102 protein-coding genes and 2 other annotated features are annotated in these 115,343 nt (G+C 36.4%); of the genes, 78 read left to right on the forward strand and 24 right to left on the reverse strand.

The window, feature by feature from the left end; all coding sequences use genetic code 11:
* Positions 1–207: 207 nt before the first annotated feature.
* On the forward strand, positions 208–1,497 hold the full coding sequence (gene rsxC / locus AC4BB2_RS00455) for an electron transport complex subunit RsxC (RefSeq protein WP_490473509.1): 1,290 nt from the start codon (positions 208–210) through the stop codon (positions 1,495–1,497).
* Complete coding sequence (locus AC4BB2_RS00460) at positions 1,497–2,450, forward strand: RnfABCDGE type electron transport complex subunit D (RefSeq protein WP_490473510.1); 954 nt, start codon at positions 1,497–1,499, stop codon at positions 2,448–2,450. The genes rsxC and AC4BB2_RS00460 overlap by 1 nt, the downstream gene beginning before the upstream one ends.
* Positions 2,451–2,526: 76 nt before the next feature.
* Here AC4BB2_RS00460 and celB read toward each other — a convergent pair whose 3' ends face one another.
* Both celB and AC4BB2_RS00470 read right to left on the reverse strand, forming a co-directional pair.
* Complete coding sequence (gene celB / locus AC4BB2_RS00465; protein ID WP_490473511.1) at positions 2,527–3,873, reverse strand: PTS cellobiose transporter subunit IIC; 1,347 nt, start codon at positions 3,871–3,873, stop codon at positions 2,527–2,529.
* A 15-nt stretch (positions 3,874–3,888) separates the two neighbouring features.
* The gene (locus AC4BB2_RS00470) at positions 3,889–5,280 is read right to left on the reverse strand and encodes a glycoside hydrolase family 1 protein (protein WP_490473512.1); all 1,392 of its coding nucleotides are present in this window, start codon (positions 5,278–5,280) and stop codon (positions 3,889–3,891) included.
* A 465-nt stretch (positions 5,281–5,745) separates the two neighbouring features.
* Between AC4BB2_RS00470 and AC4BB2_RS00475 the strand changes: the two genes are divergently transcribed.
* Positions 5,746–8,100 carry a helix-turn-helix domain-containing protein gene (locus tag AC4BB2_RS00475; protein ID WP_490473513.1) on the forward strand — a complete coding sequence of 785 codons (2,355 nt, stop codon included), beginning with the start codon at positions 5,746–5,748 and terminating at the stop codon, positions 8,098–8,100.
* Between the two features lie 74 nt (positions 8,101–8,174).
* On the opposite strand, the gene bla is transcribed toward AC4BB2_RS00475, so the two are convergent.
* Positions 8,175–9,089 (reverse strand): class A beta-lactamase, encoded by a 915-nt coding sequence (gene bla, locus AC4BB2_RS00480; protein WP_490473514.1) that lies wholly within the window; start codon positions 9,087–9,089, stop codon positions 8,175–8,177.
* A 264-nt stretch (positions 9,090–9,353) separates the two neighbouring features.
* Between bla and AC4BB2_RS00485 the strand changes: the two genes are divergently transcribed.
* The 8 genes from AC4BB2_RS00485 to nagA all read left to right on the forward strand — a co-directional run bounded on the left by AC4BB2_RS00485 (position 9,354) and on the right by nagA (position 17,592).
* A complete protein-coding gene (locus AC4BB2_RS00485) occupies positions 9,354–9,617 on the forward strand; it encodes a hypothetical protein (RefSeq protein WP_490473515.1) in 264 nt (87 codons plus the stop codon).
* A gap of 182 nt (positions 9,618–9,799) precedes the next feature.
* Complete coding sequence (locus AC4BB2_RS00490; RefSeq protein WP_490473516.1) at positions 9,800–10,999, forward strand: MFS transporter; 1,200 nt, start codon at positions 9,800–9,802, stop codon at positions 10,997–10,999.
* Positions 10,999–11,661, forward strand: coding sequence for an L-serine ammonia-lyase, iron-sulfur-dependent subunit beta (gene sdaAB / locus AC4BB2_RS00495; protein ID WP_490473517.1), 663 nt, complete (start codon positions 10,999–11,001; stop codon positions 11,659–11,661). The genes AC4BB2_RS00490 and sdaAB overlap by 1 nt, the downstream gene beginning before the upstream one ends.
* A gap of 20 nt (positions 11,662–11,681) precedes the next feature.
* Positions 11,682–12,557 (forward strand): L-serine ammonia-lyase, iron-sulfur-dependent, subunit alpha, encoded by an 876-nt coding sequence (sdaAA, locus tag AC4BB2_RS00500; protein WP_490473518.1) that lies wholly within the window; start codon positions 11,682–11,684, stop codon positions 12,555–12,557.
* A gap of 65 nt (positions 12,558–12,622) precedes the next feature.
* Positions 12,623–14,053: an amidohydrolase gene (locus AC4BB2_RS00505; RefSeq protein ID WP_490473519.1), complete on the forward strand. Its 1,431-nt coding sequence runs from the start codon at positions 12,623–12,625 to the stop codon at positions 14,051–14,053.
* A 264-nt stretch (positions 14,054–14,317) separates the two neighbouring features.
* Positions 14,318–15,490: an AbiH family protein gene (locus AC4BB2_RS00510; RefSeq protein ID WP_490473520.1), complete on the forward strand. Its 1,173-nt coding sequence runs from the start codon at positions 14,318–14,320 to the stop codon at positions 15,488–15,490.
* A gap of 186 nt (positions 15,491–15,676) precedes the next feature.
* Positions 15,677–16,447 carry a DeoR/GlpR family DNA-binding transcription regulator gene (locus AC4BB2_RS00515; RefSeq protein WP_490473521.1) on the forward strand — a complete coding sequence of 257 codons (771 nt, stop codon included), beginning with the start codon at positions 15,677–15,679 and terminating at the stop codon, positions 16,445–16,447.
* Positions 16,444–17,592: an N-acetylglucosamine-6-phosphate deacetylase gene (gene nagA / locus AC4BB2_RS00520; protein WP_490473522.1), complete on the forward strand. Its 1,149-nt coding sequence runs from the start codon at positions 16,444–16,446 to the stop codon at positions 17,590–17,592. Before AC4BB2_RS00515 ends, nagA begins: the two co-directional genes overlap by 4 nt.
* A gap of 160 nt (positions 17,593–17,752) precedes the next feature.
* Here the strand turns inward: nagA and AC4BB2_RS00525 are convergent, their stop codons facing one another.
* From AC4BB2_RS00525 to AC4BB2_RS00540, 4 genes are all read right to left on the reverse strand, one after another.
* Positions 17,753–18,685 (reverse strand): class C sortase, encoded by a 933-nt coding sequence (locus AC4BB2_RS00525; RefSeq protein ID WP_490473523.1) that lies wholly within the window; start codon positions 18,683–18,685, stop codon positions 17,753–17,755.
* Between the two features lie 98 nt (positions 18,686–18,783).
* The gene (locus AC4BB2_RS00530; protein ID WP_490473524.1) at positions 18,784–20,547 is read right to left on the reverse strand and encodes a SpaH/EbpB family LPXTG-anchored major pilin; all 1,764 of its coding nucleotides are present in this window, start codon (positions 20,545–20,547) and stop codon (positions 18,784–18,786) included.
* Between the two features lie 354 nt (positions 20,548–20,901).
* A complete protein-coding gene (gene pgmB, locus AC4BB2_RS00535; protein WP_490473525.1) occupies positions 20,902–21,543 on the reverse strand; it encodes a beta-phosphoglucomutase in 642 nt (213 codons plus the stop codon).
* A 22-nt stretch (positions 21,544–21,565) separates the two neighbouring features.
* Complete coding sequence (locus AC4BB2_RS00540) at positions 21,566–24,274, reverse strand: glycoside hydrolase family 65 protein (protein WP_490473526.1); 2,709 nt, start codon at positions 24,272–24,274, stop codon at positions 21,566–21,568.
* Positions 24,275–24,481: 207 nt separating this feature from the next.
* On the opposite strand from AC4BB2_RS00540, the gene treR reads away from it, so the two are divergent.
* From treR to AC4BB2_RS00555, 3 genes are read left to right on the forward strand one after another with little or no spacing between them, the layout of a single operon-like run.
* Positions 24,482–25,195: a trehalose operon repressor gene (gene treR / locus AC4BB2_RS00545; RefSeq protein WP_490473527.1), complete on the forward strand. Its 714-nt coding sequence runs from the start codon at positions 24,482–24,484 to the stop codon at positions 25,193–25,195.
* A gap of 36 nt (positions 25,196–25,231) precedes the next feature.
* Positions 25,232–26,017 carry a sulfite exporter TauE/SafE family protein gene (locus tag AC4BB2_RS00550; protein WP_490473528.1) on the forward strand — a complete coding sequence of 262 codons (786 nt, stop codon included), beginning with the start codon at positions 25,232–25,234 and terminating at the stop codon, positions 26,015–26,017.
* A 13-nt stretch (positions 26,018–26,030) separates the two neighbouring features.
* Complete coding sequence (locus tag AC4BB2_RS00555; protein ID WP_490473529.1) at positions 26,031–26,459, forward strand: GNAT family N-acetyltransferase; 429 nt, start codon at positions 26,031–26,033, stop codon at positions 26,457–26,459.
* A gap of 41 nt (positions 26,460–26,500) precedes the next feature.
* On the opposite strand, the gene mscL is transcribed toward AC4BB2_RS00555, so the two are convergent.
* Positions 26,501–26,950 carry a large conductance mechanosensitive channel protein MscL gene (gene mscL / locus AC4BB2_RS00560; RefSeq protein WP_490473530.1) on the reverse strand — a complete coding sequence of 150 codons (450 nt, stop codon included), beginning with the start codon at positions 26,948–26,950 and terminating at the stop codon, positions 26,501–26,503.
* 205 nt (positions 26,951–27,155) lie between these two features.
* Here mscL and yfmF point away from each other — a divergent pair, with 205 nt between their 5' ends.
* The 5 genes from yfmF (at position 27,156) to AC4BB2_RS00585 (ending at position 32,935) form a co-directional block, all read left to right on the forward strand.
* A complete protein-coding gene (yfmF, locus tag AC4BB2_RS00565; RefSeq protein WP_490473531.1) occupies positions 27,156–28,424 on the forward strand; it encodes an EF-P 5-aminopentanol modification-associated protein YfmF in 1,269 nt (422 codons plus the stop codon).
* Positions 28,417–29,709: an EF-P 5-aminopentanol modification-associated protein YfmH gene (yfmH, locus tag AC4BB2_RS00570; RefSeq protein WP_490473532.1), complete on the forward strand. Its 1,293-nt coding sequence runs from the start codon at positions 28,417–28,419 to the stop codon at positions 29,707–29,709. The genes yfmF and yfmH overlap by 8 nt, the downstream gene beginning before the upstream one ends.
* A gap of 350 nt (positions 29,710–30,059) precedes the next feature.
* Positions 30,060–31,001, forward strand: coding sequence for a helix-turn-helix domain-containing protein (locus AC4BB2_RS00575; protein ID WP_490473533.1), 942 nt, complete (start codon positions 30,060–30,062; stop codon positions 30,999–31,001).
* Between the two features lie 206 nt (positions 31,002–31,207).
* Positions 31,208–31,786 carry a CDP-diacylglycerol--glycerol-3-phosphate 3-phosphatidyltransferase gene (gene pgsA / locus AC4BB2_RS00580; RefSeq protein WP_490474651.1) on the forward strand — a complete coding sequence of 193 codons (579 nt, stop codon included), beginning with the start codon at positions 31,208–31,210 and terminating at the stop codon, positions 31,784–31,786.
* Between the two features lie 285 nt (positions 31,787–32,071).
* Positions 32,072–32,935 carry a hypothetical protein gene (locus AC4BB2_RS00585; protein ID WP_490473534.1) on the forward strand — a complete coding sequence of 288 codons (864 nt, stop codon included), beginning with the start codon at positions 32,072–32,074 and terminating at the stop codon, positions 32,933–32,935.
* Between the two features lie 195 nt (positions 32,936–33,130).
* Here AC4BB2_RS00585 and AC4BB2_RS00590 read toward each other — a convergent pair whose 3' ends face one another.
* Complete coding sequence (locus AC4BB2_RS00590; RefSeq protein ID WP_490473535.1) at positions 33,131–34,564, reverse strand: DUF1958 domain-containing protein; 1,434 nt, start codon at positions 34,562–34,564, stop codon at positions 33,131–33,133.
* Positions 34,565–34,857: 293 nt separating this feature from the next.
* On the opposite strand from AC4BB2_RS00590, the gene AC4BB2_RS00595 reads away from it, so the two are divergent.
* The 4 genes from AC4BB2_RS00595 (at position 34,858) to AC4BB2_RS00610 (ending at position 38,028) form a co-directional block, all read left to right on the forward strand.
* Entirely contained in the window at positions 34,858–36,537 is a 1,680-nt protein-coding gene (locus tag AC4BB2_RS00595) for a patatin-like phospholipase family protein (protein WP_490473536.1), read from the forward strand.
* 13 nt (positions 36,538–36,550) lie between these two features.
* A complete protein-coding gene (locus AC4BB2_RS00600) occupies positions 36,551–36,769 on the forward strand; it encodes a YdbC family protein (protein ID WP_490473537.1) in 219 nt (72 codons plus the stop codon).
* Between the two features lie 16 nt (positions 36,770–36,785).
* Positions 36,786–37,670 carry a YicC/YloC family endoribonuclease gene (locus AC4BB2_RS00605; protein ID WP_490473538.1) on the forward strand — a complete coding sequence of 295 codons (885 nt, stop codon included), beginning with the start codon at positions 36,786–36,788 and terminating at the stop codon, positions 37,668–37,670.
* 70 nt (positions 37,671–37,740) lie between these two features.
* Positions 37,741–38,028 carry a hypothetical protein gene (locus AC4BB2_RS00610; RefSeq protein ID WP_490473539.1) on the forward strand — a complete coding sequence of 96 codons (288 nt, stop codon included), beginning with the start codon at positions 37,741–37,743 and terminating at the stop codon, positions 38,026–38,028.
* 58 nt (positions 38,029–38,086) lie between these two features.
* Here AC4BB2_RS00610 and AC4BB2_RS00615 read toward each other — a convergent pair whose 3' ends face one another.
* Entirely contained in the window at positions 38,087–39,535 is a 1,449-nt protein-coding gene (locus tag AC4BB2_RS00615; RefSeq protein WP_490473540.1) for a DUF1958 domain-containing protein, read from the reverse strand.
* A 506-nt stretch (positions 39,536–40,041) separates the two neighbouring features.
* Between AC4BB2_RS00615 and gmk the strand changes: the two genes are divergently transcribed.
* The 11 genes from gmk (at position 40,042) to AC4BB2_RS00670 (ending at position 51,735) form a co-directional block, all read left to right on the forward strand.
* Positions 40,042–40,656: a guanylate kinase gene (gene gmk, locus AC4BB2_RS00620; RefSeq protein ID WP_490473541.1), complete on the forward strand. Its 615-nt coding sequence runs from the start codon at positions 40,042–40,044 to the stop codon at positions 40,654–40,656.
* A 4-nt stretch (positions 40,657–40,660) separates the two neighbouring features.
* A complete protein-coding gene (gene rpoZ / locus AC4BB2_RS00625) occupies positions 40,661–40,966 on the forward strand; it encodes a DNA-directed RNA polymerase subunit omega (RefSeq protein WP_490473542.1) in 306 nt (101 codons plus the stop codon).
* 206 nt (positions 40,967–41,172) lie between these two features.
* Positions 41,173–43,605, forward strand: coding sequence for a primosomal protein N' (gene priA / locus AC4BB2_RS00630; RefSeq protein ID WP_490473543.1), 2,433 nt, complete (start codon positions 41,173–41,175; stop codon positions 43,603–43,605).
* 69 nt (positions 43,606–43,674) lie between these two features.
* Positions 43,675–44,169 (forward strand): peptide deformylase, encoded by a 495-nt coding sequence (gene def, locus AC4BB2_RS00635; protein WP_490473544.1) that lies wholly within the window; start codon positions 43,675–43,677, stop codon positions 44,167–44,169.
* On the forward strand, positions 44,162–45,103 hold the full coding sequence (gene fmt, locus AC4BB2_RS00640) for a methionyl-tRNA formyltransferase (protein WP_490473545.1): 942 nt from the start codon (positions 44,162–44,164) through the stop codon (positions 45,101–45,103). Before def (AC4BB2_RS00635) ends, fmt begins: the two co-directional genes overlap by 8 nt.
* Positions 45,104–45,108: 5 nt before the next feature.
* On the forward strand, positions 45,109–46,473 hold the full coding sequence (gene rsmB / locus AC4BB2_RS00645) for a 16S rRNA (cytosine(967)-C(5))-methyltransferase RsmB (RefSeq protein ID WP_490473546.1): 1,365 nt from the start codon (positions 45,109–45,111) through the stop codon (positions 46,471–46,473).
* A gap of 15 nt (positions 46,474–46,488) precedes the next feature.
* On the forward strand, positions 46,489–47,238 hold the full coding sequence (locus tag AC4BB2_RS00650) for a Stp1/IreP family PP2C-type Ser/Thr phosphatase (protein ID WP_490473547.1): 750 nt from the start codon (positions 46,489–46,491) through the stop codon (positions 47,236–47,238).
* Complete coding sequence (gene pknB / locus AC4BB2_RS00655) at positions 47,235–49,415, forward strand: Stk1 family PASTA domain-containing Ser/Thr kinase (RefSeq protein WP_490473548.1); 2,181 nt, start codon at positions 47,235–47,237, stop codon at positions 49,413–49,415. The genes AC4BB2_RS00650 and pknB overlap by 4 nt, the downstream gene beginning before the upstream one ends.
* 102 nt (positions 49,416–49,517) lie before the next feature.
* Positions 49,518–50,417 (forward strand): ribosome small subunit-dependent GTPase A, encoded by a 900-nt coding sequence (rsgA, locus tag AC4BB2_RS00660; RefSeq protein WP_490473549.1) that lies wholly within the window; start codon positions 49,518–49,520, stop codon positions 50,415–50,417.
* Positions 50,418–50,443: 26 nt separating this feature from the next.
* A complete protein-coding gene (gene rpe / locus AC4BB2_RS00665; RefSeq protein ID WP_490473550.1) occupies positions 50,444–51,094 on the forward strand; it encodes a ribulose-phosphate 3-epimerase in 651 nt (216 codons plus the stop codon).
* Entirely contained in the window at positions 51,094–51,735 is a 642-nt protein-coding gene (locus tag AC4BB2_RS00670) for a thiamine diphosphokinase (RefSeq protein ID WP_490473551.1), read from the forward strand. Before rpe ends, AC4BB2_RS00670 begins: the two co-directional genes overlap by 1 nt.
* A 44-nt stretch (positions 51,736–51,779) precedes the next feature.
* On the opposite strand, the gene rpmB is transcribed toward AC4BB2_RS00670, so the two are convergent.
* Positions 51,780–51,968, reverse strand: coding sequence for a 50S ribosomal protein L28 (rpmB, locus tag AC4BB2_RS00675; RefSeq protein WP_010761898.1), 189 nt, complete (start codon positions 51,966–51,968; stop codon positions 51,780–51,782).
* Positions 51,969–52,234: 266 nt separating this feature from the next.
* Here rpmB and AC4BB2_RS00680 point away from each other — a divergent pair, with 266 nt between their 5' ends.
* From AC4BB2_RS00680 to ftsY, 15 genes are all read left to right on the forward strand, one after another.
* The gene (locus AC4BB2_RS00680; RefSeq protein ID WP_010761897.1) at positions 52,235–52,597 is read left to right on the forward strand and encodes an Asp23/Gls24 family envelope stress response protein; all 363 of its coding nucleotides are present in this window, start codon (positions 52,235–52,237) and stop codon (positions 52,595–52,597) included.
* 65 nt (positions 52,598–52,662) lie between these two features.
* Entirely contained in the window at positions 52,663–54,336 is a 1,674-nt protein-coding gene (locus AC4BB2_RS00685) for a DAK2 domain-containing protein (RefSeq protein WP_490473552.1), read from the forward strand.
* An 87-nt stretch (positions 54,337–54,423) separates the two neighbouring features.
* On the forward strand, positions 54,424–56,478 hold the full coding sequence (gene recG / locus AC4BB2_RS00690) for an ATP-dependent DNA helicase RecG (RefSeq protein WP_490473553.1): 2,055 nt from the start codon (positions 54,424–54,426) through the stop codon (positions 56,476–56,478).
* 336 nt (positions 56,479–56,814) lie between these two features.
* The gene (plsX, locus tag AC4BB2_RS00695) at positions 56,815–57,813 is read left to right on the forward strand and encodes a phosphate acyltransferase PlsX (RefSeq protein ID WP_490473554.1); all 999 of its coding nucleotides are present in this window, start codon (positions 56,815–56,817) and stop codon (positions 57,811–57,813) included.
* A 142-nt stretch (positions 57,814–57,955) separates the two neighbouring features.
* Complete coding sequence (gene acpP / locus AC4BB2_RS00700) at positions 57,956–58,195, forward strand: acyl carrier protein (RefSeq protein ID WP_490473555.1); 240 nt, start codon at positions 57,956–57,958, stop codon at positions 58,193–58,195.
* Positions 58,196–58,404: 209 nt separating this feature from the next.
* Positions 58,405–59,430 (forward strand): ABC transporter ATP-binding protein, encoded by a 1,026-nt coding sequence (locus AC4BB2_RS00705; protein WP_490473556.1) that lies wholly within the window; start codon positions 58,405–58,407, stop codon positions 59,428–59,430.
* The gene (locus AC4BB2_RS00710; RefSeq protein ID WP_490473557.1) at positions 59,430–60,374 is read left to right on the forward strand and encodes an ATP-binding cassette domain-containing protein; all 945 of its coding nucleotides are present in this window, start codon (positions 59,430–59,432) and stop codon (positions 60,372–60,374) included. The genes AC4BB2_RS00705 and AC4BB2_RS00710 overlap by 1 nt, the downstream gene beginning before the upstream one ends.
* The gene (opp4B, locus tag AC4BB2_RS00715; RefSeq protein ID WP_490473558.1) at positions 60,374–61,336 is read left to right on the forward strand and encodes an oligopeptide ABC transporter permease; all 963 of its coding nucleotides are present in this window, start codon (positions 60,374–60,376) and stop codon (positions 61,334–61,336) included. The genes AC4BB2_RS00710 and opp4B overlap by 1 nt, the downstream gene beginning before the upstream one ends.
* A 31-nt stretch (positions 61,337–61,367) precedes the next feature.
* Entirely contained in the window at positions 61,368–62,270 is a 903-nt protein-coding gene (locus AC4BB2_RS00720) for an ABC transporter permease (protein ID WP_490473559.1), read from the forward strand.
* Positions 62,271–62,287: 17 nt separating this feature from the next.
* Positions 62,288–64,063: an oligopeptide ABC transporter substrate-binding protein gene (locus AC4BB2_RS00725; RefSeq protein ID WP_490473560.1), complete on the forward strand. Its 1,776-nt coding sequence runs from the start codon at positions 62,288–62,290 to the stop codon at positions 64,061–64,063.
* 210 nt (positions 64,064–64,273) lie between these two features.
* Entirely contained in the window at positions 64,274–64,675 is a 402-nt protein-coding gene (ndk, locus tag AC4BB2_RS00730; protein WP_490473561.1) for a nucleoside-diphosphate kinase, read from the forward strand.
* A gap of 283 nt (positions 64,676–64,958) precedes the next feature.
* Positions 64,959–65,651, forward strand: a complete 693-nt coding sequence (gene rnc / locus AC4BB2_RS00735) for a ribonuclease III (RefSeq protein WP_490473562.1) — start codon at positions 64,959–64,961, stop codon at positions 65,649–65,651.
* A gap of 23 nt (positions 65,652–65,674) precedes the next feature.
* Entirely contained in the window at positions 65,675–69,253 is a 3,579-nt protein-coding gene (smc, locus tag AC4BB2_RS00740) for a chromosome segregation protein SMC (protein ID WP_490473563.1), read from the forward strand.
* A 27-nt stretch (positions 69,254–69,280) separates the two neighbouring features.
* Positions 69,281–70,108: a Cof-type HAD-IIB family hydrolase gene (locus tag AC4BB2_RS00745; protein WP_490473564.1), complete on the forward strand. Its 828-nt coding sequence runs from the start codon at positions 69,281–69,283 to the stop codon at positions 70,106–70,108.
* Positions 70,109–71,350 (forward strand): signal recognition particle-docking protein FtsY, encoded by a 1,242-nt coding sequence (gene ftsY, locus AC4BB2_RS00750; protein WP_490473565.1) that lies wholly within the window; start codon positions 70,109–70,111, stop codon positions 71,348–71,350. It abuts the gene before it with no gap.
* 375 nt (positions 71,351–71,725) lie between these two features.
* Here the strand turns inward: ftsY and AC4BB2_RS00755 are convergent, their stop codons facing one another.
* The 8 genes from AC4BB2_RS00755 to AC4BB2_RS00790 all read right to left on the reverse strand — a co-directional run bounded on the left by AC4BB2_RS00755 (position 71,726) and on the right by AC4BB2_RS00790 (position 77,665).
* The gene (locus AC4BB2_RS00755; RefSeq protein WP_490473566.1) at positions 71,726–71,950 is read right to left on the reverse strand and encodes a hypothetical protein; all 225 of its coding nucleotides are present in this window, start codon (positions 71,948–71,950) and stop codon (positions 71,726–71,728) included.
* Positions 71,951–71,984: 34 nt separating this feature from the next.
* Positions 71,985–72,581, reverse strand: a complete 597-nt coding sequence (locus AC4BB2_RS00760) for a hypothetical protein (RefSeq protein ID WP_490473567.1) — start codon at positions 72,579–72,581, stop codon at positions 71,985–71,987.
* A gap of 350 nt (positions 72,582–72,931) precedes the next feature.
* Complete coding sequence (locus tag AC4BB2_RS00765; protein ID WP_490473568.1) at positions 72,932–73,429, reverse strand: hypothetical protein; 498 nt, start codon at positions 73,427–73,429, stop codon at positions 72,932–72,934.
* A 10-nt stretch (positions 73,430–73,439) separates the two neighbouring features.
* The gene (locus AC4BB2_RS00770) at positions 73,440–74,861 is read right to left on the reverse strand and encodes a T7SS effector LXG polymorphic toxin (protein ID WP_490473569.1); all 1,422 of its coding nucleotides are present in this window, start codon (positions 74,859–74,861) and stop codon (positions 73,440–73,442) included.
* On the reverse strand, positions 74,848–75,225 hold the full coding sequence (locus tag AC4BB2_RS00775; RefSeq protein WP_490473570.1) for a hypothetical protein: 378 nt from the start codon (positions 75,223–75,225) through the stop codon (positions 74,848–74,850). Before AC4BB2_RS00775 ends, AC4BB2_RS00770 begins: the two co-directional genes overlap by 14 nt.
* A complete protein-coding gene (locus AC4BB2_RS00780; protein WP_490473571.1) occupies positions 75,212–75,484 on the reverse strand; it encodes a DUF3130 family protein in 273 nt (90 codons plus the stop codon). The genes AC4BB2_RS00775 and AC4BB2_RS00780 overlap by 14 nt, the downstream gene beginning before the upstream one ends.
* Positions 75,485–76,106: 622 nt before the next feature.
* Positions 76,107–76,985 (reverse strand): YitT family protein, encoded by an 879-nt coding sequence (locus AC4BB2_RS00785; protein WP_490473572.1) that lies wholly within the window; start codon positions 76,983–76,985, stop codon positions 76,107–76,109.
* A 185-nt stretch (positions 76,986–77,170) separates the two neighbouring features.
* Positions 77,171–77,665 (reverse strand): cysteine hydrolase family protein, encoded by a 495-nt coding sequence (locus AC4BB2_RS00790; RefSeq protein ID WP_490473573.1) that lies wholly within the window; start codon positions 77,663–77,665, stop codon positions 77,171–77,173.
* Between the two features lie 214 nt (positions 77,666–77,879).
* On the opposite strand from AC4BB2_RS00790, the gene gshAB reads away from it, so the two are divergent.
* The gene (gene gshAB / locus AC4BB2_RS00795; protein ID WP_490473574.1) at positions 77,880–80,156 is read left to right on the forward strand and encodes a bifunctional glutamate--cysteine ligase/glutathione synthetase; all 2,277 of its coding nucleotides are present in this window, start codon (positions 77,880–77,882) and stop codon (positions 80,154–80,156) included.
* 58 nt (positions 80,157–80,214) lie between these two features.
* On the opposite strand, the gene AC4BB2_RS00800 is transcribed toward gshAB, so the two are convergent.
* Positions 80,215–80,661 carry a YueI family protein gene (locus AC4BB2_RS00800; protein ID WP_490473575.1) on the reverse strand — a complete coding sequence of 149 codons (447 nt, stop codon included), beginning with the start codon at positions 80,659–80,661 and terminating at the stop codon, positions 80,215–80,217.
* A 198-nt stretch (positions 80,662–80,859) separates the two neighbouring features.
* Between AC4BB2_RS00800 and fitA the strand changes: the two genes are divergently transcribed.
* Genes fitA through fitD form a run of 4 tightly spaced genes read left to right on the forward strand, consistent with a single transcriptional unit; the run spans position 80,860 to position 84,534 of the window.
* A complete protein-coding gene (gene fitA / locus AC4BB2_RS00805) occupies positions 80,860–81,807 on the forward strand; it encodes an iron chelate ABC transporter permease FitA (protein WP_490473576.1) in 948 nt (315 codons plus the stop codon).
* Positions 81,804–82,772: an iron chelate uptake ABC transporter family permease subunit FitB gene (gene fitB, locus AC4BB2_RS00810; RefSeq protein ID WP_490473577.1), complete on the forward strand. Its 969-nt coding sequence runs from the start codon at positions 81,804–81,806 to the stop codon at positions 82,770–82,772. Before fitA ends, fitB begins: the two co-directional genes overlap by 4 nt.
* Complete coding sequence (gene fitC, locus AC4BB2_RS00815; protein WP_490473578.1) at positions 82,769–83,527, forward strand: iron chelate ABC transporter ATP-binding protein FitD; 759 nt, start codon at positions 82,769–82,771, stop codon at positions 83,525–83,527. The genes fitB and fitC overlap by 4 nt, the downstream gene beginning before the upstream one ends.
* A gap of 53 nt (positions 83,528–83,580) precedes the next feature.
* Positions 83,581–84,534 carry an iron chelate ABC transporter substrate-binding protein FitD gene (gene fitD / locus AC4BB2_RS00820; protein WP_490473579.1) on the forward strand — a complete coding sequence of 318 codons (954 nt, stop codon included), beginning with the start codon at positions 83,581–83,583 and terminating at the stop codon, positions 84,532–84,534.
* Between the two features lie 103 nt (positions 84,535–84,637).
* Here fitD and AC4BB2_RS00825 read toward each other — a convergent pair whose 3' ends face one another.
* Positions 84,638–85,894 carry a MucBP domain-containing protein gene (locus tag AC4BB2_RS00825; RefSeq protein WP_490473580.1) on the reverse strand — a complete coding sequence of 419 codons (1,257 nt, stop codon included), beginning with the start codon at positions 85,892–85,894 and terminating at the stop codon, positions 84,638–84,640.
* Between the two features lie 303 nt (positions 85,895–86,197).
* Positions 86,198–86,432: a binding site (T-box leader), on the forward strand.
* Between the two features lie 534 nt (positions 86,433–86,966).
* Between AC4BB2_RS00825 and AC4BB2_RS00830 the strand changes: the two genes are divergently transcribed.
* The 14 genes from AC4BB2_RS00830 to AC4BB2_RS00895 all read left to right on the forward strand — a co-directional run bounded on the left by AC4BB2_RS00830 (position 86,967) and on the right by AC4BB2_RS00895 (position 100,994).
* Entirely contained in the window at positions 86,967–88,613 is a 1,647-nt protein-coding gene (locus AC4BB2_RS00830; RefSeq protein WP_490473581.1) for a peptide ABC transporter substrate-binding protein, read from the forward strand.
* Positions 88,614–88,636: 23 nt separating this feature from the next.
* A complete protein-coding gene (gene pepT, locus AC4BB2_RS00835) occupies positions 88,637–89,875 on the forward strand; it encodes a peptidase T (RefSeq protein ID WP_490473582.1) in 1,239 nt (412 codons plus the stop codon).
* A 67-nt stretch (positions 89,876–89,942) separates the two neighbouring features.
* Positions 89,943–90,170 (forward strand) — a binding site (T-box leader).
* Positions 90,171–90,503: 333 nt separating this feature from the next.
* Entirely contained in the window at positions 90,504–91,868 is a 1,365-nt protein-coding gene (gene trpE / locus AC4BB2_RS00840) for an anthranilate synthase component I (protein WP_490473583.1), read from the forward strand.
* Positions 91,865–92,458 carry an anthranilate synthase component II gene (locus AC4BB2_RS00845; protein WP_490473584.1) on the forward strand — a complete coding sequence of 198 codons (594 nt, stop codon included), beginning with the start codon at positions 91,865–91,867 and terminating at the stop codon, positions 92,456–92,458. Before trpE ends, AC4BB2_RS00845 begins: the two co-directional genes overlap by 4 nt.
* A complete protein-coding gene (gene trpD, locus AC4BB2_RS00850; RefSeq protein ID WP_490473585.1) occupies positions 92,442–93,455 on the forward strand; it encodes an anthranilate phosphoribosyltransferase in 1,014 nt (337 codons plus the stop codon). Before AC4BB2_RS00845 ends, trpD begins: the two co-directional genes overlap by 17 nt.
* Entirely contained in the window at positions 93,456–94,214 is a 759-nt protein-coding gene (trpC, locus tag AC4BB2_RS00855; RefSeq protein ID WP_490473586.1) for an indole-3-glycerol phosphate synthase TrpC, read from the forward strand.
* Complete coding sequence (locus AC4BB2_RS00860; RefSeq protein WP_490473587.1) at positions 94,211–94,804, forward strand: phosphoribosylanthranilate isomerase; 594 nt, start codon at positions 94,211–94,213, stop codon at positions 94,802–94,804. The genes trpC and AC4BB2_RS00860 overlap by 4 nt, the downstream gene beginning before the upstream one ends.
* Positions 94,797–95,990, forward strand: coding sequence for a tryptophan synthase subunit beta (trpB, locus tag AC4BB2_RS00865; RefSeq protein WP_490473588.1), 1,194 nt, complete (start codon positions 94,797–94,799; stop codon positions 95,988–95,990). The genes AC4BB2_RS00860 and trpB overlap by 8 nt, the downstream gene beginning before the upstream one ends.
* Entirely contained in the window at positions 95,987–96,754 is a 768-nt protein-coding gene (gene trpA / locus AC4BB2_RS00870) for a tryptophan synthase subunit alpha (RefSeq protein ID WP_490473589.1), read from the forward strand. Before trpB ends, trpA begins: the two co-directional genes overlap by 4 nt.
* An 82-nt stretch (positions 96,755–96,836) precedes the next feature.
* Positions 96,837–97,418, forward strand: a complete 582-nt coding sequence (locus tag AC4BB2_RS00875) for a GNAT family N-acetyltransferase (protein WP_490473590.1) — start codon at positions 96,837–96,839, stop codon at positions 97,416–97,418.
* Between the two features lie 20 nt (positions 97,419–97,438).
* Entirely contained in the window at positions 97,439–98,062 is a 624-nt protein-coding gene (locus AC4BB2_RS00880; protein WP_490473591.1) for a DUF1054 domain-containing protein, read from the forward strand.
* 397 nt (positions 98,063–98,459) lie between these two features.
* Entirely contained in the window at positions 98,460–98,918 is a 459-nt protein-coding gene (locus AC4BB2_RS00885) for a GNAT family N-acetyltransferase (protein WP_490473592.1), read from the forward strand.
* A gap of 303 nt (positions 98,919–99,221) precedes the next feature.
* On the forward strand, positions 99,222–100,307 hold the full coding sequence (locus AC4BB2_RS00890) for an ABC transporter permease (protein ID WP_490473593.1): 1,086 nt from the start codon (positions 99,222–99,224) through the stop codon (positions 100,305–100,307).
* 15 nt (positions 100,308–100,322) lie between these two features.
* Entirely contained in the window at positions 100,323–100,994 is a 672-nt protein-coding gene (locus AC4BB2_RS00895) for an ABC transporter ATP-binding protein (protein WP_490473594.1), read from the forward strand.
* 130 nt (positions 100,995–101,124) lie between these two features.
* On the opposite strand, the gene rpsD is transcribed toward AC4BB2_RS00895, so the two are convergent.
* Positions 101,125–101,736, reverse strand: a complete 612-nt coding sequence (gene rpsD, locus AC4BB2_RS00900; protein ID WP_490473595.1) for a 30S ribosomal protein S4 — start codon at positions 101,734–101,736, stop codon at positions 101,125–101,127.
* 383 nt (positions 101,737–102,119) lie between these two features.
* Here rpsD and AC4BB2_RS00905 point away from each other — a divergent pair, with 383 nt between their 5' ends.
* The 3 genes from AC4BB2_RS00905 to AC4BB2_RS00915 all read left to right on the forward strand — a co-directional run bounded on the left by AC4BB2_RS00905 (position 102,120) and on the right by AC4BB2_RS00915 (position 104,465).
* Entirely contained in the window at positions 102,120–102,917 is a 798-nt protein-coding gene (locus AC4BB2_RS00905; protein WP_490473596.1) for a formate/nitrite transporter family protein, read from the forward strand.
* 101 nt (positions 102,918–103,018) lie between these two features.
* Complete coding sequence (locus tag AC4BB2_RS00910) at positions 103,019–103,666, forward strand: DNA alkylation repair protein (protein ID WP_490473597.1); 648 nt, start codon at positions 103,019–103,021, stop codon at positions 103,664–103,666.
* Between the two features lie 22 nt (positions 103,667–103,688).
* A complete protein-coding gene (locus tag AC4BB2_RS00915) occupies positions 103,689–104,465 on the forward strand; it encodes a Cof-type HAD-IIB family hydrolase (protein ID WP_490473598.1) in 777 nt (258 codons plus the stop codon).
* A 66-nt stretch (positions 104,466–104,531) separates the two neighbouring features.
* Here the strand turns inward: AC4BB2_RS00915 and def (AC4BB2_RS00920) are convergent, their stop codons facing one another.
* Positions 104,532–105,095 carry a peptide deformylase gene (def, locus tag AC4BB2_RS00920; RefSeq protein ID WP_490473599.1) on the reverse strand — a complete coding sequence of 188 codons (564 nt, stop codon included), beginning with the start codon at positions 105,093–105,095 and terminating at the stop codon, positions 104,532–104,534.
* Between the two features lie 281 nt (positions 105,096–105,376).
* Here def (AC4BB2_RS00920) and rpsO point away from each other — a divergent pair, with 281 nt between their 5' ends.
* The 6 genes from rpsO to AC4BB2_RS00950 all read left to right on the forward strand — a co-directional run bounded on the left by rpsO (position 105,377) and on the right by AC4BB2_RS00950 (position 112,647).
* Positions 105,377–105,646 carry a 30S ribosomal protein S15 gene (gene rpsO, locus AC4BB2_RS00925; RefSeq protein WP_010770485.1) on the forward strand — a complete coding sequence of 90 codons (270 nt, stop codon included), beginning with the start codon at positions 105,377–105,379 and terminating at the stop codon, positions 105,644–105,646.
* Positions 105,647–105,861: 215 nt separating this feature from the next.
* Positions 105,862–107,976 carry a polyribonucleotide nucleotidyltransferase gene (pnp, locus tag AC4BB2_RS00930; protein WP_490473600.1) on the forward strand — a complete coding sequence of 705 codons (2,115 nt, stop codon included), beginning with the start codon at positions 105,862–105,864 and terminating at the stop codon, positions 107,974–107,976.
* Positions 107,977–108,151: 175 nt separating this feature from the next.
* Positions 108,152–109,012, forward strand: coding sequence for a rod shape-determining protein MreC (gene mreC, locus AC4BB2_RS00935; RefSeq protein ID WP_490473601.1), 861 nt, complete (start codon positions 108,152–108,154; stop codon positions 109,010–109,012).
* Positions 109,013–109,019: 7 nt separating this feature from the next.
* Positions 109,020–109,529, forward strand: coding sequence for a rod shape-determining protein MreD (mreD, locus tag AC4BB2_RS00940; RefSeq protein WP_490474652.1), 510 nt, complete (start codon positions 109,020–109,022; stop codon positions 109,527–109,529).
* 230 nt (positions 109,530–109,759) lie between these two features.
* On the forward strand, positions 109,760–111,088 hold the full coding sequence (locus AC4BB2_RS00945; protein ID WP_490473602.1) for a PcsB-like coiled-coil domain-containing protein: 1,329 nt from the start codon (positions 109,760–109,762) through the stop codon (positions 111,086–111,088).
* Between the two features lie 266 nt (positions 111,089–111,354).
* Positions 111,355–112,647 (forward strand): C40 family peptidase, encoded by a 1,293-nt coding sequence (locus AC4BB2_RS00950; RefSeq protein ID WP_490473603.1) that lies wholly within the window; start codon positions 111,355–111,357, stop codon positions 112,645–112,647.
* Positions 112,648–112,749: 102 nt separating this feature from the next.
* Here AC4BB2_RS00950 and AC4BB2_RS00955 read toward each other — a convergent pair whose 3' ends face one another.
* Positions 112,750–114,558 carry a M3 family oligoendopeptidase gene (locus AC4BB2_RS00955; RefSeq protein WP_490473604.1) on the reverse strand — a complete coding sequence of 603 codons (1,809 nt, stop codon included), beginning with the start codon at positions 114,556–114,558 and terminating at the stop codon, positions 112,750–112,752.
* Positions 114,559–114,672: 114 nt separating this feature from the next.
* Here AC4BB2_RS00955 and AC4BB2_RS00960 point away from each other — a divergent pair, with 114 nt between their 5' ends.
* The gene (locus AC4BB2_RS00960; RefSeq protein ID WP_490473605.1) at positions 114,673–115,176 is read left to right on the forward strand and encodes a VanZ family protein; all 504 of its coding nucleotides are present in this window, start codon (positions 114,673–114,675) and stop codon (positions 115,174–115,176) included.
* The last annotated feature ends 167 nt before the right edge of the window (positions 115,177–115,343 follow it).

Genomic DNA, 115,343 nt, shown 5'->3' on the forward strand with positions numbered 1-115,343 from the left:
ATTCAGTCTATTGTTAGATGCTATGCTAAAAGTAGTGAGTAATCTTTTATTGTACATAGTAAAAATATAAAAAAGGAGCAATCATGAAGAGAGAAAGATATGAAATCTGGGGATTAACGCTACAATTAGTTATTATAGCCGCTGCTTTAGTCTACTACTTTTTTATTTACAGATAACGAAAAATTTGATTAGGAGGAAGGAAAATTAATGCTTTTTAGAATAAAAAGAAAACTTGGCGGAGTAATGGTCACAAAAAATAAATGGTTAACAAAACTAGAAACAATCAAAGACCTAAGCGCGCCTAAATCTATCATTTTACCAATGAATATGCATATTGGTAAACCAGCAAAAGTCGTTGTTTCAGTGGGGCAAGAAGTGAGAATAGGTACACTGGTAGGGGAAAAAGATGGCTTGATTTCTGCCAACATACATAGTTCGGTTTCTGGAATTGTTGAGAAAATCGAACAACGAATCATCGGAAATGGTGAAGTGACAGTCGTTGTCATCAAAAATGACTTCAAAGATACATATGAAATCCCGCAAGTTGGGAATGAAAATTTAGTTGAAATGATCCGAAATAATGGAATTGTCGGAATGGGCGGAGCTGGTTTTCCAACAGATGTAAAATTTTTATTGAAAGAACATCAGCAGATTGAAACGTTGATTATAAACGCTGTAGAGTGTGAACCTTTTGTTACAGCAGATAGAAGAATCATCATCGAACAAATGAACGATTTTCTTGAAGGAATCAGTTTGCTTCAAGAGATGTTATCAATCAAGCAATGTGTCATCGCAATAGAAAGTTCATCAGAAGAAGCTGTGGGAAAACTAGAAGAAAAAATCGATAATGAGCGAATCAAGCTAAAGATATTGCCTAATTATTATCCTCAAGGCGCTGAAAAGATTGTAATTAAAGCGGTACTAGGAAAAGAACTTCCTGTAGGGAAACTACCGATTGATCTAAATGTTGGAATCATGAATGTTTCTACTGTATTGGCAACATTTCAAGCAATAAAAGAAAATCGTCCGTTAGTGGATCGTATAGTAACTATTTCTGGGACACCAATCAAACATCCGCAAAACCTTCGAGTTAGAATCGGAACACCAATTGAGCATGTAATTGAAGCATGCGGCGGTTTTACTGAAAGTCCAATGAAAATGATCAATGGCGGACCGATGATGGGGAAAGTGATCCAAACACTAGATGAGCCGGTAACCAAAACAACCTCTTTGATCCTTGCTTTAAATAAAGAGGAAGCCAATATTCCAGAAGAACAAAATTGTATTCGCTGTTCAGAATGTGTGAATGTTTGTCCAGTAAATTTACAACCGATTTCCATCAGTAATGCTTATCGAGCAGGAAATATTGAAGAAACTCAGCGATTAGGTGTGTTAAATTGTATCGATTGTGGGGCTTGTTCTTATATTTGTCCGTCAAAAATCGATATCTTAGGAGATATCCGAGCCGCGAAGCAAAAAGTATTGGAGAGTCGATGATGATAAATACAGAATATAAAAGCACAGGACCTTTTATGGGACCTCATATTAGAGAAAAATGGACATCACAGTGGATCATGCAGCAAGTGTTGATTGCCTTAATCTTTCCGACAATTGCAGCAACGTACTTTTTTGGTTGGCAATCTTTAGTGATGGTTTTGGTCAGCATCGTTGCTTGTGTGGGGCTAGAATTTTCTTTTCAAAAAATTTTTCATAAAAAAGTGACGATAAATGATTACAGCGCAGTTATCACCGGTTGGCTGTTAGCTTTGTCATTACCTGTGACAGCTCCTTTATGGACATTACTTGTAGGAGATGTGATTGCGATTATTGTCGTGAAACAATTTACTGGCGGTATAGGTAGAAATTGGTTAAATCCAGCTGTAGCAGCGCGTGTGTTGCTGAAACTATTTTTCTCACCATGGATCACAAATTGGGTTACACCGCAACCTGATGTTGTAGCAACAGCGACACCATTAGCTGATTTAGGAAACTTTGCCAGAGACGTGTCCCCTACAACGCCTGATTTATTGGAATTGTTTATGGGGATCGGATTAGGCGGACCTATTGGAGAAACCTGTAAATTTGCGTTGCTTTTATCGGCGATTTATTTAATTGCACGTAAAATCATCAATCCGTTGATTCCAGTTCTTACATTGGGCTCATTTTATATTGCGATTTTGCTGTATAGTTCATTTAATTTTGCCTTTGCTAATGCACATTTATTGAGTGGAGCGTTGATTTTTGCCGCAGTATTTATGGTGACGGATTATACGACTTCACCTTTGACGGACAAAGGGAAGTACATCTTTGCGATCGGGTGTGGAGTGTTAGCTGTAGTTTTGAGAATCAGCTTGGACTTGCCTGGTGGAATCGGTGTGGCGATTTTAGTTATGAACTTACTGACACCGTTTATTAATAAGTACACAGTATCAAAGATTTATGGGGAGTAATGTAAAATGGAGACCAGAACAAAACGAGTTTTTCGTTTTATTCTGGTCTCCTTAAGATTTAAACGGCAGTTTAGTGTTAACTTTTCTCTACAGTTGCGATTTGTTCTCCATACAATTTCCCATCATACATCTTGAAAAATGGATAATAACAAACAACCGAAACGGCCAAATTAATAAACGCAATCAACACCGCTCGGAAATCCCCACCAGTTCCAAGAAACGCACCAATCCCCACTGGAGAAATCCAAGGAATCCCCGTAGTTACCTTATTTACGAAACCAAGCGAAGAAGCAAAGTAAGCAATCGTTACATTAATCAAAGGCGTTACAATAAAGGGAATGATTAAATAAGGATTATAAACAATCGGCGCCCCGAAAATTACTGGTTCATTGATATTAAACAAACCAGGCAGCACCGCGGCTTTACCAAGTACCTTAAGCTGATCCGATTTTGCAACAAAAATCATCAGTAAAACCAAACCAAGTGTACTACCGGCACCACCAATAAAGATATACATATTAATAAAATCACCGGCAAAAATATTGGTTCCGCCATTCACATTTTCAGTCAATGCTACTAATAAAATCGGATTGATAAAACTATTTTTAATCACCGCTGTCCCGTGTACTCCGACTGCCCAAAGTAAATGAATCAACAACATAATCACAATGATTCCCAACCAAGAACCAGTTAACTCTTTTACAAACTCAAAAGGTTTTGACAATAATCCATGCAAGTCAGTATGGAAAATAGCTAAAATCGTATTAATAAATAGCATCACAAAAGTAATGAAAATAGCAGGAATCAATGAAGCAAAAGCTTTACTTACACCATCAGGAACCCCTTCAGGCATTCGAATCGTAATATTTTTTTTCACACAAAAACGATAAATTTGGGTAGCAATTACAGCAGTAATAATTCCAATAAAAATACCCACACCACTAAATCGAGTAATCCAACTACCCACAGCCACACCATTGTAAACAATTGACGTTTCGCTTTCAGATTGAATCAGTTTTGCTCCGCCATCGGTTATATCTGTTTGGACAATCGTCATTAAAAAGGCAAATAACCCCAAGATGGCACCTACAAAACTACTCAACCCATCATTTTCTTCTTTTCGATAAATATCGGTTAAATAATAGGCTGTAGCTAAACAGTAAAAAATGGCAATTGAGCCAATGGACATAGTGGTAGCTACGCTATAAATAGGCGCAAACTTCAAAATCGTATTCTCAAAAAAGGGTGCTAATGGCGGAATAATTTGAGGTAGATTATTGATGATCAGGAAAATCGAACCCACAATTGTGAAGGGCACCGTAATGATCCCGGCTTGCATGATGGCACGAATAAAACGCAGGTTCGCAACTTTATTCAACGGTGGCATCAGTTTTGTTTCTAAAAATGTAAATAACTTGTTCATTGTTGTCTCCTTTTCTTATGAGGGCAGTTGATTGGTTTCAATTAATTTTTGATACCAATAAAAGCTGTCTTTTCTATATCTGGCTAATTTTTTTTCGTCATGTTCTGTTCGGTCCACATAAATAAAACCATAACGTTTACTGATTCCTTCATGGACGCTGACCAGATCAATGGCTGACCAAGGACTGTAACCGATCAAGTCCACACCAGCTTCAATTGCTTGTAAACATTGGGTAATATGTTGTTCCAAATAGTTGATCCGATAAGTATCGTGGATTTTACCATCAGCTGTTAATTCATCTTTTGCTCCTAAGCCATTTTCGGTAATAATAATCGGTAAGTGATAACGATCATAAAGTGTTTGTAACGTCGTTTTTAACCCGTCAGGATCGATTGTCCAATTGAATTCATTTTTCTGCAAATAAGGATTAGTAAAACCTTTATAAAAGCCCCATTCCATAATATCTTCGCTTTGCTGATCACTAATACCGTTAGCCATACCGTCTTTTTCAGTTGGTTTTTCTACAGTCACAGTGGTATAAAAATTCATGGCAACAAAATCTGGAAAGTAGTTTTCCATCAATTCTTTATCTTCTTGCGCAAAATCAATGGTAATGTTATTGCGTGTTAAATAATCTTTAAAGACAGCATTATAACGGCCAAAACAAGAAAAATCTAGATATGCCCAGTTACGAACACTATTAAAATAGAGAGCTGCTTGATTATCTAAAGGCTTGCTAGTTGCTGGATAAACAAGAGAAATATTTGGTACAGGTCCAATTTGTCCACCTTCAATCAATTCATGGCAACGTTTAAATGCATACTTTTCAGCAATCATTAGGTGATGAAACTGTTGGTATTTTTCCTGTAGGGGAATTTCTTTTCCTAGGATTTTTTTATCCACTAAAAGCATGATGTTGGGTTCGTTTATTGTCAGCCAGTGCTTTGCTCGGTCTCCGTAGGCTTCAAAAACTGTTTCAGCATAATGTTTAAAGGCATCTACGGTACTGCGAACACTCCAGCCACCTTCGTCTTCTAAGGCTTGAGGTAAATCAAAGTGGTTCAATGTGATATAGGGCTGAATATCATATTTTAACAATTCATCGATTACAGAATTGTAGTGTTGCAGGCCTTTTTGGTTAATTTCTCCACGCCCGTTTGGAAAAATTCTTGTCCAAGCGATAGAAAAGCGGAAAACTTTAATGCCCATTTCAGCTAATAAACGAATATCTTCTTTGTAATGGTGATAATGATCGACTGCCACCGTAAAATCAGCAATCTCATGATTATCTCTTTGCCGTGTATCTTGTACACTTAAGCCTTTGCCGTCGCTTTGATAAGCACCTTCTGTTTGATGGGCGGAAATCGATGCGCCCCATAGGAAATTTTCTGGAAATGTATGTGTCATTGGTCTCTCCGATCTATCTTTTTTGTTAGTAATTTTAGAAGAATTCCTGAGGTTAGGACATGACTCTGCGCGTTGTATCCTAGCCTTAAGGAATCCGAATAAACGGTGGGAGCAGAAGCAACTACTATACTACACTTCGTTTCGATCTCATTAACTTCCACACAGGAAACATGCTAGAGTTAAAGGCCTTCGCTTCGATCACGTTAAATTCTAAGTGCTAAAACACTAAGATTTGAAGGGTTCGGAAATAAGTTGACATTTACAAAAATTTGAAAAGCAATTTTCGTTACTTCCCTCTTATTTCTCGGAGTTAAATGCTTCTGTCCCAACCTCTCTTTTAGTATACCTTTTTTATTCAATATTTGAGAGAGTTTTTTTTCGTGATAAAAAGACAACTTGTTTCAGCAAGGATTTGATGCTATATTTTGTTAAATAAGCTTGAAAGAAGTAGGGAGGGTCAAGTATATGGTAGAATCCAAACAAATTCCATTTCACCTGTCATTGATGAAAATTAGTTATGCACCGCCGCAAATTAGTGATTATTTCACGCTGTTTCTTATGCTTAGCGGCAGTATGACTGTCACCGTTGGGGAAAAAGAATACCAGTTGAATGCAGATGATTTATTAGTCATCAATCCCCGTCAACAGTATCAAGTGAAAAGTGAAGATAAGAATTTGCTACTGTCTTTACGTATCTCTAGAACACCGCCAATCGCACATTTTAAAGAAAATTGGCTGCCATATATTGATTGTTCAACAACAGACACACAGGCGAAAGATGAAGGGAAATTTCAGCAATTACGTGAAGCGCTTGTACATTTAATGGCCGCTTATTTTAAACAAAATGAGGAAACAGAATTAGAGATTTATCAGCACTTATTTACTGTACTTAACTATTTAGCCAAAGAATTTAAAAAAGATGTAGTGCCTAGTCCTCAATTTAGTACGGATTTTGCGGATGATCGAATGAGCCAACTATTGGATGAAATTCAAAAGAATTATGATCAACCTATTTCATTGGAATCACTTGCGGAAAAAAGCGGGATATCTTATTATCATTTATCTCGTTCTTTCAAAAAACAGTTAGGTGTTACATTTACCGAATACTTAAACCAAATCCGTTTGATGCATGCAGCGGAAAGTTTAGTTTTGACGTCTCAATCTGTAATCAAAGTTGCTTTGAACAACGGCTTTTCAACAACTAAAAATTTTCACCAAGTTTTCAAAAAAAAATATGGACTAACACCTGCAAATTTTCGTAAAACTTATTCTCTGGAAAATCCACATATAAAAGAAACCTCAGGAAACCCAGATTATCAAGAAATAACTGGCGGTGCTGCTTTACAAGAGCTAGCGAAGTATCTAGTGGAAAAAGATATTGAAGATGAGAACGCTGCAATCGAGCAACAACTCAAATTGAGCTTACCTAAAGAACAGCAATCCGACTATCAAGGAAGTAAAAAAATTATAAAAATTGGACCAGCCAGAGAAGGCTTGGCTAACGGCGTTCAACGTGAGTTATGTATTTTGCAAAAAGATCTAGCGTTTGATTTTGTTCAATTTGAAGGTTTTTGTGAAGAGACTAATTTTGAAAATGACGTTTTATTGGTATCTGAGTATATTTTAAATAATCAATGGTTCGACTTTTTAGTGAAGATTCAATTGAAACCGATGATTCAGCTTTATTTGCCAGAAAGTTATGTTGAAAAAGAAGAAGTGCAGCTCTGGTGTGACAAGCAGTTGAAGATCATTCGTCATTTTCTGAATCGTTACGGGAGAGGTGAAGTAAATCAGTGGTATTTTCAATGGTCGTTGCCTAAAACAAGTGGTATGTGGAATGAAGGAAGCCGTTGGGGCTATCATTATTTTTATCGTAAGTTGAAACAAATGATCCCTAATTCCAAGGTAGGATTGATGTCGCTGCGTTCGTTAGATGATAAAGAGTATCAGCAATACCAAGCATTTATTCATGAGCAAAGAGAGCAACATTGCCTACCGGATTTTATTAGTTTTCATGCAGACCCTTATGCGTCACCTTTGATTAAAGAGGAACATGCGTTACGGTTTAAACAGTATCAGCAAGATATTTTAAATCGAGTAAAATCAGTGATCGTCATGAATCAAGCAAAAGAGAATCTTGCATTTTCAGATTGGACACCGGAATTATTTTTAACAGACTGGAATACTTTAGTTGGCGAAGGAAATACCTTTTCAGGAACTTTTTTCCGTTCGGCATTGATTTTGGAATCGATTGTAGAATTGTCAAAAGAAGTGACAGGCATTGCTTTTTGGTTGAATATCAAAGTAAAAGAACGACAGACACATACAAGAGAAGACAGCAGTTTATCAGTTTTTCTTTATGAAGAGTTACGACGTCCCCTCTTTTTTTCACTGCGTTTTTTAAATCATTTAAAAGGAGAACTACTTGCCAGTGGAGATGGGTATATTTTAACGCGAAATCAAGGGCAGTATCAGCTTTTGCTTTATAATTCTAGCTATCTAAATCCGCTTTATTCAGTCGATACGTTTCAAGTCCAGTATCAGACAAAAAAAGTTAGAGTTCATTTAAGCGAGCTGCCTGTGGGGAATTATTTGATTCGTGAGTATGTCTTGGATAAAGATCATGGCGGGATTTATAATGATTGGATCAGAGTTGGCGGTCAAGCGGAGTTAGATCATGAGCTGCAGAAATATTTGGAGCAAAAGATTGTACCGAAATTTGAACTTAAGAAAGAACAGATTGATTCTTTTGGTTATGAGTTGGAAGCAACATTGACCTTGAATGCTTGTCAGTTGTACTTGTTTCAACCTTTATACTGAAGTATAAACATGGGTAAGGCAAACGAAGAATCAAGTTTGTCTCACCCATTTTTTGGTAATCTTGCGAATCTACATTACGACAGATCAAAATAATCACTAACCACTTTAGCAGTTTTTGAAATTAATTCATCCTTGTATTGACTGTCTTGTTGTTCTTTTTTAGAGAAAACAACTAAAATAATCGGTTTTTTGTGAGGTGGATATAAGACAGCAATATCATTTCGAGTGCCATATGAAGCAGCGCCTGATTTATCTCCAACGATAACATCAGTTGGAACACCTGCACGAATCAAGTTATCTCCAGTAGCATTCCCGATTAATTGTTTTTTAAAAAAAGCTAACTTATCATCTGGCAGTTCAGAACCAAGTGTCAACTTTTCGAAATTTTGAGCAAAAGCTTTTGGTGTGCTCGTATCTCTGATATCTCCAGGTACAGCTTCATTCAAGTCCGGTTCGATTCGTGAAGAATTAGTTACGGAGTCTCCTAAGCTCTCTAGTTTTGACTGGAAATTTTTAGGACCTCCCAATTGTTTAAATAAAAAATTACCTGCAGTATTATCACTATATTGAATGGCGGCGCTAATTAGTTCTCTTAAAGGCATGCCAACGCCGACATATTTTTCTGTAATCGGTGAATAGCTAACAAGGTCATTTTCTGTAATCATAATATTTTTAGATAATTCTTCCCAAGAAAAGTCCCTGAGTATTATTCCCCCTATCAAAGCCTTATGAGTGGATGCATATGCGAAACGTTCATTTTCTTTATAGGCCACCACTTGATTGTTTTCAGTATTGATTCCATAAACACCTAATGTTGCATCAAATTCTTGTTCAATTTTTTGAAAAGAAGAGTTCGTTGATTTTTTAAGATCACCCGAAGTTGACTCACTTTTATTATGAGCGATGCTTACGTGTTCCTTGAAAGCAAAAGTAGCACCAATGACACCCACTAAAACGATTCCTAAAATCAATAGGTTATTCTTTTTCAAATAAATAGACCTCCTTATGCATTGTCTTTTTATTATACACTTGATTCCTGTCTAATTTTATTAAGATTCATCAAAGAAATAGACTATCTAAATCAAGGTCAAGAGTTCCAGATAAATTCAAATAGATAATGTCAGTACATGCGTGTTAGCGAAAATAAAAGAAGAAATATGAAGAGATCATTGACGGAAAAGTGCTTTCATAATAAGCTAAAATTATATTATCAGTTAGCTGCCATCTGGAGCGATCAAAGTAGGGGGGATATTTTGAAAATAGTCGATAGAATGTCAGACTTTTTTGATGATCAACGAAGAAAAAAGCACAAAAGAATTAGAGAAAAAAATGATCAATTACGTGCAAAAGGGAAAAATCCTACTAAAAAAGGTTGGGGTTCAATGGTTGATACTGGAGCCGGTGGTATGAATCAAGATCGAATGACGCGCGTATATGATGTTGCTCAACAGCAGAAAAATCTTTCTGAAGAGAATGAAATCAACGAACGTCGTTCAGGTGAAGTTAAAAGAAAATGAATCAGTTGAATAAAAAAAAACGCAAAAATGTACTAGTCCTTTTTGCGTTCTTTTTTTATTTTTTTCTATATTTAAAATATTAAGACTGTGTGTGGCAATTATAGTAACTTTTAATTCTAGATAATTTTATATAATAAGTTTAAAGTAAACGTTTTCTTATATTTGAACGATGGAGGAAAAAAATGGAGACACAAGTTGAAAAAACAACAAACAAGAGTAGTGTGGGATTGATTTTTGCCTTAATGGCAGGTTATTCAATGATTTACATGGATAAAAGCATGATTTCTACAGCAGTTTTGCCAATTGCAAAAGAATTTAATTTGGATGCAGGTCAAACAGGGATGATTATGTCGTTCTTTTTCCTAGGATATTCAATGATGCAGATTCCTGGTGGTTGGTTAGCAGATAAAATCGGAGCAAAAAAGGTATTAATGTTGTCACTAGCAATTATTTCAATTTTTTCATTTGCCTTTGGGGCAGTTAGTAGTTTGATGTTATTTATGGTTATCCGCTTTTTTGCTGGGATCGGTCATGGTGGTTATCCGCCAAGTTGTTCAAAATCAATTGCTGATAATTTTCCCCAAGAACGCAGAACCTTTATTCAGTCATTGATTCTTTCAACATCAGGTATTGGCGGGATTTTAGCTTTTACCTTAGGAACGAATTTAATCAATGCTAATTGGCGTTATGGTTACTTAGCGTTAGGATCATTGTTTGCGGTTTCGCTAGTTCTGGTTGCTGTGTTTGTTCCAAGTCAATCAGTTAGTGCTAAGTCGGGTCAAGGAAGTAAGCCTGCAATCAAATTTAGTCAAGTAATCACGAATCGCAATGTATTAGTTTTGTTTGTAGCAATGATGTTACTGAATTTTTTACTATATGGAAACATGTCATGGCTACCAAGCTACTTAGCTCAAAAATTTGCGATCAATATTAAAACGATTGGTTACTTATTAGCAGTCAATGCAGTTTTCCAAACAGCTGCAACAATGTTTGCAGGAGCGTTACTATCGAAATTATTTTTAGGCAAAGAGCGTGTGTTTATCATCAGTGCGACTGTTTTAGCAGCGATGTTAGTTCTCGCTTTTGTGGCATCAAATAATCTAGTTTTATCAATGATTTGTTTAATTGCAGTAAGTATGGTTTCAGTCAGTGCCTTTACAGCAATCTTTACATGGCCCCATAAAATCATGGACCCATCGATTATCGGCTCTTCTATTGGAATCATTAATACTGGCGGCACATTAGGCGGGTTCTTTGCACCATTGATTTTAGGACAATTGATTAAAGCAGCCGGAGGTTCATTTACATTAGCCTTTGGTTTCATGGCAGCAGCAAGTTTGTTGTGCGGACTTTGTGTATTAGGAGTGAAAAAAGAAGCGTAATGTCAGACAAAAAATTTAAATATAAAAGCGCCTTTGATATCATTGGCCCAATCATGGTCGGTCCTTCCAGCTCACATACAGCTGGAGCGGTCAGGATCGGCAATATGGCAAGAGAACTCTATAAACATACTCCTAAAAAATTGATCGTGACTTTTTTCGGCTCATTTGCTGAAACTTATAAAGGTCATGGGACTGCCGTTGCGATTGTTGCAGGGGTTTTAGGATTTGAAACACATGATGAACGAATTCCGGATGCGATTAAAATTGCAGAGCAGCAAGGAGTTGTAATCGAATTTTTAGTTAGTACCAAAGAAACAGAACATGCGAATACAGTGAATCTAGAATTGATTGATGAACAAGAAAAACTAAACTTAACGGCGATTTCAATTGGAGGCGGCAGTATTCAGTTGACTGAGATCAATCATCATTCAACGCTATTGAATCAAAACCAAGGCAATGGATTGGTTTTTACCACAGATCAGCCGAAAGTGACGATGTCAGCTGTTGAAGATGCTTTAGAAAGCCCAGTATTTATACAGATTCAACAGTTGAACAAAGAGACAATTTTCTTTGTTGAAACAGTCAGTGATATTAGTCAAAAGTTAGTAGCAAAAATCAGAGAAATAAGGGGAATAACAGCAGTCTTGCCGACGACTGGTTAAAATTAGAGGACGTGAATTTTTTGTTTGAATCAATTGAAGAGCTCGTACAACGAGCAAAAGAAAACCAATGCAAAATATCTGAGGTCATGATTACTCAGGAAATCGAAACTTCTGGACGCAGTAGAGCAGAGATTATGAACCAAATGCTGTTGAATTTAGAAACGATGGAAGCAGCAGCTGCTAAAGGGGTTCAGGGTGTTCGTTCCCATTCTGGTTTAACTGGATATGATGCAAGGAAATTACAAGCATACTTGGATGGAAAACGCGTGCTGACAGATAATACTTTTGTCAAAGCCTTATGTTATGCAGTTGCAACAAATGAAGTGAATGCTGCAATGGGCATGATTTGTGCTACCCCAACAGCAGGTTCAGCAGGTGTTGTACCAGGGGTTTTGCTGGCTTTCAGTGAAAAGTTTGCCTCAACCCGTGAAGAAATGTTGCACTTTTTATTTACTGCAGCAGCTTTTGGTTTTGTAACAGCCAACAATGCTATGATTTCTGGCGCGGAAGGTGGTTGTCAGGCTGAAATCGGTTCGGCATCAGGAATGGCTGCAGCGGCTTTAGTGGAGATGGCAGGAGGTACACCAGAACAAGCAAGTCATGCCTTTGCGATTGCTCTAAGTAACTTGATTGGTTTAGCTTGTGATCCAGTTGCAGGATTGGTCGAAATTCCCTGTATCAAAAGAAATGCAGGAGGTACATCAAATGCCATCAGTGCAGCAGAAATGGCTTTAGCAGGAATCGAAAGTGAGATCCCAGCAGATGAGGTAGTAGAAACCATGTATCGGGTAGGAAGAAGTATGCCCGCTGATATTCGTGAAACTGGGATTGGTGGATTGGCAGGTACAAAAACTGGAAAAAGAATTGCCAAAGAATTATTTGGAATCGACAGGTAGACTATAAGAAAGATGAATCAATAATAAAAAAATATTAGATACAACCTAGAAAGGGAGCGCTAAGAATGGATGCAAAACAACAAATTTCACAGTTGATTGATGCAAAAAAAGACCAATTTATCGCTGCGGCAGATCGTATTTGGGGAACACCAGAAACCAGATTTGCCACGGTAGAATCTGTTAAACCGTTTCTAGAAATCTTAGAAAAAGAAGGATTCTCAATCGAAAAAGGTGTTGCTAACATGGAGCATTCTTTTGTTGCTACATACGGAAGCGGTAACCCAGTTATCGGGATTTTAGCAGAATATGATGCATTAGGAAACTTAAGTCAAGTGGCTGATTTAGGTGAACAAAAAGCGGAACATGATGGCGGAAATGGCCATGGTTGCGGGCACAATCTATTAGGGACAGGTGCTTTAGCAGGTGCTGTAGGAATCAAAGATTTAATGGCGCAAGAAAATTTAACAGGCACAATTAAATTATTTGGTTGCCCAGCAGAAGAAAGTGGCTATGGTAAAGCCTTCATGGCGAGAGACGGTGTTTTTGATTGCTTAGATGTCGCCCTTTCATGGCATCCAATGGATACAAGTTCAGCATGGGGATTGAGTAGTTTAGCTGTTTATCAAATTTATTATAACTTTAAAGGCGTTTCTGCTCATGCGGCGGCAGCTCCTGAACAAGGACGAAGTGCGTTGGATGCAGCAGAATTGATGAACATTGGGGTACAATTTTTACGTGAGCATATCATTGATGAAGGTCGTGTTCATTATGCTTTTATGGATGCAGGTGGAGAGTCAGCGAATGTCGTTCAACCGACTGCAAGTTTATATTACTTTATCCGCGCGCCAAAATTAGAACAAGCAGAAGAAATCTACAAACGTGTTAATAAAATCGCAGAAGGTGCGGCCTTGATGACTGAAACAGAGCTAGAAATCGTATTCGATTCTGCCTGTGCTAACTACTTGCCAAACCGTGCAGTGACAACAGCAATGTATGAAAACTTTAAAGAATTCGGCAACTTAAACCTAACAAAAGAAGACCAAGAATATAGCCAAAGATATTATGACAGCTTAAGTGAAGCAACAAAAGCTAGCGTAATGACTAGAGCAAGACAAAGCAATCCAACCGCAAGTGAAGAAGAAATTAAGCGTCTTGGAACTATGCCAATCCTAGATCAAATCAGTCCATTAGTTTTCTCAGAAGCAACTTCTGGATCAACAGATGTGGGCGATGTTAGTTGGGTTTGTCCAACCGCTCAAGTGTTGGTAGGCTGTGAGCCACAAGGAACACCGCCTCATTCATGGCAATGGGTAGCAAATGGTAAATCTTCTGTGGCACATAAAGGATTATTGGCTGCAGGAAAAACAATTGCAACCACAGCCTATGACTTACTAAAAAATCCTGAGCTTGTTGCACAAGCAAAAGCAGAACATCAAGCAACGGTGGGCGGCAAAAAATATCAATCTGCTATTCCGGCTGATGTTATGCCGAAATGATAAAAAAAGTGATAGAAAAAGCTCTGATATTAGTTGATGTCAGGGCTTTTTAAGTTAGTATGAGTTCCATTTTCAAAAAGACATATTCCTATCTACCAAGTATCCAATTTAAGAACTGGAGGAGTTACTAGATAATATAAATTTGTCTGTATATTTTTAAAAGAACGCAATTGAATATATTTAGATTGTAATATACATCTATATGTATATTTTGATATACTGAATAGAGCATATAAAAACTACAATAACTTTTTGGAGGGGCAAATGAATATTACATTTATGATAGGCAATGGATTTGATGTAAGTTTAGGTATGGAATCTTCATACAACTCTTTTTATATGTATTTACAGGAAAATGACTTGTTACAAGATAATATATTTACCAAAATAATAAATAAAGACATAAAAAAATGGTCTGATTTCGAACGTATGCTTGGAATTTTAACTACATATAGCGACAATCAAGAGACTATAGAATCAAATTTAAAAAAATTAGCTTTTGATATTTCAGATTCTGAGAGTCAAGAAATAATTGGAATGATAATAGATGAAAAAGAGCTTCCTGAAAAATTTGTAGAGGATTTAGATGTATTTCAGGATGAATTTAGATGTTATTTAGAGGAAAAACAAAAATCTGTGTTAGAGAAATTATCAACAGAAGCAGATTGTAGTGGTACGATAGCTGAAACGTTGAATGGAATGTATGCTGATTTCCATGGGTTTGAAGAGGATTACTTTGTTAGTAATATCAGAACAAAAATCGGTCGTGATTTCCAAGAGCGATATTTTTTAAATGTAGATATCAATTTTTTGAATTTTAATTACACTGATACAGTTTCTTATCTTATTAATAATACAGCCAAAAAAAGTATTTCTGATTTTTTTCAGCAACTTATTGCTTCTAAACGTATAAATGATAATAATAATGTTAATGTGATGGTGAATATCAAGGAAGAACATATACATGCTACCTTGAGAGATGGAATGTATCTAGGAATCGATTCTGATAAACAATGTATCGATGATTTTTTTAGTGATCCCTCTGATATGGAAGAATTGATCAAACCAACAACTAAGGATTACTTTAATGATGACTCTGTTAAGGCAGCGAATGATGTCATTTTATCTACTGATCTACTTGTAGTTTTCGGTATGTCATTTGGGGAAACCGATCAAATTTATTGGGATATGATCAGAAACAAATTTTATCAAGAACCTAATACGTTTCAATTTGTGATCAATGTTTATGATGAAAATTATCCTGCTGATTTTATTTTAGTAGGCAACAGAAGCTATAGAAGAAATCAAAATAAATTAAAGAATGCCTTCTTTGAAAGAATAAAATTTCAGACTGATAGGCATGAGAAATCTGCAATAAGAAGGACGCATCCTATTTTAAATTCTAGGAAAATGTTCAGATTTAGAAGAAAAGAGTAACGAAAGAGTTCCTAAATAAATGACTATAGTTATCTGTATAGCATCAATTTTTGAAAAGACCATCTATAATATAGAGGTCTTTTTTTTGTTTAAGCTTAAATAAACTTATTTTTTATAGGTTAAAACTTATGATTATGCAAAAATGTAAGTTATCTGTTATACTAAAAATAAATCAGGAGGTAACCTATGAATCAAAAAGAACGCATCGCCAAAATTTTAGAGTTACTGCAGGAAAAAGAAAAACTAGATGCCGCAGAATTAGCGAACTATTTCCAAATATCCAAAGACAGTATCCGTCGAGATATTTTATTGATCGTCAATGAAGGATTAGCTGAAAGATATCGCGGCGGCATTGCCTTACCGATCATCAAAACCAAAATCGAAGCCTATTCCAAACGTCTAGTTGTAAACAGCCAAGAAAAAATCCAAATCGCTCGTAAAGCTGTCAACGAAATGGCTGATGACCAAACGGTTTGGCTGGATGTTTCAACGACGGTTCAGTTTATCGCAAAAGAGCTTACTCAAAAAAATGTTCTGATTGTTACTAACTCCATTGATAATGCTATATCGGCGACAGAAGTCAATACTCAACAAGAGGTCTTTCTGCTAGGCGGCTACTTCAATCCTAACTCTCATTTGCTCCACGGGACATCAATGATTGCTCAATTGGCCAATTTCTATTTTGACATTGCTTTTATCGGTGCATCAGGTATCAATGAAACGGGCTTATTTTACTCTGAGTTAGAAGATATAGAATTAAAACAAACTATCATCAAAAACGCTAAACGAACTTGTGTCCTACTAGACAGTTCTAAAGTTAGAAATACAACCAACTTTAAATTAGATTTTTCAAAAATTGATATGCTGATTACAGAGAAACCATTACCAGAAACAATCACCGAACAATTACAAAAAGACAAAGTAAAAATCATTCTTGTAGAAGGTGGAAAAAAATGAAAACACTCATTCAAAACGTAACCATAAGTAATGAAACTAGCATAGAATTAGTAGATATCCTAATAGAAAATAACACAATCTTAGCGATAGAATCAGCAAAAATACAGTCATTTTCCGATGGAACTATCGATCAACACATCGATGGTCACAACCAATTGTTAATTCCCGGAATGATTGATGTCCACATCCATGGCGCCAATAATTTTGATATGATGGATGGCACTACTAAAAGTATTCAAGAAGTTTCTAAAAAATGTTTAGAAACTGGCTGTACAGGATTTTTAGTGACATCTGTAACTTCTTCTTTGGAGGATTTGTTAGTCATGATTGATCGAACCAAAGAAGTGATTGGTCATGAAGAAGGAGCCAAAATTTTAGGTATTCATCTGGAAGGGCCATATCTAAATGTAAAAAGAAAAGGTATGCAAGATCCGAAGTATCTGAGAAATCCAGACTTAAAAGAAATGGAACTAATTTTTGAACGTGCAGGTGATTTAATTAAAATGGTGACAGTCGCACCAGAATTACCAGGATGTCTGGAACTGATTACCTTCTTAAAAGAAAAAAACGTTGTTGTTGCAATTGCCCATTCTGATGCAACCTATGAAGAGGCGCAAGTTGCTTTTCAAAAGGGTGCAACACACATTACCCATTGTTTTAATGCAATGCCGCCAATCCACCATCGGGCGCCAGGACTGGTTGTAGCGGCTCTTGAAAATGATGCGGTCAGTGTTCAGGCAATCGTTGATGGCATTCATTTACATCCAGGAATCGTACGCTTATTGCATAAAATTAAAGGGGCAGATAATGTTGTTTTGATTACGGATGCGTTGCAAGCAATGGGTGTGGGTGATGGCTCTTATGAATTCGGTGGACATCAAGTTACTGTAGATAAAGGTGTTTCTAGATTAAAAGACGGTACATTGGCATCTAGTACGGTTACGATGAATGAAGCACTTAAACTTAGTGTGGAAATGGGAATTCCGTTAAACGATGCAATTAAAATGGGCTCAACGACTCCAGCTGTAATTTTAGGAGAAAAGAAATTAGGAAAAATTGAAGTAGGATACGATGCTGATTTAGTTCTTTTGGACAAGGAATTTGGTGTAGTGAAGAAAATTTTAAAGGGACAAATAAAGAAATAACGATCTTACGCATTAGTCAGTAAAGATAGCTATTTATTCAATCTACAAGTCTTCTACCAGTATGTTATATCCATAATTTTGCATAAAAAAGAATCACTCACTTACGTAACCATATGGTATTTTGGAAACGTGAGTGAGTGATTTTTTAGGTAGAAATGCGTCATTCTTTTGTACGGATTTTTTTATTCTTCTTCCGTTTTAGTCGTTGTTCTTCTCGTTTCTTTTGTTCTTTATTCATTTTGTGTACGTAACGCCAGAATAATAAAATAAGCAGGATGATGATGATTAGGAGAACGGTATTTAAGTAACAGCACCAGTTTGGCATCTTTTTCTCCTTTACTTTCTTTTCCAGTGGAATTCGTTCACCTCTGACAAGGAGGCGGTGAGTATTTACCATGTAAGGTGTACAGGTAAGTAGTGTAATATAGTCTTTTTCAGGAACTACTTTTAAATCAGTGATATCTTCTGGTAAAACTGTTTTGATTTGATTGATTTTATACTCATGGGTTTCATCTATAATATCAATGAAAAAAGTATCTCCTTTTTTTAATTCAGGAAGATCTGAAAAAAGCTTTGAACTTGGGAGTCCACGATGTCCTGTAAGAACACTATGGGTACTTTTGCCGCCGATAGGTAAGGATGTTCCTGCTAGTACACCGATTCCTTTTTGTAATTGTAAATCAGAGGCACCGCTGTAAAGAGGCAGCTTAGCATTTATTTCCGGAATGGTGATGTATCCTAACACTTCACCTAGTTTATTTTCTAGTGCATCAATCACTCTATGTTTTTTGTCTTTTTTCTTTGGTTCGTTCTCTTTATTGTCAAAAGGATCTGCACCTACTAGTTCGCCGCCAGTCACCATATCTTTATTGTAATTCATCATATCTTTAACTAACTTCATTTTTTCATCACGCGATTTTTTATTAACTTCTTTTTGATAGGTATCAATCACTCGAGTATGGTAAAAATTCGCATATAAATTACTTAGGATCGGGTAGGAAAATATAAGAAAACCAGCAAGGAAAATAATGCCCATAATGATGTTGATACCTGTATTTTTTCCCTTCTTTTTTTTTGGCTGTGTTTTCCTCATTTTCTTCCCTACCTTCAAGACATTCTCTGTTTACAACAATAGACAGAAAAGCATGAGAAATGAATCCCCACGCTTTCTTTTTATCTGAATTAAATCAATTAGGCATGACTATACTTTTTTCTGTAAAATAGGAATGCTAATCCCATTAGAATTAGACCTAGAACAAAAAATAGGATGGTCCCGATTGACCCAGTAATGGGAATTGTCGGTGCATTTGTATTCACAATCACTAACTGAGCTTCATCAGAGTAACTTTTCTTATCGATAGTGAATTTTTTGTCTTCTGTTAATAGATTATATCCGCTTGGTGCTTTCGTTTCTTCTAGTAAATATGAGCCATAACCTAATCCATAGGCTTCAAACTTACCATCTTGGTCAGAAGTAAGAATGGTTGCATCGTTCTTTTCTTTTGTCCAAGTAATAGTTTTATCATTATTTCTTTTCAGGTAAAGAGGTCCTTTGTACCCATCCTGTCCTTTACCATTGGCATTTTTGTAAATAAGAAATTCTGCATCCGCTAATGGTTTTTGAGAAGCGTTTACTTTCAAGAACTTGCGCCCACCTGTTTCAACTGTTGGTGCCTTTGGGTGAGTGGAGGTAGCATCCACGTAACCGTTATTTACAGTCAATATAGAGTCATTAGAAATAGGCGTACCCGGTATAGCTGTATGATTGATGACTGTCTCAAATGTAATGATTAGCTGTTTTCCATTAACCAATTGATCCGTTGCTCCTGGGAACAGTTCGTCAATAAAGATGATTGTTATCACACCGCCTGATTCAACTACTTTATAGTGTGAAGGATTTACTACAACACCATCAAGTGTGACTGTTATATTGCCAATGTACGTCAAATGTGATTCTAAAGTACTAGTAATAACGTACTTAGTATACTCTGTGATGTTTTTTGGTACATCTGTTGTAATTTTCCATGTAACTGTTTGACCGATATCGGTACTTTCGTCAGTTAATCGCTCACCTGATAATGTTGGTTTTAGATAGTTAAGTAAATTAGTTGAAACTACTTTAGCTTCATCTAATGTACCGCTTTCATCATAAGCATGATTTTCAGGTTTGATTGAGAAATCAACTTTTCTACCGTTTAATAAGAAATTATCTGGGGCATTTGTTTCAATAAAGTAATAATCCCCAACGACTAAGTTACCAACGATATCTGTATATCCATCGCCATGAGAGACTAAATTAGCTTGAACTAAATTGTCAGGTTGACCAGTAAGTCCCTTTTTATAAAGAGAAAATGTTGCACCGATCAATGGTTGATTATCTTCCGTTAATTTTTGTGTTTTCGCAGCACCCAGAGTTACTGCATTTTTGGTATAAATATGAACTTCATCATTCCAAGTAGCTCCATCTGAGTTCATGGTAGGGAGCGAAACAACAACTGGGGCAGCAATTTTTGTTGCACCTAATTCAGAAGTTAACTCTACAACCAAATATTTATCTGCAGGTAATGTTTTAGTCTCGAAAATACCGGCAGCATTCGTTTTACCAGTGGTTTGAGGAATATTCGGGTTGTTTTTTACTGAATTGTAATAAGCGATGGCTTCAGCCTGACTGGGACTGGCGCTTAATCTACTTCTTTTTAGTGAAACGACTGCAAATTCAACATCGGGAGAAGGTACCGCTCCAGAAGGTAATTCACTTAACTGAGCTCCATCTCCCGCAATAGACGGTAAATCCAGCGCTCCGCCAAACTTTAACTTGTGAATAAACAATTTTCCTTCTTTCGGTTTTTCCGTAACTGCTTCAGCCTGACTACTGAGTAAAGAAAAACCGAGAGGTACCATCAAAACAAAAATCATAAGCAACGACCAAAAACTCCTTAAACGTCTCTTTAACATTTGTAACATTCTCCTTTCTGTTCGTTCATACTATGAATTATTTTAAATTCATAACATAACTTTATCATTTATATTTGTTTTTTGAAAATAAAAAGTAATATATTTTTATTTTAGAGTTAAAAAGCTTGTTTTTGTTGGTTTTAATTAAAATCTAAATGAAATGTAGATTGTATTAGAAGTATGAAATTTCGTTTTATGTAGCTAGTGAATTAAAATTGGATCATATGAAAAGCACAGCAATTAAAAAAAGTTCAAGACCTAATGTTTGGCGTTAGGTCTTGAACGTAGTTGGACTATTTAAATATAGGTAAAATAAATTGAGAATCTTAGAACGAGCGTTTAGGTACTCCGGTTTTAAAATTGATCCACATTTAGTTCAGTCATTGAGGCAACTTGTAAGTCAGCACCTTTTAATGTCTCTGTTGAAGAAATTCCTACAGCATACATTCCAGCTGCTTTAATGCCATCAATGCCTGCTTGTGCATCTTCAAAGCCTACTGCATCTTTTGGATCAACATGGATACTTTCAGCGGCTTTTATAAAAATTTCTGGATCCGGTTTCCCTTTCTTTAGCGTTTCTGGATCAACGATATGTCCAAAGAAGCTAAGAACACCTAATTTTGCTAAAATCATTGGAGCATTTTTTGAAGCTGAAGCGATTGAACATTGAATGTTGCGCTCTTTTGCTTGAACTAGAAAGTCATGAACGCCAGGCAATAAGTCTTTTTCAGAAAGATCTGACAGAAGTTTCACATATTCATCGTTTTTCTTTTGAGCTAAGGCTTCTTTTTCTGCTAAAGTAAAATCATTTTCTCGTTGTCCATAAGCTAAAATTTTGTCTAAAGAATCCATACGGCTGATTCCTTTTAATGTTTCATTGAATGCTTCATCGATTGTAATACCTAAGCTTTTTGCTAAATCTTTCCAGGCGATGTAATGGAACTTAGCCGTATCAGTAATAACGCCATCTAAATCAAATACAAATCCTTTTGTCATGAGAATACTCCTGTCTCTTATTTTAGTAGGTAATCGTTGTTTTTTTATCTGCATGTAACTGATAAGGTTGATCTTTTACGATCACGACTGTTTCTTTAGAAGGACAAATTTGAATAGAATTTTTTGAAACAGTTAATTGGTAGTGAATGCCTTTGTGATCAATAGTAAACGTCATATCCGTCCAGTTTTTCGGTAAATTTGGTTGAATGTTCAGCTGATTCTTTTTGATATCAATTCCAGCATAGGTGGTTAATGTAACATAAATTGTTGCAGCCATTACGCCGGTGTGAATTCCTTCAGCCGTGGTTCCTCCCTGGATATCTTGATAGTCAGAGTATAAAGCTTCTTGATATAAGGTCCACGACAACTCATGAAAGGCTACTTCTTCTGCTAATTGAGCATGCACGATTCTTGAAAGTGTTGAACCGTGTGATGTTCTATTGAGATAGTACATAAGATTTTTTTCTAAATAATCTGAAGGTAGGTCGTAGCCAAGTTCCTCTAGGATATCATCAATCTTCTCTTTGTTTAAATTATAAAATAGCATTAAGGTATCTGCTTGTTTAGATACTTTATAATCATCAGGTGACTGACCTTCCGCCTTTAAAATGCGATCCATCCGATAAATGTTGCCGTATTTTGCTTTTGCTTTTGCCCAATCAATTTCTTTTAAGTCAAAATAGCCTTCATATTGGGCGATGATTCCTTCTTCGTTTGTTTCAATAGATAGACGTTTACGTATATCTTGCATGGTCTCTAAATTTTCTTGGCTGATTCCGGTTTTATTAAATAATTCTTCTTTTTCTTGCGTATTTAATAGTGAAAGAATTTGTTCCAATTCTTCAAATAGCCAAACCACCATCAAGTTGGTGTAGGCATTATTTTTTAAGCCGCTTTGTGCACTATTTGGATAGCCTTCATGAAATTCATCGGGTCCCATGACTTTATCGATATAATAACGATTCGTTGTCTCATCGAAAGTTGTGGCACTACGCCAGAAATTAGCGATTTCTAATAACATTTCTGCGCCGTAGTTTTTGATGAATGCCTCATCATTAGAGCTATTCCAGTACATCCAGATATTGTATGCAATTGCTAAGGACACATGACGTTGAAGGATGCTGTGATCTTCACCCCATTCGCCGTTTAAAGGATTCAAGTGAAGTTTTTGTGTGTCTTCACTCCCATCGAGACCAGATTGCCAAGGATACATGGCACCTTCATAGTTACTTTCACGTGCATTCTCTTTCGCTTTACCTAAACGATTATATCGATACATCAATAACTGTTTCGCTGTTTCCGGGAAATGAAGAATGTAAAAGGGCAGGATAAAGATTTCATCCCAAAAAATATGTCCGCGATAAGCTTCACCATGTAGTCCGCGAGCAGTTACAGAAACATCTAATTCGTTGTTACTAAATGGAGAAGCTGACACGAATAAGTGATAAGTATGGATACGTAGTAATTTTTGTGACATCAAATCACCAGTTAGTTGGATATCTGATTTTTTCCATAGAATTTCCCAAGCTGCTTTACTTTCAGCGAATTCTTTGTCAAAAGAAGTTGCTAGAGGGGCAGGACTTTTCCAGTTAGCCTCAGCGATAGAGGCTTTAACTTGTACCTGTTTTTCCAACGTGTAAGTATTATTTTGTTCCCCATAAAAAGAGATTTCTTGTTGGATGATTTCTTCGCTAACGGAATTTTTTACAGCATTAGCTTCAAAAAAATCTCCTGTGATCTTCGCTGTTTGCTGCACATTTATTTTTGAATGATTGGTTTGAACTTCGATTATTGATTGGTTATTTTCTGCATGTAACTGAGTGATATGGAAATGTTTGGCTGTTAAGTTACGATATCTCTCTACGTTAAAGTTATAGATAGAGCCATCTGTTGTAGTTTTTATTGTGATATTTTTAGAAAAATTGATTGGTTCGATCGAGTATTTGATACTGTAATTATTCATTTTAGCCATGTTCACTATTTTATGAGCGGTGATTTTTAATTGATGCTGATGGGTATCCTCAATAATCATCTCGGCAGTAAACAAACCTGTTTTTAAATCTAGGTTTCTGTGTAGATAATGTAAAGTTGTATTTTCTAGAGATAGCCATTCGTCTGTTCCGTCTACTTGAATACTAATATATTGATTATTTGGGGTGTTGACGAAGTCTTCATTTTCTACGATTTGACCAGCGACTTCTGATGTTTCTTCATTGTAAAGACCTGCAATATAAGTGGCCGGATAATGGTCTTTTGATAGAGTCATTTCAGGAAGTGTCCCACGTAAACCCATAAAACCGTTACCAATTGTTAATAATGATTCGACAGAATATTCTTCTTTTCCTGGTGTGTAGCCATAATAATCTAAATTCCAAGTTAATTGTTCTTCTTTTTCCTTAAAGGCTGTTACTAAATCTACGGATGATTCCAGCTCAGAATTTGTGATGATTGGAAGATTCAATCCTTCTGAAAAGTGCTTGATTAAACTCTCTAATCCGACGTTTAATGGAGATGTTAAGGTATTTTTGGTATAAAACTCAGTTGGTATTTTGTTAAAAATAGCTCCTTTTATTGTTGGAAATAGCTTTTTTATTTGTGAAATCAAAGAATCTGTAGTTTTTGGAAAATCAAAATCAGAAAAGGGCAAATCGTGTTGGGAAAGGATCTTTTGTTCATCTTTTTCTTGAATATGCAGTGTATTTTGAGTCAGTGTAAGTAGTAGAAAGTTCATTATAAGTGCTCCTAACTAAGATATATTTTAAGTTGTATATACATGTTTGTGTTTTCGTTTTCATTATAGTATGGATTGCTTGTAAATACAAGTGGGATCGTAGAAAAGAATTGTAGGAGATAGAGAGCTTAGTTATGGAGAATGCTATTTTTTTAAAGGAGAGTATGCTATCATTTTCTTTGAGTATCCTAAGGTGGAGGGATGGACATGAATAAATTTCATGATATATTTTTAGAACTTGAAAAAGCGATTTTAGAAGGGGAATATCAACCTGGAACATTGCTGCCAAGTGAAAATCAGTTGGTTGAACAATATTCAGTTTCAAGAGAAACAATTCGTAAAGCATTGAATCTACTAATCAATGCAGGATATATCCAAAAGAAACAAGGTAAAGGATCAATTGTCTTAAATGTAAGGAAATTTGATTTGCCGATTTCAGGAGTAATCAGTTATAAAGAGTTACAAGAAGCACAACAAATACATAGTGTAACTAAAGTTGTGGAGTTGGAGGAAGAAAAAGTCAACGAGACATTAGCACGATTGACTGGCTGGAAAAAAGACGCAGCCGTGTGGCGGTTAGTTCGTCAAAGAGAAATCAATGGTGAAGTGGTCATTGTCGATATTGATTATTTACTAAAAGAAATCATCCATGAGTTGCCAGTGGAGCGAGCAGAAGATTCTATCTATGATTATTTTGAGAACGACTTAGGATTAGCCATCAGCTATGCTCAAAAAGAGATTACGGTTGAAGCGGTGACAGAAGATGATCAGCGTTTGATGGATATTCAAGAAGATACCCATGTAGTAGTTGTCCGCAGTGTCGTAAGTTTGGAAGATACACGTTGTTTTGAATATACAGAATCTAGACATCGATTGGACAAATTCAAATTTGTGGATTTTGCTAGACGAAGAAAAGCATAAGATGACGAGTAGTTATTTTTAGGAGATGAAAGAACTATGTACATTGGTATAATCTACTTCATTGTGATTATTTTAGCCAATACGGTTGGCTCAATTTCTGGTATGGGTGGCGGAGTGATTATCAAACCTATATTGGACACATTACATTTTCATTCGCTAGTGGTTATTTCTTTTTATTCTAGCGTAGCTGTTTTTACAATGTCGATTGTTTCTACTTTGAGGCAGATGAAAAATGGAGTGAAACTACAAATTCCGATTGCTGTATTTGTATCTTTAGGTTCTGTAGTAGGCGGAATTTTAGGGAATACGGTTTTTGAGGCATTGTTACGAATGTTTTCTGATGAAAAATATGTCCAACTAATTCAAATTATTTTAACGATTATCACACTCTTGTTGGCTTTTTTCTATACAAAATTTGGAAATGAGTATTCAGTTGATTTGTCTCATCCAATTTGGTATGTGGTGGTCGGCTTGTTTTTAGGATTTGTTTCTACTTTATTAGGAATTGGCGGCGGACCCATCAATGTAGCCTTGTTAATGTTATGTTTTGGCATTCCAATCAAAGAAGCCACGGTTTATTCGATCATTACGATTTTCTTCTCACAGGCAGCAAAATTATTTACAATCGCAAATGTAACTGGTTTTGGTCGGTTCGATTTATCTATGTTGTTTTATGTGATTCCAGCGGCAATTGTTGGTGGGTTCATGGGGGCGTTGATTAGTGGTAAGATTTCCTCCAAACGAGTGACTGAAGTTTATCAAGTTGTCATTCTTTTGGTATTACTGCTTAATTTATGGAACGGTCTACGCTTATTCATTTAGGAGGTTAATTAGTATGGATTATAACGTAAAGCCATTTTCGGAATTGACGACCAAAGAATTTTATGAGATCGTAAAGCTGCGTATCGCAGTTTTTGTGGTGGAGCAAAATTGTCCGTATCAAGAAGTGGATGATGCCGATGAAAAAGCATGGCATACTTGGCTTAAAGAAGGAACAGACATTGTCGGCTATACTCGGATTATCGACAAAGGAGAAACGGTAACTTTTGGTAGAGTCATAATAAATCCAAAGTATCGTGGCAAGAAACTAGGTAATAAACTTTTAGAAGAAACACTAAAAGTGATAGAGGAAAAATATCCAAATCGACCAATCATTATTGGCGCACAAGCGCATCTTACAGCTTTTTATGGTGCTTTTGGATTTGAACCGATTTCTGAAGTTTATTTAGAAGATGACATTCCTCATATTCAGATGAGAAAGTGACAAAAAACTGGCACCCACATATATAGGTGCCAGCTTTTTTGTTATTTTTCGACAGAATCTTTTGTTGCAACAGATGTTTTTTCAGCATTTTGAGCCGCTAATAAATCACGGATTTGCTCTAAATAATCATCAGTTGTAAGAAGTGCTTCTTCAATTTTATCTGCTTCGTCTTCTTTTGGAATTCGTTTCATCTTATTAACAGCTTTGACAATCAAGAATAAAACAAAGGCGGTAATTAAAAATGTAATAATAGCACTGATCACGTCACCAAAGTTAAATGCTACACCTTCTACTTTTAGCACTAAGGCGCCTAATGCATCGTTTGCACTTGTTTTCCCAGTAGTTAAGACAAATATTAGACTTATTAACGGTGTAATCAAGCCATTAACGATTTGTGTAACAATTGCAGTAAAAGCAGAACCGATAACGACCCCAACAGCCAAATCAATAACGCTTCCTCGCATAATAAATTCTTTAAATTCTTTAATCATAAGTTTCCCCATCCTTTCTCAGATTTCAGTATACATAAAAAGTAAAAAAAAATGAAATGAAAGACTCTTACATAAAGGAAAGACTGCTGAGCTGTGCTATAATTAAATAGATGCAGAAAATCTTAAAAAAACATTTAAAAACAGCCAGATGATTGTATTTCAGACTGGTCTTTATTATGATAAAAAACAAAGAGGAGCTGACAAGATGCCGATTGAATTAGCAAAAGGAGTCAACTTACATGTTGTTCCAACAGAAAAATATAAAACAGTTCGTATTTTAGTTCGTTTTAATACGCGTTTGAATAAAGAAATACTCACGAAGCGGACACTTTTATCCAGTTTATTGGAGACTAATAGTTTGAACTATCCAGATCAAGTGAAGCTAAGTGAAAAATTAGCAGAATTATATGGTGCCAGTTTTGGAATCAATGTGAACAAAAAAGGTAATTTACATTGGTTGAACCTTTCATTGAATTTAGTTAATGATAAATATCTAGAAAGCGGCCATGTTTTAGCTGATGCAGTGGATTTTGTAAAAGAAATTTTATTCTATCCTAACATCATTGATGGGAAATTCGAAGGGGAAACATTCAAACGTGAAAAAGAAAATCTAAAAGCCTATTACGAAAGTATCTCAGAAGACAAACAAGTTTATTCTTCGTTGGCTTTGCAAAGTCTATATTTCGGTCGCTCAGAAGATCAAAGAATTCCAAGTTTCGGGACTATTACAGACTTAGAAAAGGAAACAGCCGAAAGTATTGCATCCTATTATCAACAAATGATTCGAGAAGATCAAGTGGATATTTTTGTCCTTGGCGATGTGGATGAATCAATCGTAACGACATTATTTAGTAAATTACCATTTGAAGATCGTGCATCAGGCATCGCTGATATTTTTTATACACAGCCTTCTAGAAATGTGATTGAAGAACGTTCTGAACAAGAAAAAATAGCGCAGTCAAAATTGAATTTAGGCTACCATACAGATGTTTACTATGGCGACGAGAACTATTTTGCGCTGCAAATTTTTAACGGTGTATTTGGCGGATTTCCCCATTCTAAATTATTTATGAATGTCCGTGAAAAAGAAAACTTAGCTTATTATGCATCTAGCAGTATCGATACATTTCGTGGGCTGTTAAGTGTTCAAACTGGAATCGATGGGAAAAATCGGAACCAAGTATTACACTTGATCTCAGCAGAATTAGAAAATATCCGTCAAGGCAGGGTAACAGACTTAGAGATCCAACAGACCAAAGCAATGTTGAAAAATCAATATTTACTATCTTTAGACAATGCAGGAGCTGTTTTGGAGAATGAGTATTTGAATGATTTGATTCCTCACCTTCGCTTAAAAGATGATGAATGGATTCGTCGTATGGAGGCTGTAACAGTAGCTGATGTTCAACGAGTTGCTAAATTGATACAATTGCAAGCCATTTTCTTTTTGGAAGGAGAAAAAGTCGATGAATAAAAAAGAATATCCGCAAATCAACGAAGTTCTCTATACAGAAGTCCTAGAAAATGGATTAACTGTTTATTTGCTGCCAAAAAAAGAATACAACAAAACATATGGATTATTTACGACAAATTATGGCTCGATTGATAATGAGTTTGTGCCAATCGGCGAAAAAGACTTTGTAAAAGTACCAGACGGAATTGCTCATTTTCTAGAACATAAAATGTTTGAAAAAGAAGAGGGAGATATTTTCCAACAATTTGGACAACAAGGTGCTTCTGCCAATGCTTTTACAAGTTTTACAAAAACTAGTTATCTGTTTTCAACAACAGATCAAGTGGAAAAAAATCTTGAAACATTATTAGACTTTGTTCAAGATCCTTATTTTACAAAAGAAACTGTGGACAAAGAAAAAGGAATTATCGGACAAGAAATCCAAATGTATTTAGACGATTCTAATTGGCGATTATTTTTCGGTACATTAGGAAACCTGTATCCGAAACATCCATTACACATTGATATTGCAGGGACTGTAGAGAGCATAGCAGACATTACTGCAGAAGATTTGTATACATGTTACAACACATTTTATCACCCAAGCAATATGACATTGTTTGTGGTTGGAAAGATGGACCCAGAAGAAATGATGGCATTTATCCGCAACAATCAATCTGCCAAAACATTTGCTAAAGCTGAACCGATTAAACGCCATTTTCCAAAAGAAACAGCTTCAGATATCATTAAAGAAAGTTCTCTTTCAATGGCCATCAGCCGTTCAAAAGTTATTGTTGGTTTAAAAGGCTTAGACGAAGTGCCTACAGACGGAAAAGAACTGCTTAAATACAAAACGACAGCAAATCTGTTATTACAATTGCTATTTGGCAATACGTCACAAAATTATTTGAACTTATATAATGAAGGATTGCTAGACGATAGTTTTGGCTATGAATTTAGTTTAGATCGAAGCTTTCATTTTGCTGATTTTGGCGGGGATAGTGACCATCCTGAACAGTTAGCCGAGCGTATCGAAGAGATTCTTTTAACGGTTGATCAAAGTGCTGAAATAACAGAGGAGAACTTATCGCTCTTGAAGAAAAAAATGATTGGTAAATATTTCCAGTCTTTAAATTCACTGGAATATATCGCAAATCAATTTTCACAATCTCTTTATGGGGAAACAACATTATTTGATACACCAGAAGTCATTGAAAGTGTTGAACTGTCTGATGTGAAAGATTTGGCAAAAACATTTATCAATAAAGAAGGTTTAAGCCGCTTTTATATGTATCCTAAAAAATAGATTTTTGAAACAGTTAAGTTAGTATGTGAGAGCAAGTGTTTGAAGTGCGTGCTGTCTCTATTTCAGCAATCATTCAGAAGGCTTGCTCCAGATACTATTGCTAGAATCAAAAAAAGTCCGATAGTTAGTCAAAAACTTTCAGAAATAGTCCCCTCATCTGTATTTTTTTATGGTATCCTTAGATAAGTTGGATAAAGAAAGTTTTCTGACGTTTCAATTGATTTATTTGAATAAATTAGAGTATTTTTACTCAACATTTTTACATAAAGTGGTAACATGTATGACTGAAATTCCCGCCTGATATAATCGGGTGAAACTGATAAAATAGAGAGACTGGAGAAGATGGACGAGTGGCCAGCGTAAATATAGGAAAAAAATTAAGAGATGCAAGACTGCAGCAGAATATGACATTAGACGAGCTGCAACAAATTACTAAAACACAAAAGCGCTATTTGACAGCAATTGAAGAAAATGATTTTGATTCTATGCCGGGAACCTTTTATGTGCGTGCATTTATTCGTCAGTACGCAAGTGCAGTAGGATTAGATGGTAATGAATTAGTAGAGATTTATGATGGAATAGACGAACCAGAAGATATAGAGACAGCGATTCAATATCAAACGTTAGATGAGTCAAGGACACAAATGTACGACGAAGACAGCCAAACGAAACGCTTTATGAGTAGTTTACCTGCGATTATTTTTTCTTTAATCGGATTAGCAATTGCAGTCGTTGTTTTTTACATTACATGGCAAGATCGTCAGTCAAGCCCGATGATTCAACCGCCTGCGTCTGAGATAATCAGAGAATCTTCTTCTGAATCAAGTTCTGAGTCAAGTCAAGCGCCTGCTTCAAGCAGTACAGAGTCTTCGACTAGCTCCTCCTCAGAACCCAAAGCACCAACAGAAGTTAAATTCGAGAATGAATCTGGTGTGACAGTGAATATGAGTGCAGTAAACGTAGCGAATCCAGCTAAATTTGAATTTAGTGCGGTAACTGGTCCATGTTGGGTAGGCATTTATATTGCTACAGCAGCGAACAATGACAATGGATACTTCTTCCAAGAAACCATTCAACCTGGACAGCCTAAGTCTGTTGAGATTCCTGCTGGAACGACACAAGTGGTGATTAGTTTAGGTGCATCTGAATATATGGAATTCAAATTAGATGGGCAAAAAGCAGATTTCAATCCAAACAGTACTGGAATTGGACCAAGAAATATCAATATGACTTTAGCTTATGCACAACAGTCACAAACTGGGCAGTCGCAACAGTCACAACAGCCGCAATAATAGAAAAATAATCCGTTTTATTTGTTCACAGATAAGAGAGATGAGCGAGAAAAATTTGCGATGAACGATGAGTCATAGTAAACTTTTTTCTCGCTCATTTATTACGAATATGATTAAATAGACTTAAACTAAAAATAGCATCGTTTTTCGTGACACCTTCCATAAGATAACGTAAAATGAGTAGGACAAGAGAGGGGAAACAAGCATTGAACTTACCAAATAAATTAACAGTTATTAGAATATTTATGATTCCAATTTTTATCGCTATTGTCAGCATTCCCATGGACTGGGGCACAATTACATTTGCAGGAACATCTTTAGCAGTCACTCAATTGGTTGGAGCCATTATTTTTGCCGTTGCAAGTATTACCGATTGGTTAGATGGAAAAATTGCTCGGGCAAGAGGATTAGTGACAAACTTCGGCAAGTTTGCTGATCCATTAGCAGATAAAATGTTAGTGATGACGGCTTTTATAGTTTTAGTTGGGCAGCAAAAAGCACCTACTTGGGTAGTCGCAATCATTGTTTGTAGAGAATTAGCAGTTACTGGATTGCGTTTGCTATTAGTAGAAGGTGGCGAAGTGATGGCTGCCGCTTGGCCTGGAAAAGTAAAAACAGCAACACAAATGATTGCTATCATATTGTTGTTTATCAATAATATTCCATTTACGGCAATTGGATTGCCGTTAGATCAAATCATGTTGTATGTGTGCTTATTGTTCACGATTTATTCTGGTGTCGATTATTTTGTGAAAAATACCGATGTCTTTAAAGGCTCAATGTAGGAATTATTTGAATAAATGAATAATAAAATCTAATTTTTTTGCTCTATTTTGAGTAAAAAAATTAGATTTTTTTATTTTCTATAAATTATATTTGAAAAATCAGGAGGTAGAAACGTTGATAGATCAGTCTTTTTCATTTTTTTCTAGATATATATAAATATTTGATACTACTATTTATAAAATAATAGTTTACTTTTTTTAAAACAGTGGGTATAATCTGTGTATCGGAACTATTATTTTATGAACAGTAGTATTCGAATAAAAAACAAATTGGAGGAATTTATAATGAACAAATTTGTAAAAGGTGCAGTAGTTGCTGGTCTAGCTTTATCTATCGGAGGGACAGGTTTTTTAGCAACAGCTACAAAAGCGCACGCTAACTCTACTGAACTTGTAGATAACGCTTCAAAAATCAATGCGTTGCTTCAAGAAAAACAAGAGTTGATCAACAAGAAAAAAGTAAGTCACGATTGGCAAGAACAAAAAGCATTAGGTATTCGTATCGGTGAAATCGAACGTGAGATTCAAGTGTTGAAACAAGGTGGTTCAATTGGAAACACAACAAAACCATCTACACCAGTAGAAGATAATGCAGCAAAAATCAATGCGTTGCTTCAAGAAAAACAAGAATTAATCAATAAGAAAAAAGTAAGCCACGATTGGCAAGAACAAAAAGCATTAGGTATCCGCATTGGTGAAATCGAACGTGAAATCCAAGCCTTGAAAAATGGTAGCACAACAGGTGGTTCAACAGGCAGTACAACAACTCCAACAAACCCATCGACACCAGGTGAAGACACAGCATCAAAAATTAATGCGTTAATTCAAGAAAAACAAGAACTAATCAACAAGAAAAAAGTGAGCCGTGACGGACAAGAACAAAAAGCATTAGGTATTCGTATCGGTGAAATCGAACGTGAAATCCAAGCTTTGAAAAATGGTAGCACAACAGGTGGTTCAACTGGAAATACAACAACACCATCTACACCAGTAGAAGACAATACAGCAAAAATCAATGCATTAATCCAAGAGAAACAAGAATTGATCAATAAGAAAAAAGTATCACGTGATAAAAACGAACAAAAAGCATTAGGTAAACAAATCGATCAAATCGAAAAAGAAATCAAACAGCTAAAAAAAAATAAATAAATCTCTAAATGACTAAATACTAATTTCCAACTTTCTTACCCAAATTTGTGTGAATCTTATTAAAAGTATATTCCTTATCAAGTCATGCTTATAAGGACAAAAAAATGGTGAAGACTCTCTCCGTCATCATTTATATGTAAATCAAAAAAATGCAGCGACCTACTATATAGGAGCTGCATTTTTTTTCTAATTCAATTAAAACCAAGGCCCAACGACAATTGTATAAATACTAAAACCAATTCCCACAAGAACAAGAATAACACCTAAAGTGAATAACGGGCTAAATTTTGTAGAAGAGCTATTTTTTTTAGGTGCTTTTTTAAATAATTTCGATAAAGCTACAAATAAAAGACCTAAGATAATCAGTAAGCCATTAACAAAGAAAGTGGATAACCCATTTTTTTTCTTTCCATTTTTTAGAAAGGTAGATTGTTGCAAAGCTTTTAATTTTTTAGCATATTTAAAACTTACGCTTGGAGCGGCAATGGTAGAAGATACCTGAGTCAGACCATTGTCAATCGTTAATTTGTCAGCAGACAATGTAAAGGTTGGATTAGTATTTTTTTGGACTACGTCATAAAAATCTTGATCTAGAATAATGTCATCTTTGTTGACAGTGCTATTTCCTTTAGAAAGTAGTTTTTTATATTCATAAGTTGCAAACGAATGATCAAAAATTGCATTACCAAAAGCGTGACGTTGAAGTTCTCCTTCTTGGTCTTCCCAATCACCTACGCCTAAAACAACTTCAATCAAACGAGTATCTCCACGTTTTGCAGTAGCGGCATAATTAAAACCGCCAGTTGGGCTAGAACCTGTTTTCAATCCATCTGCGCCTTCATAACCATAAGCTAATCCTGGTAAAGAATAGTTGTGATTTTCCAGTACTTCAGCATAAGGTGTATTTTCCATAATAGTTATTTGTATTGGGCTAGTATAAGATACCGTATCAGGATAATTTTTTAATAAATGATAAGACAAAATAGCCAAATCACGAGCGGTAGAAATGTTATCTGCGCTTTGATCGATTCCTTCAGGTTTGTAATAGCCGTTGAATGAACCAGTTTCAGCCCCGCTAGCATTATAAAAAGTTGAATTGGTCATACCGAGTTCTTTGGCTTTATCATTCATTATATGGACGAATTTAGCTTCGTCATTTGCGGTTACTAGATTACCCAGCATGACAGTTGCGACATTTGAAGATTGAACTAGTGTGGCATAAAGTAAGTCTCTAACGGGATATTCCACGCCAGAAACAATATTATTGTTACTTAATTCGTAAATTTGAGAAATAGCTTGGTCGCTGTCTGTGGCTTTAACTTTTGTATCTAAAGTGAACTGACCTTGCTCCAATGCTTCAAAAACAAGATAAACAGACATTAATTTTGCAATACTGGCTGGATTCCATTTTAAGTCAGGATTGTCTTCCCAAAGGACTTGACCAGTTTGAGCTTCAATAACGATTGATGATTTTGGTTTATAGAATTCATTTGTTTGATAGCCTGCATTTTGTGTAATTGTTAAAATATCCTCTTGAGCATAGGCTTTTGAGGCTGTGAATAGACCTGAGAAATAACCTATAAGTAATATCAGTGCGCAGATTCTCAGTAAAACGTTTCTTTTCTTCATATAAACATCCTTTGCGGTTAGTCTTTCTTTTCTATACAGATAAACTGGTTACAGAGTTAATCCCAAACAGTTTAATCTAATTAAGTAAGTCATTTTTTGTAAGTTTAGGTTGGTAAAGAAAAAATACCATCTTCTATTAAACTATCGTTTTTTGGTAAAGTCAATGTTAAACTCATAGCGTAACGTTCTTATTTTACGTGAAAAGAAAGCAAAATAGTATATTTTTTGAATATTTTAATAAAAAGTAATTTTTGTTTAATTTTGGTATACTTTAGCAGATGGGGGTGTTAGTCATGAGAATTGAACAAATGGTTGCTTCCGAATGGACGAGCTTTTTTAAACAAATTTCTAAAAGTATGCAGTTATTGCCCTTTTATGATACACATACTTTGGCGAGACAAACATTTAGTGAAAAAACAAAGAGAAATACTGGCACAACATATGCCATTTATAATGGGAAGAATCCATATTTATTTGTGACAGTTGAATCAGGTCGGGTGACGAATATATTGGTTCAAGAAACAGTTAAAATAAGTTGGTCAACCATTTTTTTAGCTGTGGATAAACTTTTTAAACAAAGCTTTCAGTCAATGATTACTTTTTCTTTTCCACAATCACTGACTAGTCATTTGCAAGAGGTGTTTGTAAAAAATGGATATTTAGTAACGGAAAATAAAATTGCTATCAAAAAGTTAACGTATCATACCGGCTTAGTTTTAGGTGGAGGTGGTGCGAGAGGTGCTTATCAGATAGGTGTTTGGCAAGCGCTGAAAGAGTTGGCTATTCCAATCAAAATAATTACTGGTACATCTGTTGGCGCGTTAAATGGGGCATTGATTTTACAAGATGATTTTGAAGCAGCGAAAAACATGTGGGAAAAAATCGATACGCAAAAAATCCTTTCGTTTCCAACAGCCGCAGTATCGAGTGATACGCTAGGTGGGTTGATGAGCCAGATTGGTTCTTTTACATTGAGTGCGATCCAATCAAACGGAGTTTCAACACAACCACTGCAAAAGCTGATTAATGACACATTTTTATCAGAAAAAATGGCGCAAGTGACCACAGATTTTTATTTGGTGACCACTGAATTACCAAATATGCAGGAAAAAAACATTCATTTTAATGAATGTAAAAATAATCAATGGCAGAGCTGGTTGCTTGCTTCAGCGTCGTTCTTTCCAGCAATGGCAGCAACAAAAATTGTGGATAACTATTATGTGGATGGCGGCTATCGGAATAACATTCCAGTTGATGTTGCGTTGCGTAACGGAGCAACAGAATGTATCATTGTTGATGTCAAAGGTCCTGGAATCACGAAACCGATAAAAATGCCCACAACTGCCAGCTGTCTAACTTTACAAACGCCTTGGTCAATGGGAGCCGTTTTGTTATTTGATGGTGCTCGCTCAACTCAAAATATGCAGCTAGGATATTTAGAAACGATGAAGGCAATCGGTAAAAAATATGTTGGGTATTGGTATACTTTTGATGAAACATTAGAGCATTTAGAACAGTTCCAACAAGAATTTTTTTCCTTTATTAATGAGACTTACCAAATAAAATTATGGACTTCTTTTGAACAACAAAATAAAATATGTAAAAAAATGCGTAAAGTTTATAAAGACAGGGTGTATACTGAGAATATTGGGTTAGTTTTAGTAGAATTATTAGCGAAAAGTCAGGAACTGTCTGCATCTAAGGTATATACGATTCAAGAGTTAGTTGAAGGTTTACAGCTAAAAGAACAAACAAAAACCATTACAGAAACGACGATTGGAATGATTTCAGTCCAAGAGTGGTTGAAAAAATATTACGAAGATTACTTTTTACTTTCTGATAAACAACAGATATCATTAATGACTGATCTATTGGATGCAGATGAAAAAGAAAAACCACAGCGTTTGGTGTTTTTACTGGATAAATTACCAGTACAAACATTACAAATTTTAATGAAAGAATTTATACAATAAGGAGTGATAAATCATGGCACAAGAATTTTCATATGAAATCGTAGAAGAAATTGCAGTTTTATCAGAGAACACCCAAGGATGGCGTAAAGAATTGAATTTGGTTAGCTGGAATGGTCGTCCGCCAAAATTTGATTTAAGAGACTGGTCTGCTGATCATGAAAAGATGGGAAAAGGAATTACGCTGACAAACGAAGAATTTGCCATCTTATCTAAAGCAATAAAATCCATGTAGAGAGGACACCCTGTCGATGAAAAGTATGACTGGTTTTGGGAAAGAAACATTTTTAAATGATGCATATCAAATTGATGTAGAGATCAAAAGTGTCAATCAACGTTTTTTGGATATTCAATTACGAATGCCCAAAGAGGTTAATCCACATGAAATGGCTATTCGCCAATTGATAAAAGAGACATTACAGCGTGGGCGAATTGAAGCTTATATTAATATCAAACAAACAGGCAGCGGCAATAAAGAGGTGTTAGTTCATTGGGAGCTAATCCATCAGTTACTTGGAGAAATAAAACGCGAGTTAGCAACCAGTTATCCACAAGCTCAATTTAATCCTGTGGGAAATATCAACCAACTTCTGAATAACTCAGATTATGTAGAAGTCACAGAAAAGCAAGAAGCCGACGATACGTTTGGTGCACTCATTTTAGAGAGTGTAAAAAAAGCAGTAGAACGAATTGATGCTAGCCGCTTGCAAGAAGGTAAAAAAATTCAACAAGTTTTGACTATTTATAGTCATGACTTCAATAATCTAGTGACTGAATTAAAAGGATTCGTCGCTATTTATGAGAAAGATTACCGAGAAAAATTTGAGACTAAACTAAATGAGTGGCTAGGTAGCCAAGTCGACGAAGCTCGTTTATTGACGGAATTGGCCATTCTACTTGAAAAAGGGGATATCCATGAAGAGTTGGACCGTTTAGCTATTCATGTGGATAAATTGCAGGAATTATTACTACAATCAGAACCTGTCGGTAGAGAGTTAGATTTTTTGATGCAAGAAATGAACCGTGAAGTAAATACAATCGGCTCTAAATCAAGTCCTATCGAAATCAAAAATATTGTTGTTCAAATGAAAACAATTCTTGAAAAAATTCGTGAACAAATCCAAAATGTCGAATAATAGAAAATAGTTTGTGATTCTATCTTTTAAAGCTATAATTAAAGAGAAGAAAGCGGAGAGGTGGATAAGTATGTCAAACTATTATGATGTAACGTTTCATGAATTAAGTGGGAAATCCGTAGTGAAAAGAGAAGTTATTTCTGACAAAGAGCCATTTGACGCTTGGCAGGATGCGTGTGTTTCATTTACAGAGGAAGTCTTAAACATTCAAGTAAATGAAGAAGCGTTTGTATCCTTGAATCGTCGTTTCGTTGTTCGGATCGATACGCAAGAGGTAGACGGACCTGTGGATAAAAAAATCAAACGCCATGATGAAATTGTGGGTGTTGTGAATACGTTGTCTAACATGGGATTTTAGCTAAACCAAAACAATAAAGGTGAGGAAAACGAAAATCCGTTTTCCTCACCTTTATTGTTTATAAAAAGATTAATAAACCAACTGCGAAAAGAAGTAAGAGTATTCCAAGAATAACTAACAGACGAGAGGCAATTGTTGGTGATTTTCGACGGCTGCGACTGATCCTATTAGTTTGTTTTCTAAACCTTCTTGAAGCGATGAGTACTAGTAAACCTAAAGCGCCAAGAATACTACTAACAACATAATTTTTGGTTGTTTTTTCGGTTTTTTCAGTGTGGAGAGCTTGCTTTTTTTCTCCTTTAGAAGAGGGGAACTTTTCTGCGTTTTTTCCAGATTCCTGATAATCGACACTTTGAGCAGTGATATTTGGTGAGACTTGACCTAATTCACTATTCAAAGATAATTGTCCATTTTTTAAAGAGAAAGTAGGTTCAGTATTTTTTTTAACGAATCCATAAAAATCTTTATCCAAGTGTATTTCTTTTTGATCAATGGTATTTGATCCTTTGGAAAGTAGTTTTTTATATTCATAAGTAGAAAAGGCATGATCTAAGATGGCGTTACCAGCAATATGCCGTTCATATTCACCTTCTTGATCTGACCAATCACCTACGCCTAAAATAACTTCAATCAGTCGAGTGTCCCCTTTTTTTGCTGTTGCAATATAGTTGAAGCCACCGGTCGGGCTTGATCCAGTTTTTAGCCCATCGACTCCTTCATAGCCATACTTTGCACCAGGTAATGAGTAATTATAGGTTTCAAAGGTCTCCTCATATGGTGTATTCGCCATGGTTGTGACAACTGGCTTACTAGTGAACTGTAAAATATCAGGGTATTTTTTGAGTAAATGATAGGTCAAAATAGCCAAGTCTCTGGCTGTTGATTTGTTGTCCCCATCTGGATCGATGCCTTCTGGCTGGTAAAATCCTTCAAATGCGCTGACTTGTGCACCACTGGAGTTAAAGTAAGTCGTATTTGTCATTCCTAGTTCAGCAGCTTTTTCATTCATTTTATTGATGAAACCAGCTTCATCATTGTCAGAAACTAGATTGGCTAGCATCAGTGTTGCAACATTTGAGGAAGGAACAGCCGCCATGTAGAACAAATCACGGACAGGATAGTCTACACCTAGAGAAATTTTATTGTTGCTTAGTGCATAGATTTGAGAAATACTGACATATTTTTCAGTTGCTTTGACTGTTGTATCTAGATTGAATTTCCCTTGTTCCATTGCTTCAAAAGCTAAATACATCGTCATGACTTTCCCGATACTTGCTGGACTCCAAGATAAATCAGGCTGTTCTTCCCATAGAATTTGCCCTGAGTCAGCATCGATGACAATCGAGGCTTTTGGACGATAACCTTCTTTAATCGGATAGCCGGATTCTTTTGCGAATTCCATCAGGTCTTCTTCTGCGTAACTTGTTTGTACAACACCACCAAGTGAAATACAAGAAGCAAGTAAGACGATTGTTATGGTTTTCCAAAATAGTTTGTATTTGAACATAGATATAAATCCCTTCGTTTTTTATCTTCACTAGTGTAGGATAGTGAATCTTTACACTAGGAAAAGGTATAATAACTTTATTCTACTTGAAAAACAGGTCAGTTGTATACTTTTTTTACAAATGTTTTTTTATGTAGAAAACAATTTTTTGAATATCAGGATAAAAAAGTCTAAGATTTTTCGAAAATATTAATGATAAAGCCTTGAAAATTACTGAAAAAAAGTGCATTATAGAACTAATACTCTATTACTATCTAGCTTTACAGTCTAGTCTCTCGGAAAAAAGATTAAAATTGATTGTGGCCAGTAGAGCTACCCTCAATTTTCCCTATTTTTCAATCGAGACTGAATGAGCCTGTTCAGCTTTTAAACTATCTAGCTTCGCGAACCAACTCTTCGGAAAAAAGATGAAATCGGCTAGTTCCAAAGGACAGCACGACTCAATTTCCCTATTTTTCAATCAGAGTTAAATGAGTTCGTCCAGCTTTTAACGAAAGGAAGTCATCATGTCAGAGCGTGGATTATTAATTGTACTATCGGGTCCTTCTGGAGTTGGTAAGGGAACAGTACGAAAAGCAATTTTTGATAGTGAAGAGAATGATTTTCAGTACTCGATTTCTATGACTACCCGCAAAATGCGGGAAGGAGAAGTAGAAGGAGTAGATTACTACTTCCGCACAAAAGAAGAATTTGAAGCAATGATTGAAGCAGGGGAAATGTTAGAATATGCGCAATACGTAGGGAATTACTATGGAACGCCACTTTCTTATGTCAACCAAACGCTTGATGAGGGGAAAGATGTCTTTTTAGAAATCGAAGTCCAAGGTGCTGAACAAGTAAAAGAGAAAGTACCGGACGGCGTATTTATTTTTCTGACACCGCCAGATTTATCTGAGCTTAAATCACGAATTGTTGGTCGAGGTACCGATGATCATGAAGTAATCGAAGAACGGATGCGTGTGGCTCGCGAAGAAATCGAAATGATGGCATTATATGATTATGCAGTTGTAAACGACGAAGTACCGCTAGCGGTAAAACGAATTAAAGAAATTATTGCGAGTGAACATTTTCGCGTTAATCGAGTAATTGGTAAATACATTAAAATGTTGAAGGAGATGTAGCCTTATGATGCTAAAACCATCTATTGACTCATTATTGAAAGAAGTACCATCAAAATATTCACTTGTTATCTTAGCAAGTAAACGTGCCCATGAATTAGACGAAGGTGCACAACCAACACTAGAAAGTTTTGAATCTGTAAAAAGCGTAGGTCAAGCATTAGAAGAAATCGACGCAGCAACAGTAATCAACGATCCTAGACCAGAAGAGAAACGCGAAAGAATGCGCATAGCTAAAGAAGAACAAAAAATGAGACACGAGCAAGAACAAAAAGAACTTGAAAATCGTATCCGCGACGAAAAAAGTTTATAAAACATAGGAAAGGCTGAGACAAAACTTTGAAGAGTTTTATCTCAGTTTTTCTTTTTTGTGATGACAACGAATGAATAGAAGCGGTTAATTTTTTGTAATAGAGATCAGAGGAACAAGACAAATGCCGGATTCTTTAGTACAATAAGCAAAGAAATGCTGATTCAAAAGAAGAGTAGAACTAAATTTATAGAAACGGAGGAATGTTTATGAGAAAAGCGGCACAAGTAATTGTTGATGTACCAACGATGCAGACAGATCAACCGTTTACTTATTTGATTCCTTTTAACTTAGAAAAACAATTAGCAGTCGGTATGCGTGTGGAAGTTCCCTTTGGTAATGGAAATAGGCACCTACAAGGATTTGTTTTAGCGATAGACGACGTTTCTGATGAAGTGATCGCAGCACAAAAGTTTGAATGGAAAGAGATTTTGTCTGTTTTAGATTTAAAACCAGTGCTGAATACTGAATTGCTGGAACTTGCTGACTATATGAAGGAAAAAACATTTGCCTTTAAGATTACTTGTTTACAAACGATGCTGCCAAGTGTGATGCGGGCGGATTATCGAAAGTACATATATTTAACAGATGAATTAGAAGAAAAACTTCAAGATGAACTATTCTATGGCTTGGAAGAAATTGCTTGGGATGATGCGCAAGCTCGTGCTATCTTACCGCAATTGATGCAGCTTAGAAAGCAGCAAAAAGTTGATATTCGCTATGAAGTCAATACACGGAATAAAGTAAAGACGATTCGCTATATCCAAGCACTTAAAAGTTTTGAAGAATTAGAAGAAGCGCGGATGGAACTTAGAAAAGGTTCTCAGAAAAAAGAACAGTTGATTAACTATTTACAGCAAGCGGGTTTAGAACAAACGACTACCGTCAAAGAGATGAAAGAACTTGGTTTTAGTACCGCTATTTTAAATGACGGAGCGAATAAACAGTGGCTGACTTTTATCGAAGCAGAAGCGTATCGAGATCCTTTTGCAGATCATACATTTGAGAAAACGACTGCTTTATCTTTGAATGATGAGCAACAAAACGCTGTAGATAAGGTTCTTGGTTCGATGAATCAAGGAATAAGTAAAACATATTTATTAGAAGGAATCACTGGTAGTGGGAAAACAGAAGTGTACCTCCAAGTAATTGCAGAAGTCTTGAATCAAGGGAAAACAGCTATGATGTTAGTACCAGAGATTTCGTTAACACCGCAAATGGTTCATCGCTTTAAGAGTCGGTTTGGTGAGCAGGTTGCCGTTATGCACAGTGCCTTATCCCAAGGAGAAAAATATGATGAATGGCGGAAAATCGAACGTGGTGAAGCACAAGTGGTGGTTGGTGTACGTTCAGCAATTTTCGCTCCATTGGAAAATCTTGGGGTAGTAATTATTGATGAAGAGCATGAAGCAAGCTACAAACAAGAAGAAACACCTCGTTATCATGCCCGCGATCTAGCTATTTGGCGTGGAGAGTATCATAATTGTCCTGTGGTATTAGGAAGTGCGACACCGTCATTGGAGTCAAGAGCTCGGGCACAAAAAAATGTGTATGAACGTTTAGTGTTAACGAAAAGAGCGAATCAGACTGCGACATTACCGACCATTGATGTGGTTGATATGCGTGAAGAGATTCAAAATAAAAACACTTCGTCATTTTCATTAGCACTTCAAGAAAAAATACAAGATCGTCTGGCGAAAAAAGAACAAAGTGTTTTATTGCTAAATCGTCGAGGCTATTCTTCTTTTGTTATGTGTCGGGATTGCGGATATGTTTTGCCGTGTCCAAACTGCGACATTTCCTTAACATTGCATATGGATACAAAAACCATGAAATGTCATTATTGCGGACATGAAGAACGCATCCCTTATCATTGTCCAAATTGTGGCGGAGATAAAATTCGCTATTATGGCACAGGGACTCAAAAGGTGGAAGAAGAACTAAAAGCTCTTTTCCCTGAAAGTCGTGTTTTACGAATGGATGTTGATACAACTAGAAGAAAAGGTGCTCACGAAAAGATTTTGACAGCATTTGGTAATCACGAAGCAGATATTTTATTAGGTACACAAATGATTGCTAAAGGACTGGATTTTCCCAATGTTACTTTAGTTGGTGTATTGAATGCAGATACCGCACTTAATTTGCCTGATTTTCGCTCTAGTGAACGAACATTTCAGTTGTTGACCCAAGTCAGCGGGCGAGCAGGACGTGCAGAAAAGCCGGGAGAAGTAATCATTCAATCGTTTAATCCAGAACATTATGCCATTCAGTTAGCTAAAGCTCAAGATTATGAGGACTTTTACCAAAAAGAGATGTACGTACGCCATCGCAGTGATTACCCACCATTTTATTTTACGGTGCAAATCACAGCAAGTCATTCAGAAGAAAATCAAGCAGCAAAACAGATGTTTGAAATAGTCAAAGAGTTGAAAGAAGGGTTATCCGATCAAAGTATTTTACTTGGCCCAACGCCTAATGCCATCATGCGGGTCAATAATCGTTACTTTTATCAGGTAATCATTAAATATAAAAATGAACCAAACTTACAAAATATTTTAAAAAAGATACTGACTGATACTCAAAGAGCTACGGCCAATGGGTTGAAATTATCAATTGATGCGGAACCGATGAATTTTATTTAAGTAAGCTAAAAAAATAGTTAGCTATACTGTTGATGCTGCTAAACGATTTTTTTTAAGAAAGGAAACTTAATGCGCTACCCTATAGTTATACACCCTAATGAACGCTTGAAACAAAAAGCGAAACCAGTAACAATGATTACAGATGAAACAATCACTCTTTTAGAAGATATGTATGAGACTATGATTGCCCATGACGGCATTGGTCTAGCTGCGCCTCAAATTGGTAAAAATCTTCAGCTTGCAGTAATCGAAGTAGATGAAGAAACAGGATTGTTTGAATTGATCAATCCTGAAATCATTGAGAGTACAGGAACAGATATCGATGTTGAAGGTTGTTTAAGTATCCCGGAAACATATGGAACAGTTGAACGTGCAGATGAAGTGACCGTTCGTTATTATGATCGTGAAGGAGACGAAATTGAAGTAACTGCTTATGGTTATCTTGCGAGAGCTTTTCAACACGAAATCGACCATCTAAATGGTGAGCTGTTTATTGATAAAATCATTGAACCAATCAAACCAGAAGATTTAGATGCATATATGGAGGAACATTTTGATGACTAAAATTATATTTATGGGAACACCCGCTTTTTCTGTTCCTATCTTAGAAGGACTAATCGAAAAGGGGTATGAGATTCAAGCGGTGGTCACTCAGCCAGATCGACCTGTAGGACGAAAAAAAGTAATTACTCCAACGCCGGTAAAAGAAGCTGCCTTGAAACATAATTTACTTGTGTTGCAACCTGAAAAAATATCCGGATCGCCTGAAATGGAGCAGATTATTGAACTTGCTCCAGATCTAATCGTGACGGCCGCTTTCGGTCAATTTTTACCAGAGAAAATTTTAAACGCACCAAAATTTGGAGCAGTTAATGTCCATGCATCGCTGTTGCCAAAATACCGCGGAGGTGCACCCGTTCACTATTCTATTATTGAAGGAGAAAACGAAACAGGTGTCACAATCATGGAAATGGTGAAAAAAATGGATGCAGGAGATATTCTTTCTCAAAAAGCAATCCCGATTACTAAAACAGATGATGTCGGTACAATGTTTGATAAATTAAGTGCTGTAGGTAAAGACTTACTGTTGGAGACATTGCCTAAAATTTTAGCAAAAGAAATTACTCCGATTCCTCAAGACGAAAGTCAAGTGAGTTTTTCGCCAAACATTACCAGAGAGCAAGAAAGAATTGATTGGCATAAAACAGCTGAAGAAGTCGATAATCAAGTCCGTGGTATGCGTCCATGGCCGACAGCTTTTACAACATATAAAGAAATCAATTGGAAATTATGGGACGTTACACCTTTGGAAGAAACCACTGAGGCTGTTCCTGGTACGATTATTAAACGCAGCAAAAAAGAATTATGGATCGCTTGTGGAAAAGGAACCGTTCTTTCTGTGAACATCCTTCAACCATCTGGAAAAGGGAAATTATTCATTCAAGATTTCCTAAACGGGGTTGGTAAAACAGTTGCACAAGCAGATAAGGTGGGCTAATCAATATGGGTAAAAAAATACCAGCAAGAATAAAAAACTCTGTTCGTTATGTGGCGTTAAGAACGATTGAACGTGTGGATAATGGCGGAGCGTACTCAAACTTATTGCTAAATGAAATGATTAATAAATCTGCTTTAGGAGAAAAAGATAGTCGCTTATTCACAGAACTTGTGTATGGTACCATCAGTCATAAGTTGTTACTAGAATATTATTTGACTCCTTTTATTCAAAATCCTAAAAAAGTAGACAGTTGGGTGAAAAATTTACTTAGTTTATCTGTCTATCAATTAGTATTTTTAGACAAAATTCCAGATCATGCGATTATTAATGAAGCAGTAGAAATTGGCAAGCATAGAGGCAATAGTGGAATCGGTAAATTTGTTAACGGTGTTCTTCGGGCCTTTCAACGAGAAGGAGCTCCAAGCTTAGACAAGATCAAAGATCCTATCGAACGATTATCAGTAGAAATCAGCATGCCTAAGTGGTTGACAGAAAAGTTAATCAAACAAATGGGGATAGAAGAAACCAGAAAATTAGGCTTGGCACTTTTTGAAAAAAGTCATGTTAGCGGACGTGTGGACACTCGTGAAATCAGTATTTCTGATGCGTTGGAAGAATTGCAAAAAGATCACATTGATGTTTCAGCGAGTCAAGTTTCTCCTTACGGTGTAGTAGCAGATAAAGGATTCTTAGCAGGCAGTTACTTGTTTGGGATGGGGAAATTAACTATCCAAGATGAAAGCTCTATGTTAGTTGCACCAGCTATGCAAATTGAAAAAAATCATGTTGTTTTGGATGCATGCGCTGCCCCAGGTGGGAAAACAACACATATTGCAACCTTCCTTGATTCCACACAAGGCGGACGTGTAAAAGCGTTAGATATTCATGATCATAAAATAAAATTAATCAAGCAAAATGCTGAACGCCTTCATGTGAAAGACGTGGTGGATACAGAAAAATTGGATGCACGTAAAGTTGGGGAAGAATTTCCGAAAGAGTATTTTGATCGGATTTTAGTTGATGCACCATGTTCAGGTTTAGGACTTATGCGTCGTAAACCAGATATCAAATACCACAAATCGGCACAGGATTTTGAGGAATTACCTAAAATCCAATTAGAAATTCTAGAAAGTGTTGCACATACATTGAAACAATGGGGTATAATGGTCTATAGCACATGTACAATTGCCGAAGAAGAAAATCAGGAAGTTGTTGCAGCATTTTTAGAGAAACATCCCGAATTTAAAAAAATCGATGTCGCAGTAAATGAAGCAGTACAGCCTGCTATACAGGATCAAATGCTTACATTATACCCGCATCAATTAGGAACGGATGGCTTTTTTATTTGTTGTATGCAGAAAGTTTGTTAAACGAGGTGAAGCATAGTGGAAATCAATTTTCAAACAGATGTCGGACTGAAGAGGAATACGAATCAAGATTATGCAGGTCTATTTGAGAATCAGTCAGGTGTTCCTTTGGCTATTTTAGCTGATGGGATGGGCGGTCATCAAGCAGGAGACGTAGCGAGCCAGATGGCAGTCAAAAATTTAGGGGTGCGTTGGCAGGAAAGCTCTATTGACACATCAGAAAAAGCAGCTCAGTGGATGATCAAAGAAATCCAGGATGAAAATACGTTGATTTACGAAAAAGGTCAATCGCATCCTGATTATTTAGGCATGGGAACAACCATTGTTAGCGCGGTGTTATTGAATCAGTCATTTGTTTTAGCTAATATTGGTGATAGCCGAGCTTATTTAGTGCGTAATGATCAATTACGCCAACTGACAGAAGACCATTCTTTAGTCAATGAATTAGTGAAGTCAGGTGAAATCACTCGTGAAATGGCCGCTAATCATCCACGAAAGAATGTCTTGACTCGCTCATTAGGCATGCCAGGAATGGTAGAAGTCGATGTAGCAAACCATCTTTGGGTTCCCAATGATTATATTTTACTATGCTCAGACGGGTTAACAAATATGGTTTCTGAGGAAGCTATTTTAGCTATTGTACTTTCAGAAAAACCATTAAATGAAAAAGTGGCTACATTAATCGCTAAAGCAAATGAAGCTGGCGGAGCAGATAATATTACGGTCTTAATGATACATTTTGACGAACAGAAGGAGGAAAACCAATGATCGAAATCGGCAGAAAATTGAATGGCCGGTATCACATTATTGGCAATATTGGCAGTGGCGGAATGGCAAATGTATTCCTAGCCCATGACTTGATTTTGGATCGTGACGTAGCTGTTAAAGTACTACGTTTTGACTTTCAAAATGATCAAGCAGCGATTCGTCGCTTTCAAAGAGAAGCCCTAGCTGCTACTGAGTTGGTTCATCCTAATATCGTCAGTGTCTATGATGTAGGTGAAGAGGACGGTTTGCAGTACTTAGTGATGGAATATGTGAAAGGAATGGATTTAAAACGGTTTATTAAAACCCAATATCCAATTCCATATGCAAAAACAGTTGATATCATGGAGCAAATTTTATCAGCAGTTTCTCTTGCCCATGAACATAGAATCATCCATAGAGATTTAAAGCCACAAAACATATTGATGGACGAAAGCGGAGTTGTGAAAATCACGGATTTCGGGATTGCCATTGCGCTGACAGAAACGTCCATTACGCAAACGAACACGATGCTAGGATCAGTCCACTACCTATCTCCTGAACAAGCAAGAGGTAGTATGGCAACGAATCAGTCAGACGTATATGCAGTTGGGATTATCCTATACGAAATGCTCACAGGGAGCGTACCATTTGATGGTGAATCTGCGGTAACGATTGCCTTAAAACATTTTCAAGAAGAAATGCCCTCTGTTAAAACTTTTGATCCCAATATTCCTCAGTCATTGGAAAATGTGGTGTTACATGCAACCACAAAAGACCCAGCTGATCGGTATAAAACGGCAGAAGAAATGTCACGGGACTTGTACACAGTCTTGGCAGCTAACCGTTTGAATGAACCAAAATGGCAACCAACAGGTTTGATGGGTGAAACAAAAATATTAACACCAATTACTGATGAAATGGCTATGCCTTCTTCGTTTAATACGATGGAAACACCAACTGACGAATATAATGAACACGAAGAACTTCAGCAACAAGAAGAGGCAGCAAAAAAGAAAAAGAAGAAAAAGAAGCCGTTGATTATTTTCCTGATCTTATTAGTACTAGCATCAATAATTGGCGGTGCCCTTTATTTTGTTGGCAGTGGCAGTAGTGAAGTCAAGATTCCTAATGTAGAAGATAAGACTGAAGCAGATGCACGAAGAATATTAGAAGATGCAGGACTAAAAGTCAAAAATGAGACGAAAGAAATTCCCGATGATTCTATTGAAGAAGGGAAAGTTGTCAAAACAGATCCCGCTGTAGACTCAACAGTGAAGAAAAATCGAGAAATTGAACTTTATATAAGCTCTGGAAATAAAAAAATCAAACTTGATGATTATACTGGAGAAGATTATAAAGACGCTATCGAATCTTTAGGAAAACTAGGTTTTAAAGAAAGCCAAATCAAAATTACCAGAGAAGCAAATTTGAAGGTAGACGAAGATAAAGTTATCAGTCAAACACCGAAAAAAGGTGAAGAAGCTGATCCGAAAACGGATGAAATCAATTTGGTTGTTAGTGGTGGACCAGATGATGTTTATTTAGACAATTACGCTGGTTATAGCTATGAAAATGCTGTTGCAGCGTTAGAAGCTTTAGGCATCAAGGGAAATCAAATTTCACGTTCTGATGAAGAAAGTGATACCGTTGACCCTGGAGTAGTCATAGGGCAAACGCCAGGCGCAGGATCGTCAATAAATCCTAAAACAGGTAAAGTAACATTAAGTGTAAGCAAAGGAACAGATAAAATTGTTTTAGGCAATTATGCTGGCTATAGTTATGAAAATGCTGTAAATGCTTTAGGCTCACTAGGGGTTAAATCAAACCAAATTTCTCGTGTAGAAGAATCTAGTGACACCGTAGAAAAAGGTGCAGTTATCTCTCAAACACCGTCAGCAGGTTCCTCATTTAATGTAAAAAATGATAAAATTACTTTGACGGTTAGTAAAGGCTCTGATAAAGTGACTTTAGATGATATCAGCGGCTACTCAAAAAAAGAAGCTCGCGATTATTTATCAAGTAAAGGCTTAAAAATATCTGAGAAGACAGAAGCTTCATCTAGCTACGCTAAGGATCAAGTGATCCGAACAACACCAGGTGGCGGAACCAGTGTCAGCCTTGGCAGCACTGTAACTGTTTATTTCTCAAGTGGGCCTGACCCAACAAAACCTACTTCAGATACGTCTGGTCAAAACTAAACAATATATAAGAGGCAGCAAGAAACTATTTTAAGAGGTTTCTTCTGTCTCTTCTCTTTTCTTTTCAACCTATGGTAAAATGAAATCAATAGAAACAAGGAGGTGGCATTTCTGAAAGGTCAAATCAGAAAAGCATTAAGTGGTTTTTACTACATTTATGCAGATGGAGCAACATTTCAAACAAGAGCCCGAGGGAATTTTAGAAATCGTAAAATTACGCCATTAGTCGGCGATGAAGTGATGTTTGAAAGCGATAATCCAACCGATGGCTATTTACTGGAAGTTTTTCCTCGGCATAATGAATTGGTGCGTCCGCCAGTGGCTAATGTAGATCAAGGTGTGATTGTTATGAGTATGGTGGAGCCGAATTTTTCATATAACTTGTTAGATCGCTTTTTAGTTACTTTAGAAGATAAAGGAATTGCTCCAATTATTTATTTGACGAAAGTCGATTTATTAACTGGGACAGAAACAGTTGGTGTAGCGGAAGTCAAAAAAGTTTATGGAGAAATTGGCTATCCAGTCATTGCTGCAACAAAAGCGAATGATGAAGAAGCTGTTCATACACTAGAACAATATTTCCCTGAGCGCTTGACTGTTTTTATGGGACAATCTGGTGCAGGAAAATCAACTTTATTAAACAAAATTTCTCCTGATTTACAGTTAGCTACCGATGAAATTTCTGAATCATTAGGACGAGGGAAACATACCACACGCCATGTGGAATTGTTACCGCTATATGACGGTTTAGTCGCAGATACACCAGGATTTAGTTCCATCGACTTTTTAGAAATGGAAACAACTCAGCTACCAAAACAATTTCCAGAATTTGTCGAAGCCTCGTCGTCATGTAAGTTTCGTGAGTGCATGCACCGAAAAGAACCAGGCTGTGAAGTGAAAAAACGTGTAGAAGAAGGAATAATTGCTCAATCACGTTATGATAATTACCTACAATTTTTATTAGAAATAGAAAACCGCAGACCGATTTACAAGAAAAAATAAGAACATAAGATGAAGGAGTGGCTTTTATGAAACTAGCACCATCAATTTTAAGCGCCGATTTTGCCAATTTAGAAAGAGATATTCAATTAGTTGAAAAACTGGGAGCAGATTATATTCATGTGGATGTAATGGATGGTCAATTTGTGCCTAATATTACGCTGGGTCCTAATGTTGTTTCAGCGATTCGACCAGTAACGAAACTACCATTGGATGTTCATTTAATGATTGTTCAGCCGGAAAATTATATTGATGCATTTGCTAAAGCTGGGGCAGACATTATTACGGTTCATGTAGAAGCAACGCCTCATATCCATCGAGCGATTCAAATGATCAAAGCTTCTGGGGTGAAAGCGGGTGTAGTGGTTAACCCAGGAACCCCGTTATCAGCTATTGAGTACGTATTGGATTTGGTCGATCAAGTCTTGATTATGACAGTCAATCCAGGATTTGGCGGACAATCATTTATTGAAAGTTCACTAGATAAAATCGCTCAATTAAAAGAATGGAAAGAGTCTAAAGGTTATACTTATGATATTGAAGTAGACGGCGGCATTGATCCATCAACTGCGAAACGTTGTAAAGAAGCGGGAGCAAATGTTTTTGTAGCTGGTTCTTATATCTATAACTCAGAAAGTCCTAAAGATCGTATTGACGCCTTAAGAGCTGTATTGGGTTAATGAAGATTATCCTTGTGGCTGGCGGTTCGCCCGATGAGTGGCCGCAGTTAAATTGGGAAGACTATGATTATTTTGTAGGAATCGATCGAGGGAGCTTATTTATTTTGGAACAGGGTTGGTCGTTGGACTTAGCGGTAGGGGATTTTGATTCTTTAACTACTGATGAAAAACAACTTGTCCAAAAGCAAGCAAAAGAGCTGGAACAAGCGCAAGTGGAAAAAGACGATACAGATACGCAATTAGCTTTGCAATTGGCACTTGAGAAATTTCCCGAAGCAAGCCTAACGATTATCGGTGCTTCAGGCGGGCGCTTAGATCATTTTCTCTCAAATTTATGGTTGCCATTGGAACCTCGTTTCCAACCTTTCGTGGGGCAAATTAGATTGGAAGATCGACAAAATAGTATTGCATACTATCTTCCAGGAAGCTATGTGGTAAAAAAAGAATCTGAAATGACTTATCTAGCTTATTGCTGTTTAACTCCTGTGACAAACCTGACGTTAACAGAAAGTAAATATACGTTAAATCATGCAGATGTAGCTGTTCCAACTTCCTACGCAAGCAATGAGTTTATTGGCGAGGTAGCTGGATTTTCATTTGATACAGGTGTGATAGCTGTGATTCAAAGTCGAGACAAATAAAAAAAGCTGAACGGCACGCCGTTCAGCTTTTTGATTATGTTCTATTAAACACGCTCGATTTTACCAGATTTCAAAGCACGAGTTGACACCCAAACTTTTTTAGGTTTACCGTCTATTAATACACGAACTTTTTGCAAGTTAGGTTTAACAGTACGTTTAGTAGCGTTCATTGCATGTGAGCGGTTATTGCCGCTGCTTGTCTTACGACCAGTAAAATAACATACTTTTGCCATTTTTAGTTTCCTCCTTTGCTTTGATCTCGGAGCGATAATTTTCAGCTCATACTAACTTAATTTATCACAGAAGGCAGTTTTTTGCAAGGGGATTTTCAAATCAGTTTGACATTTCCCTTCAAACGATGTAAATTATACAATTATTGGTAAATTCGATGAGACTCTCTATAATAATCTGGCTAACATCCTTTTCATTGAGGTACGGCTATGTTAAAATATTATAGAAGAAAATAGGGCAATTGTGCTCTTTAAGGAGGCTTTCATCAATGGCTGTAAAAATCAAAACACCAGCAGGTACCATTGAGATTACCAATGAAGTTATCGCCACAGTTGTTGGCGGTGCTGCGACAGATATCTACGGAATCGTCGGTATGGCTAGTAAAAACCAAATCAAAGATAATTTAAATGGCATTTTGCGTAAAGAAAATTATTCCAAAGGTGTTGTCGTGCGTCAAGAAGAAAACGGCGTTGCGGTCGACGTATATACAATCGTAAGTTATGGAACAAAAATTTCAGAAGTTTCTCGTAATGTACAAGAAAAAGTAAAATATAACCTTGAAACACTACTAGGTGTGACAGCTAATTCGGTCAACGTATTTGTGCAAGGTGTTCGTGTGTTGCCTGACTAGGTAGCCAGCTGTCAAATAGATGAAGTTTCATTTATAGGCAGTGAATCTAAAGGAGGATTTTTTAGGTGAATGTAACAGAAATCAGTGCAAGTCAGTTCCAAGAGATGGTACAGGCTGGTGCGAGTCGTCTGCATGTGAATGCAGAATATGTCAACTCATTGAATGTTTTCCCTGTGCCAGATGGCGATACAGGAACAAATATGAACTTATCTATGACCAGCGGAGCAAAAGCTGTCGCGGATTCTCGTTCTGAAAAAGTCGGAGAATTAACAACGATTCTTTCAAAAGGATTATTGATGGGCGCTAGAGGGAACTCTGGTGTTATCTTATCGCAATTATTCCGTGGTTTTTCTAAGCAAATTCCAGATGTTGATACGTTAAATGCCAAAGATTTAGCAGCTGCATTTACTCATGGTGTGGAGACTGCGTATAAAGCAGTTATGAAACCCGTTGAAGGGACAATTCTGACTGTTTCCCGTGAAGCTGCTCGTTCTGGTGAACGTAAAGCGAAAGAAACAGATGATTGTATCGAAGTAATGGAAGCGGTCGTTAAAGGTGCTAAACGTGCTTTGGCAAAAACACCAGATCTTTTACCTGTGTTAAAAGAAGTCGGTGTTGTTGATAGTGGCGGCCAAGGTTTGTTATTTATCTATGAAGGATTCTTAGAAGCTTTATCAGGTGAATTTTTAGCGACAGAAATCTATGAGCCAAGTCCTGGTGAAATGGACGAGATGGTTAATGCTGAACATCATCGTGGTGTCAGTGGACACGTAGCAACTGAAGATATTAAATTCGGTTATTGTACAGAAATCATGGTTCAAATCGGAGAAGGTCCAACTGTAGACAGCGACTTCGATTATGAAACATTTAGAAACTACTTAAATGAATTAGGCGATTCATTACTTGTTGTAAATGACGATGAAATCATCAAAGTTCACGTTCATACGGAACATCCTGGTGAAGTCATGAATTATGGACAAAAATTCGGTTCATTAGTAAAAATAAAAGTAGACAACATGCGTTTACAGCATGAAACATTGGTAGAACATGATGCCCAAGCGGCAGTTGCTCAAAAAGCGCGTGTACCATACGCTGTGATTGCAATCGCAGCAGGTGAGGGTGTACAAGAATTGTTCCGTAGTCTTGGAGCAAGCTACATCATCAGTGGTGGTCAAACGATGAACCCGAGTACAGAAGATATATTGAAAGCTGTTAAAGAAGTTAACGCTGACCAAGTGATTATTTTACCTAATAATAAAAATATCTTTATGGCAGCTGATCAAGCAGCTGAAGTTGCTGATATTCCAGTAGCAGTCGTACCAACAAAAACGATCTCTCAAGGGATGACAGCAATGCTTGCTTTCAATGATCATCAAACACTTGAAGAAAATAAAGCAACGATGACAGAAATGATCGAAAGTGTTGTCAGTGGACAAGTAACAACAGCTGTACGTGACACAACGATTGATAATGTTGAAATCAAAAAAGACGACTATCTAGGAATGATCGACGGAAAAATCGTTGTTTCTGAACCAGATATGTTTAAAGCATCATTGGATACACTAAAACGCATGATCGATGAAGATACAGAAATCGTTACGATTATTGTAGGTGAAGGTGGAACAATGAAAGAAGCTGAAAAATTTGTCGAAGCATTAACTGCTGAATATGAAGATTTGGAAACAGAACTTCATGAAGGTGGACAACCTGTTTATCCGTACCTATTTTCAGCTGAATAAATTGAGATTACCGAAAAGGCCAGACACTCGTTGTTTGGCTTTTTCTATAGAAAATAAACCAATAGGCAGTAGAATACGTATCTATTAATGAGAGGAGGAAAAGTGGTGGATTTAGCAGACGATATTGGTATTCTAACAGGTGTTGGCCCAAAACGTGCCGAAAATCTGAAAGAGTTAGGTATCCAAACAATCGAAGATTTGTTATCTTATTATCCTTTTCGCTACGATGATATTCAGGAAAAAGAATTAAATGAAATTCAGGATCAAGAAAAAGTAACTTTAAAGGGACTTGTGGTTTCTGAGCCTGTTGTTAGTCGTTATGGCTATAAAAAAAGTCGAATGATGTTTCGGATGATGCAAGATCATGCTGTAATCAATGTTTCCTTCTTTAACCAACCGTATTTGAAAGATAAAATTATTATGTCAGAAGAGATTGCAGTTTATGGGAAATGGGATGCAAAACGAAAGTCTCTTAACGGCATGAAAATTCTGGCGGCTAAAAATGACGGAGAAGATTTTGCGCCTATTTATCATGTGAATAAAAAAGTTCGACAAAGTAGTCTGATTCAATTGATTCGTACAGGATTTGAAAAGTATGGAGAGTTAATTCAAGAAATTTTACCAGAAGAATTATTGGGAAAATATCGTTTGATGCCAAGAAAAGAAGCAATGTTTGCGATGCATTTTCCAAGCAATCCAGAAGAAAGTCACCAAGCAAAACGTCGTGTGGTGTTTGAAGAATTCTTTTTATTCCAATTGAAAATGCAAGGCTTGAAGAGACAAGAAAAAGCAGAGAAAAACGGATTGAGCATTCACTATGATGTGGATCGGCTAAAATCATTTACACAAAAATTACCTTTTGAGTTGACTGCTGCTCAAAAAAAAGTAACCAATGAAATCTGTCGAGATTTAATGAGTTCCAATCATATGCAGCGTTTATTACAAGGGGATGTAGGAAGCGGAAAAACAGTAGTCGCAGCGATTGCGCTATATGCAACGATGACGGCTGGCTTTCAAGGGGCTCTAATGGTGCCGACAGAGATTTTAGCACAACAGCATATGGAAAGTTTACAGCAACTGTATGATCCCTTAGAAGTTCGTACAGCGCTGCTGACTGGCTCAACCAAGACAAAAGAACGCCGAGAAATTTTGGCACAACTAGCCTCAGGAGAAATCGATATTATTATTGGAACCCATGCCTTAATCCAAGAAGATGTTATTTTTCATAAACTAGGTTTAGTTATCACCGATGAACAACATCGCTTTGGTGTAAATCAACGTCGTATTTTAAGAGAAAAAGGCTTGAAACCAGATGTGTTGTTTATGACGGCAACGCCGATTCCTAGAACATTAGCAATTACTGCTTTTGGAGAAATGGATGTGTCAATTATTGATGAAATGCCAGCTGGCCGTATCCCGATAGAAACCCGATGGATTCGTCCGCCTCAGTTAGATACAGTGTTAGAATGGATGCAAAAAGAGTTGGCTCGTGGGCATCAAGCATACGTTATTTGTCCATTGATTGAAGAATCAGAAGCCTTAGACGTTAAAAATGCCACTGAGATTTTTGAGCATATGTCTGCATTTTTCAACCCTACTTACCAAGTTGGTTTGCTTCATGGGAAAATGAAAAATCAGGAAAAAGAAGAGATCATGCAGGAATTTAAAGAAAATAACTTGCAGCTTTTAGTATCTACTACAGTAATCGAAGTCGGAGTCAATGTTCCAAATGCGACAGTCATGCTAATCATGGACGCAGATCGTTTTGGATTAGCGCAATTACATCAGCTTCGCGGCCGAGTTGGTCGGGGATCAGAGGCGTCATATTGTATTTTAGTTGCCAACCCTAAAAATGAGATGGGTGTGGAGCGAATGAAAATCATGACGGAAACAAATAATGGCTTTGTATTAAGTGAAAAGGATTTGGAACTACGAGGACCTGGCGAAGTGTTTGGTGCTAGACAATCGGGTGTTCCTCAATTTGCGGTTGGTGATATTGTGACAGACTTTAATATTCTCGAAGTTGCTCGCCAAGAAGCAAGCGAGATTTGGAAAAAAACACAATGGTGGGTGTTGCCGGAATACCGTGGAGTGGCTGAAAAAATTAAACCAAATGATGATGAGCAACAGTTTTTTGATTGAGAGAAGTTTCTATTTTCAGATAGAGTTAAACGTCTCATTCTGCTTTTCGTGTGATCCAGCTCCACGAGACAGCTCTTTGGAAAAAAGATGAATCCAATTAGTGACAAAGAGCGTCACGAATAGGATTCCCTATTTTTCAGACAGAGCTAAACGTCTCGTTCCGCTTTTCGTATGATCCAGCTCTACGAACCAGACCTCTCAACAAATAGATAAAATTCTGAAAAGATAAAAAGCATCTTTCCAAAATTTTCCTAATTTGTTCGAGGTCTAAGCGGTTCGTTCCGCTTTTCGATGTGTTATACTACTTATTGTAATTTATCTAGGAGGGACTATTTTATGAAGATTGCAGTTGATGCAATGGGTGGCGATCATGCGCCTCAGGCTATTGTTGAGGGCGTGATGCTGGCTAAACAGGATTTTCCAGAGCTTGAGTTTTTACTTTATGGAAAAGAAGCTGAAATAAAAAAATATGTAACAGATGAAACGAATATTACTATTATCCATACGGATGAAAAAATCAATAGTGACGATGAACCGGTTAAAGCAATTCGACGGAAAAAAACGGCTTCGATGGTTTTGGCTGCGCAAGCAGTAAAAAATGGTGAAGCGGATGCTATTTTTTCAGCAGGTAACACAGGTGCTTTACTAGCGGCTGGATTGTTTATCGTTGGGCGAATCAAAAATGTTGAACGACCAGGTTTGATGTCGACATTACCTGTGATTGGTCAGCCTGATGGTGGGTTTGATATGTTGGATTTAGGTGCGAATGCAGACAACAAACCAGAGCATCTTGTCCAATATGCAGTATTAGGTTCTTTTTATGCGGAGAAGGTAAGAAACATCAATAAGCCTCGAGTAGGTCTTTTAAATAACGGTACCGAAGCAACTAAAGGAAGCGAACTGACTAAAAAAGCTTTTGAGTTACTATCAGAAGAAGAAACAATCAATTTCATCGGTAATGTGGAAGCACGGGATTTACTTAGCGGAGCTGCTGATGTTGTTGTGACGGATGGTTTTACAGGAAATGCTGTGTTGAAATCTATTGAAGGAACAGCACTGAGTATGATGGGTCTCTTGAAGTCTTCTATTCTTGCAGAAGGGCTTAAAGGGAAAATGGGGGCATTGCTTTTAAAAAATGCCTTACGCGGAATGAAAAGTGAAATGGATTATTCTAAACATGGCGGAGCCGTTTTGTTTGGCTTAAAAGCACCAGTCGTTAAAACACATGGATCAACAGGACCAGAAGCGGTTCGTTATACGATTCGTCAAATTCATACAATGTTGAAAACAGAGGTTGTACCCCAACTTGTGAACTATTATGAAGAGCAAGAATAGGCTTTTCGCAACTTGATTGCAATCATTTTGTAATGCATTTGCAAAAAAAGATGGACAAATCGATCATTTGTGAGTACAATGTATCATAGCGTTTAACTCTGTAGTGAGGAACGCTGTTCAAAAGCAGTGGAGGTGAATACAGTTGACTCGTGAAGAAGTACTTGAAAAAGTAGCGAAGATTATCTCAAACCACTTTGATATTGAAGCTGAGAATGTGACAGATCAATTAAACATTAAAGATGACTTGAATGCAGATTCGATTAGTGTAATGGAATTTGTTTTAGAGCTGGAAGATGAGTTTGGTACAGAAATTTCTGATGAAGATGCAGAACAAATTGAAACAGTTGGTGCCGCTGTAGATTATATTATGAACCATTTATAATTTAAAAAAAAGTGAAGCAAAACAAAGCCTGTTTTGCTTCACTTTTTTGCGTATTTTGATAAATTTGCATTACCAAAATGTTGCAATTTTTACAAATATTATATACAATTGCTTAAAAATGATTACAATGAGAATATAAAGAGAAATGTTTAAAAAAACAAGGTTTTTTAAATGAGTTTTTCTGTCGTAATTATGATAGTGAACTGAGCATGGAGGAGTGTATTAAAGTGAGTGATGGAAATCAATTATTAGACGTTCAACATCTACACACAGGCTTTCGTATTAAAGATGAGTACTACGATGCAGTTGATGATGTATCATTTGAGCTAGGAAAAAATGAAATTTTAGCCATCGTTGGTGAATCTGGTTGTGGGAAAAGTACTTTAGCTACAACGATTATCGGACTGCACGATGAAAATAATACACGTGTAACTGGAGAAATTCTATACAAGGACTTGAATTTAACGACTTTTAATGAACAGCTATATAATAAAATCCGTGGTAATGATATTGGCATGATTTTTCAAGATCCGTTATCAGCACTAAATCCATTGATGCGAATTGAAGATCAAATCAAAGAAAGTTTAACATATCATACAGATATGAATGCCGAGCAAAAACAAGCTCGTGTAATCGAGTTATTAACGCAAGTAGGGATTCCTAACCCAGAACGAGTAGGAAAACAATATCCTCATGAATTATCAGGTGGGATGCGACAACGTGTAATCATCGCGATTGCTATTGCATGTAAACCAGCAATCATTATTGCAGATGAACCGACAACTGCATTAGACGTGACGATTCAAGCACAAATTTTAGATTTGCTTAAAGATTTACAAGAAGAGACTGGTTCAGGAATTATTTTGATTACGCATGATTTAGGTGTTGTAGCTGAAATGGCAGATAAGGTAGCCGTGATGTATGCTGGGCAGTTTGTAGAAGTTGCATCTGCTGAAGAATTGTTTAACAATCCAAAGCACCCATATACACGTTCTTTACTGCAGTCAATTCCACAAGAAAATTCAGATGATAGTCAACTTCATGTAATTGAAGGCGTTGTTCCTTCACTAAGTAAATTACCAAGAGAAGGTTGTCGTTTTGCACCAAGAATTCCTTGGATTCCAGAAGATGCCCACGAAGAAACACCAGTGCTGCATGAGGTAACAGAAGGACATTTTGTCCGTTGTACATGTTATCAGCATTTCCATTTTAGAGATGAACAGGAGGAAGTATAATGACAGAAATTATTCAAATCAAAGACTTGAAAGTTCATTATCCTATCCGCAGTGGTTTCTTCAATCGAATTACTGATCATGTGTTGGCCGTGGACGGTGTTGATTTTATTATTGAAAAAGGAAAAACATACGGTTTAGTTGGTGAATCTGGTTCTGGAAAGTCTACCACAGGAAAAGCAATTATCGGACTGGAGAAAGTCACCAACGGCAGTATTTTATATGAAGGCAAAGATGTAACCAAGCACCACAATCGAAAAGCGTTGAAATACAACAAAGATGTCCAAATGATTTTTCAAGATTCTATGTCTAGCTTAAATCCCAAAAAACGGGTACTGGATATTATTGCTGAACCGATCCGTAACTTTGAGCGGTTGAGTGATCAAGAAGAAAAGAAAAAGGTCAAAGGACTTTTGGATATCGTTGGAATGCCAGAAGATGCGCTATATAAATATCCTCATGAGTTTTCAGGCGGACAACGTCAACGTCTAGGAGTCGCTCGAGCAGTGGCAACTAGTCCAAAGCTAATCATTGCTGATGAACCTGTTTCAGCATTAGACTTATCCGTTCAGGCGCAAGTATTGAACTTTATGAAAAATATTCAAGAAGAATATGGCTTGAGCTATTTATTCATTTCCCATGACTTAGGTGTGGTAAAACACATGTGTGATAATATTGCGATCATGTACAAAGGGCGTTTTGTAGAGATTGGCACACGTCAGGATATCTACACAGATCCAAAACATATCTATACTAAACGTTTACTGTCAGCGATCCCTAAAATTGATGTTGCCAATCGAGAAGAACATAAGGCTGAGCGACGTAAAGTAGAAAAAGAGTACATTGAGCGGCAAAAAGATTATTACGATCAAAATGGCCGTGTGTATGATCTGCGCAAAATTAGTGAAACACATCAAGTAGCGTTGAAAGATGGAGGTGCAAACTAATGTGGAAGACGATTTTACGACGTGTACTCTTTATGATTCCTCAAATTCTGATTTTAAGCGTACTCATTTTTGTATTAGCTAAAATGATGCCGGGTGATCCATTTACTGGCTTGATTAATCCGAATACAGATCCTGCAGTTATTGAAAAGATGCGAGAAACAGCTGGATTAAATGATCCGTGGACAACACAATATGTACGATGGATTGCTAATGTTTTTCATGGGGATTTTGGTGAGAGTTTTATTTTCAAATTACCAGTTTCAACATTGATCGGAAGTCGTGCAGTTAATACGATTCTGCTATCTTTAGTAACCGTTGTAATTATGTATGCGATTGCGTTGCCGTTGGGCGTTTTATCTGGACGTTATCAAAATTCTATCTTAGATAAATTTGTAGTGGTGTATAACTTCTTCAGCTTTGCAGTACCACCATTTATTTTTGCATTAGTGATGCTCTTTATTTTCGGATTTCGTTTAGATTGGTTCCCGACAACAGGTTCAGTCTCAAGTGGCGTTGAGCCAGGGACAGGAGCATATATCTGGGATCGGTTCTATCATTTGATTTTACCAGCCCTTTCTCAAGCCCTACTTGGAACAGCGATTACGATTCAATATTTACGAAATGAGGTTATTGATTCTCAGTCGTTGGATTATGTACGAACTGCTCGTTCAAAAGGAGTACCAACGAATAAAGTTTATACAAGACACATTTTCAGAAATGCTTCTTTACCAATCGTTTCTCAACTAAGTTACGAAATCACCGCTTTGATCAGCGGCTCAGTGGTTATTGAAAAAATCTTTGGTTATCCTGGTATCGGAAAATTATTTATCGATTCCATCGGACAACGGGATTACGCAGTAATCACGGCCTTAGTATTGATTTTAGGAGTTGCAACACTCATTGGGAATCTGGTGTCAGATATTGTAATGAGTATTGTAGATCCAAGAATTCGAGTGCAATAGAAAATCAATTTTAAGGAGAGGAAGAAACGAGATGGAAAAAAATAAAGAAAATGCAGTTGCCGTAACGGAAACAATCCCTCCAATGGGATTTCGAATGATCGCAAGAGAATTCAAAAAAGATAAATTAGCTATTTTTTCACTTGTCGTACTAGTGGCTATTCTACTGATTGTTTTTATCGGAGCTTTATTGACTGATCAAGACAAAGTAATGACGGTCAGTATTTTAGATAAATATGCCGAACCTGGCGGAAACTTTATTTTAGGAGCAGATGAAGGCGGCCGTGATGTGCTAGGTCAATTGATCATTGGGGCTCGTAATTCAGTTGTGATTGGTTTTGCTATTACGATTCTTACGTCGATTATCGGTGTGGGCATCGGGATTATTTCAGGTTATTATGGCGGAATGTTTGATAATGCAGTGATGCGTGTGGTTGACTTTATCATGATCTTGCCGATTATGATGATCATCATTGTGTTTGTAACAATCATTCCTAATTATAATGTTTGGTCTTTCGTTTGGATCATGAGTGCCTTTTATTGGGTTGCAAAGGCTCGATTATTCAGAAGTAAAACACTATCGGAAGCAAGAAGAGACTATGTGAGTGCATCAAAAACGCTAGGAACAAGTGATTTTAAAATCATGTTTCGAGAAATTATGCCTAATTTAAGTTCATTGATTATTACGAACTTAACAATCAACTTTGCGGCAAATATCGGGATCGAAACAACGCTAACGTTCTTAGGATTTGGTTTGCCGACGAATGTGCCGAGTCTTGGAACACTAATTGGATATGCCAGCAATGGTGATGTTTTAGCAAATAAAACATGGATCTGGGTACCTGCATCAGTACTGATTTTGGTAATGATGTTATGTATAAATTATATTGGCCAAGCGTTTAAGCGTTCAGCGGATGCAAGACAACGTTTAGGTTAAGACGAGGAGGAAGAAGTGTGAAAAGCAAGAAACTTTTGGGTTTAATTACATTAACAGCAGTGGTGGCTGTAACATTAGCTGCATGCGGAGGCAAGAAATCGGGTTCTGATAACAAGAATGTAGAAACAGAAGATATCAGTAAATTTACAATGGCAGTTAAAAATGATAAAGAAGCAATCAAAGGCGGGACTTTGGATGTAGCTGTTGCATCTGATACTCAGTTTAAAGGATTGTTTTCAGAAGTCTACTATCAAGATGCTTATGATAATTATTATATGAGACCATCTCATGAAGGACTATTTTCATACGATACTGATTTTGTCATTACAGATGATGGCGCAGCTAAATTAGATCTAGACGTTGATAATAAAAAAGCGACAATCACATTGAAAAAAGACATCAAGTGGTCAGATGGCCAACCAGTAACGGCAGATGATCTTATTTATCCTTATGAAGTTATTGGGAATAAAGAATATACAGGGATTCGTTACGATGATGACTTTATGAATGTTGTAGGTATGGATGAATACCACGATGGAAAAGCAGAAACTATTTCTGGTATTAAAAAAGTAGACGATCAAACAATCGAAGTAACATACAAAGAAATGAATCCAGGCATGTTGCAACTAAGTGGTGGAGTTTATACTAACGCAATGCCAAAACACGTTTTTAAAGATATTCCAATTAAAGACCAAGAAAAAAGTGATGCAGTCCGCAAAAATCCTGTAACATTTGGTCCTTACTACATGAGCAAGATTGTAACAGGCGAATCAGTAGAATATCTACCAAATGAACACTATTATCAAGGCAAACCTAAATTAGATAAAATCGTATTTACAAACGTACCAACAGCTTCAATCGTTGAAGCTGTGAAAGCGAAAAAATATGATATGGTCTATGCAATGCCAACAGATAACTACCCAACTTATAAAGATTCAGAAGGGTATCAAATGTTAGGTCGTGAAGAATTAGCCTATACGTATGTCGGTTTCAAACTAGGAACGTATGACAAAGAAAAAGGCGAAGTTGTCATGAACCCAGATGCAAAAATGGCGGATGTAAAATTACGTCAAGCGATGGGCTACGCAATGGATAACGATGCAATTGGTCAAAAATTCTATAACGGCTTACGTACTGGGGCAACAACATTGATTCCGCCAATCTTTAAAACATTACATGATGCTGATGTAAAAGGGTATCAATATGACCTAGACAAAGCGAAGAAAATTTTAGATGATGCTGGTTATAAAGATACAGATGGCGACGGTTTAAGAGAAAATCCTAAGGGCGAAAAGCTAACAATCAACTTTGCTTCAATGGCAGGTGGAGAAACAGCGCAACCATTAGCAGATTACTACTTACAACAATGGAAAGAGATCGGTTTGGATGTTAAATTAGCAACTGGCCGTTTGATTGATTTCCAAGCATTCTACGATAAAATTAAAAACGATGATCCAGAAGTCGATGTTTTCCAAGCGGCTTGGGGTGTAAACAGTGCACCATCTCCTGGAGGTTTATATAGCCGTAATGCAGCATTTAACTACTCTCGTTTTGCTTCTGAAGAAAACGATAAATTGTTGAAAGATATCGATTCAAAAGCATCTTTCGACGATACAAAACGTAAAGAAGCATACGATGCATGGCAAAAGTATATGTTTGAAGAAGCACCAGTTATTCCAACATTATACCGTAATGAAATTATGCCAATTAATGATCGTGTGAAATCATTTACTTGGAATTATGAAGACACTAGAGATTACTATGGTATTGAATTAACAGCTGAAAAACGTTAGGCTGACAAATTAAAGAGCAAGTAGTTATGAAGGAATAGTCATAACTACTTGTTTTTATTTAGCAATTAAGCACCATTCTATCCAGTAATGACAAAGTACCAGCTTTTTTTGTCACTTGTACACTAGACAAGGATTCTTAAGAATGATAATCTTTTCGTTAAGCGCTTTCAATTCTGCTTTTTAACAAATGAAAACAAGGAGAGAGATTAAATGGAGCAAACACTAGTTATCATCAAACCGGACGGCGTCAAACGTAAATTAGTCGGAGAGATTCTTCAACGATTCGAAAGAAAACAAATGAAACTTGCACAATTAAAAGTGGCTAAAATGTCTCGAAAGTTAGCAGAAGAACATTATGCCCATGTTAAACAATTCGATTTCTTTGAGGATATGGTGACCTATATGACATCATCAGAAGTTGTTTATCTAGTCTTGGAAGGAACTGAGGTTATCAAAACTGTACGGAAAATGATTGGTGCAACGAATTGCTTAGAAGCCGAACCAGGCACGATTCGAGGCGATTATGGTGCCAACAGTTACGAAAATGTTATCCATGCTTCAGATTCAGCAGAAGCTGCACTTACAGAAATCAAACGATTTTTCAACGAATAAAAATAAATCAAAAGCGGATTAAGGTTTTTTAGGACATCAAAGAGAGTGGGGTATTTCTTGATGTCGATTATCTTAAGCGCTTTTTTGTTTATCTATAAAAAAAGACAACTTTCTTTGTTTATGATAGAAAGTTTCATATTATAAGCAACGATAATGAGGAAATCATGCCAAAATGATGAATCCTAAGGCTAATTTAGCGTAATTCCCGCCCTAACCATTTAAAAATGTTCCAAAAAAAAGTATAATAGAGAAGGTTGTAAATAAATTTAAAGGAATGTAGCAAATGGACAATCAGTTAACTACCGAATTAAAAGAACGTTACGGCATTGTTTTCCATGATGTCAACCTATTAGAACAAGCTTTTACACATTCATCCTATGTGAATGAGCATCGCTATTTAAAACTATCTGACAATGAACGATTGGAATTTTTAGGAGATGCCGTGTTGGAATTATTGGTTTCTCAATATCTGTACAAACAATTTCCAGAGATGCCAGAAGGCAAACTAACTAAAATGCGTGCAGCCATCGTACGTGAAGATAGTTTATCTAAATTTGCGAAAGAATGTCATTTTGACCAATATATTCTTCTTGGAAAAGGGGAAGAAAATTCTGGTGGACGAGGACGTCCAGCATTGCTGTGTGATTTGTTTGAAGCATTTTTAGGTGCTTTATTCTTAGATCAAAAAGTAGATGCAGTCAAGAAATTTATTGGAGAAGTCATTTTTCCTAAAATCGATGCCGGTGCTTTTTCACATGAGATGGATCACAAAACACATTTACAAGAAGTCTTGCAGCGCCAAGGGGATGTGACTATTGAGTACCGTTTAGTTAATGAAGAAGGTCCTGCTCATGATCGGATATTTTTTGTTGAAGTCTATGTCAATGAAAAAATGATCGGAACAGGCCAAGGAAAATCAAAGAAATTAGCAGAACAGGATGCCGCTGAAAAGGCGCTGAAAGAAAATCCTGAGTAAGCTTGGAAGGAGCCGTTTTATTCGTGTATTTGAAACGAATTGAGATCGCAGGATTTAAATCCTTTGCGGATCGAACCGTTATAGATTTTGAAAATGGTGTTACGGCTGTTGTCGGACCTAATGGCAGCGGAAAAAGTAATATCACTGAAGCGATTCGTTGGGTTTTAGGCGAGCAGTCGGCTAAAAGTCTTCGCGGAGGCAAAATGCCGGATATTATTTTCGCTGGTTCTGAAGGTCGCAAAGCGTTGAATATTGCCGAAGTAACGGTTGTATTAGACAATAGTGATCATTTTTTACCACTAGATTTTACCGATATCAGTGTCACACGTCGATACCGCAGAACAGGTGAAAGTGATTTTTTCATCAATAAACAAGCCTGCCGTTTGAAAGATATCCATGATTTATTTATGGATTCTGGTTTAGGAAAAGAATCATTCTCGATTATTTCTCAAGGGAAAGTTGAAGCGATTTTTAATAGCAAACCAGAAGATCGCCGCGGTATTTTTGAAGAAGCGGCTGGAGTGTTGAAGTACAAACAGCGTAAGAAAAAAGCTGAGCAAAAACTTTTTGAAACAGAAGATAATTTAAGCCGTGTACAAGATATCATCTATGAATTAGAAGATCAATTGACACCTCTTGCTGCACAAAGTGAAGCAGCTAAAACCTTCTTGAAACTGAAAGAGACATTGACTGAAATTGATGTTAGTTTGATGGTAACTGAAATTGAAGCGGCAAAAGAAATCTGGGAAATCAAAACAGCTGAACTTGCGACGATTGAAGAAAAGTTACAGACGACGAGCAAAAAGATCCGTCATTCAGAAGATGAGCTGTTCCAACTGCGAGGCAAACGTAATAAATTAGATGAACAAATCGAAACAGAACAACAACAGCTGCTACAAATTACAGAAGCCTTAAAACAAACCGAAGGACAAAAAGATGTCCTAGTTGAACGATCAAAACACACGATGCAAACAACTAGTGAGTATCAACAATCACTAGAAGAAAATGCCGAGAAAATCACACGTTATCGTGAAGAAGTTCAAGAGTTACAGACAAAAGTTACTGAGAAAAAAGCCCAACGTGAATCATTAGTCGAAGCAATCAAAGCCTCAGAAATAGAAGTTGAAAAGTACAGCAAATCTTCAAAAGAATTATTGGAAGAGTTACGCAGCCAATATGTTGAAGTGATGCAAGAACAAGCCAATACAACGAACGATCTAAAATATTTAGAACGTCAGTATCAACAAGAGACGGCTAAAAACCAACAATCTATCCAAAAACATGAAGCCTTAGAAAAACAAATGACAGATGCCCTAACTGAAAAAGAACAAGTAGAAGAAAATTTAGCCGCATCAGATCAGTCATTAATAGAACAAAGAGAACAATATACACAATTCAAGAATCAGCTAGACCAAAAGCAAGGGCAATTGGCTGTAAAACAGAAAAATATGTATCAATCCATGAACCAAGTTCAACAAGCCAAAGCACGTCAAAAAAGCTTACAAGAAATCCAAGAAAATTACTCAGGATTTTATCAAGGGGTTCGTGCTGTTTTAAAACATAAAGACCAATTAACTGGAATTGTTGGAGCAGTTGCAGAGTTGATTGATGTACCTAAAGAATATACTTTAGCCATTGAAACAGCCTTAGGCGGAGCCGCTCAACATGTGGTTGTAGAAACAGAAAAAGATGGTCGTGCCGGAATTACGTTCTTGAAACAACAGCATAGTGGTCGGGCAACTTTCCTGCCATTGACAACAATCAAACCAAGAAATGTCTCAAGTGCCGTTCGTGATCGTGTCAGCAACGTTCAAGGTTTTCTAGGAATAGCTAGTGAGTTAGTCCATTTCTCTGATGATGTCAGCAATGTGATTCAAAACCTTTTAGGTGTGACATTGTTAGCCGAAACGTTAGAAAGTGCTAACCAATTAGCGAAAGCTGTGAACTATCAATACCGTGTTGTTTCTTTAGATGGTGATGTCATGAACTCAGGTGGTTCCATGACAGGTGGTGCCAACAAAAGAGGCAATCAAGGCAGCCTATTTTCTCAAACCCAAGAACTTCAAACTTTAACCGAACAAATGGAGCGTCTTGAAAAACAATTAACAATCAATGAAAAAGAAGTACAGCAGTTGACAGATGAAGTCAAAGAACTTAATGAAAAACTAGAGCAGTTACGTTCAACGGGTGAAACAAGTCGTTTGAAACAACAAGAGCTGCAAAATAAACTGGCGAATCAAGAAGAAGCGATTACTCGTTTAACCAAAGAAAAACGTCTTTTTGAATTTGAAGCCCGTGAATTGCATCAATTTTTAACAGAATATCAAGCTAGAAAAGAAGAACTAACAGAACAACAACAAGAGCTGAATCAAACCAAAGATCGCTTAGATCAAGAAATGAAGCAAGTGGATCAAGAAGCGAGCCAAATGGAAACCTTACGTGCTGAAGCCTTTGAACGTTTCAACCAAGTTCAGGCCGATCAAGCTGTTGTAACAGAGCAGCTTGCACATCTAACAGAACAAACTGCAGAAAGACAAACGCAGTTAGATGAATTCTTAGCTAGAGAAACAGCATTACGTCAACAATTACAACAATTGAATGACAACTCAACAGATCATCAAGTGACAGAAGAAAGCTTAGCAGTTCAATTAGAACAACTAGCAGAGAAAAAAGAACAATTACAAACCAGTGTCCAAGAAGCGAAAACCGCTCGTCAACAATTACAAGAACAAGTTGATCAAATTGACACAGGTTTAGCCGAAGAAAATAAACAACAACAACATTTATTGACGGAACAAACAAAAATCGAAGTTGAGAAAAATCGTTCAGAAATTAAGCTAGATAATTCATTGCAATATCTGCAAGAAGAATACAGTTTGACCTTTGAACGTGCAAGCGAAGATTATCAACTGACGATCGACAAAGAGCAAGCCAAAATCGAAGTAAAACGCCTAAAACGTGAAATTGAACGCTTAGGCCCAGTCAATTTAAATGCTATCGAACAATACGAGCAAGTCAATGAACGCCATGAGTTTTTAGTCTCTCAACGTGATGACTTATTAGATGCTAAAGAGCAGTTATTTGAAACGATGGGGGAAATGGATGAAGAAGTCAAAGCTCGCTTTAGTGAAGTTTTTGAAGCAATTCGTGCCCAATTTAAAGTCGTATTTCCAAATATGTTTGGCGGCGGTCGGGCAGAGCTAATATTAACCAATCCAGAAGACTTATTAAATACTGGGGTAGAAATCGAAGCACAACCTCCTGGTAAAAAATTACAAAATCTAAGCTTACTTTCCGGTGGTGAACGGGCTTTAACAGCGATTGCGTTATTATTCTCTATCATTCGTGTTAGACCCGTACCATTCTGTGTTTTGGATGAAGTTGAAGCCGCATTAGATGATGCCAATGTTTCTCGTTTTGGTCATTATTTAAGTGAATTTGAAGATGATACGCAATTTATCGTGGTTACTCACCGTAAAGGAACGATGGAAGCCGCTGATGTCTTGTATGGTGTAACAATGCAAGAATCTGGTGTATCGAAGATCGTTTCTGTTCGTTTAGAAGAAGTAAAAGAAGGCGGCGCAATCGTTGCCGAAACATAGTTTCATATGATGGAGGGATGAGGCAGATTGATTAAATTAATCGCTATCGATTTAGATGGTACATTATTAAATAGTAAAAAAGAAATCTCTGTAAGGAATAAAGAAACGTTGGCACAAGCCAAAGCTGCAGGTGTTAAAATCGTTATTTGTACAGGTCGGCCGTTAGCTGCAATTGGCATTTATTTAGATGCATTGAACTTGCGGGATAATGGAGATTACAGTATTACCTTCAATGGTGGTTTGGTTCAAAAAAATGATACAGGTGAAATCATCGAAAAAGCAACCATGCCTTTAGAAAATGTCCATGACTTATTTCAATTGGCGTCATCACTGAATGTACCTTTGGATATTTTATCGGATGGACTTGTGTTGCAATTACCAACGACACAAGATTATGAATCATTGTATAGTCAGTTAAATAAATTATTGACCTATAAATCCTATGAATTAGCTGAATTAACTGCAGATAGAATCTACAATAAAGCAGTTATTGCAGTAGAGGAAACCTATTTAGATGAGCAAATCCAAAAAATACCAAGCGCCATTTATACACGCTACGAAGTGATCAAAACTAGAAGTAATCTACTAGAATTTATGCCAAAAGGAATCACTAAAGCATATGGCATTTCTTTATTAGCTAGAGATTTAGGCATTAAACAAGAAGAGATCATGACCATCGGCGATGAAGAAAACGATCTGCCGATGATCGAATATGCAGGACTTGGCGTAGCGATGGAAAATGCGGTAGCTAAAGTCAAGGACTTAGCAGATGTGATTACAGATACAAATGATAATGACGGTGTAGCACAAGCCGTAGAAAAATTTGTTTTAGAACCATTGAGAGGAGGGAATTAAATGGGATTTTTCGATAAAATAAAAAAAGCGTTTATGAACGAAAAAGAAACAGAACCAGCTGAATTCGAAACAGATGATACACTGAAAGAAGCTGGCGAAGAAGAGTCAACACCAGAAAAAACACAAGCAGACCAAGAAACTACTGAACAAGAACAACCAGAATCTCTTGAACCAGCAGAAGAATCAGTAGAAAAATTGGAAGCAGAACCAGAAGTTGACCCACTGATTACTGTAAACCCTATGACTCAAGCAGAAGAACTTGTTGATCCTGAAATTATTGAAGAACAAGAAGAAGAGATCATCCTCCAAGAAAAGTATGAAAAAGGGTTAGAGAAAACCCGCAAAACATTTGGGGAACGTTTGAATGAATTATTCGCTAATTTCCGTTCAGTTGACGAAGACTTCTTCGAAGAACTAGAAGAAACGTTGATTGGAGCTGACGTAGGTTTTGATACAGCTATAAAAATCACAGAATCTTTACGTCAAGAAGTAAAACTACGCAACGTGAAAAAACCAGCGGCTGTTCAAAATACAATCATTGAAAAAATGGTTGATTTATATGAAGCAGAAGGCATCGAAGAAAATAATGCCTTGAATATTCAGGAAAACGGATTAACTGTAATGTTATTTGTGGGAGTTAACGGTGTTGGTAAAACAACCAGTATCGGAAAACTTGCCCATGAATTCAAACAAGATGGTAAAAAAGTGTTAATGGCAGCGGCAGATACCTTTAGAGCAGGCGCCATTGATCAGTTAGTTGTTTGGGGCGAACGTGCAGGTGTAGAAGTTGTCCGGGGGAATGCAGGTGGCGATCCAGCGGCGGTTGTTTTTGATGCGGTTGATCGTGCCAAAGCTGAGAATGCTGATATTTTACTAGTAGATACAGCAGGACGTTTACAAAACAAAGTCAATTTAATGAATGAATTAGATAAAATCAAACGCGTGATTCAACGTGAATTGCCGAATGCGCCACATGAAGTGTTACTTGTGGTAGATGCAACCACAGGACAAAATGCGATGTCACAAGCTAAACAATTTAAAGAAACGACAGATGTTACTGGATTAGTTTTAACGAAACTAGATGGTACAGCAAAAGGCGGAATCGTTTTAGCGATTCGTAATGAGCTGCATTTACCAGTGAAATTAGTCGGGCTTGGTGAAGGTATTGATGATTTAGAGCCGTTTGATGCAAATGATTTTGCGATTGGATTGTTTAAGGGATTGTTGAAGGAAGAAGAGTAAAGATAGACTAGGTATGATTTTTAGTTCAAATTTTAAGAGCCAGTTTTTGAATGCGTCAAATAGACGGATGTTCAAAAACTGGTTTTTTGTGATTGAGTTGGTAATAAATAGTTCATGCAGCATCTTGTCTACGCTGTATATTCAACTCAATATCAGTCACACCTTTTATACACAACAAAATCTTTTCCACCGTTATTACCGACGATTCTTTTACTCGAAAAAACGGAATTAGTAATTTTATACTAATTCCGTTTCAACAAGTCTTTAATTTTTTCTTGAATATGATTGGCTGTTGGTAACTTGATTAGTGAGTGTCCGCTTACTATCAAGGCTTTACTATCCGACTACAATCGGATAGTAAAGTACCTTTTTATTTTAAAACTGATCTTTTATTTCTTCCCAAATCTCACGAATAGATTTCCCCTTTATTCGTGCATTATTCAACAAATCTTCTGAGTTTTTAAACTCTTGAGTTTCTCCACCAATTTCAGTTAAGTAATTTCCATCAGAATTTTGACTAATCCAAAATTCTTTATCGTTATAATAAAAATTGTATTCTTCTCCATAACCTATGCTTTCTTCCATTTCTTTATAGTCCATAATTTATAAACCTCCATATTCCATATATATTTTTTTATTCTCTAGTAGGTTTTCCATTAGGATCGTACTTCCACTTATGTTCATGAGGATACTCAGGATGTCTTTTAGGATTACCGTGATTTGTCATATCAACATCACGTACAGCTTTTCCTGTTTCATCATAAAACCGTCTTGTAGTAAGTTCTCCTTTAGAATCTAAAATATCTACACTACTATTAGGTTCACCAAATGGTCCAGGGTTTTTATTGACCTTAGTATGAGCTTTAGAGGGGGTTATATCTATTTCTTTGCCTAAGTTATTTTTAATAACATCTTTAGCTCCACCAACTTTCTCAACAACAGTATAATCACCAATCCCCTGCATCTTAGAGAATATCTCCAACTCTTTCTCAGTCAATGATACCCCATCAAGCACGTTCTTGCCTAGCTTAATATTTTTCCCGATTTTCAACATTTCTGCTAAAGGTAATAAATCCAAAGTTGTCCAAAAACCAGCTTTCAACCATTCCTCAAACGTTACTTTATTTCCAGTAACGGGGTCAATTCCAACGAAGAAACGATGAGGATCATTTATAAATAGTTCCTGTAATATACCTAATGCATCAGCGGCTATTAATTGTGCCAATTTCATATTTAGCTCTTTATCAGGCATCCCATTTTATACACTACAAAATCTTTTCCTCCGTGATTACCGAAGATTCTTTTACTCGAAAAAACGGAATTAGTAATTTTATACTAATTCCGTTTCAACAAGTTTTTAATTTTTTCTTGAATATGATTGGCTGTTGGTAACTTGATTAGTGAGTTATAGAATACTAATTCAAAGTTTTGTTGATTTAGTTTTTTAATGATTCTTTTGCAAATGAAATATCCAACTCAAAATCTAAATCTGGACAATTTTCTGTAGTTTTTCTAACGCATTAACAAAATATTTCCTTTGTAGAGTTTTTGATGTATTTTCAAAAACTTCACTTATCTATTTCAATTTACCGCATGAATTAAATTATTTAATTCTAATACTTTATTATTTTCTAAAGAATTTAAATTGATCAAGTCAGCTAAATAATTAGCTGATTTTTTTGAAATTTCTATTTTGAAATCAGAAAATAGAACCTTTTTATTTTCCCATGAATTATATTGTATATCAGAAAGTTTCTCCTTGCGAATGAGTGCACCAGCACCAACTTTATCTCCGGTTACTTTACTAATGTATACATATTCTTCTTTTTTGCTTATTTCAATCCATGTATTAAAAGATTCAATATCATTAATTAATATATAGTTGTGTGTTTCTAATATCTTTAAAGCTTTCAGGAAACTACTAAACCAGTCATATACAGATACCGAAAAATCATCTATTTCATCATTGATAATAATTCCATAACTCTCACCGTCAACAACAAAATTAAAATATCCATTTTCACCATTCAAATCATCATTTTGATCTATATTAAATAATTTATAATTTATTTTAAACATATATTCTCCTTTATTTCAAAAGATTTCTAAACTCATCTAATGTATATCTATGTGTCCCATAAGCTGTACCAAATTTACCATCGGGTGTAATATAAATTTTTATATTTTCTCCATTAATTGTATAAAGAAACGTATCTCCTGTTTTCCCTTGTGCTAATAAATCATTATAAGCAATCTCTACATATTTATTTATATCATCTTTACTCCAATTAGAATTAAAGAAACTGCTCCCTTCTAATTTTTCAGCCAATTGTTGATCTGTTAAATATTGAGATTGTTTTTTTAAAGAGTCAATATTGTGTTTATTTATATGTGACTGATTTTTTTTGCTCAAAGGATATTTAATTTCAATATTTTTAGGTGTTTTAGCCCCAGCAACTTTCTCAACAACAGTATAATCACCAATGCCCTGCATCTTAGAGAATATCTCCAACTCTTTCTCAGTCAATGATACCCCATCAAGCACGTTCTTGCCTAGCTTAATATTTTTCCCTATTTTCAACATTTCTGCTAAAGGTAGTAAATCCAAAGCTGTCCAAAAACCAGCTTTCAACCATTCCTCAAACGTTACTTTATTTCCAGTAACGGGGTCAATTCCAACGAAGAAACGATGAGGATCATTTATAAATAGTTCCTTTAATATACCTAATGCATCAGCGGCTATTAATTGTGCCAATTTCATATTTAGCTCTTTATCAGGCATCCCATTTTTATACACGACAAACTCTTTTCCACCGTGATTGTCAGAAGGGTAGGCGATAAAGTCAATTCGATCTTTTGGTTGTTTGGCATTGAAGTCTTTTAGTTTTTGCATCCAAGGTTGTTTGGTATAATTTCTCGGGACGTAGCCATTGGCGGGATTACCGACGATCTTTTGTCCGCCCATTTGCATTAAGCCTGTTTTCAATGAGGAAAGTAAGCTTTTTACTTCATCGAAATCATTACCATGTGCAGCTTCAAATGTTTGGTATTTTTCTAGAATGTCGATTTCTTTTTGAGTGGAGTCGATATCTAGATTGTTTAATTGTTGCACGATTCCACCGCCAAGCATTTCGGCTAAGGGAAATTTATTGAAGGCATCGATCATCTCTTGTTTTCTACGTTGCAATCTTTCAAGTTTGTTTTTCAAGTCGATCAATTCTTCTGTGTTTAGCTGATGTTTGGGTGAACCAACTTCAGATTGAAATGCACCGAGATAATTGGTTAAGGTATCACTTAAGGTATTTAAGGTATTCCCTACGCCATCTGTAACAGCGGGGTAGGCTTGGAAATAGCTTTTTGTATTACTCCAAGCAGTTCCGTCTAATGCTGGTGAACCTGTTAATTCCAACGCAGCTTCTTTACCAGAAGCAAACTTAGGTAATAGGTTCAAACGATCTGAAGAGATTTTTAAAGCGGCAGCTTCTAATTCAAATGAATCAATCTTCGGCATCGTCAGACACCTCTTTTTGCAAGTGGATTTCTTGTTCTTCTTCTTCAAGCGTACGTTCTTTTTGCCTTAAAGTTGTTTGATAGCCTTCTACTTCTTCATAAAAATCATCAAATAATCGTTGGCTTTTGCGGGTAGTTTCCTCGTGATTCATAAGTGACATTGTCGCATGTCTTTGCGAATGGGTTCCTTCACTAAGGTAAGTAATTTCTTCTAGAATAGCTTGTTCTTCACGGCTGTGATGTTGCCATTCTTCAATAAAGTCTTCTAATTCTTGTTTTTGCTTTTTTACGAAAAGCAGTTCGTTTTCTACTTGTTCTTTTTGTGTTTGAATGTCTTTGATCATTTCTTCTTTATTTAATTCCAAGGGCATCTCCCATCTGCTTTGCAGCTTGGTCAGCCTGATAGAGCGCCATGCCTATTTTCTGAATGTTTTGGCTATCAGCGTTGATATTTGCTGATAATAATTGAACAACTTCACTTGCTTCTGATAGGCAAGATTGAAGACCTGTCATGGCGTTACTGGCAGAATAATGAATCGCTGGATTAGGCGAGAAGGTCAAAGAACCACTGCTTGCCAGTTTTGATGAGATGCTGTTTGCAACCCCTAAATCATTTTTAATCATTGTATCACTCCTTTGTTATAAGTTTATATGACTTAGGAGGATGAAACAATATTTTTTTGTTTGTTAATGTGATTTATTTGTATTTTTTTGTAATATTAATGTTTTTTTAGTAGATAATATGACAGTTATTTATTAATGGGACCAGTTCGGAATTGAAAGAAATGTTTCAAGAGTGCAAGAGGAATAATTTAATAGAAGTGAAGTATCGTATTTTATATTGTCGTCTATCTGACAGCCTTACGACTAGAAGGAGGTGCTTGTAGCTGTAGGGATATTGATCTCTTTGTTTGAGTATTGGCTAAAAACCAAAAAGAAGAAGTAAAACAAATGACGGCGACATTAGCCCACGAAAAACCCCTAGAGAACTCAACTCTCTAGGGTGGAGTGTATCTTATGCTTTTTTCTGTATATTAATTTTATTATTAGGGAGACAATTAACATACAGAGAAAATTATTTATTCCTAATTTTCATGAGAGCTAAGCGCTTTGTTCCACTTTTCTATAATCCAGTTGCATGAACCAGACCTCTCAACAAATAGATAAACTGTGGGGAAGATAAAAAGCATCTTCTCCACAGTTTTCTAATTTGTTCGAGGTCTAAACGGTTCATTCCACTTTTCTTTTACAAGTTATTCGCTTCAATTCCGTAATCTTCGGCAATTTTTTTCAAACTAAATCCTTTACCAAAAACTTCACTGGCATTCATGGAAACAATAAAGGCTTCTTCATCAATGGCTAAAACATTTTCTTTGATTCGAGCAAAATCTTTTTCGCTAATGACGGTCATCATTAGCATGCTTGGATTTTTTTGATATCCACCTTCGATTGGAACCATTGTTAATCCTTTGTCCATATCGACTAAGATTTTTTCTTTGATTTCAGCATATTTTGGTGAGATAATCATCACATTTTTTGAACGGACAAAGCCGACTTGAACCATGTCAACCACGCGTCCAATAAGGTATAAACAAATCAATGAGAATAATACTGTATCAGTATTAAAAACGAATAAAGCTGATAAAATCACTAATCCGTCCACAAATAGAATCGACACGCCAAGTGAAATTTTAAAATATTTATTCACAATTTGTGAAATAATCGCTGTTCCACCAGTTGAGGCATTGCCTCTAAATTCTAGACCTAAACCGATACCTGTCAAGATGCCGCCAAATATTGTTGCTAGAAAAATATTATGAGTAAGCACAGGCAAATGAGTGGTAATCCCTACAAAGAAGGGATAAATCAAGCTGCCGTAAATCGTTTTAATTCCAACTTCTTTACCCAAAAGTAAGAAGCAAAGTCCTAATAATGGCAAATTAATTGCATATAAAACCAATGCTGGGTTGATGCCAAAAAGATAGTTGATTACCACGCTGATTCCGTTGGCACCACCGGCAACAATTTTGTTAGGCAGTAAAATCGAATTGATTGATACTGCTAAAATAAAAGAACCAATCGTCACATATAAAGTGTCTTGGATTTGTTTTTTTGTAAATTTCATTTTATACATTCCTCCATTTTCAAAGAATACTGGTATGTCAATGTTGAACGGAAAATAAGAGCAAAAGAAAAATGGTTCAACAAATAACCCCTAGTTATACTATCATGAATAACTAGGAGATACATGAGATAATTTTAATTTTTGATGAGATAGTTGTGGTAAGGTGATATAAAATAGCCTTTGAATCAAATAAAGGTTAAAAAACGTCCATCCCAAAGGTTTTCATGATGAGCAATAATTGTTTTAGCGCCTAATAAATCATTATTGAGAGTTGTACTTAGTCCTTTTTTCATAAAACTACGGTAACCTAACCCGTGAGCCATCCGAATGGTTGTATCTACACAATATTCTGTCTGTGCTCCGCAAAATTCCAGCTCAGTGATGACATGTTCATCTAATAGCTCATTCAATGTTGTTTTGAAAAAAGAATTGGCGTGGGTTTTACCGATATAGAAATCTTCTTCTCTAGCATCCAACCCATCAAAAAGCTGCCATGCATGAGTATTTGGGACCAACTCTTCATCTTCGTGTTGAATAAAAATAATCGGCAAGTGTTTTTCTCTGTAATCAGTAATGCGCTGGTTAACGCCAATTAGTACATCATTTAACTGAAATAAACCAGTTCCCAAGCTATTTAAACCATTTTGTAAATCGATCACTATCAACGCTTTATTTGTCATTACTTGGCTCCTTTTATTCAATTATTTTTTCTAGTATACAATAAAGAATGACTATAAAAAAGCAGACTATTCGTTAAGGGAAAGTAAATATTTTTCATAAGTTTACAAAAGTTTGTTTGATTTTAACAAAATTTAAGCGAAAAGATTCTTTTTGCTTCTCTTTTTCTATATAATGGTTAGTAATGGGATAATTACAGGGAAGAAAGGCGACAGTATGAAATTTAAAGAGTTGTTACAGCAAAAGAGTGTACGTCCATATATTATGGCGGCACGATTTGGATTAGAAAAAGAAAGTCAACGTACGACATTTGATGGTCAATTAGCGACAACTGATCATCCAGAAGTTTTGGGGAATCGTTCGTATCATCCATATATTCAAACCGATTTTAGCGAAACACAAATGGAATTGATTACACCAGTGGCTAATTCTATTCATGAAATGCTGCGTTACCTTGCAGCGATTCACGATGTAGCTTTACGTTCAATGAATAAACATGAGATGCTTTGGCCGTTAAGTATGCCGCCAAAACTACCTCAAAAAGATGAAGACATCAAAATAGCCAAACTCGATCAATTTGAAGGGATTTTATATCGCCGCTATTTAGCCAGAGAATATGGCAAACGTAAGCAAATGGTCAGCGGTATTCATTTTAATTTTGAGTATGCTATCGAGTTGGTTCAACAATTATTTTCGGAGCAAACAGAATACGAAACAATCGAAGAGTTCAAAAACATTTTATATATGAAAGTTTCACGCAATTATTTACGTTATCGTTGGTTAATCACCTATTTATTTGGAGCTTCTCCAGTAAGTGAAGTAGGTTATTTTACAGAACAAGAAGATCGCCCAAAAGAACCAATGAGAAGTATTCGTAACAGCACATTTGGGTATAAAAATAGAGAGAATGTCAAAGTATCCTATGAGTCATTACAGCATTACATCAATGACATTCACCGGATGGTTGAAAATGGTATCTTATCAGAAGAAAAAGAATTCTACTCAGCAGTCAGACTACGCGGTGGTAAACAAATGGCTGATTTGCCTAAAACAGGTATTCGTTATATTGAATTAAGAAATTTAGACTTAAATCCGTTTGCTCCTTTAGGAGTAGATGAAGAATCCCTTGAGTTTATTCATTTGTTTATGTTGTATTTATTGTGGACAGATGAAAAAGAGGCGCCAAATGATTGGGTAGCTACTGGGGACTTTTTAAATGAGCAAGTCGCTTTAGGACATCCTTTTGCTCAGGTAAAACTTTTAGCGGAAGGTGACCGAATTTTTGCTGAGATGGATGAGATGATTGAAGCATTAGGTTTGTTTAGTGCTAAAAAATCAGTAGATGTTCATCGCACTCAGCTGCGGACACCGGACTTGACGATTGCTGGGAAAATGTGGACGATCATTGAAAGCAATTCTAATCAAGATTTAGGGATCGTTTTTGGAAAAGAGTATCAATCAATGGCTTTTGAACGCCCGTATCAATTAGCTGGTTTTAGAAATATGGAATTATCCACACAGCTGTTTTTATTTGATATCATTCAAAAAGGTGCAGAGGTAGAAATATTAGATGAACAAGAGCAATTTTTAAAACTTAAACACAACGATCATATTGAGTATGTCAAAAATGCCAATATGACTAGTAAAGATAGTTACATTGTTCCATTGATTATGGAGAATAAGACGGTCACTAAAAAGGTTCTCGCAGAAGCTGGATTCAATGTGCCGGCTGGAGATGAGTTTGATACAATTGAGGGTGCGGAACAAGCTTATGTGAAGTATTCGGAAAAAGCGTTTGTAATCAAACCTAAAACAACGAATTATGGTTTAGGTATCACGATTTTTAAAGAGGGCGCTTCTTTAGCTGATTATACTGAAGCATTGAATTTGGCGTTTAAAGAAGATTCAGCTGTTTTAATTGAAGAGTTTTTGCCAGGGACAGAATATCGTTTCTTTGTTTTAGATGACCAAGTGCGGGCAATCATGTTGCGGGTGCCGGCCAATGTGGTAGGCGATGGGGTTCGTTCTGTTGAAGCATTAGTGGCAGAAAAAAATCTGGATCCATTAAGAGGAACCAATCATCGTTCGCCGTTAGAGATTATTCAGCTAGGTGATGTAGAACGTTTGATGTTAAAAGAGCAAAATCTATTGACGACATCGGTTCCTAAAAAAGATCAGATTGTTTATCTACGAGAAAACTCAAATGTCAGCACTGGTGGAGACTCCATTGATGTGACGGATGATTTTGATGAAAGTTATAAACAAATCGCAGTAGAAGCTGTGCAAGCTTTAGGGGCAAAAATCTGTGGAATCGATTTGATCGTGCCGGATAAATCGATTAAAGGAAGCAAGAACAGTCGAACATATGGAATTATAGAAGGAAACTTCAATCCAGCGATGCATATGCATGCATATCCTCATGGAGGAAAAGGCCGTCATTTGACGATGGATGTGTTGAAGATGTTGTATCCTGAGTTGTTTGAGAAGGAATAAAACAATACGGAAAAGGGCTATCAAAACAACTGTTTAGTTTTGATAGCCCTTTTTATGTTCAACGAAATAATTTATGCCAGAAACTTTTTTTAGGTGATTTTGTTTCTGTAACAGAAGGTTGTTTAGGATATTTTTCTTCAATATCAATAACCTCTTCATTTACTGCTTCTTTAGCTGTTAAAACTAATCCTAAAGCATCGGGTGTGTTGGTTACAAAATCGTTTACTACAGTAAACTTTATTTGTTTGTCATTAATCAACTTAATATAGTTGGATTGTAGCGTAATATCCATTGTGCCGTTTAATAAAATTGTGGCATCTGGATGTAAGGTCAACTCTTTTATGAAGTTTGCTTTGTCTTCAGTGTTTTTCATCTGTGTAATCGTCATAGTCAGGTAACAACGTTCACGAAAAGTTCCCATATATTTTCGTTGTTCTTCTGGTTTAAGCAATGGGGCGCCATACATTGCATTATCTAAATGTTTCTGTAAGTCATCTTGTGCCATTTATTATCTAACCTGCTTCCATTAAATAGTCTTGATTCAGATTATAGCATAGAATAAGTGGAAAGCACCTGACAGAACTGAATTTATTCGCTAAATGAGAATGGAAAAAGACAGAAAAGTATTGCTTTTATTATGATTTTCGCATAGACTAAGAACAAGAATGAAAATCATTCTCAATTAGAAAGACGGAGCGAGTATATGAAAAAAATAGGCCTATTTGTTCTCTTACTCCTTTTGATTGTAGCATCTATTTTTGTCGGAGTGAAAGATATTTCTCTGACACAATTATTTCAATGGGATTCACAGCAACAATTAGTATTGTTAACAACGAGGATACCTCGAACAATTAGTTTAGTCATTGCTGGAAGTACAATCAGTATATCTGGATTGATCATGCAGCATTTAACACAAAATAAATTTGTTTCGCCAAGTACGGCAGGTACGATGGACAGTGCACGTCTGGGGATTTTATTTGTAATGGTTCTTTTTCCTAGCGCACCACTATTGTTTCGTTCATTCGTCGCTTTCTTGTTTGCGTTTTTCGGCACATTAGTTTTTATTTATTTAACACGTTTTTTACCTGCGAAAAATCAAGTCATGATTCCACTAGTCGGTGTAATGTTTGGAAATATCATCGGGTCGGTAGCGACATTTTTTGCCTATCAATTTCAGCTAGTCCAAAACATGTCTTCTTGGCTGCAGGGAAATTTTTCAACAGTAATGAAAGGTAATTATGAACTACTTTATCTGACGATTCCTTTATTGGTCGTTACGTATTTGTTTGCCTATCGCTTTACAGTTGTCGGTATGGGAGAAGATATGGCGACAAACCTGGGATTGAACTATCAACGTATTCAGTTATTTGGTTTAGGCATCGTAGCTTTATCTAGTGCGGTGGTCTTGATCATGGTGGGGAATATTCCCTTTTTAGGCGTGATTGTACCCAATCTTGTATCAATGCGTTATGGCGATCATATGAAAAACACCTTAGCGATCACAGCGGTGGGAGGAAGTATCTTTTTACTAGCATGCGATGTATTAGCCAGAGTGGTGATTGCGCCGTATGAAGTTCCAGTGAGTGTTGTTGTGGGTGTATTAGGCAGCTTTATTTTTATCGCATTACTGATGAGGAGGAAAACAGCATGAAAAAATTCTTCCAGTCATCAGCAGTAAAAATTAGTTTATTGTTGATTGCAGTAATTGTGGTTTGCGCCTTGTACTTATCTTATAAAACCTATGGAAATTGGGCGTTTGCTTTAGAGCTTAGAGGGAAAAAACTACTGGCATTTGTGTTAGTAGGGATTGCTGCAACATTTTCAACAATCAGTTTTCAGACGATGACACAAAATCATTTTTTGACACCAAATATATTAGGCTTGGATTCTTTATATGTCTTTATTCAGACCTTATTATTTTTCTTTTTAGGTGGGCAGCAGCTTTTAGGAAAAGAGACGATAGCGACCTTTTTGTTTAATGTATTATTGATGGTTGCAGCAAGTATTATTTTATCTCGCTTCCTGTTGAAAAAAAGCGGTAATGATCTGTTTTTATTATTGATGGTGGGTATTATTTTAGGTACGTTTTTTAATAGTATCAGTACTTTTTTACAAGTTGCGATGGACCCCAATGAGTACGATTTACTGCAAGGAAAACTATTTGCAAGCTTTGGTAATGTGAATAGCCAGCATCTGATGATTGCAGGGATTTTGATTGCCTGTTTAGTAGGATTTTTATGGGTGAAAAGTCATGCATTAGATGTGTTGCATCTGGGGAATGATCAAGCAACGAGTTTAGGAATCAATATTCCTAGATTTCAATTTGTACTATTAACTGTGATTAGTGCTTTGATTGGATTATCAACTGCACTAGTGGGTCCTGTGACCTTTCTTGGATTTATTGTAGCTAACATGAGTTATCAGTTAATGGGCACATACAGACATCGTGAATTATTTCTAGGCGGGAGCTTATTATCGATTTTACTGTTAGTTTTTGGTCAATTTCTGGTGGAGCAAGTCTTCCAGTTGAACACGACATTAAGTATTGTGATTGAATTTGGCGGCGGATTATATTTTGTTGGAAAAATTATAAGCGAAAGGAAGCAGCGGGGATGATAGAAATCAAAAATGTATCGAAAAGATACGGTGAAAAGATGGTTGTTTCAGAAGTTCAATTACCGATTACAGAGCAAAAATTGACCGCATTTATCGGTCCAAATGGTGCAGGGAAAAGTACGTTGCTTTCCATGATGAGTCGCTTGATTCCTAAAGATACCGGTGAGATTTATTTAGATCATAACGAAGTAAAAACATGGAAACAAAGTGAACTATCTAAAAAATTATCGATTTTAAAACAGGCAAATGGCATTAATTTGAAAATTACGGTTAGAGAATTAGTGAATTTTGGGCGTTTCCCTTACAGTAAAGGTCGCTTGAAAAAAGAAGATCACAAAAAAGTTGAAGAGGCGATGGAAAATCTTGGGTTGATGGATTTAGCTGATGAATTGATTGATACATTATCAGGTGGACAACTACAGCGTGTCTATATTGCTATGGTTTTGGCTCAAGACACCGATTATATTTTACTAGATGAACCGTTGAATAATTTGGATATGAACTTTGCGGTTCAAATGATGCAGACGTTACGACGATTAGTAGATGAGTTTGGTAAAACAGTGGTAATTGTTCTTCATGATATCAATTTTGCGGCTAGCTATGCTGATGAAATTGTTGCAATGAAAGACGGTCGCTTGTTCACTCATGGAAGTACCGATGAAATCATTCAGTCAGAAGTGTTGAATAAACTCTATGATATGAATATCCGAATTTGTGAGATTGAAGGCAAACGTTTTTGTATGTATTTTAACTAGAAAAGTAGAACGGAAAATTTAAACAAAATACTAATCCATTGGAGGAAATAATAATGAAGAAGAAATTTTTAGCAATTGCAGCAGTTTCAATGATTGCCCTACTTACATTAGGCGCATGTAGTAATGGTGGAAAAAAAGAGATGTCCAAAGAATCAAGTTCTAAAGAGGTAACAACGATCACAGTAAAAGATTCAAATGGTTCAGTAGAAGTCCCTAAAAATCCCAAAAAAGTCGTTGTTTTTGATAATGGCTCCCTAGATACAATGGATGCCTTAGGTGTTGGTGATACAGTTATAGGTGCTCCTACGAAAAATCTACCTAAATATTTAGATAGCTACAAAAAGGTAGAATCTGCTGGTGGAATCAAAGAACCAGATCTAGAAAAAATCAATCAAATGAAACCAGACTTGATTATTATTTCTGGACGCCAACAAGATTTCCAAGATAAATTAAGTAAAATTGCACCAACGATTTATCTGGCAGTAGATGCTAAAGATACTTGGAATTCTACAAAGAAAAATATCGAAACATTAGCAGAAATTTTTGATAAAAAAGACGAAGCTAAGACGAAAATTGATGATTTAGAAAAAGAAATTTCAGATGTTAAAGAAAAAGCACAAGCAAGCAATGAAAAAGCGTTAGTTGTTTTAGTAAATGAAGGTCAACTTTCGGCATATGGAACAGGTTCTCGTTTTGGTATTGTTCATGATACATTTGGCTTCAAGCAAGCAGATGATGCTATTGAAGCATCAACTCATGGTCAAAGCGTGTCTTATGAATATGTATTAGAAAAAAATCCAGATATTTTATTTGTAGTTGATCGCACCAAAGCAATCGGTGGAGATGATACGAATGATAATGTCGCAAACAATGAGTTAGTCAAACAAACAAATGCCGGTAAAACTGATAAAGTGATTGCTTTACAGCCAGATGTTTGGTACCTAAGTGGTGGCGGATTAGAATCTACCCACTTAATGATTGAAGATGTGCAAAAAGCGTTGAAATAAACTGTAGAGAGAATATTCTTTGCGTTTTACAACTAATAAAAACGTTCCTCAGATTGGGTGGCCAATTTGAAGAACGTTTTTTTAGTTTATTATTATCAGATGATTATAAATTAAACTCATCTGCTCTTTTTTTCTTAGTGAAGTAAACAGCTGCAATTAACATTACACCCATCGAGACTAATGAAGAATTTAGTTCAGCTTCACCTGTTTCAGGCAATGTTTTATTGTCTTTTTTAATGCTTCTTGCTGGAATAGGGGATGATAATGGATTTGCAATTGTTTGGGTTTGGATATTTGCTGTCGGGTCTTCCATAACTGTAGGAATATCAACTATTTTTCTATAGTTTGCAACAAAGTGTTGGTCTTCCAATCCGTATGTTCCGTCAACTGTTGTAGAAGCATTTGAATAAGTTGATTGAGACATACCTAAATATTCATATCCAGAAATTTCAGGAACGGTAATTGTGAATGTATCGTTAAATTTACCAACTCTAGAAACAACATCTCCTAACGGAACGCCATTTTCATCTGCACAAACAACACTAACCGTTGTTTGTACACGATCATAACGATAAGTAACGGTTTGATCAGTATCTGTGAAGGTACCATTGTTGTTAAGCGGTGTATCTACCAATGTATAACCTGGAATGTTTTTTGGTTCAGTTGTATATTTTTCACCAATAAAGCCACCTAAAATAGTTAGAGCATCAGTTAATTCATTTCCTAAATCATCAAGGTGCTTAACGTAGACATTCCCACCAACAATACCGTCAAGTAGTTTGACAGTAACATCGATGTTATAAACACCAGAAGGGGAACTTGGGAATGTTATCTGTACTCCTAATTGGCCTGTTTCATCTACAACAGGAAGTACCAGTGGATCTGAACTAGAAATGAATTCATAGCGACCTGGCTCTAAAGGCAACGCAAAAATATCAGTTGTACCTGCTTCTCTAGTATAAGAGAGGGTTTCGACTGTTCCTATTGTTGCATCTGTAAGAGTAATAACTACAGTCGTGTTCGCTTTGGTTTCTTTGCCCTTAGACGACTCTTTCTTGTCTACTTCTTTTTCCGTTTCAGGTTTTGCTGTTTCTTTTGATTCTTCTTTTGGTGATTCTTGTTCTGGTTTGCTTTCAGGTTTTGTTTCTTCTGTCGGCAATTCCGGTTTAGCTTCAGGTTGTTTCTCAGAATCTGCTTCTTTTTCAACTTCAGGTTGTTGTTCTTCTTTTTCAGTAACGACCTCTTGTTGTTCTACTGGAACGGGTTGTGTTCCTTCAGCAAATGCAAAGTGAGCATTTAATAATGTTGGTGCTAGTAACGTTACCAATGTTAAACCAGCAATCTTTTTGTTTTTTTTCATTTTACCTTATCCTCCTATTTGTAGATACTAATATTATTTTAATACCAATTAAATTATATCAGTTATATAACGAATTGTTTTATCAAAAAAAGAGCTCATCTTGTAAGAAATAGAGAAAAAAGTAATATATTATTTGATAGATGTTTGTTTATAACAACAAATATTCAAGGTTTTAGATGACGTTTACATGTTGATGTAGAGCGTTTTTTTAGCAAAGATAAGTCAAATATACAATTGGAAAATGAGTGTTGACTCACATCATTTTTATATGCTACAATCCATATAATACATTATCTATTAAAATTAAATGTGAAGATAAGAAAAGTATTTTTCAGATAACTTAAAGAGAGTCTTGGTTGGTGGGAAAAGACAGTGAATATGAGAAAGAAAATGGCCTTTGAACAAATTGATCGAACACGTTAAGATCAATTCAGGTGCGCCTGTTATAGCGCCTCAGTATGTTTGTGCTGAAAGAGTGGACTTAGTTTTAAGTCAATTAAAGGTGGTACCGCGAAAGTTCAAAGCTCTCGTCCTTTTATAGGATGAGGGCTTTTTGTTGTGAATCACTACGATTGGCTTTGCCAGAGTAGATGATGAACAATACTTGGCGACCAAAGGGAGCGAAGTTACCATACTAGTGAATCACCATCAAACTACGACATCAACAAGTTGAAAAAAGTTGAGAAGTTACGATTGGCTTTGCCAGAGTAGATGATGAACAATACAAGGCGTGCAAAGGGAGCGAAGTTACCATACTAGTGAATCACCATCAAACTACGACATCAACAAGTTGAAAAAAGTTGAAAAGTTACGACTGGCTTTGCCAGAGTAGATGATGAACAATACTTGGCGACCAAAGGGAGCGAAGTTACCATACTAGTGAATCACCATCAAACTACGACATCAACAAGTTGAAAAAAGTTAAAAAGTTACGATTGGCTTTGCCAGAGTAGATGATGAACAATACAAGGCGTTCACTAGTAGAAAATTCACTTTATACCTAGCTTTTCCGAAATTCACATAAATAAGGTAGGAGTAGTTAATGTAAACAGATTCTGAAGGGAGAAATAAAATGAAGAAAAAATTATTCGTAGTCGGTGCAGTATTAACGGGATTAATACTAACAGCGTGTGGAGGCAATGAAGAAAAAGAACTAGCGAAAACTGAAGAGTTGGGAATTGCAACAAGTCAAAAAATCAAGATCAGCTCACCAGCACCACTTTCAACATTAGATACAACTCAAACCATGGACAAAAATACTTTTACGATCGTCCAACATCTTTTTGAAGGGTTGTTTCGTTTTGAAGATGATAGTACACCAATTCCAGGTTTAGCGAAAAATGTTGATATTAGTGAAGATGGTTTAATCTATAAATTTACACTGAAAGATGGCATAAAATGGAGTAATGGTGAACCAATCACCGCACAAGATTTTCTTTATTCATGGAAAAAACTAGTAACACCTGCAACAATCGGTCCAAATGCTTATTTGCTAGACAACGTGAAAAACAGCAAAGCAATCCGTAATGGTGAAAAGTCTGTTGATGAAATTGGTCTTTCAGCACCAAGTGATAAAGAATTTGAAGTCACATTAGAACAGGCGCAACCATCATTTTTAGCGGTTGTTTCAATCGGTTGGTTAGCACCGCAAAATCAGGCTTATGTTGAGAAACAAGGAAAAGAGTATGCGGCAGATAGTGACCATTTGATTTACAGCGGACCATTTATTTTAACGGATTGGGATGCTTCATCTGACACATGGACATTAAAGCAAAACCCTGAATACTATGATGCAGATAAAGTAAATCTTGAAGAAATCAAAGTCAATACAATCAAAGAGGAAAATACAGGGATCAATTTGTACCAATCAAATGAATTGGATTTGACTCGAATCAGCGGTCAATATGTTCAACAATACAGCGACGATGCGGGTTACGTAACGCATTCAGATGTAGCAAACAATTATTTGGATTTCAACAAAAAAGAAGGAACAGCTCTTGCTAATAGTCATTTACGAAAAGCAATCGCTCAATCAATCGATAAAGATGCTTTGACAAAGAGTGTTTTAAATGATGGTTCAAAACCATTAAATGGTTTGATTCCAAGTAATTTGTATAAAAATCCTGAAACCTCTGAAGACTTTAGAAAATTCAGTGGCGATCATTTAGTCTACGATGTGAAAAAAGCACAAGCGGAGTGGGAAAAAGCCAAACAGGATCTAGGCGATAAAATCAAACTATCACTTTTAGTATCTGATGATGACAATGGGAAAAAAATCTCTGAATATGTGCAAAGTCAACTACAAGAAAAGTTAAAAGGTTTAGAAATCACGATCAATGCGCAACCAAGAAATAATCTATTACAAACACGTAAAGATAAAGACTATGAACTTTCATTATCTGGATGGATTGCTGGAAGTAGTGACTTGGATTCTTATTTCAACTTATATGCTGGAGACTCTGCGTATAACTATGGTTCATATAAAAATGATGTGTATGATACACTGATTACGGATGCGCGCACAATTAATGCGAATAATCCAAAAAAACAATTTGATGACTACAAAGAAGCAGAAGCTATTTTACTAGACCAAGATGCGGCACAAGTTCCTCTTTATCAAAGTGCCTCTAATTATTTGATTAATCCAAAAATCAAAGGAATTAGCTATCACTTGTACGGTGACTACTTCAATCTGAGAACAGCCTTTTTAGAAGAGTAGTATTTGAATTTAGGAGGTAAACAATGACCCGACTATTAGAACGATTTATACATTACGTTAAAGTCAATACTCGCTCTGACGCAGCTAGTCAAACGATTCCTACAACACAAGGACAAGTTGAATTGGCACGAGTTATTGAAAAAGAATTAGCTGAAATCGGACTTTCTGACATTCATTACAACGAAGAAAATAGCTTCTTGACGGCTGTCTTACCTGCGACAACAAATGAGGAGATACCAACGATTGGTTTTATCGCTCATTTAGATACAGCAGATTATAATGCAGAGAATATTCAGCCAAACATTTTTCCAAAATATGATGGTCAAGATGTTGTTTTGAACGAAAAGCTAGGAATTATTATGGAGACACAAGAGTTTCCTAATTTAAAAGACTATGTGGGTCAGACATTGATCACAACAGACGGGACAACTTTATTGGGAGCAGACGACAAAGCTGGGATTGTGGAAATTTTAGAGGCAGTGGACTATCTAGTAGCGCATCCTGAAATTCCTCATGGAAAAGTGTTAGTAGCTTTTGGACCAGACGAAGAAATCGGGCGTGGCGCAGACAGTTTTGATGCGGCGAATTTTCCAGCGGCATTTGCTTATACTGTTGATAGTGGCAGAGTTGGTTGCTTTGAATACGAAACGTTTAATGCAGCTCAAGCTGTAATCACAATCGAAGGAACCAGCGTTCATCCGGGAACAGCCTACGGAACTATGGTTAATGCGATTAAACTAGGTGAAAAACTAGATGCTTTGTTACCGAAAGAGGAAGTTCCAGAAAAAACTCGTGGTTATGAAGGCTTTTATTTACTGACAAAATTCATAGGGAGTCTGGATCATGCTGAATTGACCTATATTATTCGAGATCATGACAAGGAACTTTTTCATAAAAGAAAACAACACCTTCTTGAACTTGTTCATGAATTAAATACTTCATTCGACAAAGAACGACTTACGATTGACTTTTTGGATCAGTATTACAACATGAAAGAAGTGATAGAAAAAGATATGACGCCTGTAGAGCTTGCGGTTAAAGCGATGGGGAATCTTGGGATCAAGCCAGTTATCCAACCTTTCCGAGGAGGAACAGATGGGTCGAAAATTTCATTTATGGGTATCCCAACACCTAACTTATTTACAGGCGGTGAAAATTTCCATGGACAATACGAATTTATTACAGTGGAAGCCATGGAGATAGCGGCGAAAACGATTGTCGAAATCATTAAAGAAAATGCGATGAAATCAACGAATAGATAAGCATTTTAAATTTATATATATAAAATAGTTGACAACATTAGAGTTTTCTAATATGATTATCAGCAATAGTAAAGCTTTGAGAAAGAGGAGTAACAACACTGGAACTTTTCAGAGAGCTGATGGTACTGCGAATCAGTAAGGGATGGGTTGTGAATGGACTTTCGAGCAAAATGTTGAATCTTAGTAGGCATTTTCGGGAACTCCCGTTACAGAGTAAGGTCGTTGATAGACGACTGACAAGAGGAAAGAATTTCTTTCAAACTTGAGGTGGCACCGTGAATATTTCGCCCTCAAACCACAGATTTCATGCGTGGTTTGAGGGCTTTTATTGTGAATCGTGAAAAACAAAGTGATTCAATGATGAACAATACTTGGCGCCTAAAGGGAGCGAAGTTACCTTACTAGGAATGACCAAAATTCCAATAGTATCTATAGTTAAGGTATAAATATAACGGTATAGGATATCTAGAAGTATCCTAAACAAGAAATCTCAAGTTTATCTAAAAAGAAAATATCTTTTCATCGAGGTGGTACCGTGGATACAATTATTCGCCCTCACAAAACAGATAAATGTCTGTTTTGTGAGGGCTTTTTGCTGTCTCATCAAAAATAGAAAAGAGGAAATCAGATGCAACGAATCAAAGAAATTCAAGCAGATTATCTAACTGCTGTATCCGCATTTTTAAGAATCCAAGGCACAAACAAATGTCTCTTAGAAAGCATTCCAAGAGATAAAAGCAAAGGACGTTATTCGATTATTGCTTGGGATGCAGTTTCCGAAATTACTTGTTTGGGTCATCAACTAACAATCGATGGACAAACAGATACTGTGGAAGATCCATTAAAAGAAATCGAAAAATACGTATTGAAAAAAGAAAAACCAGTAAAAGAACTCCCTTTTCAAGGTGGAGCAATCGGTTATGTTGGTTATGACGTAATTGCTTGTTACGAAGATTTAGGTCAGTTGCCGTTCGATGAGTTAAATGTTCCGGATATCCATTTTTATCTTTTCGATTCTTATTTGATTTTTGATCATGTTGGCGAAAAAATTCATTTAGTTGAAGCTGACACTTACTCAAAACGTGGAGAAAAACAATTACAAGAAGCGATAGATCAAAAAATAAAAGAACTCCAAACACCAAACCAAGAAGAACAAAAAGAGATTAACTTAAAAAAATTACATTACCAAAGCAATTTCAACAAATCAAATTTCCAACAAGTAGTTAGCAAAATAAAAGAGTACATCCAACAAGGCGATATGTTTCAAATGGTACCCTCACAACGTTTAAGTGCTGATTTCAAAGAAGAACCATTTGATTATTACCGAAGATTACGTGTGACCAACCCTTCAACGTATCTATACTTTTTAGATTTTGGAGAAACGTATGTTGTGGGTTCTTCTCCAGAAAGTCTAGTCAGTGTGAAAAACCAAATTGTAACAACGAATCCAATCGCAGGTACACGAAAACGTGGGCAAACACCAGAACAGGATGCTATTTTAGAACAAGAACTCCTCACTGATGAAAAAGAGCGAGCAGAACATTTAATGTTGATTGATCTTGGTAGAAATGATATAGGCAAAGTTAGTGAAATCAATTCTGTGAAGGTTCCTGTTTATATGACCGTAGAAAAATATCGATTCGTTATGCATTTGGTTTCCGTTGTAACTGGTAAATTAAAAAAAGGATTATCCGCAATGGATGCTTTAAAAGCTACGTTACCAGCGGGCACGGTTAGCGGTGCACCAAAAATCCGAGCAATGCAGCGGATTTATGAAATTGAGCCAGTTAAACGAAATATCTATGCAGGAGCAGTCGGTTATTTATCAAAAAATGATCAAGCTGATTTTGCCATCGCGATTCGAACAATGGTGATTCATAAAAATAAAGCATATGTACAAGCAGGTGCAGGAATCGTTTATGATTCTGATCCTGCAAAAGAATACGAAGAAACGCTCCAAAAAGCTAAAGCACTTTTGGAGGTGGGACAATGATTTTGCTGATTGATAATTATGATTCATTTACTCATAATTTGGCGCAATTAATTGGATTGGAACAAGAAGTGGTCATTACGCGAAACGATAATCCTGATGTATTTAAACTAGCGAAAAAGGCACAGGGAATCGTTCTTTCGCCAGGACCCGGTACGCCAAAAGAAACAGGGCATGTTAGAGAAGTCATTCAACAATTCTATCAACAAAAACCCATATTAGGAATTTGTTTAGGGCATCAAACGATTGGAGAAACCTTCGGAGCTGAAGTAGTTTTAGCAAAAAAAATTCGCCACGGTAAGCAATCTGAGATTAGCATTAATAAAACCAATAAACTCTTTTATGGAATAACTAAAAAAATCGCTGTAATGCGGTATCACTCACTGGTAATCGAACAACAAAGTCTGTCAAAAGACTTTATGATTACAGCCGTCGCTGATGACGATCAGGAAATTATGGCAATCGAGCATCGAACCCATCCACTTTTCGGTCTTCAATTTCATCCTGAATCGATTGGCACGCCAGATGGTGCAATGGTGATCCAGAATTTTATTCAACTAATGGAGGAATACCACAATGGAAAAATTATTTGAAAAAGTATACAGCCGCGAACATTTAACACGTATAGAAGCGCAACAAATCGCAGAGAAAATTTTTGAAGGTCAAATGACAGATAGCCAGATCGCTGCGTTTTTGACAGCTTTGAAATGCAAAGGAGAAACAGCTGAAGAAATGGCAGGAATTGCTGAAACGATTCAGCAAAAAGCTGTAATGATCGATTGTCAAAAAGAAAATGTTATGGATAATTGCGGTACTGGGGGAGATCAGTCAGGTAGTTTTAATATCAGTACAACAGCAGCCTTTGTTTTAGCAGCAGGAGGTGTGACAGTTGCCAAGCACGGTAATCGGAGTATTTCCAGTAAGTCAGGCAGTGCAGATATTTTTGAATGTTTAGGGGTAAATATTGCTTTGTCACCAGAAAAAATCAGTACGATTCTTAATGAAATCGGTTTGGCTTTTCTATTTGCCCCCCACATGCATCCCAAGATGAAATATGTTATGAAGGTTAGAAAAGAACTAGGGACCCCAACGATTTTAAATTTAATCGGACCATTAACGAATCCTGTGTTGTTAGAGTCGCAATTAATGGGTACTTATCGTCGTGATTTATTGGAAGAAACGGCAAAAACCTTAGGTGAACTGGGACGTAAAAGAGCCGTGGTAGTGAACGGCGCAGGTGGTTTAGATGAAGCGACACTTGCAGGAACAACCCATTACGCATTGCTGGAGAATGGACAAATCTCTATGCATACGATTGAACCAGAGGAGGTTGGTTTTCATCGTTTACCATTAGTGGCAATTCGTGGAGGAGACGCGAAACAAAATACAGACATTTTACTTTCTATTTTAAAAAATCAAGCTAGCCCTTATCTAGATACAGTTTTATTGAATGCAGGGTTGGGGTTTTTCAGTAATGGCAAAGTCGCAACTATTCAAGAAGGAATTATTTTAGCCAGAGAGTGCGTTGCAAGCGGTGGAGCTTTTGATAAATTACAACAACTGATCCGAATTCAAAAGGAGGTAGCATAGATGGATTTTTTAGAAAAAATAATTAATGAAAAGAAAAAAGAAGTGGCGTTAATGTCGGTGGAGGAATTGAAGCCGCTTCGTCAAACTATTTCTTTCTATCAACAAGTTAAAGCACACCCTGAAAAAATGCATATTATCGGAGAAGTCAAACGAGCTTCGCCTTCTAAAGGGGCGATCAATTTAGCCGTTAATATAATTGAACAAGCTCAAGCTTATGAAAAAGCTGGTGTTACAGCAATCTCAGTTTTAACAGACGAAGTCTTTTTTAAAGGTTCAATTGAAGATTTACGACAAGTTAGTGAAGAAGTGGCAGTTCCAGTTTTATGTAAAGACTTTATTATTGATGAAAAACAACTCATTTGGGCACGTAATGCAGGAGCTACCATCATTCTTTTAATTGTTGCAGCTCTTTCTCAGAACAAGCTGTCAGAACTTTACGAGAAAGCAACGTCATTAGGTTTAGAAGTTTTAGTAGAAATACATGATGAACAAGAATTAAAAATAGCTGAAGCTTTATCGGCGAAGTTGATTGGCGTAAACAATCGTAACTTAAAAACCTTTAATGTATCCATAGCCGTTAGCCAAGAGCTAGGAGAAAAACAAACAACAGATGCAGTATATATCAGTGAATCTGGTTTTTCTGATAAAGAACAAGTGGGACTTGTGAAAGACTATTACCAAGCAATATTAGTAGGCGAAGGTTTAATGCGCCAAAGTGATCCTAAAGAAAAGGTCAAAGAATTGCAGGTGCTGCGATGAAAGTCAAAATCTGTGGATTAAAAACAAAAGAACAAGTCGATGCTGCTGTCTTTCATGGAGCTGATTATCTTGGGTTTGTTTTCGCAAAAAGCAAGCGTCAACTATCGCCAGAAAAGGTCAAAGAGATTACTAAGGATGTCCCAAAAAGAGTGGGAAAAATCGGTGTATTCGTCTCACCCAGCCCCTCAACTGTTGAAGCAATCATTCAACAAGCCGATTTAGATAAAGTACAAATTCATGGCGAATTGGTTTCAGAAAGCTATTCTGTTCCCTTGATTCGAGCACTATCAGTGGATGGGACCGCCCCTCAACAAACAACTGCAGAGTACGTCCTCTTTGATGCACCACCTAAACAATTTGCAGGTGGAAATGGGGAAGTATTTGATTGGGAGAAGTTGGATTTAAGCCAGTTGAAAGATAAAAAAATCATTATTGCCGGCGGATTGACTGTTGAAAATGTTCTAGAGGCAAAGAAAATATTCAATCCTTACGCTGTTGATGTTTCCAGCGGGGTTGAAACAAATGGAGAAAAAGATTTACAAAAAATCAGAGCTTTTCTAAAAAAAGCTAAGGAGGAATTAGATGTATAATCAACCGAATAATGGATTTTACGGAAATTATGGCGGGCAATTTGTTCCAGAAACATTGATGTATGCGGTGAAAGAATTAGAAGAAGTTTACGAAGAATCCAAAACAGATAAAGAGTTTCAAGAAGAATTTAACTATTATTTGAAGCAATATGTTGGACGGGAGAATCCGTTATATTTTGCCGAGCGTTTAACTAATCACGCAGGAGGCGCTAAAATTTATCTTAAAAGAGAAGACCTCAATCACACAGGTGCCCACAAAATCAATAACACAATCGGTCAAATCTTATTAGCGAAAAAAATGGGCAAGAAAAAAGTCGTCGCAGAAACAGGCGCTGGACAACATGGTGTAGCCACAGCTACGGTAGCTGCTTTATTTGGAATGGAATGTACGATTTTCATGGGAGCTGTCGATGTAGCTCGTCAGTCTTTGAACGTTTTTCGAATGGAATTATTAGGTGCAAAAGTCGAAAGTGTTACCTCTGGAAGTGAAACACTAAAAGACGCAGTAAACGAAGCTTTGCGTTTTTGGGTTGCCAATGTAGAAGATACCCATTACGTGATGGGTTCTGTTTTAGGACCGCATCCATTTCCTGAAATCGTTCGTGATTATCAAAGTATTATTGGAATTGAAGCCAGACGCCAGTTTTTAGAGGTAGAAAATAAACTGCCAGACGCAGTTGTTGCTTGTGTAGGCGGTGGTAGTAATGCAATGGGAATTTTTTATCCATTTATTAATGATGATGTAGCCTTAATCGGTGTTGAGGCGGCAGGACTGGGGTTAGATACAGCATCTCATGCAGCTTCCATCAACAAAGGGAAGACAGGTGTCCTTCATGGCGCGATGATGAAGCTGTTACAAGATGATGATGGGCAAATTCTAGAAGCTTTCTCCATTTCAGCTGGCTTAGACTATCCTGGACTTGGACCAGAACATTGTCATTTAAATGAAACCCAAAGAGCAAGCTATGAATCAGTGACCGATCAAGAGGCCTTAGAGGCATTCAAAATTTTATGCCAAACAGAAGGAATTATTCCTGCTTTAGAAAGTTCGCATGCGGTTAGTCACGCTCTGAAAGTGGCAAAAGAGCTTGGAGAAGATAAACAAATCATCGTTTGTCTTTCAGGCCGAGGTGATAAAGATGTCCAGCAAATCAAAGAATTATTTCAGCAGGAGGATAACCGATGAAATCATTAACGAAACAACTGACGGAAAAACAACAAGCAAACGAAACGATTTTCGTTCCGTACATCATGGCAGGTGCGCAAGGATTGGATCAATTGGCAGAAGAAATTCAGTTGCTAACAGATGCTGGGGCTAGTACAATCGAATTAGGAATTCCATTTTCTGATCCAGTTGCAGATGGACCTGTGATCCAAGCGGCAGGATTACGAGCGCTAAGTAATGGCGTGACCTTGCGAAAAATAACCCAGCAGTTAAAACAAATCAAAACCGCAATACCGCTAGTGATGATGACGTATTTCAATCCAGTTTTTACCTATGGTTTGGATGAATTTATTCAAGACTTGGCTGAAACGAACGTGTTAGGTTTAATCATTCCAGACTTACCTTATGAACACCAGGAGTTATTAACACCGTTATTAAAAAATACTGACATTTCGTTGATTCCGTTGATTGCTTTAACTACACCAAAAGAGCGAATACTAGAATTAGTGAAAGCTGGAGATGGATTTATCTATGCGGTAGCAGTCAATGGAGTGACTGGAACTGGGCGGAATTATCAAGAGACATTAGATGAACATTTAGCTTATATTCAAGAAGTTAGCGATAAACCAGTTTTGGCAGGGTTTGGTGTTTCTTCTAAAGAGCATGTGGAACGTTTTAGAAAAAGTTGTGCAGGCGTGATTGTTGGCAGTAAAATCGTTCACTTACTAAGTGAAGGGAAAAAAGAAGAAGTCAAAACTTTTATCGAAGAAGCCGTTGGTAACTAATTTTAGATTTCTAAATTTTTTATTGTTCCCCTTGCCTCTGAGTCATTCTTTCTGTAAAGTAGTATAAAAAGCAGGTGAGATTATGGAAATGGTGATCAATCGAAAGTTGATTTTTGCTGAGAATCAATCTTTAGAAACAGAACGCTTAAAGCTGCGTCCTGTAACGTTAAGTGATGCTAATGATATGAACGAATATGCTTCTGATGAAGAAACGGTTACTTATGTTTTTCCAATCCATCAATCGTTGAAGGATACCAAAGAAAGTATTGCAAACTATTTTATATCGGATCCTCTTGGAAAATATGGAATCGAATTGAAGACAACAGGTAAGTTCATTGGGACGATTGATTTACGCGTGGTAGATCAGCACAATATTGCTGAGATTGGCTATTCTTTAAACAAATCATTTTGGGGGCAAGGTTATGTTCCAGAAGCAGCTAATGAATTGCTTCGTCTTGGTTTTGAAGAACTTCAATTGATACGGATTTTTGCGATACATGATATAGACAACCCTAAATCTGGTCGTGTGATGGAAAAAATCGGTATGAAAGTAGAAGGAAAGGTTCCAAATGCCCGTATGTGGAAAGGAAAAGTCGTTACAGATATCATGTGCGGTATCACTTTAGAGGAATGGCAGCAATTGCATAATCAAACGATAGAATAACTTAGAGGAGACATGAATACATGTTGATGTTTACTGAAAAAGATTTTGATATATTTACAATAGAAGGATTAGATCCAAGAATGGAAGGGATTCGTTCAACGATCCAGCCAAAATTTCAAGCGTTAGATGATTATTTTGCTGAACAATTAGGAGAAAAACTTGAGAAAGAATTTTTTGTCCATATTGCTCAGCATCGCCGTAGAACCGTTTATCCACCGGAAAATACTTGGTCTGCATTAAGTCAGAAAAAGCGCGGCTATAAAATGGAAGCTCATTTCCAATTAGGCATTTGGCCAGATTACCTATTCATGTGGTTATCCCTAATCGATAATCCTAAAAAGGAAAAAGAAATTGCACAAGCTTTTTTAGATAATCAAGTATTATTTGATCAGCTAGATGATGATTTCTATCTGTCGATTGATCATACGCAACCTGAAATAGAACGATTGAATGAAGCGGACTTGGAAAAACATTTAATTCGTTTTCGTGATGTGAAAAAAGGTGAGTTTCAGATTGGGCGGATTATTAGGAAGACGGATGATTTATTGAACGATCCAGTAAAAGCCCGTGAGTATATGTTGAAAACGTATGAGGAGTTAGTACCGTTATACCAATTGGCGATTGAGTTGCAATTGGCAGATTAAAAAAATGCTAGTTAAAAGAGCTTGATAAATAAGTTGCTGTGAACGAGTAAATAAAAAATTGATTGTGGATAGGCTTAAAAACAACAAAAAAATAACTGCATTGAACGGTTCTGTATAGGAAGTTGGGACAGAAGTGTTTAACTCCGAGAAATAAGAGGGAACTCACGAAAATTACTTTTCGAATTTTTGTGAATTTCAGCTTATTTCCGAAGCCTTCAAATCTTAGTGCTTTAGCACTTAGAATTTGATGTGATTGAAGCAAAGCGTAGTAGTTGCTTCTGCTCCCACCGTTTATTCGGATTCCTTGAGGCTGAGGTATGACTCGTAGAGTTATGTCTCAGCCTCTTCGTTTATCATGTTATAATTTCCAAAAAGGATTAGAAAGAAGGGGATTTAAATGAAATTAGAACAAATGAGTAAAAATGAGTTTGACAAATATTTAGAAATTACCATTCCAGAGTATGCAGAAGATAAAGTGAAAGCAGGTACATGGAAAGAAATAGAAGCACTAGAGTTAGCAAAAAAAAGCTTTAGTAAGTTGCTTCCAGAGGGATTAAACACAAAAAATAATTACTTGTTTTCAGTATTTACTCCTGAAACTGATGACTCTATAGGAATGATTTGGGTAAACGTAACAGATAAAAAGGTCTTTATTTATGATTTCATGATTGATAGTAATCTGAGGGGGAAGGGGTATGGGAAAAAAACATTAACATTAATAGAGAATTGGGCTATTGAGAAAGAATTTGAAGAAATTGGATTACATGTATTTGCTCATAATAAAGCGGCGTATGGACTATACAAAAAGATGGGTTATATCGAAACAGATATTACAATGGTTCGAAAGATAAGATAAAATTTGCTGGAAAGAATCAGATTCATGATAGGTTGGTCCCGTTGCAATTCCAACGATTTCTAGAGGAGTCAAAACAACTGTTCTCAAAAAAGTGCAAACAGGACAATTATATTAAGTTGCATGGTGGTATAAAATGTCGCTTGTTTTTTCTTCATAAATAAATTCCTTTTTTATTTTCTGTTAGTATATCAGAATAAATAGACGAATGTTTATAGAACTAAAAAAAGCAGATATTTTGTTGCTATCTTAAAAGTTTGCTATACTTTTTACAAAACTTATCAAACGATAAGGAGGGAGAGAACTATGTTTTTAGCTTGGAATGAAATAGTCCGCTCAAAGTTACGTTATGCGTTGATTATCAGTGTAATGTTTTTGATTTCATATTTAGTCTTTTTTTTAACAGGTTTAGCGTATGGATTAGCGGAAGATAATCGAACGGCTGTGGATAAGTGGCAGGCCGATGGTATTGTCTTATCTGATGAATCCAATACTAATATCAATATGTCAATGATTCCAGTTAAATCAAAGGATGAAGTTGAAGCAAAAGAAAAAGCATCATTAGGGCAAATGCCGGCTGTGATCCAATTAGACAAAAAGAATGCTGAAAAAATCAATGCCAGCTTTTTTGGGATCAATAAAGAAGAATTCTTAATGCCGAATCTCGTGGAAGGGAGAGCATTTAAGAATGAAAATGAAACAGTTGTGGATAATAGTTTAAAAAAAGAAAATGACGTCAAACTCGGAGATACAATAAAACTAGCCGGCAGTGTTAAGAAGCTCAAAGTTGTAGGTTTTACAGACAATGCCAAATTTAATGTCGCGCCAGTATTGTATGTATCCACAGATGCTTTTCAACAAATTCGTTTTGAAAAATCAGATACCTCAGAAAATGCGCGAGTGAATGCGATTGTTTTCCGCACAAAAGATGGATCGTTAAAAAATATTCACCTAAAAAAGGATGGACTGACTAGTTACAGTATCAGTAAATTCATCAATGAATTACCAGGATATAGTGCCCAAGTACTGACATTTGGGTTTATGATTGGTTTTCTGATCGTGATTGCAGCAATTGTTATAGGAATTTTTATCTACGTCTTAACTATGCAAAAAGCAACAATTTTTGGAATCATGAAGGCACAAGGGATTTCTGGCTTTTACATTGCTGTATCTGTAATTGTCCAAACGTTTGTCTTGGCATTCTTGGGGATAACTATTGGTTTACTTGGAACTGTAGGGACATCTTTAGTACTGCCAACAGCCGTTCCATTTCAAAGTAATTGGTTGTTTTTCTTATCAATTGGCGGACTAATGCTGATTATTGCAGTTTTAGGTGCATTATTCTCAGTTCGAACAATTGTGAAAATTGATCCGCTGAAGGCGATTGGATAGAGAGGAGCGTTTAAATTGAAAGCTATCGAATTTTTATCTGTGGATAAACAGTTTTTAGATGGAGATACAACAATTGAAGCATTGAAACCTACAAATTTTTCTGTGGAAAAAGGGCAATTTGTTGCAGTGATCGGCCCCAGTGGTTCGGGGAAAAGTACCTTTTTAACCCTTGCTGGTGGCTTACAAACGCCGACTAAGGGTGAAGTTAAAATAAACAATGAAGCATTTAGCAAAGAAAATGAAAAAACACGAGCCAAGATCCGTTTTTCTGAGATTGGTTTTATTCTACAAGCATCAAATCTAGTTCCATTTCTGACTGTGGAAAAGCAGTTACTTTTGGTGGATAAAGTGAAAAAAGAAAAGACAGATGTGGATAAAGTCAATAAGTTATTAACAGAGCTAGGCATTGAAAAATTAAAGAGAAAATATCCAGATGAAATTTCTGGAGGAGAACGTCAGCGAGTAGCGATTGCCCGAGCCTTGTATAATGATCCCTCCATCATTTTGGCAGATGAACCAACAGCAAGCTTAGATTCAGATAGGGCATTTGAAGTTGTAAAAATATTGGCTAGAGAAACAAAAGAAAAAAATAAAGCTACAATCATGGTAACTCATGATCAGAGACTAATTGATTTTTGTGATGAAGTATTTGTTATGAGAGACGGTATATTAGAGAAGCAAGAATGATACTAGAGACAAAGGTGTGTATGACTAACACCTTTGTTTTTTTACACAAAAAAACCTTGTTCGTAAGAACAAGGTTTCCAAAGTAGATTGATATGGCTGAAAGCTGTGAGGCTGTTCTTCCAATCGAATCTTAAAGTTTTTGGTTGTAGTATTCAACGACAAGAGCTTCGTCGATGTCAGCATATAACTCATCACGTTCTGGTAAACGAGTGAAGCTTCCTTCTAATTTTTCAGTGTCAAAGCTTACGAATGCTGGACGTCCAACAGTTGCTTCAACAGCTTCTTTAATTGTTACTACGTTTTGAGATTTTTCACGAACAGAAATCACTTGACCAACTTCAACGTGGTATGAAGGGATATCTACGCGTTTGCCATCTACTGTAACGTGACCGTGGTTAACTAATTGACGTGCTTGACGACGAGTAGTTGCAAGGCCTAAACGGTAAACGACGTTATCTAAACGTTGTTCTAGTAAGATCATGAAGTTAACACCGTGTTTACCTTCTTTAATCTTGCTTGCTTTAATAAACAAGTTAACGAATTGACGTTCGTTCATACCGTACATATGACGTAATTTTTGTTTTTCAGTTAATTGCATACCGTACTCAGAAACTTTACCACGGCTGTTTGGTCCGTGTTGTCCTGGTTTGTATGGGCGACGTGCTAGTTCTTTACCAGTTCCTGATAGAGAGATACCTAGACGACGAGAGATTTTCCATGATGGTCCTGTATAACGTGACATTAAAAATTCCTCCAATAAAATAATTTTTTTGGAGTAAAATAATCTTCTGAAAAATTCATATTCGTTCAGTTCATTCTTCAACCTTCGCCTTTGCAGCCGTGGTTACGCAGTTGAACCTGAAAGCCTAAGCAATCAAGGCAATGAATTGTTGACGAGCCTATTATTTTTCTGCTGCATTATTTTACACGAAGTTCAGTATACCGTAGAATAGTAGATAACTCAAGCTTTTTTAAGAGAATAAGCAATTTATTTCGTTTATTAAATGAAATAAAGTACTAATTTTCATGAAAAAGCACTAGACAAAACACTTGCTGGTCTTTAGAATGGTAAAGGATGTTTTTTGAAAACAAAAATATGAAAACAAATTGAAAAGGAGAAACAAAATGAAACCAGTATCGCCATTATTTGAGCAGATCGACAAATCAATTAGTAAAAAGATGAACTTATTCCAAAGTAGTTTTATGCGTTATGCCTTTCGTGCTATTCTTGCGTGTATGTTTTTGACATTAGGAACAGCGGTAGCTTTTGCGATTGCTATGAAAGGTGAAGATATGGTACATGGCTTAGGTAAAATACTTTATGCATTTATGTTTAGCTGGTCGCTAGTTATGATCCTTTATATGAACGCTGAGTTAGGAACGTCGAATATGTTATACATGACCGTAGGCGTTTACCGTAAAAAAATCAATTTATCATTTGCGGCGAAAATTTTAATTGCCTGTATTTTCTTTAACTTAGTCGGTGGTGTTCTTTTTGGTTACTTGATTTCATTGACAGTTCCTTATCAAGATTTAGCATCAGACAGTTTCTTTTTCACGTCAATTGCTGGCAAATTAAATAAAACGACGACACAGATTTTAGTAGAAGGAATATTTGCCAATATCGTGGTAAATACAGCTGTGTTGGTAAGTATGCGTATGAAAGATGATGCTGGTAAAGTTGCAGCGATTGTTTTTATCATCTTTATCTTTGCCTTTTTGGGTTACGAACACGTTATCGCCAACTTCCCTGCATTTAGTTTAGCGTATTTTGCTTCTCAAGGAACAATGGCGGCAATGACAGTTGGTAGTGTGGCACACAATCTATTCTTTGCTTTAATCGGTAACTTTATCGGTGGTGGCTTAGTGATAGGTTTAGGGTATGCATGGTTGAATAATGCAGATACGACCTATTTGGATTAAATAAATTAGAGGCTGGGACGGGCGAATTTCGTTTCAGCTTTTTTTGCTGTCTAGAGCTATTTGAAGTAAGATAGAGGAAAGAAGAAAAAAGGAGCAGAGGGATGGATGAAATAGTTTTTCCAAAGAAAAAAGAAAAAGCAGAACAAATGGCAGCATATATGAAAAATTTATTTCCTTTTGCAGGTGTTCCTGCACCAGAACGAGCTTCGATAGAAAAAGAGCTTTTAAAATATAGTAAAAAAATGCCATTTTCTGACTTGTTTGATTTAGTCGTTTTTTACTATAATAAGCCTGAGCGAGAATATCAATATGTGGCGATTGATTTAGCTACAGTTAACGTTAAGCGTCTCTCTTTTGAAGAAGTGTTACAGTTCAAACCTTTTGTGATAGAAAAAGCTTGGTGGGATAGTGTGGATTCTTGGCGTAAGTTTTTTGGTCTTTGGGGATTCGATCATTTTGATGAAATGCCGCAGCTATTTGAAACTTTTTTTGGTGAACAAGATTTTTGGCATAGACGAATTGCAATCAATCTGCAACTATTATATAAAGAAAAAACAAACACTGAGTTATTGAAAAAAGCCATTATTTATGATAAAACTACAGATGAGTTCTTTATTCAAAAAGCGATTGGTTGGTCCTTGCGTCAATATAGTAAAACGGATCCGTTATGGGTCAAAACATTGATGGAGACAACGGATTTAAGCTCATTAGCCGTTAGAGAAGGCAGCAAATATTTGCCAAAACAATAGAAAGCGAGCGGATTATTACGCTATGAAAAGAAAACTTTTTGCATTTGATATTGATGGAACATTGCTAGGGACGGACAGACAACCGTTAGAAAGTACACGAGAAGCACTACGAATGTTGCGAAAACAAGGACACCTTGTAACGATTGCCACAGGCCGCAGCCGTTTTATGGCTCAGGATATTATCTTAGACTTAGGATTTTCCAATTATGTTCTTTGTAATGGCGCAGCTGCATTTTTAGATCATGAGCAGTACTATCAGAATCTATTAGATCAAGATGAGTTACATCGTTTTGCATCAGAAGTAGAAAAAAGAGAAATTGGACTTGCTTATGTCGGCTTAGATGATGTGAAGAAAAATAATCACCATCGCCGTGAACAAATGGTTGAAGCAATGGGCTCTATTGATTTTGAAGCACCGGAATATGACTTGGACTTTCAAAAAGAAAATGATGTGTATCAGGCATTGGCGTTTTATGATAAATCTGTTGAAGGTATGTTTGAACATGAATTTTCCAAATTCCGTTTTATCCGCTGGCATTCTGAAAGTGTGGATATCGTACCGAGAAATGGATCTAAGGCAGCGACCTTACTTAATTTAGCAGACCGTGTGGGAATTGAGCGGGAAAATATCATTACATTTGGCGATGGCGAAAACGATCGTGAAATGCTGCGGGAAGCAGGCATTGGTATTGCGATGGGGAATGCATTACCTCATGTTCAAAAAGAAGCAAAAATAGTAACAGATACCAATGATAATGATGGTATTTGGAAAGCCTTGAAAGAATTAAGAGCAATTTAGATAAAGACAAAAAGAAGAGATAAAACAACTATAGTTGTTTTATCTCTTCTTTATTTTCATTCGAAATTATTCAATCACCAATACGCCATCTTTTAAAGCAAATGGGTTCTTTTGATTGATATGATCATAAAACATTACCCCATTTAAATGATCGATTTCATGTTGAACGACGATTGCTTCATAATTTTTCAAGCGGATTTTTTGTTTTTCACCGAATGCGTCAACATAAGAAAGAGTAATTTTATTATGACGAACCACATAACCTGGTACTTCACGGTCAACTGATAAACATCCTTCACCTTCGCCAAGACAAGCATCTTGTACGGAATGACTTAAGATTTTAGGATTATACATTACGGCACTCAATACCGGTTCAGGGTTCTCTAAATCACCACTTGGTACGTGAACTGCTATGATTCGTTTAGAAATATCTAATTGCGGTGCAGCTAAACCCACACCCCCGCGCAATTTTAATTCTTCTGCTGTGACAGGATCTTGACTATTTTTCAAGAACTCCATCATTTCTTTGCCTAATTTGATATCTTCGGCAGAGAGCGGCACAGACACTTCTTTTGCTACTTCTCTAAGTGTTGGGTTTCCTTCACGGATAATATTATCCATGGTAATCATGGGATAGTTCCTCCTTTAAGTATTTAAAAGTCTAATTGATTTCAGTAAGAAATGAGATCATCTCATTGATCTATTTATTCGCCTATACAGTTTATCATAAAACCATTCGAAATGGGGATAAATTGTTCGAAAAAAAGAGAGAGGGCCAGCTTTGTCTTGCATTTTCAAAAAAAATCCTGTAAAGTATAACTGTATGGAATCATACCGTCTTTTACTTGGTTGTGCGAATCACCAACGCATTACTCAGTAAGAAGATGACTATTAAAGAAGAGGTGAAAAACATGGCAATGTCAAAAGAAAAGAAAAACGAAATCATTAGCGAATACGCTCGTCATGAAGGAGATACTGGTTCACCAGAAGTACAAATTGCTGTATTAACTGCTGATATCAATCACTTAAACGAACACGCTCGCGTTCACAAAAAAGATCACCATTCTTACCGTGGACTAATGAAAAAAATTGGTCACCGTCGTAACTTGTTAGCTTACTTACGTAAGACTGACATCCAACGTTACCGCGTATTGATCGAACGTTTAGGATTACGTCGTTAATCAAAAAAGGAAAAGCGAGATTCTTAATGAACCTCGCTTTTTAGCTTATTTAAAAGTGAAAAAGGTTGGTAACCTTAAACGACCCAAAAAATAATCATCTTTGGAAAGTTTGAATGAATCTACTAACCAAATAAAAGGACTCAATTCTTTTGAATCTTTTCATTTGTTTAGTAGCAGTCTAACTTTTCCGAAGAACAAAAGGAGAAAACAATTAGATGACAGAAAAAAAAGTTTTTAAAACAACTTGGGGCGGACGTCCCTTACAAGTTGAAATTGGCCAGTTAGCCAAACAAGCAAATGGTGCGGTATTAGTTCGCTATGGTGACACTGTCGTTTTAAGTGCAGCAGTTGCTTCAAAAGATGCAAGAGATTTTGATTTCTTTCCATTAACAGTCAACTATGAAGAAAAAATGTATGCTGTAGGTAAAATTCCAGGTGGATTCATTAAACGCGAAGGACGTCCAAGTGAACGTGCAACGTTAACTGCTCGTTTAATCGACCGTCCAATTCGTCCAATGTTTGCTGAAGGATTCCGTAATGAAGTGCAAATTACTAATACAGTAATGAGTGTAGAACAAGATTGCACACCAGAAATGGCAGCAATGTTCGGTTCATCTCTTGCATTAGCGATTTCAGATATTCCTTTTGACGGACCAATTGCAGGTGTTGATGTTGGCCGTGTAGATGGTGAATATGTCCTTAATCCAACCGTTGAACAATCTGAAAAAACAGATATCGAATTAACGGTTGCTGGAACGAAAAAAGCGATCAACATGGTTGAAAGTGGCGCTAAAGAAGTATCAGAAGAAGATATGCTAGGTGCATTACTTTTCGGTTTTGATGCCATCAAAGAACTAGTTGCTTTCCAAGAAGAAATCGTTGCCGCTGTCGGTAAAGAAAAAATGGAAATCAAATTATTACAAGTAGATGCTGATTTGAAAAAAGAAATCTTCGCTGCTTATTACGCTTCAATGAAAGAAGCTGTTATGACCGAAGAAAAATTAGCTCGTGAAGTAAATATCGATGCCATCAAAGATCAAGTAAAAGAAGCGTATGCTGAAAAATTTGCTGGTCATGAAGAGGAAGACCAAGTAGCAAAAGAAGTAAAACAAATCGCTGAAGATCTAGAAAAAGACGTGGTTCGTGAATTGATTACAATTGATAAAATCCGTCCTGACGGTCGTAAATTAGATGAAATTCGTCCATTAGCTTCAGAAATTGGCATTTTACCTCGTGTTCACGGTTCTGGGTTATTCACTCGTGGGCAAACACAAGCCTTATCTGTTGTAACCTTGGCACCGCTTGGCGAACACCAAATCATTGATGGTTTAGGGGTAGAAGATAGCAAACGTTTCATTCACCATTACAATTTCCCGCAATTCTCTGTTGGTTCAACAGGTCGTGCTGGATCTCCTGGTCGTCGTGAAATTGGTCATGGTGCCTTAGGCGAGCGTGCAATGGCGCAAGTTATTCCAAGTGAAGCAGACTTCCCTTACATGATCCGTGTAGTATCAGAAGTTTTAGAATCTAATGGTTCTTCTTCTCAAGCAAGTATTTGTGCAGGGATCTTGGCATTGATGGATGCTGGTGTGCCAATCAAAGCACCTGTTGCCGGAATTGCTATGGGGCTTGTTAGTGATGGCGAAAACTATACAATTTTAACAGATATCCAAGGTTTAGAAGACCACTTAGGAGACATGGACTTTAAAGTTGCTGGAACAAAAGACGGAATTACAGCTTTACAAATGGATATCAAAATCCAAGGAATCACTGAACAAATCTTAACAGAAGCATTAACTCAAGCGAAAAAAGCCCGTATGGAAATCCTTGCTGAATTGACATCAACAATTGCTGAGCCGCATTCAGAGTTAAGCAAATATGCACCGAAGATTGAAATGATCCAAATCGCTCCAGCCAAAATCAAAGATGTTATCGGTAAAGGCGGAGAAACAATCAATGGCATCATCGATGAAACTGGTGTGAAGATCGATATCGATCAAGACGGTAATGTAAGTATTGCCTCTGCTGATGCAGACATGATTAAAAAAGCCATCAAGATCATTGAAGAATTGACAAAAGAAGTAGAAGTTGGACAAGTTTACCTTGGTAAAGTCGTTCGTATCGAAAAATTTGGTGCGTTTGTTAACTTGATTAAAGGGAAAGATGGCTTAGTTCATATTTCTCAATTAGCCAATGAACGTGTAAATAATGTTGAAGATGTTGTAAAACTTGGTGACGAAGTTCTTGTAAAAGTGACTGAAATCGACAAACAAGGTCGTGTCAACGTTTCACGTAAAGCGTTATTAACTGAAGAAAACAAAGAAAAATAAACAATCAAATCATAGATGTAAGTAAAGCAGAGTAAGGCATTCAGCCTGCTCTGTTTTTTTGTGAAAATAACTTTATTTAATAAAAATAGGTAAAGACGCACCACAGCTCTTTTGTTTGTTTGGAATTAGTGGTAAAATTATTGCTATCAGTCTAAAGATTATTCGGGGTGTCAATGTGAAAAAATTTAATCCAAATAAGAATATAATTATCACGCTAATCATAGTTATTATTGTTGTTACCATTATCAGCTTAACCGCAGCTAAAAGAGCAACTAGCGGTAAAGCAAATTTAGGTCAATCAGCGGTCAATGACAGTGTAGGATTTGTGGACAAAGTAATTTCTTTTCCAGCGAAGGCCATTGGCAACAGTATTTCATCAATTGGTACACTTTTTAAAACGTATGATGAAAATGAACGCTTAAAAGAAAGAATTGATGGTTACGGCGAACTATCCATTCAAAATGATAATTTGAAAAAAGAAAATGAAGCCTTGAAAAAAGAATTAACACTAAACCAGACATTAGGAAATTATGAAAAAGTGACCGCAACTGTTATCACTCGTTCTCCGGATATGTGGCAAGAGTTACTAGTGGTTGATCGTGGATCAAATGATGGCATTGAGCCTAATATGGCAGTCTTGGCTCAAAAAGGGTTGATTGGACGTGTGATAGAAGTGAGCGCCACATCATCAAAAGTGGAATTATTGACTTCTAAAAATCAAAATTCGAATCATTTTCCTGTACAGATCAATTCAGAAAAAGGCGATTCTTATGGCTTGCTAAAAAGTTATGATGATAAAGAAAATACATTAATCGTCAGCCAGCTAGTAGGAGATATGGATATCAAAGAAGGCGATATTGTTCAAACTTCAGGCTTAGGTCAAAATTCACCAGCAAATCTGCCGGTGGGTGTGGTTCAAAAAGTAAAACCAGACAGCTATGGATTAGATCGAGAAGTTTATGTGAAACCTTATGCCGAAATGTATAACATTCCCGTTGTGACAATTATCAAGCGATTAGCTGGAGCGGGGGAGTAAGATGCATATAATACGAAAAGAAAATGTTAAATACTATGCGCCGGTAGTTTTCTTTTTATTGATGCTAGTCGATGGTCAAATGACTCAAGCGGCAAGAGATTTAACAGATAATGTCTATTTTGCGAATGCCCATTTTATGTTGTTGGCATTCTTGATGGCTGTACCAAACTTATCCAAACGCTATTTGTTGATTACGGCTTTAGTTTTGGGGTTTGTTTACGATACTTATTATATTGGAATTATTGGAATTTACACTGTTGCTTTAGCAGCAACGGTTATGATGATGTATCGATTCCAACGAGTAGTTCATACTAATCTGTTGACTGCATTTTTTGGAATGATTATTTTTGTGACTACTTATGAATTGATTGCAGTGAGTTTGCAAATTATTTTTCATCTATCAAATGTGGCGCCCTTATTATTTATCACGAAGGTTTTAGGGCCAACATTGCTCTTTAATATGCTTATATTCGTTATTTTTTCTTATCCATTAAAAAGATTATTCGCTAATGAATAGTCTTTTTTTACAGTTTAAACGTATATGAGAAGTATATAATTGTGTTTTTTTAACAACCAATAATTAAAAACGACCTGTTATTTTATTTGGTTTCATGAAACAATTTTGTAATGTCCTGTTTATCTGTATGTCATACTGCTGTGGTACAATTATCACGTTGTCGAATTACATAAGACCGAAACAATACTCAAATTATAAATGATTTAAAGTGAATCTCGGAGGAATATAAATTGAAAAAAAGTATATTATCAGCATTGATGGTTTGTTCAGTTACACTTACTACAATAGCTGCGCCCGCTGCTGCAATTGCAGATGACTATGATACAAAAATCCAGCAGCAAGACGAAATCATCAATGGACTAAAAACAAAAGAATCAGAAGCAGAATCGAAATTAGCAATGATTGAGTCAGATATGTTGACTACAGCAGCAAAAATCGATGAATTAACAGATAAGAAAAAAACACTTAAAGATGAAATCACAAAACTATATGGTGAGATTTCTGATTTGAATGTTCGTATTCAAAAAAGAGAAGTGCAAATGCGTAATCAAGCACGTGATGTTCAAGTTAGCGGAACAAGCACTAGTTATTTAGACGTGATTCTTAACTCTGAATCAATTTCAGACGCAATCAGTCGAGTTCAAGGAATTACAACGCTAGTTAATGCGAATAATGATTTATTAGAACAACAGACATCTGATAAAAAAGACGTAGAAAAAAAGACTAAAGAAGTAGAAACACAAGTTTCTGTCCTAGAAACGTCTGCAAAAGAATTAAATGCTAAACAAGCTTCTTTAGACACGCTGAAACTACAACAAGAAATAGCAAGAAATGATTTAGAAGCACAACGTGCAACAGAAGAAAACAAAAAATCTGAGTTTGTTGGTCAAAAAGCAGCAGCTCAAAAGAAATTAGAAGAAGAACAAGCAAAACAAGCTAAGGATCAAGAAGCACAACGCAAAGCAGAAGCAGATGCGGCTGTAAAATTAGCGGAAGCACAAGCAGCAAATCCAGGTCTTGCTAAAACTAATGTTGTAGAAGAAAATGGAACAACAAATCAAGCACCTTCTGCACCGATTTCTGAAACGCCTTCAGGGAAACCAGGCAATGGTGGCGGTAGCAGTATCGGTACTGGTGGCGTGTCCGAAGCTAAGAAAAGAGCGGCGCAAATCGCTTTGAATGCTGTTGGACAAACTAACCCAACTGGTTGGGGTCAAAGTGGCGAATGTATCGTAGCTGTACAAAATTGGCTGAATGCAGCAGGAGTTAGATTCTCACCAGGTGGTCCTCATAGTGGATACACTCAATCAGGTGCGGTTCAAGTATCTTGGTCTGATGTTCAAGTCGGTGATGTAGTTCAATATGAAAATGCACTTAGCCCAGATGCATGGTTAGATGGTGTTCACACAGTCTTAGTCGTGGGTGTTAACGGTAGTTCAGTTCAAATCGTTGAATCAAATAATCCAGCAGGTTCTGGTTATGTTTCAACAACAACTGGTTGGACACCAAGTCCATATGCAGCGAACTTTAGAGCTGTTGTATGGCGTTTTCCCGGATAATTAAACTAAAAAATTCAATACCCTGCAGCAAAAATTCAGTGATTTTTGTTGCAGGGTATTATCTTTATTAAGTTATTAAAACAGTATCAAAAAAGAGCAAGTTTAAACTGTCATTTTTACCTATCGAAAATGAAACACTCCTGTAACATTATCTTTATATGTATGACATGTGATTATGATACAATGATTTCGTTGTTAATAAAAGAATGAAAATTACTCAAACGATGAACGAATTAATTATAAGTAAAAAGTCGGAGGAATGAATTTTGAAAAAAAGTATATTACCATTACTAATGATTTGCTCATTAACCCTAACATCTGTAGCATTACCGTTAGTTTCATTAGCAGATGAAGTGGACTCAAAAATTCAACAAAAAGATCAAGCAATTTCTGGACTAAAATCAAAAGAAGCAGATGCTCAAAGCCAAGTGGCTGCGGTGCAAAATCAAGTAGCTTCTATTAACGAAAAAGCAGAAACTTTAATTGCCGAACAAGGCAAATTAAGAGAAACTTCTTCTAACTTAGAAAAAGAAATCACTCAATTAACAAAACGTATCGAAAAACGTGAAGTTGCTATTCAAAATCAAGCACGTGACGTACAAGTTAACGGTAACAGCACTAGCTACATGGACGCATTATTAAACGCAAAATCAGTTTCTGATGCAATCACTCGTGTAACTGCAATGACTACCATTGTTAATGCAAACAACAATTTAGTAAAACAACAACAAGAAGATAAAAAATCAGTAGAATCTAAAAAAACTGAAAATGAAGAAAAAGTTCAAGCACTTCAAGAGAGTCAAGTAGAACTTGAAGCTCAAAAAGGCGATCTTGTGAAAGCAGAAGCTGATTTGAATGTATTACAAACAACTCTAGCTGCTGAAAGAGCAACAGCTGAAGATCAAAAAGCTGGCTTAGTACAAGAAAAAGAAGCAGCAATCGCAGAACAAGCGCGTATTGCAGAACAAGCAAAAGTAGTTGCTGCAAATGCTAAAAAAGCAACAGAAGAAGCTGCAGCTGCTAAAACTACAGCATCATCTACTGAACAAACAACAACTGGTTCAACAGAAGAAGGTACTGGAACTTCTGAACCTGGTCAAGTAACACCACCTTCTACTGGTGGCGAAGTAACCCCTCCAAATAATGGCGGTGGTCAAGTGACACCTCCACAAGGTGGCGGCGGTGGTCAAGTAACACCTCCACCAGCAACTGGCGGTTCAGCAATTTCTATTGCTGCAGCACAAGTTGGTAAACCATATGTTTGGGGATCTAAAGGACCTAACAGTTTTGACTGTTCTGGTTTAGTCTTCTACGCATTCATGAATTCAACTGGCCGTAATGTCGGTGGTTACACAGTAGCTCAAGAAAGTGCTGGCGTACGTATTTCCGTAGCAGAAGCACAACCAGGAGATTTATATTTCTGGGGTAGCCCAGGCGCTTCTTACCACGTAGCAATTGCTACAGGTGGCGGTGGTTATATCCACGCTGGTAACGAAAGTACAGGCGTTGAGTACAGCAATGTTGGTTCATTCACACCAAGCTTTGCCGTACGTATGTAATCTCATTAAATTGACTAATATAAGAATCAGACAACTGTCTGGTTCTTTTTTTTGTAAACAAAAAGAGAAGTTTCAACATTTTAAGTTGAAACTTCTCTTATTTTATTTGATATATTCTTCTGTTAATTCCATAAATTCATTCACATCTTTAATAACTTGATCGATTCCAGCCTGCCAAAAATCTGGTTTTGTTAAATCTACACCTAGATGTTTTTTAGCTAAATCTTCTGAAGTCATTGATGCAGTATCTCGTAGCAAAGCAATGTATTGGTCTTCAAAGTCGCTGCCTTGTTTATTTGCATAAGCATAAATACCCATGCTGAACAAATAGCCGAATGTATAAGGGAAATTATAAAATGGCACATCATCAATAAAGAAATGTAATTTACTGGCCCAAAAATGAGGATGGTATGATCCTAAACTATTTTGGTAACTTTCTTTTTGTGCATCAAGCATTAATTCTGTAATTTCATCTTCACTAAGTAATCCTTTTTGACGTGCTTCATAAAAACTATTTTCAAAAATGAAACGAGAGTGGATATTCATAAACATCGCAATCGCATTTTGCATCTTAGTGTCTAATAAATTGATTTTTTCTTCCGGTGTTTCAGCTTTTTTTAATGTAGCATCAGCGACGATCAATTCTGCAAACGTACTAGCCGTTTCTGCGACGTTCATGGCATATTCTCGATCAAGTGTTGGCAGATCCCACATCACGCTGCTGTGGAAAGCGTGGCCTAATTCGTGAGCAAGGGTTGCGACTTCATTAATTGAGTTTCCAAAAGTCATGAATATTCTAGATTCCTTGGTTTCAGGAAGTTCAGTACAATATCCACCTGGGCGTTTATCAGGACGATCTTCGGCTTCAATCCAGCTCTTTTCGAAAGCTTCCTTGGCAAATGTTGCCATTTTAGGGCTGAATTTTTCAAAGTTTTCTAAAATAAAATCAGCAGCTTCATTGAAAGGATACGTTTTTTCTTTCAAATCACCTAAGATAATCGGTGCATCTTGGTCTTGCCAGTCCATTTTTTCTTTTCCGAATAATTGTGCCTTACGTGTTAAAAAGTCAATAAAAGGCTGTTTATTTTTTTGAATCGTTGACCACATAACATCGAGTGTTTCTTTTTGCATACGATTATAATTTAATGGTTGTTCCAAGAAATCAGTGACACCATGCAACTTATATTGGCTCAAACGAAAGCCATCTAAATGATTCAAAGTATCCGCTAATAATGGAGCTTTATCACTCCAAGCTTTTTCCCATTCCGCAAATAACTCAGCTCGGACTTTCGGATTAGGATCACTCATCATACGGTTAAATGCTTGACCAGCAGAAAGGAAAGTTGTTGTTTGGTCATTTTCTTTAAATGGAATAGAGATGCTGGCAACGATAGTATCATAATGACTACTCCAAGCATTAAGTCCATCTAAAGCAAGTGTATTAATGATATTTTCTTCCTGTTCAGAAAGTAATTGTTTCCCATCGCGACGAATTTCATTAAGACGAAAGGCGATTGATTCAAAGGCTGGTAGAGCTGTTAGAGTTTGCCAGTGTTCAGTAGAAATTTCTGTCAGTTTTTTACTAAAAATTGTTTCGGCTAACTGGATTGCTGGTAATAAAGCAAAAAGATCACCAGATAAAATTTTAGCTTTTTTATCTTTTGTATCAGCAGATGATAGAGCATTGATAAAACTGTTACATTGTGAAAAGCCATCAGCAACTGTTCCTTGTAAACTCAAAATTTCTTTTAATTCTTTATAATCAATATCTTCTTCTGGCTGCCATTGGTTGATTAATTGATAGTAGCTGTTACTTTGTTCTTTTAGTTTCTTCATTCTTTGTTCAAGTTGTACTGAATGGCTGCCACCAGGAAAAATGCTGTCTAAATCCCAAATGAGTGAATAAGTCATGTCCGATTCCTACCTTCTTAGAGTATTTCTTCTAGTATATCATAATAAAAAAGATTGAGTGATTGTTTATTTTATCAGAAAAGGCTACTATAGTAAGAGAAACGAGGTGGCGAATTGAAAAAACAATTGAAAAATAGTAACTTTTATATAGTTGCAGCATTTTTGATTATGGCTGTATTATTTTACAGTTCTTCTCAAACGTATCAACAACAATCTCAAGTTGGTTTACTAGGAAAATTATTAAGTGGGCATCCATTTGAAGAACAACTGAAAGGAATTTCATTTAGCTATGCTGGAAGCGAAGTTAGTATCCAAGCAAAAGGCTACATAAAATTCGTCGAGTTCTTTATTCGTAAAGGCGCTCATTTTGGTACGTACTTTTTATTAGGTGGCAGCTGGTTTATAGGATTGAATATGAAAGTGAAACAACCACTTCTAATCGGTGTTGTTGCTTGGCTGGCTGCAACAGGTTATGCAGGATTGGATGAATATCATCAGATGTTGACGGGCGGTCGAACGCCGTTGTTCCAGGATGTAATGCTTGATTCTATAGGAGCATTGACTGCTGTTGTTTTTTGTTTGGTTGTCATTGGGATTAAAAAAGTAAGGAAAAAATAAATCATTTTCCTACACCGTCTAATTTTTATAAATCTGATCCATTTATATGGAAATAATGAGTCATTCTGATAGATAGAATGGCTTATTATTTATTTTTTTAAATTAATTGAAAAAATCGGTCTTAAGCTGGATGCAAATAAAGTGAAAAAAATCTATTATAAATAAGA

It is taken from the genome of Enterococcus sp. AAFC-DPL-5146, assembly GCF_058216635.1.

What these genes read in the sequence shown, in the direction of transcription:
- rsxC (WP_490473509.1), top strand. Translation starts at nt 208, where the DNA reads ATGCTTTTTAGAATAAAAAGAAAACTTGGCGGAGTAATGGTCACAAAA.
- AC4BB2_RS00460 (WP_490473510.1), top strand. Translation starts at nt 1,497, where the DNA reads ATGATAAATACAGAATATAAAAGCACAGGACCTTTTATGGGACCTCAT.
- celB (WP_490473511.1), bottom strand. Translation starts at nt 3,873, where the DNA reads ATGAACAAGTTATTTACATTTTTAGAAACAAAACTGATGCCACCGTTG.
- AC4BB2_RS00470 (WP_490473512.1), bottom strand. Translation starts at nt 5,280, where the DNA reads ATGACACATACATTTCCAGAAAATTTCCTATGGGGCGCATCGATTTCC.
- AC4BB2_RS00475 (WP_490473513.1), top strand. Translation starts at nt 5,746, where the DNA reads ATGGTAGAATCCAAACAAATTCCATTTCACCTGTCATTGATGAAAATT.
- AC4BB2_RS00490 (WP_490473516.1), top strand. Translation starts at nt 9,800, where the DNA reads ATGGAGACACAAGTTGAAAAAACAACAAACAAGAGTAGTGTGGGATTG.
- sdaAB (WP_490473517.1), top strand. Translation starts at nt 10,999, where the DNA reads ATGTCAGACAAAAAATTTAAATATAAAAGCGCCTTTGATATCATTGGC.
- AC4BB2_RS00505 (WP_490473519.1), top strand. Translation starts at nt 12,623, where the DNA reads ATGGATGCAAAACAACAAATTTCACAGTTGATTGATGCAAAAAAAGAC.
- AC4BB2_RS00510 (WP_490473520.1), top strand. Translation starts at nt 14,318, where the DNA reads ATGAATATTACATTTATGATAGGCAATGGATTTGATGTAAGTTTAGGT.
- AC4BB2_RS00515 (WP_490473521.1), top strand. Translation starts at nt 15,677, where the DNA reads ATGAATCAAAAAGAACGCATCGCCAAAATTTTAGAGTTACTGCAGGAA.
- nagA (WP_490473522.1), top strand. Translation starts at nt 16,444, where the DNA reads ATGAAAACACTCATTCAAAACGTAACCATAAGTAATGAAACTAGCATA.
- AC4BB2_RS00525 (WP_490473523.1), bottom strand. Translation starts at nt 18,685, where the DNA reads ATGAGGAAAACACAGCCAAAAAAAAAGAAGGGAAAAAATACAGGTATC.
- AC4BB2_RS00530 (WP_490473524.1), bottom strand. Translation starts at nt 20,547, where the DNA reads ATGTTAAAGAGACGTTTAAGGAGTTTTTGGTCGTTGCTTATGATTTTT.
- pgmB (WP_490473525.1), bottom strand. Translation starts at nt 21,543, where the DNA reads ATGACAAAAGGATTTGTATTTGATTTAGATGGCGTTATTACTGATACG.
- AC4BB2_RS00540 (WP_490473526.1), bottom strand. Translation starts at nt 24,274, where the DNA reads ATGAACTTTCTACTACTTACACTGACTCAAAATACACTGCATATTCAA.
- treR (WP_490473527.1), top strand. Translation starts at nt 24,482, where the DNA reads ATGAATAAATTTCATGATATATTTTTAGAACTTGAAAAAGCGATTTTA.
- AC4BB2_RS00550 (WP_490473528.1), top strand. Translation starts at nt 25,232, where the DNA reads ATGTACATTGGTATAATCTACTTCATTGTGATTATTTTAGCCAATACG.
- AC4BB2_RS00555 (WP_490473529.1), top strand. Translation starts at nt 26,031, where the DNA reads ATGGATTATAACGTAAAGCCATTTTCGGAATTGACGACCAAAGAATTT.
- mscL (WP_490473530.1), bottom strand. Translation starts at nt 26,950, where the DNA reads ATGATTAAAGAATTTAAAGAATTTATTATGCGAGGAAGCGTTATTGAT.
- yfmF (WP_490473531.1), top strand. Translation starts at nt 27,156, where the DNA reads ATGCCGATTGAATTAGCAAAAGGAGTCAACTTACATGTTGTTCCAACA.
- yfmH (WP_490473532.1), top strand. Translation starts at nt 28,417, where the DNA reads ATGAATAAAAAAGAATATCCGCAAATCAACGAAGTTCTCTATACAGAA.
- AC4BB2_RS00585 (WP_490473534.1), top strand. Translation starts at nt 32,072, where the DNA reads ATGAACAAATTTGTAAAAGGTGCAGTAGTTGCTGGTCTAGCTTTATCT.
- AC4BB2_RS00590 (WP_490473535.1), bottom strand. Translation starts at nt 34,564, where the DNA reads ATGAAGAAAAGAAACGTTTTACTGAGAATCTGCGCACTGATATTACTT.
- AC4BB2_RS00595 (WP_490473536.1), top strand. Translation starts at nt 34,858, where the DNA reads ATGAGAATTGAACAAATGGTTGCTTCCGAATGGACGAGCTTTTTTAAA.
- AC4BB2_RS00600 (WP_490473537.1), top strand. Translation starts at nt 36,551, where the DNA reads ATGGCACAAGAATTTTCATATGAAATCGTAGAAGAAATTGCAGTTTTA.
- AC4BB2_RS00605 (WP_490473538.1), top strand. Translation starts at nt 36,786, where the DNA reads ATGAAAAGTATGACTGGTTTTGGGAAAGAAACATTTTTAAATGATGCA.
- AC4BB2_RS00610 (WP_490473539.1), top strand. Translation starts at nt 37,741, where the DNA reads ATGTCAAACTATTATGATGTAACGTTTCATGAATTAAGTGGGAAATCC.
- AC4BB2_RS00615 (WP_490473540.1), bottom strand. Translation starts at nt 39,535, where the DNA reads ATGTTCAAATACAAACTATTTTGGAAAACCATAACAATCGTCTTACTT.
- gmk (WP_490473541.1), top strand. Translation starts at nt 40,042, where the DNA reads ATGTCAGAGCGTGGATTATTAATTGTACTATCGGGTCCTTCTGGAGTT.
- rpoZ (WP_490473542.1), top strand. Translation starts at nt 40,661, where the DNA reads ATGATGCTAAAACCATCTATTGACTCATTATTGAAAGAAGTACCATCA.
- priA (WP_490473543.1), top strand. Translation starts at nt 41,173, where the DNA reads ATGAGAAAAGCGGCACAAGTAATTGTTGATGTACCAACGATGCAGACA.
- def (WP_490473544.1), top strand. Translation starts at nt 43,675, where the DNA reads ATGCGCTACCCTATAGTTATACACCCTAATGAACGCTTGAAACAAAAA.
- fmt (WP_490473545.1), top strand. Translation starts at nt 44,162, where the DNA reads ATGACTAAAATTATATTTATGGGAACACCCGCTTTTTCTGTTCCTATC.
- rsmB (WP_490473546.1), top strand. Translation starts at nt 45,109, where the DNA reads ATGGGTAAAAAAATACCAGCAAGAATAAAAAACTCTGTTCGTTATGTG.
- pknB (WP_490473548.1), top strand. Translation starts at nt 47,235, where the DNA reads ATGATCGAAATCGGCAGAAAATTGAATGGCCGGTATCACATTATTGGC.
- rpe (WP_490473550.1), top strand. Translation starts at nt 50,444, where the DNA reads ATGAAACTAGCACCATCAATTTTAAGCGCCGATTTTGCCAATTTAGAA.
- AC4BB2_RS00670 (WP_490473551.1), top strand. Translation starts at nt 51,094, where the DNA reads ATGAAGATTATCCTTGTGGCTGGCGGTTCGCCCGATGAGTGGCCGCAG.
- rpmB (WP_010761898.1), bottom strand. Translation starts at nt 51,968, where the DNA reads ATGGCAAAAGTATGTTATTTTACTGGTCGTAAGACAAGCAGCGGCAAT.
- AC4BB2_RS00680 (WP_010761897.1), top strand. Translation starts at nt 52,235, where the DNA reads ATGGCTGTAAAAATCAAAACACCAGCAGGTACCATTGAGATTACCAAT.
- recG (WP_490473553.1), top strand. Translation starts at nt 54,424, where the DNA reads ATGAGAGGAGGAAAAGTGGTGGATTTAGCAGACGATATTGGTATTCTA.
- plsX (WP_490473554.1), top strand. Translation starts at nt 56,815, where the DNA reads ATGAAGATTGCAGTTGATGCAATGGGTGGCGATCATGCGCCTCAGGCT.
- AC4BB2_RS00705 (WP_490473556.1), top strand. Translation starts at nt 58,405, where the DNA reads ATGGAGGAGTGTATTAAAGTGAGTGATGGAAATCAATTATTAGACGTT.
- AC4BB2_RS00710 (WP_490473557.1), top strand. Translation starts at nt 59,430, where the DNA reads ATGACAGAAATTATTCAAATCAAAGACTTGAAAGTTCATTATCCTATC.
- opp4B (WP_490473558.1), top strand. Translation starts at nt 60,374, where the DNA reads ATGTGGAAGACGATTTTACGACGTGTACTCTTTATGATTCCTCAAATT.
- AC4BB2_RS00720 (WP_490473559.1), top strand. Translation starts at nt 61,368, where the DNA reads ATGGAAAAAAATAAAGAAAATGCAGTTGCCGTAACGGAAACAATCCCT.
- ndk (WP_490473561.1), top strand. Translation starts at nt 64,274, where the DNA reads ATGGAGCAAACACTAGTTATCATCAAACCGGACGGCGTCAAACGTAAA.
- rnc (WP_490473562.1), top strand. Translation starts at nt 64,959, where the DNA reads ATGGACAATCAGTTAACTACCGAATTAAAAGAACGTTACGGCATTGTT.
- ftsY (WP_490473565.1), top strand. Translation starts at nt 70,109, where the DNA reads ATGGGATTTTTCGATAAAATAAAAAAAGCGTTTATGAACGAAAAAGAA.
- AC4BB2_RS00755 (WP_490473566.1), bottom strand. Translation starts at nt 71,950, where the DNA reads ATGGACTATAAAGAAATGGAAGAAAGCATAGGTTATGGAGAAGAATAC.
- AC4BB2_RS00760 (WP_490473567.1), bottom strand. Translation starts at nt 72,581, where the DNA reads ATGAAATTGGCACAATTAATAGCCGCTGATGCATTAGGTATATTACAG.
- AC4BB2_RS00765 (WP_490473568.1), bottom strand. Translation starts at nt 73,429, where the DNA reads ATGTTTAAAATAAATTATAAATTATTTAATATAGATCAAAATGATGAT.
- AC4BB2_RS00770 (WP_490473569.1), bottom strand. Translation starts at nt 74,861, where the DNA reads ATGCCGAAGATTGATTCATTTGAATTAGAAGCTGCCGCTTTAAAAATC.
- AC4BB2_RS00780 (WP_490473571.1), bottom strand. Translation starts at nt 75,484, where the DNA reads ATGATTAAAAATGATTTAGGGGTTGCAAACAGCATCTCATCAAAACTG.
- AC4BB2_RS00785 (WP_490473572.1), bottom strand. Translation starts at nt 76,985, where the DNA reads ATGAAATTTACAAAAAAACAAATCCAAGACACTTTATATGTGACGATT.
- AC4BB2_RS00790 (WP_490473573.1), bottom strand. Translation starts at nt 77,665, where the DNA reads ATGACAAATAAAGCGTTGATAGTGATCGATTTACAAAATGGTTTAAAT.
- gshAB (WP_490473574.1), top strand. Translation starts at nt 77,880, where the DNA reads ATGAAATTTAAAGAGTTGTTACAGCAAAAGAGTGTACGTCCATATATT.
- AC4BB2_RS00800 (WP_490473575.1), bottom strand. Translation starts at nt 80,661, where the DNA reads ATGGCACAAGATGACTTACAGAAACATTTAGATAATGCAATGTATGGC.
- fitA (WP_490473576.1), top strand. Translation starts at nt 80,860, where the DNA reads ATGAAAAAAATAGGCCTATTTGTTCTCTTACTCCTTTTGATTGTAGCA.
- fitB (WP_490473577.1), top strand. Translation starts at nt 81,804, where the DNA reads ATGAAAAAATTCTTCCAGTCATCAGCAGTAAAAATTAGTTTATTGTTG.
- fitC (WP_490473578.1), top strand. Translation starts at nt 82,769, where the DNA reads ATGATAGAAATCAAAAATGTATCGAAAAGATACGGTGAAAAGATGGTT.
- fitD (WP_490473579.1), top strand. Translation starts at nt 83,581, where the DNA reads ATGAAGAAGAAATTTTTAGCAATTGCAGCAGTTTCAATGATTGCCCTA.
- AC4BB2_RS00825 (WP_490473580.1), bottom strand. Translation starts at nt 85,894, where the DNA reads ATGAAAAAAAACAAAAAGATTGCTGGTTTAACATTGGTAACGTTACTA.
- AC4BB2_RS00830 (WP_490473581.1), top strand. Translation starts at nt 86,967, where the DNA reads ATGAAGAAAAAATTATTCGTAGTCGGTGCAGTATTAACGGGATTAATA.
- pepT (WP_490473582.1), top strand. Translation starts at nt 88,637, where the DNA reads ATGACCCGACTATTAGAACGATTTATACATTACGTTAAAGTCAATACT.
- trpE (WP_490473583.1), top strand. Translation starts at nt 90,504, where the DNA reads ATGCAACGAATCAAAGAAATTCAAGCAGATTATCTAACTGCTGTATCC.
- AC4BB2_RS00845 (WP_490473584.1), top strand. Translation starts at nt 91,865, where the DNA reads ATGATTTTGCTGATTGATAATTATGATTCATTTACTCATAATTTGGCG.
- trpD (WP_490473585.1), top strand. Translation starts at nt 92,442, where the DNA reads ATGGAAAAATTATTTGAAAAAGTATACAGCCGCGAACATTTAACACGT.
- trpC (WP_490473586.1), top strand. Translation starts at nt 93,456, where the DNA reads ATGGATTTTTTAGAAAAAATAATTAATGAAAAGAAAAAAGAAGTGGCG.
- AC4BB2_RS00860 (WP_490473587.1), top strand. Translation starts at nt 94,211, where the DNA reads ATGAAAGTCAAAATCTGTGGATTAAAAACAAAAGAACAAGTCGATGCT.
- trpB (WP_490473588.1), top strand. Translation starts at nt 94,797, where the DNA reads ATGTATAATCAACCGAATAATGGATTTTACGGAAATTATGGCGGGCAA.
- trpA (WP_490473589.1), top strand. Translation starts at nt 95,987, where the DNA reads ATGAAATCATTAACGAAACAACTGACGGAAAAACAACAAGCAAACGAA.
- AC4BB2_RS00875 (WP_490473590.1), top strand. Translation starts at nt 96,837, where the DNA reads ATGGAAATGGTGATCAATCGAAAGTTGATTTTTGCTGAGAATCAATCT.
- AC4BB2_RS00880 (WP_490473591.1), top strand. Translation starts at nt 97,439, where the DNA reads ATGTTGATGTTTACTGAAAAAGATTTTGATATATTTACAATAGAAGGA.
- AC4BB2_RS00885 (WP_490473592.1), top strand. Translation starts at nt 98,460, where the DNA reads ATGAAATTAGAACAAATGAGTAAAAATGAGTTTGACAAATATTTAGAA.
- AC4BB2_RS00890 (WP_490473593.1), top strand. Translation starts at nt 99,222, where the DNA reads ATGTTTTTAGCTTGGAATGAAATAGTCCGCTCAAAGTTACGTTATGCG.
- rpsD (WP_490473595.1), bottom strand. Translation starts at nt 101,736, where the DNA reads ATGTCACGTTATACAGGACCATCATGGAAAATCTCTCGTCGTCTAGGT.
- AC4BB2_RS00905 (WP_490473596.1), top strand. Translation starts at nt 102,120, where the DNA reads ATGAAACCAGTATCGCCATTATTTGAGCAGATCGACAAATCAATTAGT.
- AC4BB2_RS00910 (WP_490473597.1), top strand. Translation starts at nt 103,019, where the DNA reads ATGGATGAAATAGTTTTTCCAAAGAAAAAAGAAAAAGCAGAACAAATG.
- AC4BB2_RS00915 (WP_490473598.1), top strand. Translation starts at nt 103,689, where the DNA reads ATGAAAAGAAAACTTTTTGCATTTGATATTGATGGAACATTGCTAGGG.
- def (WP_490473599.1), bottom strand. Translation starts at nt 105,095, where the DNA reads ATGATTACCATGGATAATATTATCCGTGAAGGAAACCCAACACTTAGA.
- rpsO (WP_010770485.1), top strand. Translation starts at nt 105,377, where the DNA reads ATGGCAATGTCAAAAGAAAAGAAAAACGAAATCATTAGCGAATACGCT.
- pnp (WP_490473600.1), top strand. Translation starts at nt 105,862, where the DNA reads ATGACAGAAAAAAAAGTTTTTAAAACAACTTGGGGCGGACGTCCCTTA.
- AC4BB2_RS00955 (WP_490473604.1), bottom strand. Translation starts at nt 114,558, where the DNA reads ATGACTTATTCACTCATTTGGGATTTAGACAGCATTTTTCCTGGTGGC.